At 66.2% G+C, this 110,889-nt stretch carries 109 protein-coding genes (2 of these 109 running past the window's edge); 45 read left to right on the top strand and 64 right to left on the bottom strand.

The annotated features are described in order from the left end of the window. A protein-coding gene (locus tag AC1DOP_RS12570) for a LysR family transcriptional regulator (protein WP_477251476.1) crosses the window boundary here: on the bottom strand, positions 1 to 107 show its 5' portion. 820 nt of this gene lie to the left of the window's left edge; 107 of the gene's 927 nt are visible here — the first part of the coding sequence; its start codon is at positions 105 to 107; its stop codon lies off the left edge, out of view. Positions 108 to 229: 122 nt separating this feature from the next. Here AC1DOP_RS12570 and AC1DOP_RS12565 point away from each other — a divergent pair, with 122 nt between their 5' ends. The 5 genes from AC1DOP_RS12565 (at position 230) to AC1DOP_RS12545 (ending at position 3,648) form a co-directional block, all read left to right on the top strand. Then, positions 230 to 1,606 (top strand): MFS transporter, encoded by a 1,377-nt coding sequence (locus AC1DOP_RS12565; protein ID WP_477251474.1) that lies wholly within the window; start codon positions 230 to 232, stop codon positions 1,604 to 1,606. A 35-nt stretch (positions 1,607 to 1,641) separates the two neighbouring features. Next, entirely contained in the window at positions 1,642 to 1,920 is a 279-nt protein-coding gene (locus AC1DOP_RS12560) for a hypothetical protein (RefSeq protein ID WP_442121319.1), read from the top strand. Between the two features lie 95 nt (positions 1,921 to 2,015). Next, the gene (locus AC1DOP_RS12555) at positions 2,016 to 2,636 is read left to right on the top strand and encodes a TetR/AcrR family transcriptional regulator (protein WP_477251472.1); all 621 of its coding nucleotides are present in this window, start codon (positions 2,016 to 2,018) and stop codon (positions 2,634 to 2,636) included. A gap of 75 nt (positions 2,637 to 2,711) precedes the next feature. After that, entirely contained in the window at positions 2,712 to 3,425 is a 714-nt protein-coding gene (locus AC1DOP_RS12550; RefSeq protein ID WP_477251470.1) for an SDR family oxidoreductase, read from the top strand. A 25-nt stretch (positions 3,426 to 3,450) separates the two neighbouring features. Continuing rightward, positions 3,451 to 3,648, top strand: a complete 198-nt coding sequence (locus tag AC1DOP_RS12545) for a hypothetical protein (protein WP_477251468.1) — start codon at positions 3,451 to 3,453, stop codon at positions 3,646 to 3,648. A gap of 121 nt (positions 3,649 to 3,769) precedes the next feature. Here the strand turns inward: AC1DOP_RS12545 and AC1DOP_RS12540 are convergent, their stop codons facing one another. The 3 genes from AC1DOP_RS12540 to ygfZ are packed head-to-tail and all read right to left on the bottom strand — an operon-like array spanning position 3,770 to position 5,895. Further along, positions 3,770 to 4,531, bottom strand: a complete 762-nt coding sequence (locus tag AC1DOP_RS12540) for an NRDE family protein (RefSeq protein WP_477251466.1) — start codon at positions 4,529 to 4,531, stop codon at positions 3,770 to 3,772. Beyond that, positions 4,522 to 4,824, bottom strand: coding sequence for a DUF4936 family protein (locus tag AC1DOP_RS12535; protein WP_477251464.1), 303 nt, complete (start codon positions 4,822 to 4,824; stop codon positions 4,522 to 4,524). Before AC1DOP_RS12535 ends, AC1DOP_RS12540 begins: the two co-directional genes overlap by 10 nt. 12 nt (positions 4,825 to 4,836) lie before the next feature. Beyond that, a complete protein-coding gene (ygfZ, locus tag AC1DOP_RS12530) occupies positions 4,837 to 5,895 on the bottom strand; it encodes a CAF17-like 4Fe-4S cluster assembly/insertion protein YgfZ (protein WP_477251462.1) in 1,059 nt (352 codons plus the stop codon). Positions 5,896 to 6,004: 109 nt separating this feature from the next. Between ygfZ and mltG the strand changes: the two genes are divergently transcribed. Genes mltG through AC1DOP_RS12505 form a run of 5 tightly spaced genes read left to right on the top strand, consistent with a single transcriptional unit; the run spans position 6,005 to position 9,607 of the window. Next, positions 6,005 to 7,012: an endolytic transglycosylase MltG gene (gene mltG / locus AC1DOP_RS12525; RefSeq protein WP_442121326.1), complete on the top strand. Its 1,008-nt coding sequence runs from the start codon at positions 6,005 to 6,007 to the stop codon at positions 7,010 to 7,012. Further along, positions 7,012 to 7,635, top strand: a complete 624-nt coding sequence (tmk, locus tag AC1DOP_RS12520) for a dTMP kinase (protein WP_442121327.1) — start codon at positions 7,012 to 7,014, stop codon at positions 7,633 to 7,635. Before mltG ends, tmk begins: the two co-directional genes overlap by 1 nt. A 5-nt stretch (positions 7,636 to 7,640) precedes the next feature. Then, on the top strand, positions 7,641 to 8,669 hold the full coding sequence (locus tag AC1DOP_RS12515) for a DNA polymerase III subunit delta' (protein WP_477251523.1): 1,029 nt from the start codon (positions 7,641 to 7,643) through the stop codon (positions 8,667 to 8,669). Continuing rightward, complete coding sequence (locus tag AC1DOP_RS12510; protein ID WP_442121328.1) at positions 8,666 to 9,064, top strand: PilZ domain-containing protein; 399 nt, start codon at positions 8,666 to 8,668, stop codon at positions 9,062 to 9,064. Before AC1DOP_RS12515 ends, AC1DOP_RS12510 begins: the two co-directional genes overlap by 4 nt. A 24-nt stretch (positions 9,065 to 9,088) precedes the next feature. Continuing rightward, a complete protein-coding gene (locus AC1DOP_RS12505) occupies positions 9,089 to 9,607 on the top strand; it encodes an N-acetyltransferase family protein (RefSeq protein ID WP_477251458.1) in 519 nt (172 codons plus the stop codon). A gap of 14 nt (positions 9,608 to 9,621) precedes the next feature. On the opposite strand, the gene AC1DOP_RS12500 is transcribed toward AC1DOP_RS12505, so the two are convergent. From AC1DOP_RS12500 to AC1DOP_RS12485, 4 genes are all read right to left on the bottom strand, one after another. Then, positions 9,622 to 9,942 carry a DMT family transporter gene (locus tag AC1DOP_RS12500; RefSeq protein ID WP_477251456.1) on the bottom strand — a complete coding sequence of 107 codons (321 nt, stop codon included), beginning with the start codon at positions 9,940 to 9,942 and terminating at the stop codon, positions 9,622 to 9,624. Between the two features lie 153 nt (positions 9,943 to 10,095). Next, positions 10,096 to 10,305, bottom strand: a complete 210-nt coding sequence (locus tag AC1DOP_RS12495) for a hypothetical protein (RefSeq protein WP_442121331.1) — start codon at positions 10,303 to 10,305, stop codon at positions 10,096 to 10,098. 172 nt (positions 10,306 to 10,477) lie between these two features. Then, positions 10,478 to 13,291 carry a S8 family serine peptidase gene (locus tag AC1DOP_RS12490; RefSeq protein ID WP_442121332.1) on the bottom strand — a complete coding sequence of 938 codons (2,814 nt, stop codon included), beginning with the start codon at positions 13,289 to 13,291 and terminating at the stop codon, positions 10,478 to 10,480. 44 nt (positions 13,292 to 13,335) lie between these two features. Beyond that, positions 13,336 to 13,902 carry a hypothetical protein gene (locus AC1DOP_RS12485; protein WP_442121333.1) on the bottom strand — a complete coding sequence of 189 codons (567 nt, stop codon included), beginning with the start codon at positions 13,900 to 13,902 and terminating at the stop codon, positions 13,336 to 13,338. A 276-nt stretch (positions 13,903 to 14,178) separates the two neighbouring features. On the opposite strand from AC1DOP_RS12485, the gene AC1DOP_RS12480 reads away from it, so the two are divergent. Together AC1DOP_RS12480 and AC1DOP_RS12475 are read left to right on the top strand one after the other, a co-directional pair. Then, on the top strand, positions 14,179 to 14,961 hold the full coding sequence (locus AC1DOP_RS12480; protein ID WP_477251453.1) for a TatD family hydrolase: 783 nt from the start codon (positions 14,179 to 14,181) through the stop codon (positions 14,959 to 14,961). 14 nt (positions 14,962 to 14,975) lie between these two features. Continuing rightward, positions 14,976 to 15,629, top strand: a complete 654-nt coding sequence (locus AC1DOP_RS12475) for an ankyrin repeat domain-containing protein (RefSeq protein ID WP_477251451.1) — start codon at positions 14,976 to 14,978, stop codon at positions 15,627 to 15,629. An 18-nt stretch (positions 15,630 to 15,647) separates the two neighbouring features. On the opposite strand, the gene AC1DOP_RS12470 is transcribed toward AC1DOP_RS12475, so the two are convergent. Then, complete coding sequence (locus tag AC1DOP_RS12470) at positions 15,648 to 16,910, bottom strand: diguanylate cyclase domain-containing protein (protein WP_477251449.1); 1,263 nt, start codon at positions 16,908 to 16,910, stop codon at positions 15,648 to 15,650. Between the two features lie 227 nt (positions 16,911 to 17,137). Between AC1DOP_RS12470 and AC1DOP_RS12465 the strand changes: the two genes are divergently transcribed. The 4 genes from AC1DOP_RS12465 (at position 17,138) to lpxO (ending at position 19,841) form a co-directional block, all read left to right on the top strand. After that, a complete protein-coding gene (locus tag AC1DOP_RS12465) occupies positions 17,138 to 18,070 on the top strand; it encodes a class I SAM-dependent methyltransferase (RefSeq protein WP_477251447.1) in 933 nt (310 codons plus the stop codon). Between the two features lie 185 nt (positions 18,071 to 18,255). After that, positions 18,256 to 18,456, top strand: a complete 201-nt coding sequence (locus AC1DOP_RS12460) for a hypothetical protein (protein ID WP_442121338.1) — start codon at positions 18,256 to 18,258, stop codon at positions 18,454 to 18,456. 124 nt (positions 18,457 to 18,580) lie between these two features. After that, positions 18,581 to 18,808 (top strand): DUF6139 family protein, encoded by a 228-nt coding sequence (locus AC1DOP_RS12455; protein ID WP_442121339.1) that lies wholly within the window; start codon positions 18,581 to 18,583, stop codon positions 18,806 to 18,808. Between the two features lie 133 nt (positions 18,809 to 18,941). Next, entirely contained in the window at positions 18,942 to 19,841 is a 900-nt protein-coding gene (gene lpxO, locus AC1DOP_RS12450; protein WP_442121340.1) for a lipid A hydroxylase LpxO, read from the top strand. Positions 19,842 to 19,911: 70 nt separating this feature from the next. Here the strand turns inward: lpxO and AC1DOP_RS12445 are convergent, their stop codons facing one another. The 6 genes from AC1DOP_RS12445 to AC1DOP_RS12420 all read right to left on the bottom strand — a co-directional run bounded on the left by AC1DOP_RS12445 (position 19,912) and on the right by AC1DOP_RS12420 (position 26,922). Continuing rightward, a complete protein-coding gene (locus AC1DOP_RS12445; protein WP_442121341.1) occupies positions 19,912 to 21,222 on the bottom strand; it encodes an acetate kinase in 1,311 nt (436 codons plus the stop codon). 129 nt (positions 21,223 to 21,351) lie between these two features. Further along, a complete protein-coding gene (locus AC1DOP_RS12440; RefSeq protein ID WP_442121342.1) occupies positions 21,352 to 21,855 on the bottom strand; it encodes a hypothetical protein in 504 nt (167 codons plus the stop codon). Between the two features lie 11 nt (positions 21,856 to 21,866). Beyond that, positions 21,867 to 22,556 carry a C39 family peptidase gene (locus tag AC1DOP_RS12435; RefSeq protein WP_442121343.1) on the bottom strand — a complete coding sequence of 230 codons (690 nt, stop codon included), beginning with the start codon at positions 22,554 to 22,556 and terminating at the stop codon, positions 21,867 to 21,869. Then, on the bottom strand, positions 22,553 to 22,942 hold the full coding sequence (locus AC1DOP_RS12430) for a hypothetical protein (RefSeq protein ID WP_477251443.1): 390 nt from the start codon (positions 22,940 to 22,942) through the stop codon (positions 22,553 to 22,555). Before AC1DOP_RS12430 ends, AC1DOP_RS12435 begins: the two co-directional genes overlap by 4 nt. A gap of 116 nt (positions 22,943 to 23,058) precedes the next feature. Then, on the bottom strand, positions 23,059 to 25,302 hold the full coding sequence (locus AC1DOP_RS12425) for a hypothetical protein (protein WP_442121345.1): 2,244 nt from the start codon (positions 25,300 to 25,302) through the stop codon (positions 23,059 to 23,061). Positions 25,303 to 25,587: 285 nt separating this feature from the next. Continuing rightward, positions 25,588 to 26,922, bottom strand: coding sequence for a sigma-54 dependent transcriptional regulator (locus AC1DOP_RS12420; protein ID WP_442121346.1), 1,335 nt, complete (start codon positions 26,920 to 26,922; stop codon positions 25,588 to 25,590). Between the two features lie 319 nt (positions 26,923 to 27,241). Between AC1DOP_RS12420 and AC1DOP_RS12415 the strand changes: the two genes are divergently transcribed. Further along, on the top strand, positions 27,242 to 27,691 hold the full coding sequence (locus AC1DOP_RS12415) for a pyridoxamine 5'-phosphate oxidase family protein (protein WP_442121347.1): 450 nt from the start codon (positions 27,242 to 27,244) through the stop codon (positions 27,689 to 27,691). Between the two features lie 12 nt (positions 27,692 to 27,703). Here the strand turns inward: AC1DOP_RS12415 and AC1DOP_RS12410 are convergent, their stop codons facing one another. The 14 genes from AC1DOP_RS12410 to AC1DOP_RS12345 all read right to left on the bottom strand — a co-directional run bounded on the left by AC1DOP_RS12410 (position 27,704) and on the right by AC1DOP_RS12345 (position 41,192). Continuing rightward, entirely contained in the window at positions 27,704 to 29,674 is a 1,971-nt protein-coding gene (locus AC1DOP_RS12410; protein WP_477251439.1) for a peptidase U32 family protein, read from the bottom strand. A gap of 93 nt (positions 29,675 to 29,767) precedes the next feature. Beyond that, positions 29,768 to 30,019: a DUF6582 domain-containing protein gene (locus AC1DOP_RS12405; protein WP_477251437.1), complete on the bottom strand. Its 252-nt coding sequence runs from the start codon at positions 30,017 to 30,019 to the stop codon at positions 29,768 to 29,770. Between the two features lie 17 nt (positions 30,020 to 30,036). Then, complete coding sequence (locus AC1DOP_RS12400) at positions 30,037 to 32,322, bottom strand: FdhF/YdeP family oxidoreductase (protein ID WP_477251434.1); 2,286 nt, start codon at positions 32,320 to 32,322, stop codon at positions 30,037 to 30,039. Between the two features lie 88 nt (positions 32,323 to 32,410). Beyond that, a complete protein-coding gene (locus tag AC1DOP_RS12395) occupies positions 32,411 to 32,761 on the bottom strand; it encodes a hypothetical protein (RefSeq protein WP_442121351.1) in 351 nt (116 codons plus the stop codon). A 48-nt stretch (positions 32,762 to 32,809) separates the two neighbouring features. Further along, positions 32,810 to 34,213 carry a serine hydrolase domain-containing protein gene (locus AC1DOP_RS12390; protein ID WP_477251432.1) on the bottom strand — a complete coding sequence of 468 codons (1,404 nt, stop codon included), beginning with the start codon at positions 34,211 to 34,213 and terminating at the stop codon, positions 32,810 to 32,812. A gap of 8 nt (positions 34,214 to 34,221) precedes the next feature. Continuing rightward, a complete protein-coding gene (locus tag AC1DOP_RS12385; RefSeq protein WP_477251430.1) occupies positions 34,222 to 35,130 on the bottom strand; it encodes a DUF2145 domain-containing protein in 909 nt (302 codons plus the stop codon). Next, complete coding sequence (locus tag AC1DOP_RS12380; RefSeq protein WP_477251428.1) at positions 35,130 to 35,594, bottom strand: hypothetical protein; 465 nt, start codon at positions 35,592 to 35,594, stop codon at positions 35,130 to 35,132. Before AC1DOP_RS12380 ends, AC1DOP_RS12385 begins: the two co-directional genes overlap by 1 nt. A gap of 123 nt (positions 35,595 to 35,717) precedes the next feature. Continuing rightward, on the bottom strand, positions 35,718 to 36,506 hold the full coding sequence (locus tag AC1DOP_RS12375; RefSeq protein ID WP_477251426.1) for a transporter substrate-binding domain-containing protein: 789 nt from the start codon (positions 36,504 to 36,506) through the stop codon (positions 35,718 to 35,720). 11 nt (positions 36,507 to 36,517) lie between these two features. Beyond that, positions 36,518 to 37,444, bottom strand: coding sequence for a glycosylasparaginase (locus tag AC1DOP_RS12370; RefSeq protein WP_477251424.1), 927 nt, complete (start codon positions 37,442 to 37,444; stop codon positions 36,518 to 36,520). Continuing rightward, a complete protein-coding gene (locus AC1DOP_RS12365; protein WP_477251422.1) occupies positions 37,441 to 38,175 on the bottom strand; it encodes an amino acid ABC transporter ATP-binding protein in 735 nt (244 codons plus the stop codon). The genes AC1DOP_RS12370 and AC1DOP_RS12365 overlap by 4 nt, the downstream gene beginning before the upstream one ends. Position 38,176: 1 nt before the next feature. After that, positions 38,177 to 38,848, bottom strand: a complete 672-nt coding sequence (locus AC1DOP_RS12360; protein ID WP_442121359.1) for an amino acid ABC transporter permease — start codon at positions 38,846 to 38,848, stop codon at positions 38,177 to 38,179. Positions 38,849 to 38,859: 11 nt separating this feature from the next. Next, on the bottom strand, positions 38,860 to 39,519 hold the full coding sequence (locus tag AC1DOP_RS12355; RefSeq protein WP_477251419.1) for an amino acid ABC transporter permease: 660 nt from the start codon (positions 39,517 to 39,519) through the stop codon (positions 38,860 to 38,862). Positions 39,520 to 39,568: 49 nt separating this feature from the next. Further along, positions 39,569 to 40,300 (bottom strand): copper homeostasis protein CutC, encoded by a 732-nt coding sequence (locus AC1DOP_RS12350; RefSeq protein WP_442121361.1) that lies wholly within the window; start codon positions 40,298 to 40,300, stop codon positions 39,569 to 39,571. Beyond that, positions 40,293 to 41,192, bottom strand: a complete 900-nt coding sequence (locus AC1DOP_RS12345; RefSeq protein ID WP_477251417.1) for an ROK family protein — start codon at positions 41,190 to 41,192, stop codon at positions 40,293 to 40,295. Before AC1DOP_RS12345 ends, AC1DOP_RS12350 begins: the two co-directional genes overlap by 8 nt. A 67-nt stretch (positions 41,193 to 41,259) precedes the next feature. On the opposite strand from AC1DOP_RS12345, the gene AC1DOP_RS12340 reads away from it, so the two are divergent. After that, complete coding sequence (locus AC1DOP_RS12340) at positions 41,260 to 41,640, top strand: STAS/SEC14 domain-containing protein (RefSeq protein WP_477251415.1); 381 nt, start codon at positions 41,260 to 41,262, stop codon at positions 41,638 to 41,640. A gap of 98 nt (positions 41,641 to 41,738) precedes the next feature. Here AC1DOP_RS12340 and AC1DOP_RS12335 read toward each other — a convergent pair whose 3' ends face one another. Further along, the gene (locus AC1DOP_RS12335; protein WP_477251413.1) at positions 41,739 to 42,902 is read right to left on the bottom strand and encodes a tyrosine-type recombinase/integrase; all 1,164 of its coding nucleotides are present in this window, start codon (positions 42,900 to 42,902) and stop codon (positions 41,739 to 41,741) included. A gap of 324 nt (positions 42,903 to 43,226) precedes the next feature. Here AC1DOP_RS12335 and AC1DOP_RS12330 point away from each other — a divergent pair, with 324 nt between their 5' ends. The 4 genes from AC1DOP_RS12330 to AC1DOP_RS12315 all read left to right on the top strand — a co-directional run bounded on the left by AC1DOP_RS12330 (position 43,227) and on the right by AC1DOP_RS12315 (position 44,713). Further along, positions 43,227 to 43,433, top strand: coding sequence for a hypothetical protein (locus AC1DOP_RS12330; protein WP_477251411.1), 207 nt, complete (start codon positions 43,227 to 43,229; stop codon positions 43,431 to 43,433). 3 nt (positions 43,434 to 43,436) lie between these two features. After that, the gene (locus AC1DOP_RS12325; RefSeq protein ID WP_442121371.1) at positions 43,437 to 43,922 is read left to right on the top strand and encodes an MgtC/SapB family protein; all 486 of its coding nucleotides are present in this window, start codon (positions 43,437 to 43,439) and stop codon (positions 43,920 to 43,922) included. Between the two features lie 112 nt (positions 43,923 to 44,034). Further along, positions 44,035 to 44,313, top strand: coding sequence for a hypothetical protein (locus tag AC1DOP_RS12320; RefSeq protein ID WP_442121372.1), 279 nt, complete (start codon positions 44,035 to 44,037; stop codon positions 44,311 to 44,313). A 13-nt stretch (positions 44,314 to 44,326) separates the two neighbouring features. Further along, positions 44,327 to 44,713, top strand: coding sequence for a hypothetical protein (locus AC1DOP_RS12315; protein ID WP_477251409.1), 387 nt, complete (start codon positions 44,327 to 44,329; stop codon positions 44,711 to 44,713). A gap of 20 nt (positions 44,714 to 44,733) precedes the next feature. Here AC1DOP_RS12315 and AC1DOP_RS12310 read toward each other — a convergent pair whose 3' ends face one another. The 4 genes from AC1DOP_RS12310 to AC1DOP_RS12295 form a co-directional block, all read right to left on the bottom strand. Next, complete coding sequence (locus tag AC1DOP_RS12310) at positions 44,734 to 45,078, bottom strand: four-helix bundle copper-binding protein (protein WP_477251407.1); 345 nt, start codon at positions 45,076 to 45,078, stop codon at positions 44,734 to 44,736. A 74-nt stretch (positions 45,079 to 45,152) separates the two neighbouring features. After that, positions 45,153 to 46,460 carry a Xaa-Pro dipeptidase gene (locus AC1DOP_RS12305; protein WP_477251405.1) on the bottom strand — a complete coding sequence of 436 codons (1,308 nt, stop codon included), beginning with the start codon at positions 46,458 to 46,460 and terminating at the stop codon, positions 45,153 to 45,155. Continuing rightward, positions 46,457 to 47,101, bottom strand: a complete 645-nt coding sequence (gene pnuC, locus AC1DOP_RS12300; protein ID WP_442121376.1) for a nicotinamide riboside transporter PnuC — start codon at positions 47,099 to 47,101, stop codon at positions 46,457 to 46,459. Before pnuC ends, AC1DOP_RS12305 begins: the two co-directional genes overlap by 4 nt. 104 nt (positions 47,102 to 47,205) lie before the next feature. Continuing rightward, complete coding sequence (locus AC1DOP_RS12295) at positions 47,206 to 47,706, bottom strand: pyridoxamine 5'-phosphate oxidase family protein (protein WP_477251403.1); 501 nt, start codon at positions 47,704 to 47,706, stop codon at positions 47,206 to 47,208. A 192-nt stretch (positions 47,707 to 47,898) separates the two neighbouring features. Between AC1DOP_RS12295 and AC1DOP_RS12290 the strand changes: the two genes are divergently transcribed. The 6 genes from AC1DOP_RS12290 to AC1DOP_RS12265 all read left to right on the top strand — a co-directional run bounded on the left by AC1DOP_RS12290 (position 47,899) and on the right by AC1DOP_RS12265 (position 55,218). Further along, positions 47,899 to 49,143: a glycosyltransferase gene (locus AC1DOP_RS12290; protein ID WP_477251401.1), complete on the top strand. Its 1,245-nt coding sequence runs from the start codon at positions 47,899 to 47,901 to the stop codon at positions 49,141 to 49,143. An 18-nt stretch (positions 49,144 to 49,161) separates the two neighbouring features. After that, positions 49,162 to 50,328 (top strand): glycosyltransferase family 4 protein, encoded by a 1,167-nt coding sequence (locus AC1DOP_RS12285; RefSeq protein WP_477251399.1) that lies wholly within the window; start codon positions 49,162 to 49,164, stop codon positions 50,326 to 50,328. A gap of 208 nt (positions 50,329 to 50,536) precedes the next feature. Then, positions 50,537 to 52,165 carry an L-aspartate oxidase gene (gene nadB / locus AC1DOP_RS12280; RefSeq protein WP_442121380.1) on the top strand — a complete coding sequence of 543 codons (1,629 nt, stop codon included), beginning with the start codon at positions 50,537 to 50,539 and terminating at the stop codon, positions 52,163 to 52,165. A 141-nt stretch (positions 52,166 to 52,306) separates the two neighbouring features. Further along, on the top strand, positions 52,307 to 53,206 hold the full coding sequence (locus tag AC1DOP_RS12275) for a DMT family transporter (protein WP_477251521.1): 900 nt from the start codon (positions 52,307 to 52,309) through the stop codon (positions 53,204 to 53,206). A 96-nt stretch (positions 53,207 to 53,302) separates the two neighbouring features. Continuing rightward, positions 53,303 to 54,205, top strand: a complete 903-nt coding sequence (locus AC1DOP_RS12270) for an NAD-dependent protein deacetylase (protein WP_477251396.1) — start codon at positions 53,303 to 53,305, stop codon at positions 54,203 to 54,205. Continuing rightward, on the top strand, positions 54,202 to 55,218 hold the full coding sequence (locus AC1DOP_RS12265; RefSeq protein ID WP_477251394.1) for an alpha/beta fold hydrolase: 1,017 nt from the start codon (positions 54,202 to 54,204) through the stop codon (positions 55,216 to 55,218). The genes AC1DOP_RS12270 and AC1DOP_RS12265 overlap by 4 nt, the downstream gene beginning before the upstream one ends. A gap of 3 nt (positions 55,219 to 55,221) precedes the next feature. On the opposite strand, the gene AC1DOP_RS12260 is transcribed toward AC1DOP_RS12265, so the two are convergent. The 9 genes from AC1DOP_RS12260 to queE all read right to left on the bottom strand — a co-directional run bounded on the left by AC1DOP_RS12260 (position 55,222) and on the right by queE (position 63,298). Beyond that, a complete protein-coding gene (locus AC1DOP_RS12260) occupies positions 55,222 to 55,674 on the bottom strand; it encodes an NUDIX hydrolase (RefSeq protein ID WP_477251392.1) in 453 nt (150 codons plus the stop codon). A gap of 170 nt (positions 55,675 to 55,844) precedes the next feature. Next, positions 55,845 to 56,723, bottom strand: a complete 879-nt coding sequence (nadC, locus tag AC1DOP_RS12255; protein WP_442121384.1) for a carboxylating nicotinate-nucleotide diphosphorylase — start codon at positions 56,721 to 56,723, stop codon at positions 55,845 to 55,847. Next, on the bottom strand, positions 56,720 to 57,862 hold the full coding sequence (nadA, locus tag AC1DOP_RS12250; RefSeq protein WP_442121385.1) for a quinolinate synthase NadA: 1,143 nt from the start codon (positions 57,860 to 57,862) through the stop codon (positions 56,720 to 56,722). The genes nadC and nadA overlap by 4 nt, the downstream gene beginning before the upstream one ends. 103 nt (positions 57,863 to 57,965) lie before the next feature. Then, a complete protein-coding gene (locus AC1DOP_RS12245; protein WP_442121386.1) occupies positions 57,966 to 59,567 on the bottom strand; it encodes an ABC-F family ATPase in 1,602 nt (533 codons plus the stop codon). Positions 59,568 to 59,685: 118 nt separating this feature from the next. Beyond that, positions 59,686 to 60,603, bottom strand: a complete 918-nt coding sequence (gene ldcA / locus AC1DOP_RS12240) for a muramoyltetrapeptide carboxypeptidase (protein WP_477251389.1) — start codon at positions 60,601 to 60,603, stop codon at positions 59,686 to 59,688. Next, positions 60,600 to 61,523, bottom strand: coding sequence for an alpha/beta fold hydrolase (locus AC1DOP_RS12235; protein ID WP_477251387.1), 924 nt, complete (start codon positions 61,521 to 61,523; stop codon positions 60,600 to 60,602). The genes ldcA and AC1DOP_RS12235 overlap by 4 nt, the downstream gene beginning before the upstream one ends. A 173-nt stretch (positions 61,524 to 61,696) precedes the next feature. Further along, a complete protein-coding gene (tadA, locus tag AC1DOP_RS12230; RefSeq protein ID WP_477251385.1) occupies positions 61,697 to 62,194 on the bottom strand; it encodes a tRNA adenosine(34) deaminase TadA in 498 nt (165 codons plus the stop codon). Further along, the gene (gene queD, locus AC1DOP_RS12225) at positions 62,187 to 62,633 is read right to left on the bottom strand and encodes a 6-carboxytetrahydropterin synthase QueD (RefSeq protein ID WP_442121390.1); all 447 of its coding nucleotides are present in this window, start codon (positions 62,631 to 62,633) and stop codon (positions 62,187 to 62,189) included. Before queD ends, tadA begins: the two co-directional genes overlap by 8 nt. Before the next feature lie 29 nt (positions 62,634 to 62,662). Continuing rightward, positions 62,663 to 63,298: a 7-carboxy-7-deazaguanine synthase gene (gene queE / locus AC1DOP_RS12220; protein WP_442121391.1), complete on the bottom strand. Its 636-nt coding sequence runs from the start codon at positions 63,296 to 63,298 to the stop codon at positions 62,663 to 62,665. A gap of 159 nt (positions 63,299 to 63,457) precedes the next feature. Between queE and AC1DOP_RS12215 the strand changes: the two genes are divergently transcribed. The 3 genes from AC1DOP_RS12215 to AC1DOP_RS12205 all read left to right on the top strand — a co-directional run bounded on the left by AC1DOP_RS12215 (position 63,458) and on the right by AC1DOP_RS12205 (position 68,032). Then, complete coding sequence (locus AC1DOP_RS12215; RefSeq protein ID WP_442121392.1) at positions 63,458 to 63,940, top strand: hypothetical protein; 483 nt, start codon at positions 63,458 to 63,460, stop codon at positions 63,938 to 63,940. Between the two features lie 171 nt (positions 63,941 to 64,111). Further along, positions 64,112 to 65,095 (top strand): sensor domain-containing diguanylate cyclase, encoded by a 984-nt coding sequence (locus AC1DOP_RS12210; RefSeq protein ID WP_477251382.1) that lies wholly within the window; start codon positions 64,112 to 64,114, stop codon positions 65,093 to 65,095. A gap of 84 nt (positions 65,096 to 65,179) precedes the next feature. Further along, the gene (locus AC1DOP_RS12205; protein WP_477251380.1) at positions 65,180 to 68,032 is read left to right on the top strand and encodes a M16 family metallopeptidase; all 2,853 of its coding nucleotides are present in this window, start codon (positions 65,180 to 65,182) and stop codon (positions 68,030 to 68,032) included. A 73-nt stretch (positions 68,033 to 68,105) separates the two neighbouring features. Here AC1DOP_RS12205 and AC1DOP_RS12200 read toward each other — a convergent pair whose 3' ends face one another. The 4 genes from AC1DOP_RS12200 to AC1DOP_RS12185 all read right to left on the bottom strand — a co-directional run bounded on the left by AC1DOP_RS12200 (position 68,106) and on the right by AC1DOP_RS12185 (position 71,461). Continuing rightward, positions 68,106 to 69,806, bottom strand: coding sequence for a DUF2382 domain-containing protein (locus tag AC1DOP_RS12200; protein WP_477251378.1), 1,701 nt, complete (start codon positions 69,804 to 69,806; stop codon positions 68,106 to 68,108). Positions 69,807 to 69,828: 22 nt separating this feature from the next. Continuing rightward, the gene (locus tag AC1DOP_RS12195) at positions 69,829 to 70,254 is read right to left on the bottom strand and encodes a YsnF/AvaK domain-containing protein (protein ID WP_477251376.1); all 426 of its coding nucleotides are present in this window, start codon (positions 70,252 to 70,254) and stop codon (positions 69,829 to 69,831) included. A gap of 92 nt (positions 70,255 to 70,346) precedes the next feature. Further along, positions 70,347 to 70,613, bottom strand: a complete 267-nt coding sequence (locus AC1DOP_RS12190) for a hypothetical protein (protein WP_442121397.1) — start codon at positions 70,611 to 70,613, stop codon at positions 70,347 to 70,349. After that, the gene (locus AC1DOP_RS12185; RefSeq protein ID WP_442121398.1) at positions 70,610 to 71,461 is read right to left on the bottom strand and encodes a DNA/RNA non-specific endonuclease; all 852 of its coding nucleotides are present in this window, start codon (positions 71,459 to 71,461) and stop codon (positions 70,610 to 70,612) included. Before AC1DOP_RS12185 ends, AC1DOP_RS12190 begins: the two co-directional genes overlap by 4 nt. Before the next feature lie 167 nt (positions 71,462 to 71,628). On the opposite strand from AC1DOP_RS12185, the gene AC1DOP_RS12180 reads away from it, so the two are divergent. From AC1DOP_RS12180 to AC1DOP_RS12165, 4 genes are all read left to right on the top strand, one after another. Beyond that, complete coding sequence (locus AC1DOP_RS12180; RefSeq protein WP_442121399.1) at positions 71,629 to 72,021, top strand: hypothetical protein; 393 nt, start codon at positions 71,629 to 71,631, stop codon at positions 72,019 to 72,021. Further along, the gene (locus tag AC1DOP_RS12175) at positions 72,022 to 72,285 is read left to right on the top strand and encodes a DUF5985 family protein (protein ID WP_442121400.1); all 264 of its coding nucleotides are present in this window, start codon (positions 72,022 to 72,024) and stop codon (positions 72,283 to 72,285) included. Between the two features lie 11 nt (positions 72,286 to 72,296). Further along, positions 72,297 to 72,563, top strand: coding sequence for a DUF5985 family protein (locus tag AC1DOP_RS12170; protein ID WP_477251519.1), 267 nt, complete (start codon positions 72,297 to 72,299; stop codon positions 72,561 to 72,563). Between the two features lie 70 nt (positions 72,564 to 72,633). Beyond that, on the top strand, positions 72,634 to 72,906 hold the full coding sequence (locus tag AC1DOP_RS12165; RefSeq protein WP_442121401.1) for a hypothetical protein: 273 nt from the start codon (positions 72,634 to 72,636) through the stop codon (positions 72,904 to 72,906). Here the strand turns inward: AC1DOP_RS12165 and AC1DOP_RS12160 are convergent. Further along, positions 72,903 to 73,733: a phytanoyl-CoA dioxygenase family protein gene (locus AC1DOP_RS12160; protein ID WP_442121402.1), complete on the bottom strand. Its 831-nt coding sequence runs from the start codon at positions 73,731 to 73,733 to the stop codon at positions 72,903 to 72,905. The genes AC1DOP_RS12165 and AC1DOP_RS12160 overlap by 4 nt on opposite strands. A gap of 182 nt (positions 73,734 to 73,915) precedes the next feature. Between AC1DOP_RS12160 and AC1DOP_RS12155 the strand changes: the two genes are divergently transcribed. Next, entirely contained in the window at positions 73,916 to 76,231 is a 2,316-nt protein-coding gene (locus tag AC1DOP_RS12155) for an ATP-binding protein (RefSeq protein ID WP_477251373.1), read from the top strand. Here AC1DOP_RS12155 and AC1DOP_RS12150 read toward each other — a convergent pair. Further along, positions 76,220 to 76,645, bottom strand: a complete 426-nt coding sequence (locus AC1DOP_RS12150; protein WP_442121404.1) for an NUDIX hydrolase — start codon at positions 76,643 to 76,645, stop codon at positions 76,220 to 76,222. The two genes, AC1DOP_RS12155 and AC1DOP_RS12150, sit on opposite strands and share 12 nt — an antisense overlap. Beyond that, entirely contained in the window at positions 76,642 to 79,947 is a 3,306-nt protein-coding gene (locus tag AC1DOP_RS12145; protein WP_477251370.1) for a response regulator, read from the bottom strand. Before AC1DOP_RS12145 ends, AC1DOP_RS12150 begins: the two co-directional genes overlap by 4 nt. A 139-nt stretch (positions 79,948 to 80,086) precedes the next feature. Between AC1DOP_RS12145 and AC1DOP_RS12140 the strand changes: the two genes are divergently transcribed. From AC1DOP_RS12140 to AC1DOP_RS12125, 4 genes are all read left to right on the top strand, one after another. Next, the gene (locus AC1DOP_RS12140; protein ID WP_442121406.1) at positions 80,087 to 81,202 is read left to right on the top strand and encodes a mechanosensitive ion channel family protein; all 1,116 of its coding nucleotides are present in this window, start codon (positions 80,087 to 80,089) and stop codon (positions 81,200 to 81,202) included. Positions 81,203 to 81,328: 126 nt separating this feature from the next. Continuing rightward, positions 81,329 to 81,655 carry a hypothetical protein gene (locus AC1DOP_RS12135; protein WP_477251368.1) on the top strand — a complete coding sequence of 109 codons (327 nt, stop codon included), beginning with the start codon at positions 81,329 to 81,331 and terminating at the stop codon, positions 81,653 to 81,655. A gap of 337 nt (positions 81,656 to 81,992) precedes the next feature. After that, the gene (glf, locus tag AC1DOP_RS12130) at positions 81,993 to 83,147 is read left to right on the top strand and encodes a UDP-galactopyranose mutase (protein WP_442121408.1); all 1,155 of its coding nucleotides are present in this window, start codon (positions 81,993 to 81,995) and stop codon (positions 83,145 to 83,147) included. Positions 83,148 to 83,225: 78 nt separating this feature from the next. Next, the gene (locus AC1DOP_RS12125; RefSeq protein WP_442121409.1) at positions 83,226 to 84,059 is read left to right on the top strand and encodes a metallophosphoesterase; all 834 of its coding nucleotides are present in this window, start codon (positions 83,226 to 83,228) and stop codon (positions 84,057 to 84,059) included. On the opposite strand, the gene AC1DOP_RS12120 is transcribed toward AC1DOP_RS12125, so the two are convergent. From AC1DOP_RS12120 to AC1DOP_RS12105, 4 genes are all read right to left on the bottom strand, one after another. Continuing rightward, positions 84,046 to 86,877, bottom strand: coding sequence for a M16 family metallopeptidase (locus AC1DOP_RS12120; RefSeq protein WP_477251366.1), 2,832 nt, complete (start codon positions 86,875 to 86,877; stop codon positions 84,046 to 84,048). The genes AC1DOP_RS12125 and AC1DOP_RS12120 overlap by 14 nt on opposite strands. A 79-nt stretch (positions 86,878 to 86,956) precedes the next feature. After that, entirely contained in the window at positions 86,957 to 88,228 is a 1,272-nt protein-coding gene (locus AC1DOP_RS12115; protein WP_477251364.1) for a lipoprotein-releasing ABC transporter permease subunit, read from the bottom strand. Positions 88,229 to 88,307: 79 nt separating this feature from the next. After that, positions 88,308 to 89,543, bottom strand: coding sequence for a glycosyltransferase (locus AC1DOP_RS12110; protein ID WP_477251362.1), 1,236 nt, complete (start codon positions 89,541 to 89,543; stop codon positions 88,308 to 88,310). A 516-nt stretch (positions 89,544 to 90,059) separates the two neighbouring features. Further along, entirely contained in the window at positions 90,060 to 91,277 is a 1,218-nt protein-coding gene (locus AC1DOP_RS12105) for a hypothetical protein (RefSeq protein ID WP_442121413.1), read from the bottom strand. A 322-nt stretch (positions 91,278 to 91,599) separates the two neighbouring features. Here AC1DOP_RS12105 and AC1DOP_RS12100 point away from each other — a divergent pair, with 322 nt between their 5' ends. Then, positions 91,600 to 92,892 (top strand): NCS2 family permease, encoded by a 1,293-nt coding sequence (locus AC1DOP_RS12100; protein ID WP_442121414.1) that lies wholly within the window; start codon positions 91,600 to 91,602, stop codon positions 92,890 to 92,892. Here the strand turns inward: AC1DOP_RS12100 and AC1DOP_RS12095 are convergent. Further along, on the bottom strand, positions 92,877 to 95,534 hold the full coding sequence (locus tag AC1DOP_RS12095) for a GGDEF/EAL domain-containing response regulator (RefSeq protein WP_477251359.1): 2,658 nt from the start codon (positions 95,532 to 95,534) through the stop codon (positions 92,877 to 92,879). The genes AC1DOP_RS12100 and AC1DOP_RS12095 overlap by 16 nt on opposite strands. 297 nt (positions 95,535 to 95,831) lie before the next feature. After that, a complete protein-coding gene (locus tag AC1DOP_RS12090; RefSeq protein WP_477251357.1) occupies positions 95,832 to 96,464 on the bottom strand; it encodes a response regulator in 633 nt (210 codons plus the stop codon). Between the two features lie 208 nt (positions 96,465 to 96,672). Between AC1DOP_RS12090 and AC1DOP_RS12085 the strand changes: the two genes are divergently transcribed. Beyond that, complete coding sequence (locus AC1DOP_RS12085; protein WP_442121417.1) at positions 96,673 to 97,479, top strand: DUF481 domain-containing protein; 807 nt, start codon at positions 96,673 to 96,675, stop codon at positions 97,477 to 97,479. Here AC1DOP_RS12085 and AC1DOP_RS12080 read toward each other — a convergent pair. The 3 genes from AC1DOP_RS12080 to AC1DOP_RS12070 are packed head-to-tail and all read right to left on the bottom strand — an operon-like array spanning position 97,467 to position 99,473. Further along, positions 97,467 to 97,832 (bottom strand): GFA family protein, encoded by a 366-nt coding sequence (locus AC1DOP_RS12080; protein WP_477251355.1) that lies wholly within the window; start codon positions 97,830 to 97,832, stop codon positions 97,467 to 97,469. The genes AC1DOP_RS12085 and AC1DOP_RS12080 overlap by 13 nt on opposite strands. A 25-nt stretch (positions 97,833 to 97,857) precedes the next feature. Then, positions 97,858 to 99,144, bottom strand: coding sequence for an MFS transporter (locus tag AC1DOP_RS12075; RefSeq protein WP_477251353.1), 1,287 nt, complete (start codon positions 99,142 to 99,144; stop codon positions 97,858 to 97,860). Beyond that, positions 99,141 to 99,473 carry a thioredoxin family protein gene (locus AC1DOP_RS12070; RefSeq protein WP_477251352.1) on the bottom strand — a complete coding sequence of 111 codons (333 nt, stop codon included), beginning with the start codon at positions 99,471 to 99,473 and terminating at the stop codon, positions 99,141 to 99,143. The genes AC1DOP_RS12075 and AC1DOP_RS12070 overlap by 4 nt, the downstream gene beginning before the upstream one ends. 406 nt (positions 99,474 to 99,879) lie before the next feature. Here AC1DOP_RS12070 and AC1DOP_RS12065 point away from each other — a divergent pair, with 406 nt between their 5' ends. Both AC1DOP_RS12065 and AC1DOP_RS12060 read left to right on the top strand, forming a co-directional pair. Continuing rightward, positions 99,880 to 100,062: a DUF3606 domain-containing protein gene (locus tag AC1DOP_RS12065; RefSeq protein ID WP_442121421.1), complete on the top strand. Its 183-nt coding sequence runs from the start codon at positions 99,880 to 99,882 to the stop codon at positions 100,060 to 100,062. A gap of 119 nt (positions 100,063 to 100,181) precedes the next feature. Further along, a complete protein-coding gene (locus AC1DOP_RS12060; protein WP_442121422.1) occupies positions 100,182 to 101,282 on the top strand; it encodes a mechanosensitive ion channel family protein in 1,101 nt (366 codons plus the stop codon). Between the two features lie 205 nt (positions 101,283 to 101,487). Here AC1DOP_RS12060 and AC1DOP_RS12055 read toward each other — a convergent pair whose 3' ends face one another. The 3 genes from AC1DOP_RS12055 to AC1DOP_RS12045 form a co-directional block, all read right to left on the bottom strand. Further along, positions 101,488 to 103,896: a penicillin-binding protein 1A gene (locus AC1DOP_RS12055; RefSeq protein WP_477251350.1), complete on the bottom strand. Its 2,409-nt coding sequence runs from the start codon at positions 103,894 to 103,896 to the stop codon at positions 101,488 to 101,490. An 87-nt stretch (positions 103,897 to 103,983) separates the two neighbouring features. After that, complete coding sequence (locus tag AC1DOP_RS12050; protein WP_477251348.1) at positions 103,984 to 106,794, bottom strand: bifunctional diguanylate cyclase/phosphodiesterase; 2,811 nt, start codon at positions 106,792 to 106,794, stop codon at positions 103,984 to 103,986. A gap of 58 nt (positions 106,795 to 106,852) precedes the next feature. Further along, positions 106,853 to 108,184, bottom strand: coding sequence for a chloride channel protein (locus AC1DOP_RS12045; RefSeq protein WP_477251346.1), 1,332 nt, complete (start codon positions 108,182 to 108,184; stop codon positions 106,853 to 106,855). A gap of 80 nt (positions 108,185 to 108,264) precedes the next feature. Between AC1DOP_RS12045 and AC1DOP_RS12040 the strand changes: the two genes are divergently transcribed. Further along, positions 108,265 to 108,771, top strand: coding sequence for a MarR family winged helix-turn-helix transcriptional regulator (locus AC1DOP_RS12040; RefSeq protein ID WP_477251344.1), 507 nt, complete (start codon positions 108,265 to 108,267; stop codon positions 108,769 to 108,771). Between the two features lie 7 nt (positions 108,772 to 108,778). Here the strand turns inward: AC1DOP_RS12040 and AC1DOP_RS12035 are convergent, their stop codons facing one another. Together AC1DOP_RS12035 and AC1DOP_RS12030 are read right to left on the bottom strand one after the other, a co-directional pair. Next, positions 108,779 to 109,912: a YbdK family carboxylate-amine ligase gene (locus tag AC1DOP_RS12035; RefSeq protein ID WP_477251342.1), complete on the bottom strand. Its 1,134-nt coding sequence runs from the start codon at positions 109,910 to 109,912 to the stop codon at positions 108,779 to 108,781. After that, positions 109,913 to 110,889: the 3' portion of a cation:proton antiporter gene (locus AC1DOP_RS12030; protein WP_477251340.1), read on the bottom strand. The gene runs 205 nt beyond the window's last position; the window shows 977 of its 1,182 coding nt (coding positions 206–1,182); the start codon falls outside the window, past its right edge; it ends in the stop codon at positions 109,913 to 109,915.

The following is a 110,889-nucleotide window of genomic DNA, read 5'->3' as shown; positions in this document are numbered from 1 at the left end:
CTCATGGCGGACGCGCTCAGGCCCAGCCGGCGGGCGGCGCGCGCGACATTGCCTTCGGCGAGCAGGACGTCGAGGGTGACGAGGAGATTCAGATCGGGCGTCGACATCGCGCCAAGATAGCACGCCGGCTCGGGATATGGCGTTCCATGCACTGATCGAGTGCAAATGCTGCGTCTTCCGCCATGCGTGCACTGCGACTAGGCTCCCGGTATCGACCTTGAAGGGAGCCATGGACATGAAAACGCATTCCGCCATCCTCGCCAGCCTCTCGCTGAGCGCGCTGCTGTCCTCGCTCGGGACCAGCATCGCCAACGTGGCCCTCCCAGCGCTGGCACAGGCTTTCCAGGCGCCGCTGCCCGCCGTGCAATGGGTCGTGCTGGCCTATCTGCTCGGTGTATCGGGACTGGTGGTGGTGGCCGGCCGGCTCGGCGACCTGGTCGGAAGAAAACGGCTGCTCTTGGCGGGCATCGCCATGTTCAGCCTTGGGGCCGGGCTGTGCGCCGCGGCGCCGTCGCTGGCGCTGCTGGTCGCTGCGCGCCTGCTGCAGGGCGCCGGCGCGGCGGCGATGATGGCGCTGACCATGGCGGCGGTCAAGGATACGCTGCCCGCGGCGGAGACCGGGCGCGCGATGGGGATGCTGGGCACGGTATCAGCGGCCGGCACCGCCCTCGGGCCTTCGCTCGGCGGCGTGCTGGTCGCCGGCTTTGGCTGGCCGGCCGTGTTCCTGCTGCAGGGTGCTTGCGGCCTGGCGGCGTTCGCCTGCGCGGCGCGCTTCCTGCCCGCCGATCTCTCCCCGCGCGCCAGGCCGCGCTTCGATCATGTGGGCACGCTGCTGCTCGCGCTCACACTGACCGCCTTTGCCCTGGCAACGACGGTCGCTGCCGCGCCGCGCGGCCCGCTTGTGGCGCTTGCCGCCGGCGCTGCGATCCTGTTCGTCCACGCCGAGCGGCGTAGCGCCGCGCCGCTGGTGGAGCCGGCCCTGTTCCGCGATCCCGTGCTCGCCGCCGGCGTCCTCACGAGCATGCTGGCGACGGCGGTCGTGATGGCAACGCTGGTAGTGGGTCCCTTCTATCTGACCGGCGTCCTGGGTCTCGAAGCCGGGCGGATGGGTCTCGTGATGGCGGCCGGGCCGGTCGCCGCGGCGCTTGCGGGCCTGCCGGCCGGGCGTGCCGTGGACCGGCTGGGTGCGCGCTGGAGCGCACTGGCCGGCCTGGCCGGGATGCTCACCGGCGCCTGCCTGTTGTGGCTCCTGCCGCCGTCGACCCCGGCCGCCTATGTGGCGTCGATTGCCGTGCTCACCGCCGGCTACGCGCTGTTCCAGGCCGCGAACAATACGGCGGTGATGTCGGCTGCCGTGGAGGAGCAGCGCGGACTGGTTTCCGGACTGCTGAACCTGTCGCGCAATCTCGGCCTGATCGGCGGCGCCGCCGGCATGAGCGCCGTCTTCATGAACACGGCGGCGGACGGCGGTCAGGCGGCGGTCGTGGCCGGTTTCCGGTCCTGCTTCGGCCTGGCTGCTGTCCTGCTCGGCCTGGGATGCGTGCTAGTGATCGTCCTACAATGGTCCGGGAAGTCATCCTATTCGCCCGGCGCCCGGGGGCGCTAGGATAGTTTCATCGGTAATCGCACCAGGAGGACATGATGGCGAACAACAAAGACAAGGCCCGGCAAGGCAAACAAGACCTGCCCGCCCAGGGCGGCGGACAGAACGCACAGGGCGGCGCCGACGGCAGCCAGCAAAGCGGTTTCCTGCATAGCTCGCCGGAAGCGAACGTCTTCCCGGCAGGGCATGCGCAGGCCGACAAGCCCGGCCGGCCCGGAGGCGGCGACTCGGCAGCCGGTACCCCGGACGAGGGCAGGCTGGGCGGCTCGGGCGGCACCTCGGCCCCCGGGACGACCGGCAACGACCCCGACCGCTGAGGCGGCTACCTGAACGGCCGTCAAGCATACCGCGGCGCCGTCCGCGGTATTTTTACTTCTTCCTTGACCAGGCGCCTCCCGCGACCTAATATGATATGCATCATATTGGAGTCGCCGCCATGTCCAGCACCCGATCCTCCCGCCATCAGCAGTCGCACGAGCGCATCCTCGACGCCGCTGCGCGCGCCGTACGCCGCGCCGGGGTCGCCGGGGTCGGCGTCGCGGAGGTGATGAAGGAGGCTGGCCTGACCCACGGCGGCTTTTATGCCCATTTCGCATCGCGCGATGCGCTGCTGGCCGAAGCGCTGGAGCACGCAGGCAGGCAGAGCAACGCCCGGGTCCGTGAACGCATGCGTGCACGCACGGAAGCCGGCGAAAGTCCGCTCTCGGCCCTGGTGAACGAATACCTGTCCGGCGCGCACATGGAGGCGCTGGAACTCGGCTGCCCGGTCGCGGCCGTGGGCTCGGACATGCAGCGCGCCCAGGAAGCACTGCGTGGGGTCGCACAAAGCCGGGTCCGGGGCCTGGCCGCCCTGGTGGCCGACACGCTGCCAGGCGATGCGCCACCCGGCAGTGCCTGGGCGCTTGCCGCGACCCTGGTGGGCGCGATCCAGCTGGCGCGGGTGCTGGGGCCGGATGGTGGAGGAAACGAGGTCCTGCAGGCCTGCCGCGAGACAGTGCTGTTGCAGTACGTCCGCCAGGACTCGATCGTCTGAGGTGGAGGATGCCGTGCCGATGGGTGCGGCTTTTTTTCAAACTTAAATATGACGGATGTCATATAAAGGAATGCCATGAAACTCGATAACGCCATCGTCTTCGTCACCGGCGCCAACCGCGGTCTGGGCGAGGAGTTCGCCCGCCAGGCCCTCGCCCTGGGCGCGCGCAAGGTCTACGCGGCCGCGCGCGATCCCGGCGCGGTACGCCTGCCGGGCGTGGTGCCGGTGCGGCTGGACGTCAACGATCCGGCCCAGGTGAAGGAAGCGGCCGCGGCCTGCGGCGACGTCACGGTGGTCGTCAACAATGCCGGCATCGCCAGCCCCGGCAGCCTGCTCGACGACGACAGCGTCGCGGCCCTGCAGCGCATGATGGAGACCAACGTCTACGGCATGCTGCGCGTCAGCCAGGCCTTTGCGCCCGTGCTGGCGAAGCACCATGGCGGCGCCTTCCTGAACGTGCTGTCGGTGGCGAGCTGGATCAGCACGCCGGGCCTGGCCGCCTACGCCGCCACCAAGTCGGCCGCCTGGAGCGTGAACAACGGCTTGCGGATCGCGCTGAAGGAGCAGGGGACCCAGGTGCTGGGCCTGCACGTCGGCTTCGTCGACACCGAGCTGACACGCGGGATCGATCTGCCGAAACTGGCGCCGGCGGACGTGGTCGCACGCGCCTACGAGGCGCTCGAGGCAGGCGCGCAGGAAGTGCTGATCGACGAGCTGTCGCAGAACGTCAAGCGCGGACTCTCGGCGGATCCCGGCGTCTACCTCGACGTCGTACGCCGTCCGGAGTGAATCGCGGTCGTGGTAGCATCGGCCGATGGAACGACGCACCGACTACAAGACCGCCCTGCTGATCGAAGCCGTGATTCATGCGGCGAGCGCCACCGGCATGCCGGCGGCGGCGCGCCGGCTCGCCGAGATCGGCGTGGCGATGGACGTGGCCTTGCGGGTGTTGACCCGGCCGGTGGAGCGGCGGCAGCAGTTCGAGTCGCCGTTCATGCGGCGGGAGTCGTAGAAGGCAAGGACTCGCTACGAATAAACGTCGGCCCCGTGCAGGCGGGAATCCAGGTTTGCACGCGTTCCGTCTGCTCAAGCAAAACCTGGGTTCCCGCCTCCGCGGGAACGACGTGAGGGTTTTATGAAGCTTCAGCTTCCGGACAAGGCTGCAGCACGCGCTCGTGCAGCTCCGGCTCGCCGGCTTGGTAGAGCCTGACCACGGTCGAGGTACGGGTGCCGTAGCCCGGGATCTCGATGCAGACCGCGGACAACTGGCGCTCCACTTCGATCGGCACGCCGGTGTCCGGCAGGCGCAGGTCGGGCGCGCGGGTGGTATCGGCCAGCATTTCGAAATAGGCTTCCTCGGGGGCGCCCTGCAGCAGCAGGCTGGCGAAGCTGGCCTTGGTGCGCAGGACCTTCGGCCAGGGCGCGTCCAGCAGGCCGTTCGAGACGCCGTAGATGCCCGGGTCGAGGGCCTTGCCGTTGCGCGGGTCGCCGCCGGCGCGATTCGAGAACCAGTACAGGCCTTCGCGGTCGCCGAGGATCAGGTTGAAGCCGTTGTACTCGCCGGCGCCGGCGGCGATGTGGTCCAGGTAGGCCGGGGCGTCGAGGTCGCCCTTGAGGAAGTCGGCCACCAGGGCGCCGCGCGTGGGGGCGTCGCTGCGCCGCTCGCCGGGAGCGCGGATGTTCGTCAGCGCGGCGAACTTCGGGCCGTTCGGTCCCGTGCGCGTCACGCCCATCCAGCTGCCGCCGCCCTGCAGGTCGCGGCCGGCGATGATGTCCGGGTTTTCCGGCCAGGGGCCGGCCGGGGTGGCGGGACGGTCGTAGAATTCGTCGCGGTTGGCACAGGCGATCACCGGCACGCCGGGAATCACACGCCAGGCAAATACGATCAGGCACATGGGTTCAGCTCCGGAGTCAGTTCGACGAATACCTCGGTGCGGCGCGGGCCGCTGATCAAGGCACCGAGGCCGGCGCCTGCGGCGGCGCCGTCGACGGTGTCGGCAAAGGTATCGGCGGCGCCGGGATAGACTTCCATCCAGGTCTGCAGGCCGTCCTTGCTGTCGGGCCGGCGCTTGAGCTGGACGGCGACGCCGTGGCTCGCCGCCAGCGCCGCCTGCATCGCGCGTACGCGCGGAGCCAGCGCGGCGGCGTCGGCCTCGCGCACCTTGTAATAGACGTACAGGTCGATCATGGGCGCGGGACGTCAGTCGGCCGGGGTGTCGATGGCATAGGGCAGCGGCAGGAAGGACAGCGGCGTGCCGCCGGCCGCGCCGTGGCGCACTTCCTGGTCCAGCGCGGCCAGCTTGATCTCGACCAGCGCATCGGCGCCGCCCTGGCCGTTCGGGGCCGCGTTGACGATCATGCCGCAAGGCTGGTCGGGGTCGTCGCTGGCGAACACTTCATCGCCGGCGCGCGCGGCCGCATTGGCCAGCGTGGCCAGCACCATGCGGCGTTTCAGCTTGCCGAGGTACTGGCTGCGGGCGACGATCTCCTGGCCCGGATAGCAGCCCTTCTTGAAGTTCACGCCGCCGATCAGTTCGAAGTTGATCATCTGCGGCACGAACTGTTCCTGGGTCGGCTGGGTCACCTGCGGCACGCCGGCGTGGATCTCGGCCAGGTGCCAGCCGACGTTGCCGCCCAGCGCCAGCGTCTCGCGCAGCTGCGGCAGGGCGGCGATGGCGGTGCCGGCGCTCGTGATCCACAGGTAGCGCGGCGCATCGAAGGCGTCGGCCAGGCGGATCACGGTGCCGGCCTCGCCCTCGGTTTTTGCATACGGTGCCTGCGGCAGGGCGCCTGTATGGCGGGCCAGCGCTTCCTGTGCCTTGGCGCCGGCCAGGCCGAGGACCGCGATGGTCGCGGCTTCTTCGGTGGCGTCGCGCAGCTTGGCCTTGGCGCGCAGCACGAACATGGTCAGGCGCTTCTGCAGCGGGGCCTGGATGGCGCGCGGCAGTTGCAGGTAGATGTCCTGGGCGCCACGCCACATCAGCAGGCTGGCCTGCATGCGGCCTTTCGGCGTGCAATAGGCAGCCAGGCGGGCTTCACCGGTGCCGAGGTGTTCGACGTCGTTGGTGAGCTGGTTGTGCAGGAAACTGGCGGCGTCGTCTCCGCTGACGGCGATGAGCCCGAGGTCGGTGACCGGCGCCACCACGCCGCCCGCCAGGTCTGCGGCCGAGAGGGTCTTTCCGAAGTCTTCGATCTGCGCGGCTTCGTCCTGATGGAAGCGGGCGCCCAGCGAGGCGAGGTGTTCGATCCAGTTATTCATACAATCCACGTATCAAATTCGATTTAAATCTCGTTTAGGCTTTATCATTACGGCCTCATTATAGGGTTGTCGACAAAATCGCGCCGGGCGCGGCGCAAAACCAGTACATATGGCATTTATAAGAAAACTCATCGTCACCGGCGTGATCGTGTCAGTCGCGGCCGTCGGCGGCTTCCAGTGGTGGGCGGGACGCCCGATTACCGCAGCGGACAGCCCCATCATTCCTTTCGCAATCGCTCAGGGCAGCGGCGTCGCCGGTGCTACCCAGCAGATGGCCACCGCCGGCGTGCCGGTCAACGGCTTCCTGTTCGGCGTGCTGGCCCGGGTGAGCGGCAAGGCCGGGCAGATCAAGGCCGGCAGCTACGAGCTCAAGCCGTCCACCACGCCGCGGCGCCTGCTCACCCAGCTGGTGCGCGGCGAGTTCGCCCAGGAATCGCTGACCATCATCGAAGGCTGGACCTTCCGCCAGATGCGCCAAGCGGTCGACGCCGCCCCGAACCTGAAGCACGAGACGGCCAGGCTGTCGGACAAGGAATTGCTGGCCAAGGTGGTCGCGGAAGATAAATACAAGGCCCCGGAAGGCCTGTTCTTCCCGGACACCTATCTGTTCGCGAAGAATTCGAGCGACCTGCAGATCTACAAGCAGGCGCACGAGATGATGATGAAGCGCCTCAAGGCGGCCTGGGAGAAACGCGATCCGAACCTGCCTTACACCGACCCCTACCAGGCCCTGATCATGGCCTCGCTGGTGGAAAAGGAAACCGGCCAGAAGAGCGAGCGCGCGATGATCGCCGGCGTGTTCGTGAACCGCCTCAAGACCGGCATGCTGCTGCAGACCGACCCCACCGTCATCTATGGCATGGGCGACAAGTACGACGGCAAGATCCGCAAGAAGGACCTCGAGACCGACACCCCGTACAACACCTACACGCGCGCCGGCCTGCCGCCGACGCCGATCGCGCTGCCGGGCGTGGAGTCGCTGGCCGCCGCCCTGGCGCCGGCCAGGACCGAGGCCCTGTACTTCGTCTCGCGCGGCGACGGCACCAGCCACTTCTCGGTCAACCTGAACGAGCATAATAAGGCGGTCAACCAGTACCAGCGCCAGGGGGCGAAATAATGGTCGAATCGTCGAACCGGGGCCGTTTCATCACCTTCGAAGGCATCGACGGTGCCGGCAAGTCCACCCACATCGGCTTCGTCACCGGACTCCTGGAGGACGCCGGCAAGTCCGTGGTCTCGACCCGCGAACCGGGCGGAACAAAGCTCGGCGAAAAACTGCGCGAGCTGCTGCTGCACGAAAAGATGGACCTCGAAACCGAGGCCCTGCTGATGTTCGCCAGCCGCCGCGAACACATCGCCCAGGTGATCGAGCCGGCGCTGGCGCGCGGCGACTGGGTGCTGTCCGATCGCTTCACGGATGCCAGCTTTGCCTACCAGGGCGGCGGGCGCGGTCTGCCGATCGAGAAACTGGGCCGGCTGGAGCACTGGGTCCATCCCGACCTGCAGCCGGACCTGACCCTGCTGTTCGACGTGCCGCTGGAAGTGGCGCGCGAGCGGCTCGATGCCACCCGGAATCTCGACAAGTTCGAGTCCGAGGAGGCGGCGTTCTTCGAGCGCTGCCGTAATGAATATCTGCGACGCGCCACGGAAAATCCCGGGCGCATCGTGGTGATCGATTCGACCCGTTCGATCGATGAAGTCCGCATCGCGCTGCGTGCGGCATTGGAGAAGTTGTTGTGACACGCATCACCCCGATCTACCCCTGGCAGGAGCAGGCCTGGACGCAGTTGCAGCAGATGCGCGTGCGCCTGCCGCATGCGATCCTGTTCTACGGCCCGGCCGGCATCGGCAAGGCCGACTTCATCGAAGCCTTTGCCCAGGCGCTGCTGTGCGAAAACGTGCGCCCCGATGGCCATGCCTGCGGCGAGTGCGCGTCCTGCGGCTGGTTCGCCCAGGGCAACCATCCGGACTACCGCCGCGTGCGTCCGGAAGCGCTGGAAGACGAAGCGCCGCCGGCCGAGGGCGAGGAAGCGGGCGACGCCGACAAGAAAGGCAAATCCAAGACCGCCTCGAAGGACATCAAGATCGAGCAGGTGCGCGCGCTGGCCGACTTCATGAACATCTCGACCCACCGCCAGGGCTTGCGGGTGGTGGTGCTGTACCCGGCCGAGGCCCTGAACATGCCGGCGTCGAACGCACTGCTGAAGACGCTCGAAGAACCGCCGCCGGGCACCGTGTTCCTGCTGGCATCGAACGGCCTGGACCGGCTGCTGCCGACCATCCTGTCGCGCTGCCGCAAGTTCGCGCTGCCGATGCCGGACCACGCCCAGGCCCTGGCCTGGCTCGAAGCCCAGGGCGTGCAGGACGCCGACGGCTGGCTGCGCGAGCAGGGCGGGGCGCCGCTGGCGGCCCTCAACCAGGCCGAAACCGGCAGCCGCGAGGAACTCGATGCCCTGCTGCAAATCCTGGCCCAGCCCAGCGTCGACGCCGCGTTGCGCGCGGCCGACAAATTGAGCAAGGCGCCGCTCGCATCCCTCGTCGCATGGCAGCAACGATGGCTGTATGACGTATTTTCGTACAAGCTCTCCGGCACGATCCGCTATTATCCGCGTTACCGCCAGCAGCTCGCCAACCTGGCCGGGCGCGTGCATACGGCCAGGCTGATGCAGGCGATCAAGGCGACCAATGAGCGGCGCGCGGTGGCGGACCATCCCTTGTCGCCGAAATTGTTTGTCGAGGACATGTTGCTCGATTACGAAAAAGGATTCCGATGAACGGCTTGCCCACCGATCCGAATGCTCCGCCGGGCTTGCCGACGGCTCCGCAGGCGCCGCGGCCGTCCGTGCTCTCGCTCGCCATCAAGGAAAAAGCCGCGCTGTACGCGGCCTACATGCCCTTCCTGAAGAATGGCGGCATGTTCGTGCCGACCAACAAGCCCTACAAGATCGGCGACGAGATCTACCTGATCCTGTCGCTGATGGACGACCCGAACAAATACCCGATCGCCGGCAAGGTGGCCTGGATCACCCCGGCCGGCGCCAACAACAACAAGGCGCAAGGCATCGGCGTCCACTTCCCGGCCGACGAAACCGGCCAGCGCGCCAAGCTGCGCATCGAAGAGCTCCTCGGCGCGGCGCTGCGATCGTCGCGCGCCACGCACACCCTGTAATCACCGTTTCCCTGTAACGCCACTATGCCGCCGTACGTACACCGCCTCGCCCGCATCGAAGACCTGCCCGTCATCGTCGATATCTACAATTCCACCATCGCCTCGCGCGAAGTGACCGCCGACACCGAACCGATCACGGTCCAGTCGCGCGAACAATGGTTCGCCGAGCACACGCCGGAACGCCGTCCGCTGTGGGTCGTCCACGACGCCGACGACAAGTCGGAGAACCCGGAAGTGATCGGCTGGTGTTCCTACTCGAACTTCTACGGCCGTCCGGCGTATTCCGGCACCGCCGAGGTGTCGATCTATATTGCCGAGGCATGGCGCGGCAAGGGCATCGGCCGCTATTGCCTGGAGCAGGCGATGGCCTTTGCGCCGAACATCGAGGTGCATACGTTGCTGGGCTTCATCTTCGGCCACAACGCGCCAAGCCTGGCCCTGTTCCGCAAATACGGTTTCGAGACCTGGGCCAATTTCCCGCGCGTGGCGAATCTGGGTGGGATCGAGCGCGATCTGATCATCCTCGGCAAGCGGGTGGCCTGAGCTGCCGTTCAGCGTCACGACGGCGCCGAGAGTTTCATCAGCACCAGCCCGCTGACGATGAGGGCGGCCGCGATCGCGCGCTGGACGGTAAATTGTTCGCCAAGCACGGCAATGCCGAGGACAAATGCGCCGACGGCGCCGATGCCGGTCCAGATGGTGTAGGCGGTGCCGAGCGGAATGGTGCGCATCGAGAAGGACAACAGGCCAAAGCTGGCCGTCATCAACACGAGCGTGAGAACTGCGGGAAGAGGTCGGGAAAAGCCATCCGACAACTTCATCGAATAGGCCCATGCAACTTCGAGGGCGCCGGCGATCACAAGCATAATCCAGGCCATGACTCACTCCTTGATAGAGCGGGTCGTCCCGAATCAGATGCCCGGGGTTGCCGGGGGAGGTCGTCCTCCTGAGGAGGCTAAATTATAGGCAGCAACAGGCTGCGGGGTCAACGCTTACGGCCGGCCCCACCTTGTTCAGCATTGCCCGCGGCTTCAATCGCCTGGTCCCTCGCCGGGCATGGTGTCCGCCATCAGGCGCAGCTCTTCCGGCGTCAGTTCTTCCGGCTTTTTGTTCGCCAGGGCGTCGTAGTCCGGGTGCTTGTCGGGTTGCGCTTGCTGCTGCGATTGGCCGGACTGCTGGGCGGTCTGCTGGTTGCCGGGCGAGGCCGGTTCCTCGTTTTGCTTCTGGTGTTCGTTGCTCATGATAGGGCTCCGTGCTGAAAGTTCTTGCGAGCGAGTTTGGCACAGAGGCGTTTTTGGTGGCGTACGTTCGCGAGTGAGCTTATAAGACAGGACGGCAAGCCGTCCTGTCTTTCACCTAACTATGCTTTTGCACCGATCCTTTCATTCTGAAGATCGACTTACCTCATACGATCTATTCAACAATGGAAAAAACGGTGCTGTGCGTACAGGTCACGCCAAATTGGAAGACGAAAGGTCCAAAAGCGTTTGGAACGTAACCGACGTTACAGGTGTAGCCGGCTTTATTGTTGCCGGGATCGCCAGAATAGTAGCGTACTTGATACTCCCTATCGATCGCTGCATCTCCGGACACACCTTGTACTCGAGCGCTTGCAGTTGCCCAGATCTTGTTCCCGCCTGTGGCACTCTTCGATGCGTAGAACGAAGAACATCCACGTGCGTTGGGGGGGCCGCCCGCATTTGAGCTGTAAGGAAGGTTATTTGCGGAATTTACCGTGAAATAGCGTGCGCTAGCCTCAACGCTGCTAGACCATACCGGTCCGCCGCGTTCGCCGAACTGACATGCGGTGAGATTCAGGTTGCTACCCAAGTAGAGATTTGCCCCCGCAGGATTCGCAGGTACAAGACGAATCGGCGCGTTTGGCAGTGTCCAGCCGTCTGGCGGTGTACCGGTTACACTGAGCTCGATGGCGGCGGGACTCGAGCAGGATACTGTCCTCTTGATTCGCTGGGAAACCGCCGCCAGCTGGGCTTCGAATGCGTTTCGTCGGGATGCATTAAACATTGAACTGTTGACGTAATAGCAAAGAATTTCAAAGTCCGTCAAGCCGGACTCGCTGATGGCGGTTATCGGCGTACCAGAGGGGTAGCGGTCTATCGTCTCAACGACGGAGTAGTTTCCTAGTCCGCTCGCGAACTTGAGATCGAAGGGCCGGCGGCGGCCGGCTCCGCCGGTGAAGCCGTCACCGTTGAGGTCAAATCTCGAGAAGTCGGGTTTGGGATTTGGCGTTTCGGGGAACAAAGCGTCCAGGAACAGCTTGGTATCAGTATCGTCGAAATCGAGTTTCAAGTCGCCGGAAGCTTGCAGCATTGCAAGCCGAATCGGCGCATCACTTAACGTGCGGTCGAGACTCAACAATGCGTCACCCGCGTGGATCATCGGCGCGGCGTTCTTGCAGCTGTCGGGGAGCATGGCGGTCAGGCTGAGCCAGGATGCTATCGTCGATACGTCAAAATCCTTGCGGACCGCCAGCATCATTGCGACCAATCCCGCCACTTGCGGACTCGCCATCGATGTTCCGCTCATCACATCTGTCGACGTCGGGCTAATGAACGAGCGCACATCCGTACCGATTGCACTGATGTTGCCGCCGATTGTGCTTTTCGGCCCAAGACAGCCGGGAACAGGTTGGTCGGGATTGGTAAAGTCGACTGTGCGGTTTTCAACGACAAGGCCATTCTTTAGAGCTGGATAGCTTTTGCCATTCTCAACGATCGTCGGTAACAGCACCGCTGCATTAAACATGCTTGTGTCCTTTGCGAGCGACTGTGGCCCACTGTTACCGGCCGCAGAGACTTGGACGGCCCGTGTCGAGTAGTCGAATCCGCGAAGCGAAGCGACGAATTTTCTCCATAACAGGGCATCTTTGGTAATCACTGCTGCAGGAATGCCCTTGCGTATGGCTTCGTAGGCATAACCGAAACTGAAGTTCAGGACAAAGCGCTTGCCTGCGGGGGCCGACTCCAGGATTCTCCGTATTTCATCTAAGTAGTATTTTCTCTTCACCTTAGCTACCGGCTTGGCAGTGTCCACGATGTAAATCGTTGTGTTTAACGGCATCGACCCAGTCACTTTCCCCATATCCCCTGTGCCGCCGAAGCTGCCTGTGGCAATTCCGAGCACGTGATAGCCATGAGAGCAAGGGGATGTCTTGCAACCGTTGCTGAAGCCGGTGGTCATGCCGTTTGCCGTGCCCGACAGCAGTGTGTTTGGTAGCGCCCCATTTCCGAAGGAGTCGACAATGATTAGGTCAACGTTTCCGGTAATACTTGTATTTACTGCATTCCATGCCTGGGGGAACCCGGCGGCCACATGGTGAACAATCGGGCTATACGATGTTTTGCTGGAAGGTTTGATCGCAGTCGCAAGGTCAATGTCAGGCGGAAGCGACATCGCTTCATCGACCATTTCCGGCCCGGCTGCCTCGAAAGCGCCGCTGGTGACGAGTTTCGCCCCTGCGCTAACAAGCGCATCCATCCCTCCAGGAGGCGGAGCCTGAAGGAAAACGACAGGGCTGCCGGCAGTTAGGCCTACAATTCTGGCTCCGACGGAGTTCAATGCCGCGTTTACCATCCCAACGGTAGCAGTAGGGGAAATGACACCTGATAGTTGATAACGATAGTTCGTGGCCTCCCCTGAGGATGTCTCGATTTCGAGATCGGATTCCGATAACACGGCTTCGTAATCGACGATCGCCGAGACTGCGTTTGCGGAATCTGCGCCGGGCAGCAGGATGCCCGGCAACGGAGGGGGACCCGTTTGGGTATCGATTCGCCATACCAGCGCGTTCTGGTCGAATGGAAGGCTTCGATCGAGTCGAAGCGTGACGGTGTCCCGAGCGGTTACGGTAGCGCCAGCGGCGAGCGTAGCAATTTGTACGGTCCCATCGATAATTATTGCTCCAGGTCCGGTATTTGTTAAGGTTGCGGTAATTCCCGTCTCAGCAGTTGCGCCGCTATTTCTAATGGTGACTTCAAATTCATAGTCGTACACCGTCCTGTTGACCCGTGTCTCCTTTATCTTTGTAATCCCGATAACCGTAATTTGGGGCGAAATAACGGCCGCTATTTGAGTCCTCGTGGCTTGCTGATGGCTTACTTCATTGGGCGACCCGGCACCGCACGCTGCCAGAGAAATCGAAATAACTAGGGCGGCGGCGCCGCGCGCCCATCTCTGCAGTAGCAGCCACATCTGGATACCTTGCATTTTTTCACCTCATGGATGTAGTGATGCATTTCCGAATTCAACTATTATTGAGGAGACGAAAAGTGACGCCGGAGCGTGGTGAAGAGGATCGCGAGCCCAACACAGATTAGTGCCAAATTGTCCGGTTCAGGCACGTCGTCAGGCGGTGGCCCATCCGTTTCCTTCGAAGTCAATCCCGTGCTTAAGACGGCGAAACTAAGGGGGGCGACAATATCGAAGCGTTGACGGCCCGGGGCGCCGACACCAAGAAAATCGAATGCGACCGAAAATCTGCCCAGTGCTTCGGATTGACCAATGCCGAGGTTCATTGCCAGCGAGTCGAAAAAGCCATCCGCGGGGATAGCGGAATCGGGTTGGATTACCAGTGAATCCCACCCGCTTGGCGAGTCGACGACAGCAAGATTCTTGTATAGGACATCCTCGAAATACAGAGTGAATTCCTCGATGAGAGTATCTGTCGCGCCCGCCTTTACGGTGTAATGGTTGATCCAATGGTTGCCGCTCGTATTCGATTGGGTGAACGTAATTATTGCCGCCATTCCCGATGCAGGGAGTAGAGCAAGAGCAGATACAGTTGCGATTTTGCCAATAAGATTGCGTAAGATTCTCATCGAATTTCCCCTAAGATTGACATTTGAATTCGGAAATTTTATTTCGATTTGAAGCACTCGAAACAGGAGGAAAATATCTCGGGCGTAAATACATAAGCAGAAAGTATGCCGACAGTTGCCATGCAAGAAAAACAAGGAGTTACACGCTCCGTGTTTCGAATGATGTAAAAATGGCCGACATAATTCGGTCCGAACGACACTGCCGGAGCAGCGTCTGGAGAGTGCCTTACTGGGTTCACATGTATCCTGACGGCGGCTCTCGCGTACAATGACGGGATGTACATCGATTCACACTGCCACATCAATTTCCCGGAACTGGCCGCCCGCATGCCCGAGATCCTCGCCAGGATGGCCGAGAACAAGGTCGACAAGGCGCTGTGCGTGTCCGTCAACCTGCCGGAATTCCCGAGCGTGCTCGCGCTGGCCGAGCAATATCCGCATATCTACGCTTCGGTCGGCGTCCATCCCGATTACGAGGACACGCCCGAGCCCAGCGTCGACGAGCTGGTGCGCCTGGCCGACCATCCGAAGATCGTCGCGATCGGCGAGACCGGCCTCGACTACTACCGCCTGGAGGGCGACCTGGAATGGCAGCGCGAGCGCTTCCGCACCCATATCCGCGCTTCGCGCGAGACGCGCAAGCCGCTGATCATCCATACCCGGTCGGCCAGTGCCGACACCATCCGCATCCTGCAGGAAGAGGGCGCGGCGGTAGACAAGGGCGGCGTGGCCGGCGTCATGCACTGCTTTACCGAGACCCTGGAAGTGGCGCAGGCGGCGATCGAGATGGGTTTCTACATCTCCTTTTCCGGCATCGTCACCTTCAAGAGCGCGAAAGACCTGCAGGCCGTGGCCAAGGCGCTGCCGCTGGACCGTATCCTGATCGAAACGGATTCGCCTTATCTGGCGCCCGTGCCCTACCGTGGGAAAGTGAACGAGCCGGGCTTCGTGCCGCATGTGGCCGAGTTCATCGCCACGCTCAAGGACGTGCCGCTGCGGGAGGTGGCGGAGCGCACGACCGACAATTTCTATAAACTCTTCAAGGTTCCAAACAATTAAGGAGGGAGTGCGCCATGATGCAGCGTCGCGGTTTTCTTCGCCTGGCCGGCAGGACGGTTCTTGCGGCCGTCTTCATCGCCGCCTTCCCCGGAACGGCGGCCTTCGCCGTCACCGCCGACCAGACGGCCGACTTCTACCGCGCCGTGCAAATGGATGACGTCAAGACCGTCAAATCCCTGCTGGCCGCGGGAGTCGATCCGAACCGGCAGAATCCGCTGGGCGGCGAGCCGGCGCTGGTGCTGGCGGTGCGCGAAGGCTCGATGCGGGTGTTCCAGGCGCTGCTCGACCAGCCCGGCATCCAGCTGGACGCGTCCGCCATGAACGGCAACACGGCCCTCATGATGGCGGCCTTCAAGCGCAACCGGCCGGCTGCCGAGGCCCTGGTCGCACGCGGCGCCACCATCAACCGTCCGGGCTGGACGCCGCTGCATTACGCGGCCGCCAGCGGCGACGAGGATATCGCCCGCCTGCTGATCAAGCGCGGCGCCAGGGTCGACGCCGTCTCTCCGCCGGCCAGCGGCAGCTATACCCCGCTGATGATGGCGGCGCGCGAAGGACATCCGGACATGGTGGACTTCCTGGCCAGACAGGGCGCGAATCCCGCTCTCCGCAACAGCGAAGGCTTGACCGCGGCCCAGCTCGCGGAACGGGCGGCCGGCGCCCGCTGAGGGCAGGGCACCGGCCTCTCAACAGGCGGCCTTGGCAGGATGTGCCTTCCTGGCCTTTTTTTGGCGATACATGCAGGTGTCGGCATGTTTCAGCAGCTCCTCGATCCCTTGACCGTTGTCCGGGAATACCGCGCAGCCAATACTGGCCCCGACACGCAGCTCGACGCTCTCGATCCGGATCGGGATTTCCATCGCTGCGCCGATCTGCTGGGCGATACGGCTGGCGGCATCCGCCGCGTTGAGGTCTTCCAGGATCAGCACGAATTCGTCGCCACCGATGCGCGCAACGGTATCCGAATCGCGCGCGCAATTCGCCAGGCGGGCAGCGACACCGCGCAACAGCTCGTCGCCGGCTGCGTGACCATGGACGTCGTTGACCTGCTTGAAGTCGTCGACGTCCACGTATAGCAAGCCCATCCTTGAGCCTGTGCGGCGTGCGCGCGCCAGTGCGGTGCCGATGCGGTCGAAGAACAGGTAGCGGTTCGGCAGGCCGGTCAGTTCGTCATGGCAGGCGTGGCGTAGCAAATCGTCTTGCAGGCGTTTGCGCTCGAGGGCCATGCCGATCTGACCCGCGGTGAAACCCAGCAGTTCGCGGTCTTGCGCCGGATAGGCGGCCTCGCCGCGGGGTCGCAACAGCAGGCCGCCGATGGCGCCGTCCCTGCCGCGCAGCTCCAGCGCCAGCCAGCCCGGCGGCGGCATGCCGCGCCATTGCTCGAAGTGATGTGAGCCGGGCGGATCGCCCTCCGGGTTCTTCAGGTAGATCGTCCTGCATCCGCCACAGGCGTCTTCGGTGACGACTGCCATCCCGATGACGCCAACCAGCTTGTCGAGCACCGCGTGGATCTCCCCGCACAGGCTCGCCAGGTCGGGCGCCTGATGGGCAGCCTCGGAAATCGCATACAGCGCGGCCTGCCGGCGCTCGGCCTGCTTGCGGGCGGTGATGTCGCGCGCAACGCCGATGCGCAGGTTCAGCGCATCGATTCGCCGTGCGGACCACATGATGTCGACCAGGCTGCCATCCTTGCGGCGGTAGCGGTTTTCGAAGCCGATCCGCTCGCCTCCGGACTGTATGCGCGCCGCTTCCTCGCGGGTACGGGCGAGATCCTGCGGCGCAAGGAAATCGAAGAGCTTCCGGCCGATCATTTCGTCCGGACGGTAGCCCAGCAGTCGCTCGCATCCGGCGCTCACATCGACCAGCCTTCCGGTCTCGTCGACAAGGAAGACGACATCGAGGAGAAGGTCGGCGACGTTCGCCGAAAGCATACCGATGGTGCAGGACATGATCGATAGGGCATTGTGCCCGGGGCCGCTGACGCCTTCATACTAGCACTGCCATTTGCGGCTGCAAAACAATTCTCCTTGAATGAAGAAGGCGGCGCCCAAACTGCCAAACTGGACCGGAAACCGCCGTCATCTCGAGGCATCGCACAAACTGTTTCTTGAAGATAATTCAGCCGTAGACTAACCATGGCACCGGCGGGACCGCGGAGCTGACAACAAGGAACAACATGCTGAACGAACGCGAAATCGAGAGCTGCTACCTGGGACAATTCATTCCGGTCCATTACCACCACAATATGCTGATGGACCAGAATCGCATGCACGGCTTCAAGTCGGCGATTTTCCACGCCGTCAAGCCGGGCGCCAAGGTCCTGGAACTGGGTGGCGGCACCGGCGTGTTGTCCTTTTTTGCCGCGCAGGCCGCCAGCAAGGTGTACTGCGTCGAGTTCAACCCGGACATGGTGCGTGAGGCGCGCAAATTCCTGGCGATGAACGAGAACGGCCACAAGGTCGAGGTGATCCACGCCGACGCCTCCGAGTACCTGCCGCCCGAGCCGGTCGATGTCGTGATCTGCGAGATGATCCATGTCGGCATGGTGCGCGAGAAGCTGGTCGAGGTGATCGAATCCTTCAAGCGCCGCTACCTGGCGCGCTTCGGCGGCCCGCTGCCGGTGTTCCTGCCGGAAGCCGTCATCATGGCGGTCCAGCCCCTGCAGCAGGAATACGACTTCGAAGGCTTCCAGGCGCCGATCGTGCAATTCCAGGCGACCAATGCGGTCTATCCGGGCACGGTGGAGCTGGCCCAGCCGGCCGTCTACAGCATCCTCGATTTCAAGCAGCCGGTCGACTCCCTGATCGCCTGGGAAGGCCGTTTCCAGGTCGAAAAGGCCGGTCGCCTGAACGCGCTGCGCTTCATCACCAAGAACGTGTTGTACATCATCGAAGAGCAGGGAACCACGGTCGACTGGCTGAACCATTACATGATGCTGCCGCTGGCGCGGCCGCTGGATGTGCGCGCGGGCGACGTGGTGCAAGTCAGCTTTGCCTACCGCTGTGGCGGCTCGATCCCGTCGCTGGAAGCGTCGATCCAGGCCGAGCTGGTGGCGCGGTTTGAAGAGGAAGCGGTTCGCGAGCAGGCCGGCGCGGCAGCGTACGCCTGAGCCGCCGCCGGGGCGTCCGGTCCGGCGCCATGGAAAACGGCCCCGCCTGGGGCCGTTTTCCATTTACTCCCGCTTTTCTTCCGTTTATCCCCGCTGGCTGCTTTTCATCGCATCGGGATTGCCCCCGCGCCGTCTTGTCATTACAGTCACAGCATCGACGTCACTTCTCACCGAAGGAGCGAACAATGCTCGGATTTCTCGCCTGGTTGCTGCTGCTGTTCCTGTGCTGGCCCGTGGCCCTGCTGGCACTGTTCCTGTATCCGCTGGTCTGGCTGATTCTGCTGCCCTTCCGCCTGGTGGGAATCGGCGTGGAAGCCGTGTTCGAGCTGCTGCGCGCCATCGTGATGCTGCCGGCGCGGGTGCTGGGGGCGTCGCCGGGCCGTTGAGCGCCAAAAAGTTTCTTGTCTTAAAGCCAGTGTGCGTCGATTAACAGACTGTGCTCCGCCCTTCGCCTATCGTGGGCATACTGATGGCTTGAGTCCATCAGCCATGCTTTGAAAGGAAACGACTATGCGCCTGGATATTTACCGCAGAGCCGAACAGGACGGCAAGTTCTCGTACCTGGCGGTGCCCGAAACCCGCAACATCCCCGAGGAAGCCACGAATACAGACTGGGAAGTCGAAGCCCGTGCGGTCGAGGTGGACGACGACGCCCAGCAGATCGACGACTACGATATCCAGAACCTCTCCGGCCAGCTGGCCGAGAAAGGTTACGCTGTCACCTCAGTCATGCACTGACCCTGTAGCCGGTCCACGACAAGTCGCAGCCTGACGCCGGCATCTCCGCCGCATACGGGGAGGGCCGGCGGGCGGCTGCGCGTCGCATATGGTATCCTTGCGCTCCGTTCAGACAGGTGCAAGTGGAGGCGTAATGAAGTGGGCAGTCGTGGGTTTTCTCATCCTTTCCGTGCTGCATATTCATTTCCGCGGTAAGGTCCGCCTCCCGTTCGGCCGCCAGCTGTTCGACCATTCGTCGTTCATGGCACCGATCAATATCTTCATGCACCTGTTTTCGCGCGTGCCCAGCACGCCCTACATTCCGGTGCGCGAATTCCCCGAACTCGAGGTCCTGCAGCGGAACTGGCAGGTGATCCGCGAAGAGGCGCTGAACCTGGTGGCGCTGCAGAAGATCAAGGCCTCCGAAGAGAACAACGACGCCGGCTTCAATTCCTTCTTCAAGACGGGCTGGAAGCGCTTCTACCTGAAGTGGTACGACGCCAGCCATCCGTCGGCCCAGCGCCTGTGCCCGAAGACTTATGCGCTGCTGCAGGGGATCCCGTCGGTGAAGGCGGCCATGTTCGCCGAACTGCCGCCCGGCGCGAAACTGAACCCGCACCGCGACCCCTTCGCTGGCTCGATGCGCTACCACCTGGGCCTGGCCACGCCGAACGACGACCGCTGCTTCATCGAAGTCGACGGCCAGCGCTACAGCTGGCGCGACGGCCAGGGCGTGATCTTCGACGAAACCTTCATCCACTGGGCCGAGAACACCAGCGGCCAGGACCGCGTGATCCTGTTCTGCGACGTCGAGCGCCCGCTGCGCTTCCGCTGGGCACAGGCGGTCAACCGCTGGCTGGGCCGCACCATGATGACGGCCGCCGCCTCGCCCAACGAAAGCGGCGACCAGACCGGCCTGGTGAGCAAGCTGTTCCGCATCTCCCACGTGATGGGCCAGTACCGCCGCCGCTACAAGGCCTGGAACAAGAACGCGTACAAGGCCACCAAGGTGCTGCTGATCGTCGGCCTGGCTGCGCTGATCTACTACATCTGATTCTTGCTCTTCATAAAAAACGGCGCGCCAGCCCGCGAGGGCGGCGCGCCGTTGCCGTTCATGGAGCGCTTCAGAACGAAAATGGAACCCTGACCATCAGGGTAACGTCCGGCGTGTCGCGGGTCAGGCCGGCGCCGACCGAGACGTTGAGGGTGCGTTTGTCGCTGAGGCGATACGAGTAGCCCAGCAGCAGCGTGCCGAGCTGGATGCGCACCGAACCCGGCACCACCTGGCCACCCTGGCGGGTGCGCGCCACGGAATTGTGGTCATAGCCGATGCTGAACGAGGCCTTTTCGTTGAGCGCCAGGCCCATGCCGAAGTTGAAGCCGAACACATCGCCCGGTTTCACGTCGCCCAGGAATTCCTTCGCGCCGTTCTGGACGGTGCGGTAGACGTTGCCGCGCCTGAAGTTATGGGTGTAGCTGAAGCTGCCGAAAAAGATGGCCGGGTCGGACGGCATCAGCCACGTCACGCTTGGCTGCAGCGAATAGAAGCCGGAGCCGGTCGGCAGGTCGAGCGGCAGGCCGGTGCCGGTGACGTTGTCACCCACGCAGCGGGTCTGGCAGTCGGTCACGACCTGGAAGGGATCGCGGCCGGTGCGGGTCTTGAAGCGCAGGCCGGCGATGTAATACGGCTTCTCGACGCCGCCTTCGTTCAGCTGGTAGCGCCAGCCCAGCTCGATGTCGCCGATCGCCTTGCCGCTGGTTTCGAAGGCGCGTTCGGCCGCGGTGCCGGTGAACAGTTCGCGGCTGACGGTGGCATCGCTGCGGTAGACGTAGGGAATCTTGGCTTCCAGCTCGAGGCGGTTGTCGAAGCCGTAGCGGAAGGTGGCGGCCGCGGTCGTGGTGTTGCGCTTGACTTCACGCACGTCCAGCAGGCCGATCAGGAGCGCGGGAATCACCGTGTAGCCGACCAGGGCCACGCGGTTGCTGGACGAATAGCCGTACTGCACCGAGGGCTCGAACACCATCTTGCCGCGCGGCGTCAGCACGCCCGGGCTTTCGAAGATCGGCGCCACCTGCGGTGCGCGCGCGGCCTCGCTCGGCGGACGGCCGACCGCGTTGCCGCCGTTGACCGGCTGCGGCGAAGGCGGCGGCGCGCCGCCGTTGTCTGTCTGCTGGCCGGTGTCGGCGACCGCGGCCGCGCCGGTGCCGCGCAGGCCGTCCAGCGAGGTGCGCGGCGCGGCGGCCGGATCCGGCGCCTGTCCGTTGACGGGCGCCGACAGCGGCGACGGCATCAGCACCGTGGCTTGCGGCGCCTGCTGCGGGTTGCCGGTGCCGCGCAGCTTGTCGAGCTGGGTCGGCTGAGCGACCCCGCTCGCGCGCAGTTGACGCTCCAGCTCGTCCACCCGGGCGCGTTGGTCTTCCAGCTGTTGCCGCATGATCTTCAGCTGTTCCAATAGATCAGGCGATTGAGCGCCTGCAGGGAAGGCCGCAAGGATGAGACTGACCCCAATCGCAGTGGACAGCGCTGGAAGCTTTTGCATATTTTTCTTCTCCGTGTTGTACCGTCACCTTCCTGTGACAGCGGTGTTTAAGGCGTTCGCGAGCGTGGACTGGAAATTCATGGTTTGCAGTAGTCCGCGCGCGTCGACGCTGGCGTTGATGATGGTCTGGCTGTTGATCAGCTGGTTGTTCAGGTTGTTCTGGATGAAGGTTGCGCCCAGCACGTCCTTCCCGAGCTGGAGGTTGGCGGTGCCGACGCCGTTCTGGATCAGGTTGACCTGGCCGGCGGTCTCGGCCGAGACCCTCGACATGCCGCTGGTCAGGGTGCCGAGGTCGCCCAGGTTGAGCTGGCTGCGTTGGGCGACGTTGCCGTTGATGGTGACGATGCGTTCGATGCCCAGCGAGACGATGAGGCCGCCAGGCATCTCGAAGCCGCCGCGCAGGTCGTCGAGAGCGGCCGGGTCGACCGCCTGCGCGGGGTCGAAGGCAGGCTCCGGTGCGCCCGCCAGGCCCTGGCCGGCGCTTGCGGCGCTGGCCAGCAGCAGGCAGATCTTGACGGTGAGGCGCATGGTATCTCCTCTTAAAAATCGGTCGGGCCGAACTTCGGCAGACTCAAGTTATCGATGCCGGTCCGGTTCACCGCGTCGCTCAGCGGCGCGCGCGGTGCGGCGCGCCAGTCGGCGGTGAGATTGAATTGGGGCCGGGACGGCGCGTCGTGGATCACGAACAGCAGCCGGCTCGGCCAGATGGATTCGAAATGCTCGCGCGTGATCGCGCGGGTGCCGCTGGACGGATCACCCAACAGGATGCGGCCATCCTCGGCGCCCTTGACGACGACGAAGTGGTTGTAGCCCCGCTCGGAGATCAGCACGATGGCCGGCACCTTGGCCTGGATCAGCTTGTCGATCGGCTGGCGGAAGCCGTCCGCCTTGAAGCCGATCGAGGCCAGGTAGCGCTGCATGTCGAGCAGCGAAAAGCCTTCGCGCCGGATCTTCTGCTGGTCGCCTTGCTCCCACATGGCCTGGAAGGCCGTGGTCTCGCTGATCGGGTAGCCGTAATGGTGGGTCAGCAGCGTGGCCAGCGCCGCCGAGCCGCAGCTGAAATCGTACTGCTGGCGGGTGGTGGAGATGAACTTCAGTTCCTTCAGGCTGTGCACGGGAATGTTAAAACGGACGCCACCCGCGATCGGCAGCTCGGCCGCGTTCACGCAGGTGACGCCCATCAGTGCGCACAGCAGCGCATTTAGCAGATGCGGGGCGCTACGCTTCATTTGAAGTGCACATTGATGACGGTGGAACTCTGGATCAGCACGTTGGCTCCGCTGTTCTGGATCACGACCGGGATGCCGGACATGTTCGAGAACGCCCCGGAATCGATCACGTTGCCTCCGGTCGAGACGTTGATGGCGCTGTTGCCCGTCACGACACCATCGAGCTTCACGTCGTTCTTGGTTTCCGCACCGCCGCGCGACTGCTCGAGCTTGCCGAGGTCGGCCGCCGGGCCGAAATCGAGGCTCAGGCCGGACCGGGCCGGGGCTGCCGCTTCGGGCCTGGCCTCCTGCCTGGCCGGCGGCTGGGCTACCCCGTCCTGGCCGGCCTGGGGCTCGCCGGCCCAGGCCGGAGACACCAGCAGCGTGAGCGCAACGATGCTGCACATGCGCCGGACGACTCCCTGCTTGAATGATTGCTGCATTCTGTACCCCCGTTTGCTCTGCTCCTGGCTAGGCAACCGCCGCGCCCGAAGGCGCGGCAGCCGCTTCGCCGAGGCCCCGATTACTGGCCGCCGACCTTCATGTTGCTCTGGACGTTGACGCTTTGCTGGACCAGAGAGGAGATGCCGGTGTTCTGGCTGATGACCATGATGCCCGCCGCATTCTGGCCGGCGCCGCTCATGTTGTTCGACATGTTGAAGGTGCCGGCATTGACGCTGTTCGAGCCGCCGTTGCCGCCTGCACCCGCGCCGCCCGCACCGTTGGCGCCATAGCCGGTGGTGATGGCAGCCAGGTCGCCGCCACGGCCGCCGGTGCTGGTGCCGCCAGCACCGCCTGCGCCGCCAGCGCCGCCGGTCGAGCCGCCGTTGGTGGCTGCGCCGCCGGTTGCCGCACCGGAGGCCGAGGAGCCGCCTGCGCCGCCTGCACCTGCGGTGTTCGAAGCCGAACCGCTGGCTGCACCGTTGCCGCCTGCCGCACCTGCGGCACCTGCCGCACCCGCGCCGCCCGCACCGGCAGTCGAGGTGCCGCTTGCGCCGGCTCCGCCTGCACCCGAAGCGCCCGCAGTGTTGCCGGCACCGGCGCCGCCGGTGCTGGTGTGGCCCGCACCGGCGCCGCCGGTGCCTGCGGTAGCGTTGCCGCCCGCTGCGCCGGCGCCTGCGGTGTTGGTGGCCGAGGAGCCTGCGCCGCCTGCTGCACCTGCGCCGCCTGCTGCGCCGGCACCGCCGGCTGCACCCGCGCCGCCAGCGCCGCCGGTGCCGGCCGCGCCGCCAGTGGTGGTGCCGGCAGTGGAGGTGTTGGCGCCCGAAGTCGCAGTACCGCCGTTGGCGGTGCTGGCGCCGCCGGTGGCGTTGCCGCTGGCACCACCGGTGCCCGGATTCATGTCGGTGCCGCCCGCAGCGCCGCCGGCGCCGGTCCTGGCCCAGCCGCCGGCCGACCGGGTTGCGCCGGTCGAGGCGCTATTGTCGCCAGTCGACGAGCCTGCATTGCCTGCGTTGCCGCCGGCACCTGCGTAGCCGCCGTTGCCACCTCCACCTCCGGTACCGCCATTGCCGCCTGCCGCGCCGCGACCGCCGTCGCCGCCCGAACCGCCGGTCGCCATGCCGGTACGGCCGCCGTTGCCGCCGTCGCCGGCCCATGCGCCACCGGCATAGCCGCCGTTACCGCCCGAGTTGCCGCCGGCATAGCCGCCGTTGCCGCCCGAAGCGCGGCCACCGTTGCCGCTGTCGCCGCCGTAGCCGCCGTTGGCCGTCGAACCACCGCCGTTGGCACCATTGCCGCCCGCGCCGCCGTAGCCACCCGAGCCGCCCGCGCCGCCGGCGCCGGTGGTCGAGGCAGCGCTGTTGCCGCCTGCGCCGCCCCTGCCGGAGGTCGACTCGCCCGAGGTGGCGCCGCCGGCATTCGCCGAACCGTTGGTGGCATAGCCGCCAGCCGCACCGCGGCCGCCGTTGGCATCGCCAGCCGAGGCGCCGGCGCCGCCGGTGGCGGTCACGCCGCCAGCCGAGCCCCGGGCGCCTGCACCGCCGTCGCCGCCGGCGCCGTTGGCGTCGCCGGTGTTGCTGGCGACGTTGCCGATGCCGTTCACGTGGTTGTTGGCCACGGTGCCGGTCAGGTTCGAGGTGGAGTTCGCGGTCGAGGTGTTGTAGGCGTTCGACATGTTCGAGGTCGCGTTGCCGGTATTCGAAGCAGCAGCGCCCGCGGCCGTAGCGCGCGCGGCGCCGTTCCTGCCGTTGCTCTGGTCACGGTTGTCGTGGGTGCTGTTGTCCGAATTGTCGGTGGTGCTCATGTCGCGATTGTCGTTATTCGAATTACGCATGCTCATATCGCGCGAATCGCTCGTGTTGTTCGAGTGATTCGTGCTCATGTTGCGGTTGTCGTTGTTCGAATCACGGGTGGTGTTGGTCGTGGTAGTACGGGTGTGGTTGGTACTGTTGTTGCTGCTGTCGCTGGTGTTGTGGCTGTTGTTGGTGCTGTTGTTGCTGCTGTCGCTGGTGTTGGTGCTGTTGTTGCTGTTGTCGGTGTTGGTGTTGGTGCTGCGGTTGCTGTTGTCGGTGTTCGTGGTATTGGTTGTGGTATTGGTGCTGCGGTTGCTGTTGTCGTTCTGCGACCCATTGAGGCTGCTGTTGCTGCGATTGCTGCTGTCGGTATTCGTTTGCGTCCACTGGCTGTTGTCGGTGTTGTTGGTCGTGTTGGTACGAGTCGTAGTCTGCGTAGCAGTGCTACCGCCGCGGGCCACATTGGAATCATCGGCTTGCGCGCTCAGCGAGAAAGCGAGCGAGATGGCGGTCACGAGCAAAGTCTTGTTCATTCGATTTCCCCTCTGGGTCTGATTGGTTGGTGACAGGTCGGCCGTATCGCCGACTCATTTGTCTAATGCACAACCAATGCCAGCTTCACTGTACTGTTCGCTAAGTCTATGTTTTTGTTGACTTTGTCCGTATCGTCCTACGACGTCGTCAGAATTTCTCTGGCACGATTTGCCGAATTTATCGACAAACTGTTTCAAGCTTGGTACAGAGGTGTCAACTTTGGTACGGCAACGAACCTACCGGTGCTGACACCTGTGTCACTTTTTGTTACAGATGAACCGCGGTCACGGCCGCATCCCGTGCTTGCTCAGCAAGCGGTACATCGTGGTGCGGGACACGCCAAGGTCGCGCGCCGCTCGGCTGACGTTCTGCCCGCTGCGGTCGAGGCAGTCGCGCAGGGCGACCCGCTCCGACCGCATGCGGGCATCGTCCAGCGCGGCCGGCGTCGGCGCCGGGATCCCGCGGCTCAGGCCAAGGTCTTCCGGGGTGATCAGGCGCCCGTCGGACATCACCATCGCGCGCCTGACGCGGTTGATCAGTTCGCGCACGTTGCCGGGCCAGTCATGGTCGAGGATGGCGGCGATCGCGCGCTCCGAGAAGCCCTTCAGGCGCGGCGCCTTCTCGCTCGAATAGATGTGGAAGAAGTGTTCCGCCAGCGCGACGATGTCCTCGCGCCGCTCGCGCAGCGGCGGCACCGTCACCGGCAGCACGGCCAGGCGGTAGTACAGGTCTTCGCGGAAGTCGCCCTTGGCCACCGCCTGCTGCAGCTGCACGTGGGAGGCGGCGATGACGCGCACGTCGACGCGGATCTGGCGGGTGCTGCCGACCCGGCAGATGGTCTTCTCCTGCAGGAAGCGCAGCAGGTTGGCCTGCAGGTCCTTGGGCAGGTCACCGATCTCGTCGAGGAAGAGAGTACCGCCGTCGGCCGATTCGATCAGTCCGGCCTTGCCGCGCGTCGCGCCGGTGAAGGCCCCGCGCTCATAGCCGAACAGCTCGGAGTGGATCAGGGTGGGTGAGATCGCCCCGCAGTTGATCGGCACGAACGGGCCGGCGGCGCGCTCGGACTGGGCGTGGATGGCCTGGGCGGTCAATTCCTTGCCGCTGCCGCTCTCGCCCCAGATCAGGACCGGCGCGGCCACCTTGGCGACGCGGTCGACCTGGGCCCGCAGCCGCACGACCGCGTCGCAATGGCCGATCAGCGGCGAGTCGGCGTGGGCATGGTCGATCAGCTGCTGGCGGCGGCGCTTCAGCATCGCCCAGCCATGGGCGTGGCCGAGGGTGTGCGACAGGCGGACCGGATCGACCGGGGCGGTGTGGTAGTCGCACAAGTGTTCGACCACCAGGTCGCGGCAGGGCGTCGATTCGAGGTCGCGCGGCCTGAACACGCCGACCCACTGCATATGGCTGTGGCGGCGCAGGAAGCCGTCGACTTCGCTCGGGCGCTGCTGTTCGCGATCGTGCACCAGCAGACCGACAAGGTAATGGCTGTTTCGTAGTTCCCGCCCGGCATCGGCGAGGCTCGTGACGCTGCAGATCTCCCAGTCCGGCATGGTGTCGCGCAGCAGCGCGCCGGCATCCATATGCTCGGGGGCGATGCACAGCAGGCGTTTATGTGCCATCTATCCTCCATGTAAAGCGGTCGGCCGGTCCCCTCACCACGGCTGACATGCATGAAGACCGGCGCAACTGTCCCGTAGAGTGTAACTATCTGTAAGAAATTGAGTAGTTCAATAGCCCACGGGAAATATTTATTCGTCAATTGACGTTTAATCAATATTATGCCGGGCGTTTCTGAACAGTGGCGGACGATACAATCTACGCGTTCAGAGAGAAAAGGCATGAACCCCCTGCGGGGTGAGATTTCCTGTTGGTATCTTGTGGTTACAAATCCGACCGTTGGCAGCGCCCCTCCGGCCGCGAAATTGTGAAGGAGGTGTGATGGATAAGATACAGAACGACTTCGTCCTGCGGGTGCTGGACACCGCACAGGACCTGACGCTCGCGACCATCCGCCCGGATGGCTATCCGCAGGCGACCACCGTCAGCTTCGCCCACCGGGACATGACGATCTTCGTGGGCATCGGCAAGGCCAGCCAGAAGGCGGAGAACATCCGCCGCAACGGCAAGGTGTCGCTGACGGTCAACCTGCCGTACCACGACTGGCGCGAGATCCGCGGCCTGTCGATGAGCGCCACCGCCGAGCTGCTGGACGACCCGCAGGAAGCGGCGATGGCGGCCGCCTGCCTGGAACAGCGTTTTCCGGCGGTGCAGGAATGGTGCGGGCCGGACATGTCGCACGAAGTCGCCTTCGTGCGGATCCGGCCGCAGATGATGTCGGTGATCGACTATTCGAAGGGCTTCGGGCACACCGAGCTGGTGAGCCCCTGACATGGCCTCGTTTCAGGCGCGCGGACGCGTGCGGTGGAACACCAGGGGGCTGTAGGGGATCGCCGAGGGCGGCGGCGAGTTCAGGATGTGCGGCTTCATCGCGCCGATGATGTGCATCTCGCAGGGCTTGCAGTCGAACTTCAGGGTGTAACGTTCCTCGCCGCTGACCAGGGTCATCGGTTCGGCCTTGACCTGGCCCTGCACGCCTTGCACGCCCTTGGCCTGCTTCGGGCAGAGGTTGAAGGAGAAGCGCAGGCAGTGCTTGGTGATCATCAGCGAGACGTCGCCCGGCTCCTCGTGCGCCTCGTAGGCCGCGGCGATCAGCTGCACGCCGTGCTTGCGGTAGAAGGCGCGCGCCTTCTCGTTGTAGACGTTGGCCAGGTAGCTGAGCTGGGCTTCCGGATAGACTGCGGGCGGCTCGACCGCCTGGGCCCGCTCGGGACGCTGCCAGCTCGCCAGGCGCGCCGCTTCATGGGCGGCAACCGCGTCGCGGCGCAGCGCGTTGATGGCGCTGGAGGGCACGAACCAGGGCTGGGACAGCTGCAGATCGATGCCGCGGGCCTCGAACATGGTGTTGCCGAGCTTGCCCAGGCTGGTGCGCAGGCCTGCTTCGGCCTGTTCAGCCTGCTGGGCCGGCTGCAGCGCCAGCGCCGCGTCGTGATGGCTCGCGATGCCGTCTTCGTCTGTAATACTCAGGCGCAGTCCGTTCGGTAATTCCGATAATTTCAAGTCGACCGCCACCCGGCGCTCCGACGATTTCCTGTTCAGCGCCGCTTCCCACTGGTGATCGCGGTTGCGGCTGATGGCGGTGCCGACTTTCAGGCCCGGCAGGCTCGACACCGGCTCGTTCGGGAACACGCGCCAGCGCTGGCCTTCGGCATCCTCGCCGAGTTTCTGCACGGTGTTCGCCTGGATGCCGACCGTCTCGCGCTTGTGCATGTAGTTCAGGCCGTCGCCATTCGCCATCGGCTCGTTGGTGACGAGGTCGAAATTGTCGCCGCCGATGCGCGCGACGGTTCCCAGCTCCACGCCCACGTACTTGGGCGAATCGAAGGCGCCGATGGTCTGCTGGCGGCCCTGGGCGAAGTAATCGGTGTGGCCGCGGTGGAAATTCTTGTCGACGTCCGGCGTGAACAGCACCTTGGTACGCCCACTCGAGGCGCGCGCCAGTTCGGGGCGGCGCTCCAGGATCTCGTCCAGCAACAGGCGGTAGTGGGCGGTGATGTTCTTCACATAGCCCATGTCCTTGTAGCGTCCCTCGATCTTGAAGGAGCGGATGCCGGCGTCGACCAGGGCCTCGAGGTTGCGGCTCTGGTCGTTGTCCTTCATCGACAGCAAATGCTTTTCGAAGGCGACCACGCGACCCTGGCCGTCGGACAGCGTGTAGGGCAGGCGGCAGGCTTGCGAGCAGTCGCCGCGGTTGGCGCTGCGGCCGTTGTCGGCGTGCGAGATATAGCACTGGCCCGAGAAGGCCACGCACAGGGCGCCGTGGATGAAGTATTCGAGCGGCGTGTCGACCTGCGCGCGCACCGCCTTGATCTGCTCGATGGTCAGCTCGCGCGCCAGTACCAGCTGGGAGAAGCCGACCCGGGACAGGAATTTCGCCTTCTCGACCGTGCGGATGTCGCACTGGGTCGAGGCGTGCATCTGGATCGGCGGCAGGTCCAGCTCCAGCAGGCCCATGTCCTGGATGATCAGGGCGTCGACGCCGGCGTTGTAGAGGTCCCAAATCTGCTGCCGGGCGGTCTCGAGCTCCGCATCGTGCATGATCGTGTTCATGGTCACGAAAATGCGCGAACGGTAGCGGTGCGCGAACTCGACCAGGGCCGCGATGTCCTCCAGCGGATTGCTGGCATTGTGGCGGGCGCCGAAGGCCGGGCCGCCGATGTACACCGCGTCGGCGCCGTGCAGGATGGCTTCGCGGCCGATCTCGGCGGTTTTGGCGGGGGACAGCAGTTCGAGCTGGTGGGCGAGCAGTGACATGGGCTTTCCTGGCTAATGACGCAGGTCCGGGGACCGAAAGGCGGAAATTATAGCCAGATCAAGGGTTTATGTCACCGCCGGTCGAACGTGGCGCTAGTGTTTCTTGCTCTTGCCGAGCTCGCGCCAGCTGTTCTCGTTGACCTCGACGCCGAATTTCCTGGCAGCCGAGCGGATGCGTTCCCATGCCTCATCCCGTTCGTGGTCGGTCACACCCTCCACCTGGTCGAAGCGGGCGATGGCGTTGCGTACGTGGCTCGCGTCTTCCAGCGGCTCCTTGCGCTGCTTGGGAAACGCGAACTCGCGGCCGGACATCTCGTTCCGGTCTTCCTGGTCGATCTTGCTCATGATTCCTCCTCAGATTTTCATCGCGCCGCTTCGATCCGCACCGCGATCGACTTCGCGGCCGGCACGTAGCTCTCCTTCGCATGGTGCCAGAGCGGGATCAACGGGTTGCATTCGGGATAGTAGCCGGCGATGCAGCCCGGCGGTATCGGGTATGCCATCACCTTCAGGCCATCCACGCGGCGCTCGACACCATCGTCGGTAACGGTATGGACGCTGACGCGGACGCCGTCTTCCAGGCCGCGCGCTTCCATGTCGGCCTTCGACATGAACACCACCATGCGGTCGCCTTCGACGCCGCGGAATCGGTCGTCCAGACTGTAGATCGTGGTGTTGAACTGGCCGTCGCTGCGCACCGTGAACAGGCGCAGGGTGCCGGGGCGGTCGGGCAGGTCCGGATCGACGGTCAGGCTGTCCGGCACCGTGAAATTCGCCTTGCCGGTCGGCGTGTTCCACTTGCGCTTGGCGGCCGCCACCGGCTTGCGGAAGCCGCCCGGCGTCCACATGCGCTCATTGAAGTCGTGGAAGATTTCCGGATAGGTGGCGGCGATGGCGTCGCGGATCTTGCCGTAGTCGGCTACCCAGGCATCCCAGTCGACCTTCGGATTGGGATCGAGCACCGCCTTGGCGAGGCCGGCCACGATGGCCGGCTCCGACAGCAGCGTCGCCGCCGCCGGCTCGGCCATGCCGCGCGAGCCGTGCATGCAGCCGGTCGAGTCTTCCATCGACACCGCCTGCTCGACGCCATCCTGGCGGTCGATCTCGATCCGGCCCAGGCAAGGCAGGATGTAGGCGGCCTGGCCGTGCACCAGGTGGCTGCGGTTGAGTTTGGTCGAGACCTGCACCGTCAGCGGCAGCGCGCGCCAGGCGGCGTCCATCCTGCCGTGGTCGGGTACGGCCCGCACCAGGTTGCCGCCCAGGCTCACCAGTGCCTTTACCTTGCCGTCCTGGATGGCCTTGCAGGCCTCGACCGTGTTCATGCCCTTGTCGCGCGGCGGTTCGAAGCCGTACAGCTCCTTCAGCTTGTCGAGCGGCGCCAGCTCCGGCTTTTCCGTGATGCCGACCGTGCGCTGGCCCTGCACATTGGAGTGGCCGCGCACCGGGCAGATGCCGGCGCCCGGCTTGCCGATATTCCCTCGCAGCAGGAGCAGGTTGACCAGCATCTGCACGTTCTGGACACCGTTGCGGTGCTGGGTCAGGCCCATGCCGTAGACGCCGATCACGGCATTCGAGGCCATGTAGACACGCGCGGCGTCGCGGATGTCCGCACGGTCGAGGCCGGACTCCTGCTCGATCTCCTGCCAGGTCGTGGCGCGCACCTTGTCCGCGAATTCGTCGAGACCGTGGGTGTGTTCGGCAATGAAAGCCTTGTCGAGGGCAGGCGCCTTGCCCTGCTTGGCCGCGGCATCGTCCGCTTCGAGCACCGCCTTGCACAGGCCCATCAGCGCGGCCGTGTCGCCGCCCGCCTTGAGCTGGTGGTACTGGGTGCTGATCGCCGTTTCATGGTGAGTCAGCATCTCGGTTGGCGATTGCGGGTTGATGAAGCTGACCAGTCCGCGTTCGCGCAGCGGATTGAAGGTGATGATCGGCACGCCCCGTTTGCGCGCGTCCTGCAGCTGGTGCAGCATGCGCGGGCTGTTCACGCCCACGTTCTGGCCGAAGAAGAAGATGCAGTCGGTGCGCGCGAAATCGTCCAGTACCACGGTGCCGATCGGTACGCCGATGCTTTTCGGCAGCGCGACCGAGGTGCTTTCGTGGCACATATTCGAGCTGTCCGGCAGATTGTTGTTGCCGTACATGCGCGCCAGCAACTGGTACATATACGAAGTTTCCAAGGAGGCGCGGCCGGAGCTGTAGAACACCACGCTCTTCGGGTCCAGCTTGCGCAGCTCGGCGCCGATCTCGCTGAAAGCCTGTTCCCAGGAAATCTCGACATACTTGTCCGAGGCGGCATCGTAGCGCAGCGGCACGGTCAGGCGGCCGGCGTCTTCGAGATCGTGGTCATGCCAGCGCTCGAGCTCGCGCACCGTGTGGCGGGCGAAGAAATCCGCGTGGACGTGCTTGCTGGTGATTTCCCAGGCCGTTGCCTTGGCGCCGCTCTCGCAGAATTCGGCCGGATGCGGATGCGCCGGCTTGGCCCACGAGCAGCTGACGCAGGCAAAACCGTCGGGCTTGTTCTGCTTGAGCAGGAGTGCGGCCCGCTGCGGCGGCACCCTTTCCTCGAGCAGGATGCTGCCAACTTCCTTCAGGGAGCCCCATCCGCCGGATGGAATGCCGGGTTCGTGGCTGCTGCCTTCCTTGTCCATTCTGGTCGCCCTCGATGACGCGCCGTCGAAACGCGAAGCCGCCAGCATAGGACCGTCGTGCGGAGCCGTCTGTTCGGAAGTTCACATGTCAGGGGTTGACCATCGCCAGTAATTCGCTGCGGTCGTCCGCGCGCTGGCACTGGGCGGTGGTGCGGTCCCACAGCAGGAACATGCCGTAGGCCCAGTTGGCCACCAGTTCGCCCTCGGAGGCCGGCCTGGCGGCCGCGCCATCCGTCAGGCGCAGGATCTCGGCGCGGGTGAGGGCGGTCAACTGCTCGTAGTTCCAGTCGTCCTTCGGCATCATCTTCTGGCGCGCCCGGTAGCGGCGGGCCCGTTCGGCGTCGCTGAGCTTGTCGGCCTTGGGCGGGCGTCCGCGCTTGCGGGCCGTGGCGGCCTCGAGAGACAGTTCGATGGTGCGTTGGTCTTCCGGTTGTTTCATGGATGTGAGCGCTTGACAGGAAGATCACATTATTCGTGATGCGTTACGTTAAGGCAAGCTGCACTGCGACATTCCGTGACGCGTCACGATCGCGCCGCAGTACAAGGCGTTGGTGATGCGCTCCTGGAAGCGCGCCTCGGACGAGAATTGGCCGGGCTGCCGGTCCGGATCGGCGCCGACGCCGGTGCTCACGTAGATCATGCCGTCATTCGTCGATGGGTCGAACACGAACAGCGCGTTCAGGCCCCAGGACCAGCCGAGGTGGCCTATGCCCTTGAAGCCGCCGTCCTCCACCAGGCGGTCGCCGCCGGCATGGCCGTCCTTGACGATGCTGGTATCCGTAAATTGCTGGTTGCCCAGGCCCCAGGCGTGGTAGAGGCCGCGATAGCTGCCGCCGTCGCCGTTGGCGCTGCCGTTCGCGCCGCCCGCATGCAGGGTCCACTGGCGGCTGAACATGGTGTCTATCGTCTGCGGCGCCAGGATCTGCTTGCCGTCGAGTTGGCCGCGCTTCATCAGCATCAGCATGATCTGCGCCAGATCGCCGGTCGAGATACGCAGACTGCCCTGCGGGCCGAAGATCGTGCCGTTGCCGCCTGCCTTGTAGGCAGCGAGGCCCGGCGGCGCGGCTGGCGCCTCGTTGCCGAAATCGTCCGCCTGGGCGATCCACGGGCCCTTCGGGTCCCAGGCCTCGTCGCCATCCTTTTCGCGCTTGCGGTACAGGGTCGCGACGTCGTCTATTCTCGCCGGCGCAAACTCGGCCAGGTAGAAGCCGGCCTTCAGGCCCATCGGATCGAAGATCAGCCTGCGCATCAGCCGGTCGAAGCGCTCGCCGGTAGCGGCCTCCATCACGGTAGCGATCAGGCCCCAGTTGAAATTCACGTACTCGAACCAGGCGCCTGGCGCATGCGCGCCGTCCCACATCGCGCCCTTGCCGTACTGGCGGCCGCCCGGCAGCAGCACGTCCTTCAGGTCGACTTCCGGAGCGAACTTGAAGCCGCCCTCGTCGCGCAGCGAGGACGTGTGCGTGAGCAGCATGCGCAGGGTGATGGGCTGGTCCGGGAAATGCGGATTGCGCAGCCGGTAGCCGAGCGTGTCGCCGATGTCCGCGTCGAGCTGGAGCTTGCCTTGCTCGACCAGCTTCATCGCGCCCAGTGCCGTCACGAATTTCGAGACCGAGGCGATGCGGAACATCGTGTCTCCGTCGATCGGCTGGGCCGGTTTACCGCCGCCGGCCAGACGCTTGCTGCCGAAGTGCTGGCGGTAGGCGATTTCCCCGTGGCGGATCGCGACCACGGACAGGCCCGGGAGCGGCATGGCGGGGTCGTCCGCGATGGCTTGCAACTGCCGCGTCAGGGCGGTCGCCCGGGGTTCGGGCAGCGGCGCTGCCGGGGCTGAACCGGCGACGATCGTGACGGAAGCGGCGAGCATGGCGATGATTTTCTTGTGACGCATCACGTTAATCAGGAGTCGAAAGGAATCACTTCATCGTCGGGCATCGGCGTGCATCCCGGCCCCAGGGCTTCCCAGCCGCGGTGCACGACGATGTGGCGGGTGTCGTGGCACAGCTCGATCCTCCGGGCCTGCGGCGCGCGGCGGCGGACGAAGTCCTCGATCGATGAGGGCACGCTGACATGCAGCGCCAGCGCGTAGATGTCGTCGATCGGGTGGTCGTCCACGTGCAGCAGCGGCACGAACTGGCCGGCGAACATCAGCCAGTGCGAAGGCACCTTCACCGGCCCGGCCGTATAACCCTGCTCGCGCAGCCAGGACTGCGCACGCTCGCGCGCGGCCTGCCGATCGTGGAGCCCGCCCCAGGCGCTGGCCAGGATCTCGGCCACCCACTGGTTGCAGTTCTGGTAGCGGGTGCCGAAGGCGTAGGCGTTGGCGCTGTAGCGGCCGGCCAGCAGGGCCAGCGCCAGCGGCTTGTCGCGCGCGGCCTGCTCCAGGCGGGCGCCATTGCCGTCGTCGAGGAACACCAGCGAGACGTGGCCCTGGCCCGGCGCATCGGCACCCAGCGCGAAGCCGGCCACGCCCTGGTCGAACAGGCGCGGCCGCGCCTCGTCGCAGGCGTAGTACAGCTGGCGCACGGTCCAGGTGCCGTCCCTGTCGTCCTTCAGCGCGACGCCGGCGTGCGAATACAGCAGCTTGAAGCGGCTCAGGTCCAGTCCCGCACGCGAGATCAGCGCGACGCCTTCGCCGGAGTGGTCCAATTCCCGCTTGACGGTGCCGGCAAAGCGCAGCACACGGTCCTGTTCGGCCGCGCCGACTTCCTTGCCGCGCTCGCAGAACACCGGCATGCCGGCCCAGGCGCTTGCGCTCGCGCCGAGGCTCAACGCGGCCAAGCCGATGGCCGCGAGGCGGGACAGCATCAGATGGTGACCTGGCGCGAATTCAGTTCGCGGTACCAGTCGTCCTGCAGGGCCAGGAAGAAGGGCTGTTTCGTGTCTGCGTGGGCGAATTCGTAGCCGTACACGCGCTCGTTCACGTGGACGATGGCGCCGGCATCGACGGCACGTGCGGCCAGGGCGCGGTTCGGCAGGTCGAGGGTGAATTCCTGGGCCGGCGTTCCGGCGACCGGACGCAGGGTCAGGCGCGTGGTCTCGGCCTTGCCCGGCGCCTGGGCGATGTCGATCACCTTGTAATCACCGGCGGTGACGCGGCGATCGCGGTTCGAACTGTTGCTGGAGCCGCCGATCGAGTCGGAGATGCTGGCGCTGGAGGCCGAGCCGGCGCTGGAGGCGGAGGAGGCGACGCTGTCGGCGTGGGCCGGGATGGCGCAGGTGGCGGCCAGTGCGGCGATGGCGAGAGCTTGGCGGAGTGAGGAGCTGGTCATGTCTGTTCTGGAATCAGTTTGAATAGCGCATATCGTACATGCATAAGGCCGAGCTGCCCAGCGTACCGCCGGTCATTTTCGTGACGCATCACGGCATGTTGCGCCGGCCTTACGCTTGCGCCGTCACTGCGCCGCCAGCACCGGCGGCACCACCTTGGCACCCCACCACTTCTTGTAGTTGGCGGCATACGCCCCGGACTTGACGTAGTTCGCCACAAACCCATTCACGAACTTCAGCATCTCCGGTTCGCCCTTGGCCATCGCGATCCCGATCGGCGTATTGCTGTACATCGCAGGCAGTGTCTCCAGTTGATCGTTCTTGCTGGCCAGGTAATCGAGCAGTGAGGAATCCTCGATACCGGCGTCGACACGCTTCTGCTGCAGCAGCAGGACGCCGTCCGGCGCGAAGTTGTCGGTGTAGACCGGCACGGCCTGCGGCGCCGATTTGCGCAGGAAGGCGTCGGCCGTGGTGCCGCGGCCGACCACGACCCGCTTGCCGTTCAGGTCCGCCAGCGTCTTGACGTGGGCGCTCTTCTGCGCGATCACGCGCAGGCCGGCCACATTGTAGGGAATCGAAAAGTCCACCACGCGCGCGCGTTGCGGCGTGATCGAGACATTCGCCACCACCAGGTCGAGCTGCTTCGACATCAGCATCGAAATGCGGGCGTCGCTGGAGACGTCCGAGAAGCGCACCGGCACGCCGAGCTTCGCGGCCAGGGCTTTGGCGACGTCGACGTCGTAGCCGACCGGCTCATTGGCGGCGTTGCGAAAACCCACCGGCTCGCCGCCCAGCGAGACGCCGATGCGCACGTAGCCGCGCGCCTTGATGTCCTCGATGCGGCCGGCCATGGCGGCGCTTGCGGCCAGCATCAATACCGCGGCGGCGGCACAGCGTGTCAGGATTGGCTGCATGTTCTGTCCTTTCAGGGTTTGAGGGCCGATGCGAGGCGCAGCTCCGGCGCGCCCATGCGTTCGTCCCAGTACCAATAGCGTATCTCTTCGTCGCAGCGGAAGTTGAGCACCCGGTGATTGCCGCTGGCGTCCATCGCGTGGATGACGACGCCGGCCAGGAAGCCGGTCTTCAGCTCCGCCAGCTCCTCCACGGCCAGCTTGACCGCGTCCTCCAGGCTGTGGCCGAGGCGCAGCGCCAGCACGATGCTGCGCGAGGTCCCGCAGCGCATCGTCATTTCGCCGGTGTGGGTGCAGGCGGCGGCGCCGTAGCGGCTGTCCGCATAGAAGCCCGCGCCGGGAATCGGCGAATCGCCCAGGCGCCCCGGATACTTCCACGCCCAGCCGGAGGTCGAGGTGACGACGCCGATATTGTCGCCGGCATCGCGGCCCAGGAAGACCGTGGTGTCGCGCACGCGTTCGGGGTCGGTGATGGTATTGCTGAGCGGGGCCAGCGGAATGTCGGGAAAGGCCGCCAGCTGTTCCGGCGACATCTCCTTCTGCAACCGCTCCCACCAGACGCGCTTGCTGTCCGGGTGCAGGACTTCGTCGACATCGAAACCGCGCTCGGTGGCGAAGCGGCGCGCCCCGGCGCCGGTCAGCATCACGTGCGGCAGGTGCTTCATGACTTCGTGGGCCAGCCTGGAGACGGGCAGGGTGCCTGGGACCGCGCCGACCGCGCCGACCTCGCGCGTGGTGCCGTCCATGACGCCGGCGTCGAACTCCATCTCGCCGACCATGTTCGGCCAGCCGCCGTAGCCGACGCTGCGGACCTTGGCCTCGCGCTCGACCTTGGCGATGCCACTGACCATCGCATCGATGCCCGCCCCGCCTTGTTTCAACAGCTCGACGGTGGTGTCGAAGCCGGGCCAGGCTTCGGCGTTCGCTAACAGCATTCTCATGATTTGCTCATTTTCGATAAAAATTGGGCGATGCGCGGCTGCGCCAGGCCGCCGTCCTCAGCGAAGAATTGCGTGGTCGGCAGGTCGGCCAGCAGCCGGCCCCGCTCGAGGAACACGATGCGATTGGAAATCTGGCGCGCGAACTCGATTTCGTGGGTCACGAACAGCATCGTGGTGCCGTTCGCCGCCAGCCTGGCGAGGATGGACAGCACTTCGGCCGTCATCTCGGGATCGAGCGCGCTGGTGACTTCGTCCAGCAGCAGGTAGCGCGGCTTCATCGCCAGCGCCCGGCAGATGCCCACGCGCTGGCGCTGTCCGCCGGAGAGCTGGGCCGGATAGGCGTCGGCGCGTTCGAGCAGGCCGACGGAGGCCAGCAGCTCGCGCGCCTCGTCCTCGGCCTGGCGGCGCGGCACTTTCAGGACTTCGATCGGCGCCAATGTGATGTTCCGCAGCGCCGTCATGTGCGGGTACAGGTTAAACAGCTGGAACACGGTGCCGCAGCAGCGGCGCGCGAGCCGCAGCTGTTTCGGATCGTCGACCCGGTGTCCGTCGACGGAAATCATACCGCCATCGAGCTTTTCGAGGCCGTTGATGCAGCGGATCAGCGTCGACTTGCCGGACCCGCTGGCGCCGAGGATGGACACCACTTCACCCGGCGCGATGCGCAGGTCGACACCGTCGAGTACCGTGTTGCTGCCGAAGCGCTTGGCCACGCCTTCGATATGAATCACCCTATAAACCCTTCCATTCACTGTGTGCGCGCAGCCGCGTCTCGACGCGGGCGCAGGCTCTGGCGATCAGCCGCGCCATCAGGTAGTACAGCAGGCCGATCACGGTCCAGACGATGAAGGGCTTCAGCGTGCGCAGGTTCAGGATCGCGCCCACCTTGGTCAGGTCGACCACGCCGATCACCGAGATCAGCGAAGTCACCTGCAACTGGTTGACCAGCAGCCCGGTCAGCGGTCCGAGCGCGAAAGCGGCCGCCTGCGGCGCGACGATGCGGCGCAGGATCTGCCAGCGGCTCAAGCCGGACACGCGCGCCGCTTCCAGTTGATCGCGTCCCACCGATTCGATGGCGGAGACCGCGATCACATAGATGAAAGCGGCGGTATTCCCGGACAGCGTGATGACGGCGGCCTGCACCGGCGTCAGCTCCGTCTCCAGCAGGACCGGCAAGCCGAAGAACACCAGGAAGAGCTGTACCAGCACCGGCGAATTTTTCAACAGCTCGGCAAGCACGGCGGCCAGCGGCGACAGCAGCGGCGTGCGGTAGTAGCGCAGCATCGCCCAGGCGAGCCCGATCGCCAGGCCGATGGCGGTGGTGGCGGCGAACAGGGCAAGCGAAACGCCCAGGCCCTGCAGCAGCAGGATCAGGTCGTGCGGCGTGAAATCTGTGTATCGCATCAGCCCCGCTTTCAGTTCATTCGTCGATTCAGGCGGCGATGCAGGGCCGCGCTGGAGAGCGATACCAGCCAGGTCATTACCGCATAGATCAGGAGAAGCACCGCGTACACCTCGAAAGGCTGGAAGGTGTCGGCGGCGACGATCTTGGCGCTGCCGGTCAGCTCATTGAGGGTGATCGCGGACAGGATCGACGAAGTCAATACCAGGTTGACGAACACCGACCCGAGCGGACGCACGGCGCTGCGCAGCGCGATGGGCAGCACGATGCGGCGGTAGATGGCGAGCCGCGACAGGCCGCTGACCTGGGCCGCCTCGAGCACGCCCGGTTCGATCGCCAGGATGCCGGAGCGGATCACGTCCGAGGTAAACGCGCCGCCGGCCAGCGAGAGCGCCAGTACGCCGGTGACGAAAGCGCTCAGCCGGACCCCGATCTCGGGCAGGCCGTAGAACAGGAAGAACAGCTGGACGATGAAGGGAAGGTTGCGGAAGACGTCGACGTAGACGTCGGCCGCGCGCCGGACCAGCGGCAAGGCCGCGGTGCGCATCAGGGCCGCGACGATGCCGAGGGCAAGGCCGCCGGCCAGGGCCAGCGCGCAGGCGAGGGCGGTCAGCCGTGCGCCGGCCGCGAGCTCGCCAATATACGGTGCCAGTGGTGCAAGATCGAACGTCATCCGGCCGAGTGTCACACAGGCCAACTTGCATTTCAAGCAAAAGACATGGTCAGGCCAGTAGTTTAGTACGCAGGGCGGCGACTTTAGTGCGGCTGGTCTGGCGGCGCCCGCCCGAATCGAAGCCGAGGGCCAGGACTTGCGGCGACGCCGCGGGCAGCGGCTCCGAACAGGATGCGTGGACGTCGGTCAGCGGCAGCCTGTCGCGCAGCAGGTGCACGTTCTCGGCGGAGATGCCGGCGCCGGGCATGATGGCGATGCGATTGGCGGCGGCCTCGAAGCAGTGCCGCAAGCCGTCCAGTCCTTCGGACGCGCTGCGGGCGCCGCCGGAGCTGAGGATGCGTTCGAAACCGAGATCGACGGCCTGGCGGGTGGCCTGCGCCAAGTCCGGACAGAGGTCGATGGCCCGGTGCAGTACGCAGCGCAGGCCGTGGCCCCGGGCCCTGCGCACCAGCTTTTCCAGCGTGGCTTCGTCCAGGCGGCCGTCAGGCATCGATGCACCCAGCACCACGCCTTGCAGGCCGGCCGCGGCGACGGCGTCGATCTCGTCCAGCATCAGCCGGGTTTCCGCCTCGTCGAAGCAGAAGTCGCCGCCGCGCGGACGGATCATGGCGACCACGGGTACCGGGCTGCTTGACGCGGCGCGCAGCAGTCCGGGCGTCGGCGTCAGGCCGCCGATGTCCAGGGCGCTGCACAATTCGATGCGGCCGGCGCCGCCGGCAAGGGCGGCGGCCAGGCCGTGGACGTTGTCGACGCAGACTTCCAGCGTGATCGCTTCAACCATGCTGGACTCCGAGCTTTTCCAGGCCCAGCCAGGCCGCGCCGATCAGTCCCGGTTCCGCGCCGGACTGGCCGGGCACGATGATGGGCGTGTCCGTCTTGCGCAGGATGGCGGCGCGCACGGCCCGGTCGAGCCTTGCGATCAGCGGCGCGCTGTTGGCGAGGCCACCGCCGACCGGGAGGATCGACGCGCCGACGGCATTCACCAGCATGGCCAGCGGCCCGCTCAGCAGCCCGGTCCAGCAGGCGATCGTGCGGTCGGCATCGGCGTCGCCCGACTGCCAGGCGGCGATGATGTCGCGGCTGTCCAGGGCCTGCCGGTGCAGCGCCAGGTGCAGCCTTTCCAGGCCGCGGGCACCGCCGACCGTGTCCAGGCAGCCGGTCTGGCCGCAGCCGCAAGGGAAGCGCGCCAAGTCGGACTGTGCAAGGACCGGACCATGGCCCCATTCGCCGGCAAAGCCGCCGGGACCGCCGATCAGGCGCCCGCCGATCACCAGGCCACCGCCGACGCCGGTGCCCAGGATCAGGCCGAACACATTGGCGTGGCCGCGGCCGGCGCCGGCCTGGGCTTCGGCCAGGGCGAAGCTGTCGGCGTCGTTGATGATCCAGACAGGCAGGCCGAGGGCGGCGGACAGGTCGGCGGCCAAGATGCGGCCGTCGATGCAGGGAATATTCGCGCATTTGATGCGGCCGTCAGCCGGATCGATGACGCCGGCAATGGAGATGGCGACGCCGCGCGAGGGGCCGCCGGCATCGATCAGCGCACGCATGGCGGCGCTGAAGGCCGCGAAGTCGCGGGCGGGCGTCGGAACGCGCTGGAGTTCGCCGATCCGGCCGTCGGCGCTGGCGACCGCGCATTTGATGGCGCTGCCGCCGATATCGAAACAGGTAATCATGGCGGGAATGATAAGGGGAAATCATCTGTTAGAGTGCCAATTCTTGCTACGAACCTTAGAGACTTGAATGACGAATCAGCAGCTTTGGGTGGAACCGGTAGGCGATCTCGTCCTGGCGCGCGTGCGTGGACGATGCGACGAGGACGTCTTGAGGGAGTGCCAGCGCCGTGTTTTCGAACTCGTGAAGGACACGCGCCAGGTCAAGGTCCTGTATGACGCGCTGGAACTGGAAGATCCGACGGTCGACATGGCACTGTTCCAGGACAGGATGGACGCCGAAGCACACGAACGGCTGGCGCCGATCGTGCTGCGCAGGGCGATTCTGGTGCCGAATTCGCGGATCGCGTTTCTGGCGCGGATCGCGTTTGGCCAATTCGGCGAGGGTGCATACCGGGTTTTCTATAACGACATGGCGCAGGCGATCCAGTGGCTGGAGGAAAAGATATAGGCAAAACAGCCCCGCTGCGCTCGGATCTGTATCGCGCATAATCTATATTATGTCAAATACGATACTCGTACAGCCACCCCGCAAGGGGCAGCACAAGCTCAAACGATGCTCTTCCCGTTCGCCGACCGGATGATCTCGTCATGCCGTTCGTTATCGGTCTTGTGCAGATAAGCCGCCGTGGTGGCGATATTCGCGTGCCCCGCCGTGTCCTGCAGGGTCTTCAACTGCACCCCGTTGTTCGCGTGGTTGGTAAGCATGCTGTGCCGCAGCCAGTGCGCCGAGGCCTGGCGCAAGGTGGCGGCCGTATCCTGGTCGCCTTTCGCATCGGCGGCGCGCGCGGCGTCCGCGAACACCGCCTTGATCGCTTCCGACGCCGCTTCGTCCGTGATCCGCGCCGGCTCGCGTGAACGGCTCGACAGCACGAGCGGCGTGCGGTCCGTGCGGCTGGTCTGCGGCAGGAGTTCGAAAGCCTGGCGATAGGCCTGGTAGGCTTCGAGCATGTCCGGCGGCACCGGCAGGCGGCGCGGCTTGTTGCCTTTGCCAAGGACGTCCAGCCACCAGCGGCCGTTGCCTTCGGTGTAGATCGATCCCATCGAGGCGCTGACGATCTCGTTCAGGCGGGCGCCCGTGTGCGCAAAGGCGACCAGCAGGAAACGGTCGCGCGCGCGGCGCCTGAATGCCGCCGGCGTGTCGGCCGGGCGGCTGGAAACCGTTTCGAGCGCGAGCGCGATCGCGCCCTGGGTCAAATAGCGCGTAATCCGGCTGCTTGATGGCGCCCGGACGTTGCGCACCAGCGCACCCGGGTTACGGCGCAGGTAGCCGGTCTGCTCGGCAAAGCCCATCAGGCCCTTCACGGCGATCATGGCCTGGCGCCGGCTGGGATCGGACAAGGGCCCCGTGAATGGCCGGTAGCGCGGATCGGTGCGTGGCCACTTGGTCTTCGAGATCCATTCCGGCGGCGGATTCTTGAGGAATTCCTTGTAGGCATTGAGGTCGGCAACGTTCAGCTGGGAAAGGGTCTTTTTCGCTTCCTCGCGGCACCAGGTCAGGAAGCGGTACAGCTCCTTTTGCGAGTTCTGGATCGACTTCGCGCTCAGTTCGCCGTGGGCGATGAATTCGCGTGCCAGGTCGATGTCGGTGGTGGCCTCGGTGATCGCATCGTCGGCGAGGCGGTACATCTTGACGTGCAGGCGGCTGCTCGGACCGCTTGTGATCTCTTCCGGTGCTGACGCGCCCAGGTCGATTGGGGTAAAGTTCGGCATGTTTCTGGCTGCGGCTGCTGAAAAGGGCTGTATCTATGTACAGTATAGCATTTTGCCTGTTCGCGAATTGAAGTCGACAATATATTTGGTAATGTCGAGTTAAAAATGTGCGTGAAAACCGCGTCAAAACCGTGTCCGGTTTAGGGGCTTGTCCCGATTGCATCCCCGGCACGGCCGCCCCGCGCAAGGCGGCACCGGAACGGTTGCTCTTCTGCCAGGTCGGGTCCGCTCCCGGTGGCGGGACCCTTTCCAGCTCCCAAGGCCGGCGGCGGTTTGGGGATGTATGATTGACAGCCCATCCGGCTCCCCTTTTCAAAGGTATCGATGAACATCGTCAAGCGCATCCTGAAGGCCGACCGGGGACGCGACCCGGAACGCCTGGCCATGAAATACCTTTCCCGTCGCAGCGGGCCCTTCCCTTTCCTGCTCGGCACTTGCCACCTGCTCTACGACCGCCTCGCCTCCTCCGGATGGGCCGCTTACGCCGCAGTTTGCGACGCCGGGCAGTTCCAGCGCCCTGCCGGAGAATAAACCATGGACTATCCGGACATTCTGCTGCGCCTGAGTGCTTCGGTCCTGATCGGCGGCCTGATCGGGCTGGACCGCAACCTGCGCGGCAAACCAAGCGGGATCAGGACCCTCGGTCTGGTCAGTCTCGGCGCCTGCCTGGCAACCATGGCCGGGATGAACATGCTGACAGCGCATGGGCAGGTCGATACCGCGGCGGTCAGCCGCGTGATACAGGGGCTCGTCACCGGCATCGGCTTCCTCGGCGCAGGCGTCATCGTCCACGAGGACGGCAACGACCGCATTCGCGGCCTCACCACCGCAGCCTCGATCTGGATTACCGCCATCCTCGGTATCCTGTGCGGCATGGGATCCTGGCAGATCGCCTGCATCGCCCTCGCCTTCGTCTTCCTCTTGTTCGTGCTCGGCAAACCACTGGAGCGCGCGCTGCACCGGCGCTGGCTGACGAAGCCGACCGACGAGCAGCACGAGATCAGCCTGCACGACGAGTGAGAGCGCCTACGGTGTCGCCCTGGTGGTTTGGCGGGCCGTTCGAACCGTGTTGGCGCTCCGGCCGAACGTACGGGACAATACACCGGAACGAATGGACGACACGAGGAGCGCCATGAACATCACGGTAAAGAACACGACCCCGGACACGACCCGCATCACCCTGGTCGGCGAACTGCAGGACGGCAGCTTCAAGGCCAAGGTGATGTCCGAAACCGATGTCCCCTACACGCCTTATTGGGAGCACCAGCTCGAACAGCGCATGATCTATATCCAGCCGGATCCCGAGCAGCTGAAGGCGATCGTCGCGGCACTCAACGACCGCCGGCTGACGCTGGACCAGCTGCAGAGCTTCGGCAGCGCCGGCGGCGGCGAATCCCAGATTCCGGTCTGAAACAGGAGGTTTTATGAGCACGCAACAGGGCAAGAACAGCGATGCGCCAACCATCGGCGTCGGCAATCTCACCAGCGGCGAAGCCGGCGCCACGCCGGACCACGAAACCATGGCCGAGACCGGCGGCAGCGGCGGCGAGGCGCTGACCAAGCCGCACAACGAGGAGACCGAGGGCCACTGGCCGTCCGGCGAGCCGAACAAGAACCAGGGCGACGCCATGCAGCACGCGGTGGACACTGCGTCGGAAACCGAGGGTGCCGGCACCGCGGCCACCGCCAGCGTCCGCGGCGCCCAGGACACGCACAGCCGGCAAGCCGGCATCAATCCGACCGGCCTCGGCACGCCGGAAACCGGCGGCAACCAGTCCGAGGGCGACCTGGCGCCGCCCTACCAACAATAACGCGGCAACAGACGAGCCGCTCAGGCCCTGCCGATCATGGCTTCGCAGGCCTCGGCGCAGCGCGTGCAGGCCTGGGCGCAAGCCTGGCAGTGGTCCATCTGGTGCTTGCCGCACTCGGCGGCGCAGGCCGTGCAGATTTCGGCGCAGAGCCGGCACATCTGTGCGGCGAAGTCGCTGCCGCGGGCCAAGTAGGCCGCCGCGATCCGGCAGATGGCGGCGCAATCCATGTCGAGCGCAATGCAGCGCGCCATCATCTTGACGTCGTCTTCCTGCAGGCAGGCGGTCGAACAATTGTCGCAAGCCGCCGCGCAGGCGTAACAGGCGTCGATACAGGCCTGGTATTCCGGGTGCTGAAAATTGGACATCGTATCCTCCATCGGTGGGTCGGCGTTCAGGCTAGCACGCGATGGAGAATGCTCTCGTACGAATGGATCCGGCCTCAGCGGGCTGCCTGGGCGCCCTTCACTACCGCCCCGCCCTTCATTACGAACTTCACGCGGGTGAGCTCGGCGGGGTCTTTCAGCGGGTCGCCGGCGACGGCGATCAGGTCGGCATACTTGCCCGCCGATACCGAACCGATGCGGTCCTTCCAGCCCAGCAGGTCGGCGGCATTGATGGTGGCCGCCTGGATCGCCTGCATCGGGCTCATGCCGTACTGGACCATGTAGTGGAACTGGCGCGCGTTGTCGCCGTGCGGGTAGACGCCGGCATCGGTGCCGAAGGCCATCTTGACGCCGGCCTTGAAGGCCTTGCGGAAGTTGTCGCGCTGCAGCTGTCCGAGGGCGCGTTCCTTGTCGAGCGACTCCTGCAGCATGCCGGCCTTGGCGCCTTCCTGCAGGATGTAGTCGTCGTTATAGATATCCATGACGAAGTAGGTGCCCTTCTCGCGCGCCAGGCGGATGCCTTCGTCGTCGACCAGGCTGGCGTGTTCGACCGAATCGACACCGGCCAGGATGGCGTCGCGAATGCTGCTGGCGCCATGGGCGTGGGCGGCCACGCGGCGGCCCAGCTTGTGCGCTTCCTCGACGATGGCCTTCATCTCTTCCAGCGTGAGCTGCTGGGCGCCCGGCTCGTCGCCCTTGGACAGCACGCCGCCCGAGGCGCAGATCTTGATCACGTCGGCGCCGTACTTCGCCATCTCGCGGACCTTGGCACGCGCCGCCCACGGACCGTCGGCCACGCCGTTCTCGGTGTAATGAAAATCGTGCGGCAGCAGGTTGTTGTCGCAGTGGCCGCCCTGGATGCCGATCGCGTAGCCGGCCGTGCGCATGCGCGGTCCCGGCAGCTCGCCCTCGTTGATGGCGTCGCGCAGGGCGACGTCGCCGAAGCCGCTGGCGCCGACATTGCGCACGGTGGTGAAGCCGGCGTTCAAGGTCACCTCGGCCGCATGGGCGCCGTACATGGCGGCGCGGATGTCGGACACGCCCAGCGACTGGTAGCCGTGCTGGTGCGGATCGCCGGTCAGGTGGGTATGGGCGTCGATCAGGCCCGGCAGCACGGTGGCGCCGGACAGGTCGACCACCTCGGCGCCGGCCGGCACCGTGATGCTGCCGCTGGGACCGACAGCCGTGATGCGATCGCCGCTGATCAGGATGGTCTGGTTGTCCAGCACCTTGCCGGCGACCACGTCGACCAGCTTGCCGGCGCGTACGGCCACCACATGCTGGGCGGCGCCGCTGGATTCGGCGTGAACGGAGGCGGCGATGCCCAGGATGGCCAGCGAGGCCGCGACTGCTTTCAGTTTCATGGACGGATGCTTTCGGTGGGGATGCTATCGGTGGATGGAAGCGCAGCCAGCTTGTGCCAGCTGCGCCAGGAAACCAGGGCATTGATCCAGAAGCCGGCATACAGCACGGCGGTCAGGTGCAGCCCGCGGCTGAAATACAGCGGGGTCGCGATCGTATTGACGAGCAGCCAGAAGCCCCAGTTTTCCACGCGGCGCTGCATCATCAGCATCTGGCCGATGATGCTGAACACGAGCACGGCGGAATCGGGAAAAGGCGCGTAGGCGTTCGTGAAATGGTGGAGCATGGCGCCGTAGGCCACGGTGGCGCCCACGCCCAGCGGCAGGATCCACAGCATGCTGGCCATGCCCGCGTGAGTGACGGGCAGCGCTTCGCCGTGCCGGCCGCGCAGCCATTTCCACCAGCCGATCAGGCCGGTGACCACGAAGAACAGCTGCAGGGCGACGTCGGCGTACAGACGGTTCTGTGCGAACAGCAGGCCGAACAGCAGAGTGCCGGCCACGCCGGTCCACCAGGTATGGATATTGTTGCGGCCGGCCAGCACGATGGCGATGGCCGTAAAGACGTTCGCCGCCAGTTCGAGCGGCGCGGTCGCGCTCAGCGCCGTATAGACGTCGGCCGCCAGTTCCTGCAGCGCGATCATTGCTCCCGGCCCTGCCCTTCCAGTTCCATTGCCGCCCCTTCGTGAAGAAGCGTGTACTGTACGTCAGCGGGCCGGTTTATTGCAAGGCTGGAATTTTCTAGGCGCTAGTCGAGGCGGATCGATTTGTGTTCGCTGTCCAGGTCGGGCTTGTCGCCGGTGATGGCGGCCTTGGCCATGGCAAAGATGCGGACCATCTTGCTGTCGTTCGAGTCCCAGTATTCGGCCGAGTGCGGGTCGACGCGGATCAGCACCACGTGCTGGTCCTCGGGGCCGGCCGGGAACCAGGCTTGCACGCCGGCATTCCACATCGCGCGGATGCGCTCGCGGTCGACCACGCGCTCGGCGGTGCCGCTCACCGATACATACAGGCTGCCGTCCTGGTCGGCAAAGCCCAGGTTGACCTGGGGACGGTGGGCGATGCAATCCCACAGCGCGGTCAGGGTCGAGGTGTAGAACCAGATGCCGCCATCGGCGTCGACCTGCTGCTGGGTCATCGGCTGGCTCAGCAGGTGGCCATGCTGGTCCTGCCAGGTAAACATCGGAAAGCGCACGTTCTTGATCTTGTCGTGCAGTTTGGCCACTTCGGCGGCGTGGTGGGTGCTCATGGGCAGTCCTCGTGAATGGCTGATGTCCGTGCATCCTAGCGCCAGCCGGATGCCGGGTCGGTGCGCAAGCGAACATCGGCGCAGCGCTTTTTTGAGCCTCGTCAACCATGCCGGAAAGCGAAGAGAACCCGGGTTTGGGCGGCAATATAATCGCGTGTCAGCCGCCGTTAACGAGCATGGAGTCCGTTGCGAATGCCTTCCACTCACCGCCGTGCACAGCCGTTTCCGGACGTCGCCGGCCTGGGCGCGAAGCATGCCGCCGCCTCACCCATGGCGAATTCCTTTTCCGCCGCCGCCGAACCGGCGCGGCTGGTGGTGCACGTGGTGGAAGCGCTGTCCAGCGCCCAAACGGAAACCGACCTGCTGAACCTGATCCGTCATTTGCCGGCCGAGCGCTACCGCCATGCCATCGTCTGCCTGCGCGGCCAGGGCGACTACGAAGCCGGCCTGCGCAAACAAGGCGTCCAGATCGTCAACCTGCACCAGCAGGAGCGCGGCCTGCTTCACTATTTGCGCCTCTACCGCGTGCTGCGCAGCCTGCAGCCCGACCTGATCCATACCCGTAACCGTTCCGGGCTGCCGGCCCAGCTGGTGGCGGCGCTGGCCGGCGTGCGGCTGCGGGTGCATGCCGAGTACGGGCGCGACCTGGGCCCGGACGGCGCTCCCAGCTTTCGCGGACGGGCGCTGCGCCGCCTGCTGCGCCCCCTGATCGACCACTTCATCACCGCCAATGGCGACCTCGAACAATGGTTGGTGGGGGCCATCGGTGCCGCGCCGGCGCGCGTCTCGCAAATCGCGAACGGCGTCGACAGCGTGCAATTCCACCCGCGCCTGGGCCCGGCGGCGGCGGTCGGGCCGGCCGGTTTCATGCACGACGGCGTGTTCGTCATCGGCAGTATCGGCCGCATGGACGACGGCGCCAACCATACGCTGCTGGTCGAGGCCTTCCTGCGGCTGATCGCCTCGCCGCATCCGGCCCACCAGCGCCTGCGCCTGATGATCGTCGGCGACGGGCCGGCGCGCGCCGAATGCCAGGCGATGCTGAACCGCGCCGGCGCCGCGGCCCGCGCCTGGCTGCCCGGCGCCCGCAGCGATATCGCCCAGCTTCTGCGCGCGATGGACCTGTTCGTGCTGCCCTCGCTGACCGAGGACCGCGCGAACGCGATCCTGGAAGCGATGGCCAGCGGCCTGCCGGTGGTCGCCAGCGCGGTCGGCTGCAATGCCGAGCTCGTGCACCCCGGTTTCACCGGCATCCTGGTGCCGCCGACCTCGACCGAATTGCTGGCGGCGGCGGTTTCGGATTACTGCCGCATCCCCGAGATGGCGGCCCGCCACGGCGCCCGCGCCCGCAGCCACGTGATCGCCCGCCATAGCATGCCGGCAATGGCGCGCGACTACCTGGCTGTCTACGATGCGCTGACGGGTTTCGAAACCTAGGCGGAACAGGCGATGCGCGTGCTGCACCTGCTAGACCATTCCGTGCCGCGGTGCAGCGATTACAGCCGCCGTGCCCAGGCCCTGCTGGAAGGGCTGCGCGACCAGGGCGTGCAGACCGTCCAGCTCACCGGCACCGGCCACCCGGCGACGCAGGTGCATGGCGAAGGCTGGCATTTCTACCGCACCGTGGCCCTGGGCCGGCGCCTCCCTTTCGTCCGCACGGCGGCGCCGGATTCCCGTCTCGGCGCGGCGGCATCGACGGCGGCCCTGGCGCTGCGCCTGCGCCAGGTGGCAAAGCTGACGCGGCCGGACCTGATCCACGTCCACCTGCCGAGTGCGAACGCGGTGGCCGCGTGGCCGGTGGCGCGCCTGCACAAGCTTGCACTGCTGGTCGAGGCCGAGCGTCGCGGACTGGCCGCGCCTGCCTATCCCTTCCCGCGCGCGGAACGCTGGGCCCTGGGCGCGGCCCATGCGATCGCGGCTGGGACAGCCCAGGTGCGGGCCGCCTTGCGTGCGGAGGGCCTGGCCGGCAGGTCGATCGCCGTGATCCCGCCGGCGCCGGACCTGGTGCCGGGCTTGCCGGCCAGCGCCAGGATGACGAACCTGGTGGGGGCGCCGCTACTTGCCTATGCGGGCGGCCTGGAGCCGGACGACGGTCTGGAGTTGCTGCTGACGGCCCTGGGCCAACTGCGGCGCAAGCATCCGGCGCTGCGGCTGCTGGTCGCCGCCGGCGGCGAACGCGAAGCCTGTTTCGAGCAGCTGCTGGCCCGGCCGGGACTGCGCGGCCACGTCGTGTTCGCCGGTCCGCTCTCTTACCGGCGTGCGGCCGATGTGCTGGCGCGCGCCGATATCGCGGTGTTTCCGGCGCTGGGGCTGAAACCCTCCCTGCAGCCGTCACGGCACCTGCTCAACGCACTGGCGCAGGGCTGTGCGGTGGTCGCATCGGACCTGCCCTGCCACCGTGAGCTGCTGGTGCACGGGCATAGCGGGATGCTGTTCGAGGCCGGCAGGCGTGCGTCGCTGGTGAAGGCCATCGAGCAGGTGCTGGCCGAACCCTGGCGCATCGATGGGCTGGGTGCGGCGGCGCGCGATTTCATGAGCACGCGGCGCAGCTGGGAGTTGACGGCGGCCCGCTACCGGCGTCTCTATGAAATGGTCCTCAATAAGCGTGATGCATCACGTTAATCTCTCCAGACGGGCGGCAGGCAGCTCGGCGGGCTGTGCCTGCTGAAGCGCATGCAGGACACTGTCGTTCATCGCCAAGCGCGGATGATTACGCCGATCGCCGCCAATGCCGTTCCAACAAGGCGGCCGCAAATCGTCTATAGTGATGCCTCTCTACAAAACTAAAAGGGCTTGAGACCCTCGGCAGGTTGATCAAGCCTCCACCATTATGAAATTCGATGTTGTAATCGTCGGCAGCGGCCTGGCCGGCCTGTCGGTTGCCCTCCACCTGGCGCAGACCCGCAAGGTGGCCATCATCTCCAAACGCGAACTCCTCGACGGCGCCAGCAACTGGGCGCAGGGCGGCATCGCCGCCGTCCTCGATTCCGGCGACAGCCACGACCAGCACATTGCCGACACCCTGGTGGCCGGCGCCGGCCTGTGCGACGAAGCCGCCACCCGCTTCATCGTCGAGCACGGCCGTGAAGCCATCGAATGGCTGATCGAGCAAGGCGTGCCCTTCACCCGCGACGAAAGCGCGGAACTCGGCTTCCACCTGACGCGCGAAGGCGGCCACAGCCAGCGCCGCATCATCCACGCCGCCGACGCCACCGGCCACGCGGTCCAGGTCACGCTGGAACAGAAGGTGCGCGCGCATCCGAACATCGCGCTGTTCGAGCATCACAGCGCGATCGACGTGATCACCTCCGACAAGCTGAGCGCCGGCGGTGTGCACGGCGGCGCCCCGAGCCTGGTCGGCCAGCCGCGCTGCTACGGCCTCTACGTGCAGGACGAGCAGAGCGGCAAGGTGCTGACTTTCGAGGCGGAACACACCGTGCTGGCCACCGGCGGTGCCGGCAAGGTCTACCTGTACACGACCAATCCCGACACCGCCACCGGCGACGGCATCGCCATGGCCTGGCGCGCCGGCTGCCGGGTGTCGAACATGGAATTCATCCAGTTCCACCCGACCTGCCTGTACCACCCCTACGCGAAGTCCTTCCTGATCAGCGAGGCGGTACGCGGCGAAGGCGGCCTGCTCAAGCTGCCGCCCGAAGCCGGCGCCGCGGCCGGGACCCGCTTCATGCCGGCCCACGACGAGCGCGGCGAACTGGCCCCGCGCGACGTGGTGGCGCGCGCCATCGACTTCGAAATGAAGAAGCGCGGCCTGGATTACGTCCACCTGGACATCTCCCACCAGAGCCCGGAATTCATCAAGGAGCACTTCCCGACCATTCATGCCCGCTGCTTAGAATTAGGCATCGACATCACCCAGCAGCCGATTCCGGTGGTGCCGGCCGTGCACTTCACCTGCGGCGGCGTGGTGACCGACCTGGCCGGCCGCACCGACATCCCGGGCCTGTACGCGGTCGGCGAGACCGCGTGCACCGGCCTGCACGGCGCGAATCGCCTCGCCAGCAACTCGCTGCTGGAATGCCTGGTGGTCGGCCGCGCCTGCGCCCACCAGATCGCCGCCGCGCCGCCGGCCGAGCTGCCGGACCTGCCGGCCTGGGACGAAAGCCGGGTCACCAATGCCGACGAAGAGGTCGTCATTGCCCACAACTGGGACGAACTGCGGCGCTTCATGTGGAATTACGTCGGCATCGTGCGCACCACCAAGCGCCTGGAACGCGCGCACCACCGCATCCGCCTGCTGAAGGAAGAGATCGACGAGTATTACCGCAACTTCCGCGTCACCAATGACTTGCTGGAGCTGCGTAACCTGGTCGAAGTGGCGGACCTGATCGTGCGCAGCGCATTGTCGCGCCGGGAGAGCCGCGGGCTGCATTATTCGCGGGATTATCCGGATACCTTGCCGAAGGCGCTGCCGAGTGTGTTGACGCCGCGGCGCCGTTAACGTCATTCCCGCGGAAGCGGGAATCCATGCCGGGTCACGGACCGTGGTGTCATCGCCTGGCTGCCAACTGAACGGTTTCATGAGCCCGGTATGGATCCCCGCTTTCGTGGGGATGACGGTTTTTCGTTCGCGGCCTTGATGATGAACCAAAAACTCACCCCCTCCACCATCCTGCTCCTGGCGGTCCCGCCCCTGCTCTGGGCCGGCAACGCCATCGTCGGCCGCCTGGTGCGCGAGGCCGTGCCGCCGATGACCCTGAACCTGCTGCGCTGGACGATCGCGCTCCTCATCCTGCTTCCGCTGGGCCGCGCCGCGCTGAAACCCGGCAGCGGCGTGCTGGCCAACTGGCGCCGCTATGCGCTGCTGGGCCTGGCCGGGGTCGGCCTGTACAACTCGCTGCAATACCTGGCCCTGCAGAGTTCCACGCCGATCAACGTGACCCTGGTCGCGTCCGGCATACCGGTGTGGATGATGCTGGTCGGGCGGCTGTTCTTCAAGGTGCCGGTGCGGCCCCGGCAGGTGGCGGGCGCCGTGCTGTCCATCCTCGGCGTGCTGGTGGTGCTGTGCCGCGGCGATATTCACCAGTTGCTGAGCCTTAGGCTCGTAGCCGGCGACCTCTACATGATCCTGGCGACCATCGCCTGGTCATTCTATAGCTGGATGCTGCTGCAGCCGAAGGACACGCCGGCGCTGCGCGCGGACTGGGCGGCCTTCCTGGCGACCCAGGTGGCTTATGGCCTGCTGTGGTCGGCACTGTTCACCGGCGTCGAATGGGCCGTGGATGCGCATGCGATCGCCTGGAGCGGCACACTGGCCGCAAGCCTGCTGTTCGTCGCCGTCGGTCCGGCCGTGCTGGCCTACGCGCTGTGGGGCGCCGGCATCCGCCGCGCCGGGCCCGGCATTGGCGCCTTCTTCGTCAACCTGACTCCGCTGTTCGCGGCCCTGCTGTCCTCGGCCTTCCTGGGCGAATTGCCGCACGCCTACCATGGGCTGGCCTTCGCCCTGATCGTCGGCGGCATCGTCGTTTCCAGCCGGCGCTGAGCAATGCTGCAGCGCGGCGCAAGAGCCGGTATCGTGTGTCCGTCCCGTCAGTAAGGGTGTTACGATCCCGAGGGAAGACAACGAGGAACCACCACAATGGCTGAAGGTTTTACCGTCCACGACCACGCGGCCCGGCTCGCCGAATTCCTGGACCGCCACCCGCGCGCCCTGGTGCTGACCGGCGCCGGCCTGTCCACCGCGTCGGGCATTCCCGACTACCGCGACCGCGACGGCACCCGCCGCGGCCGCCCGCCCATCCATGGGCCGGATTTTCGCAAATATGACCACGTCCAGAAACGCTACTGGGCGCGCAGCATGATCGGCTGGCCGGTGCTGTCCAGGGCGCGGCCGAATCCCGGCCATGTTGCGATCGCAGCATTGGAGAAGCTGGGCAAGATCGGCTCGGTGCTGACCCAGAACGTCGACGGCCTGCACGGCCAGGCCGGCAGCCACAGCGTGCTCGAACTGCACGGCAATATCCACGCGGTGGTCTGCCTGGACTGCTCGGCCTTGTTTCCGCGCGCCTTCGTCCAGGGGCAACTGGCCGACCTGAACCCGCACATGCTGCATGCGGACGCGACCCCGCTGCCGGACGGCGACGCTTCGGTCGAGCCGGCCGAGCTGGCGGATTTCCGCCTGCCGCAGTGCGTGTGCTGCGCCGGGACCCTGATGCCGAACGTCGTGTTCTTCGGCGATAACGTCCCGCCCGCGCGCACCGCCATCGCCCTCGACCAGATGGCGCGCGCCGACGCCCTGCTGGTGGTCGGTTCCTCGCTGATGGTGTATTCGGGCTTCCGCTTCGCCCGCATGGCGCGCGCCAGCGATAAGCCGATCGCCGCGATCAATCTCGGCCGCACGCGCGCCGACGACCTGCTCGACATAAAAATCGAAGAATCCAGCGAGCGGGTATTGCCCCTCGTGGTCGAGCTGCTCGCAAGGACTGGGGCTGGATCTGAAAGAGTCACGCCATCCATTCAACTCGACGGGGGAACATTGTGACGAATAACATCAAAGGCTGGCAGATCGGCGCCGCCGCGGCCGGGCTGGGACTGGCCGCATCCTTCTTTTACGTGCGCGCGAAAACGAAACAGGCCGAGGCCGAGAATCCGCCGCAGGGACGCTTCGTGAAGGTCGATGGCGTTCGCCTGCACTACATCGAGCGCGGCGAAGGCCCGGTGCTGGTCCTGCTGCACGGTAACGGCGTGATGGCCAACGATTTCGAGCACAGCGGCTTGCTGGACCGCGCCGCCGAGCACTACCGCGTGATCGCCTTCGACCGCCCGGGTTTCGGTTACAGCGAACGTCCGCGCAGCAAGGTGTGGACGCCGCAGGCCCAGGCCCGGCTGCTGCACCATGCCTTGCAGGAGCTGGACGTCGAGTCCGCCATCGTCCTCGGCCACTCCTGGGGCACGATGGTGGCGCTGTCGATGGCGCTGGAGGCGCCGGATTTCGTGCGCGGCCTGGTGCTGCTGTCGGGCTATTACTACCCGAGCCTGCGCCTCGATGCGCCGCTGATGTCGGGCCCGGCCATCCCCGTGGTCGGCGACCTGATGCGGTTTACGATTTCGCCCCTGATGACCCGCATGCTGTGGCGCCCGCTGATCAAGAAAACCTTCGCGCCGATGCCGGTGGCGGATTCGTTCCGCCGGTTGCCGCCCTGGATGGCCCTGCGCCCGAGCCAGCTGCGCGCCAGCGCCGCCGAAAGCGCGCTGATGGTGCCGGCGGCGATGTCGCTGGCCAAGCGCTATCCGGAGCTGAAGGTGCCGGCCCTGATCCTCGCCGGCACCCAGGACCAGATCGTCGACTTCGGCCACAATTCCGAGCGCCTGAGCGAGCGGGTTCCGGACAGCGAGCTGCAGTTGCAGCCAGGCGTCGGCCACATGACGCATTACGCGCATCCGGACCAGGTCATGGCGGCAGTCGATTCGATCGCGGCGCGGGTGGGCGAGCCGGTGCTCATGCGCACGCCGCAGGCGGAGGCGATGGCGCGGGCCAGCGAGAGCGGGGTCTGAGCCTCAGCCCCGGCGGACGCTCAGCCAGTCGCGGAGGGCGCGGATGATCGCGGCATCGTTCGGATGCGCGGCAATCCCGGCCAGGCGTGCGGCGGGCACCAGGTGCACCGCCTGGCTCTCCCAACCCATGGCCGAGGGACAGCCGCCGATGCGTTTCGCGAGGTAGTAGCGGGTATAGGTTTGCGTGCGCCGGACGTCCAGCAGGAAGGCTTCCAGGCGCACGGCGAGGCCGGATTCCTCGAACACTTCGCGCACTGCCGTTTGCTGCAAGGTAGCGCCCGGGTCCACCCGCCCTTTCGGAAAGGTTGCGCTGTAGCCGCCGAAGCCGTTGGTTGGCGACACAAGCCAGACGCGGCCGTCATCCTCGACGACCACCGCGCCGGCCGCGGCCTTCATGCCGGGCGGCAGGATGAATTCAGGCTCCTCGACCGTGTCGCCAGCGCCAACTGGAAGCACGCACGGTGCCAGCACGACCCCATTCAGTTCGGCCGGCATCGCGCAAGCGGGTACGGCTAGCGCCTGTGCGCCGGAGTCCGCCCAATGCGTCAGGACGGTGGGCGAACTGGGCCGGTGGATGACGACCAGTTCGCCGTCATCGTTGCGGCAGGGATGATGAATCACACTGCTCAGCCGACGATCCTGAGCGAATAGTCGGTCGCCCGCACATCCTTGGTCAGGCTGCCGACCGAAATGCGGTCGACGCCGGTTTCGGCAATCGCCCGCACGGTCTGCATATTGATGCCGCCGGAGGCTTCCAGCAGCGCACGGCCGTCGTTGATTCGCACGGCCTCGGCCATCATGTCCAGATCAAAGTTATCCAGCAGGATCGAGACGGCGCCGGCCGCCAGCGCTTCCTGCAGTTCGGCGATCGACTCGACCTCGACCTGGATCGTCACGCCGGCATTCAATGCCGCCGCGGCGTTCAGGGCCGCGGTGATGCCGCCGGCCGCCGCGATGTGGTTTTCCTTGATCAGGATGCCGTCGTAGAGTGCCATGCGCTGGTTGGCGCCGCCGCCCACGCGCACCGCGTACTTCTGCGCCTGGCGCAGGCCAGGCAGGGTCTTGCGGGTGTCGAGGATCTTGGCGCGGGTGCCGGCCACGACTTCGACGTACTTGCGGGTGGCGCTTGCCACGCCGGACAGAAGCTGCAGGAAGTTCAAGGCGGCGCGCTCGGCCGTCAGCAGCGAACGCGGCGAACCTTCGATCGTGCAGACCACGCTGTCCGCGGCCATCAGGTCGCCTTCGGCGTACTGCCAGTCGATCTCGATGTCCTGGTCGACCGCCAGCATGATGCCCTCGAACCAGGGGGCGCCGCACAGCACGGCTTCTTCGCGGACGATCACGCGCGCTTTCGCACGCGGCTCGTCCGGCACCAGCTTGCCGGTCAGGTCGCCGGTACCGACGTCTTCCAGCAGCGCGGCAAGGAGGTTCTGTTCGAACGCGGCTTGCAGCTTTTCGTTGAAGGCACCGCCTTCTTCCGCGAATGGGTTACGTAAGGTCGTCATGCGGGTCCGATTCCAGAGAACAGTTTGCTTTCCTGCTCCAGCGAACCGGTCGGCAGGGCCTTGGCTTTCTTGGCGGCGGCGAAATCGAGCATGCGGTCGATGGCGCGCTTGGCCTGGCGGCCGGTTTCCGGATCGACGTGGATCTCGTTGCGTCCGTCCGTCGCTTCCAGTACGGCGGCCAGGTTGACCAGGCCGTTCATCGCCATCCACGGACAGTGGGCGCAGCTCTTGCAGGTGGCGCTGTTGCCGGCCGTCGGCGCATCGATGAAGTGCTTGCCCGGGGCGGCGGCACGCATCTTGTGCAGGATGCCGTTGTCGGTGGCGACGATGAAGGTGGTCGCATCCATGGTGCGGGCGGCGTCGATCAGCTGGGTGGTCGAGCCGACCGCGTCTGCCTGTTCGACCACATTGGCCGGCGATTCCGGGTGCACCAGCACCTTCGCGTCCGGATACTGGGCGCGCAGCAGGTCGAGTTCGATGCCCTTGAACTCGTCGTGCACGAGGCAGGAACCCTGCCACAGCAGCATGTCGGCGCCGGTCTTCTTCTGGATGTAGGCACCCAGGTGGCGGTCGGGCGCCCACAGAATCTTCTTGCCCTGCTTGTGCAGGTAATCGACGATGTCCAGGCCGATCGACGAAGTCACCATCCAGTCGGCGCGCGCCTTCACGGCGGCGGAGGTGTTCGCGTAGACGACCACGGTGCGGTCCGGGTGCTGGTCGCAGAAGGCGGCGAACTCGTCGGCCGGGCAACCCAGGTCCAGCGAGCAGGTCGCGTCCAGGTCCGGCATCAGGATGGTCTTTTCGGGGCTGAGGATCTTCGCGGTCTCGCCCATGAAGCGCACGCCGGCGACGACCAGGGTCTTTGCCGGATGGTCGCGGCCGAAGCGCGCCATTTCCAGCGAGTCCGAGACGCAGCCGCCGGTTTCCTCGGCCAGGTCCTGCAGGTCGGCGTCCACGTAGTAGTGGGCGACCAGCACGGCTTCTTTTTCCTTCAGCAGGCGCCGGATGCGGTCCTTGAGGGCTTCCTTCTCGGCCGCCTCGACGGGCATTGGTGCGCGCGCCCAGGCTTCCGAGGTCGAGCACACGCCGCCTACGGGGCGGTCGTACTCGAAGGTTTTGATTGGAGCAATGGTATTCATATCAATGTCACCATGGTTTCGTGGGCACGGTGTGCCCACCCTACGAAGCAATGTAGGGTAGGCGCACCGTGCCCACGCTATTTCTTGTTCGCGTCACGAAAACTTATTCGAGGCCCTGGCTCTTCAGGTAATCCTCGTAATTGCCCTGGAAGTCGACCACGCGGTCTTCCTTCACCTCGAGGATGCGGGTCGCCAGCGAGGACACGAATTCACGGTCGTGCGAGACGAAGATCAGGGTGCCGGCATACTTGTCCAGCGCAATGTTCAGCGACTCGATCGATTCCATGTCCATGTGGTTGGTCGGTTCGTCGAGCATCAGCACGTTGTGACGGCCCAGCATCAGCTTACCGTACATCATGCGGCCCTTCTCGCCGCCGGACAGCACGCGCACCGACTTCTTGACCTCGTCTCCGCCGAACAGCAGGCGGCCCAGGATCGAGCGCACGGCCTGGTCGTCGTCGCCTTCCTTGGTCCACTGGCCCATCCAGTCGGTCAGGTTGAGGTCGGTGGCGAATTCCTCGGTCGGATCCTGCGGCATATAGCCCGGGTTCGCGTTCTCGGCCCATTTGATGCGGCCGGTGTCGGCGTCCATGCCGGTGACTTCGTGGCCACCGATGGAGCGCAGTAGGGTCGTCTTGCCGGCGCCGTTGGCGCCGATGATGGCGATGCGCTCGCCGGCCTCGACCATGATCGAGAAGTTCTTGAACAGCGTGCGGTCGTAGGACTTGGTCAAGCCCTCGGCCTCGACGGCAAGACGGTGCAGCTTCTTCTCGCCTTCGAAACGCACGAAGGGATAGGCGCGCGAGGACGGCTTGAATTCCTCGATCTTGATCTTGTCGATCATCTTGAGGCGGGAAGTCGCCTGGCGGGCCTTCGACTTGTTGGCCGAGAAGCGGCGCACGAAGTCCTGCAGCTCGGCCACTTTTTCCTTGGCCTTGGCATTGTTCGCCAGCTGCTGGTTGCGGGCCTGGGTCGAGGCTTCCATGTAATCGTCGTAGTTACCCGGATAGACCTTCAGGGTGCCGTAGTCCATGTCGGCGACGTGGGTACAGACCGAGTTCAGGAAGTGACGATCGTGCGAGATGATGATCATCGTCGAGTTACGCTGGTTCAGCATGTCCGCCAGCCAGCTGATCGTGTGGATGTCCAGGTTGTTGGTCGGCTCGTCCAGCAGCAGGATGTCCGGATCCGAGAACAGGGCCTGGGCCAGCAGTACGCGCAGCTTCCAGCCCGGCGCCACGGCGCTCATCGGGCCCTGGTGCAGGTCGGTGCCGATACCCAGGCCCAGCAGCAGCTCGCCGGCACGCGCTTCGGCCGAGTAGCCGTCGTATTCGGCGACCTTGCCTTCGAGCTCGGCGGCCTTCATGTAGTCGTCGTCGCTTGCTTCCGGGTTCGCGTAGATGGCGTCGCGCTCGGCGATCGCGTTCCACAGTTCGGTGTGGCCCATCATGACGACGTCCAGCACGCGCACGTCTTCGTAGGCAAACTGGTCCTGTCGCAGCTTACCGAGGCGCTCGCCCGGGTCGAGCGAGACATTGCCGCCCGACGGCTCGAGGTCGCCGCCAAGGATCTTCATGAAGGTCGACTTGCCGCAACCGTTGGCGCCGATCAGGCCGTAGCGGTTGCCGTCGCCGAATTTGACGGAGATGTTCTCGAACAGCGGCTTGGCGCCGAACTGCATCGTGATGTTGGCTGTAGATAGCACTTGGTAACCTTCCTGCGGAGTTAACGCGACATGCGCGGTTCTATTCAATAACCGTGCATTTTACCATTGCGTAGCTACAGAGTGAGCAGCCCGCCACTATGAAGGCGGGGAAATCCTCTCAACCGACGCGAACGGTCGGATAATCGGACATCGTCAGGCGCCAGCCGGACTTGTCCGACACCAGATGCCCCTGCGCCCCGAATGGAATCGTCACGCGGCGCTGGATATGCCCGAACTCCAATCCGGTCAGCACCGGACACGGCAGGGTCGCACGCAGATAGGCCAGCATCTCGTCGAAGTTGTAGCCGTTATCGGCCGGCGCCAGCCGGTAGCCCGAGAAATCGCCCAGCACGATCGCGCGCTGGCGCGCCAGCACGCCGGTCTGCATCAGCTGGAGCAGCATGCGTTCGACGCGGTAGGGGTGTTCGGCGATGTCTTCCAGGAACAGGATGCCGCCATCGATACGCGGGAAGTAGTCGGTGCCGGCCAGCGACATGATCATCGCCAGGTTGCCGCCCCACACCGTGCCGTTCACGTCCAGCGCCGGATTTTCCCTGCCCTCCCCTGTCACGCTGTGGGTCGGGCCCGCCAGGCAGCGCCAGAAATCGCCGAGGGTGAACTCGTCCGGCTCCGCCGCACTGAAATCGCCGGCGAACATCGGGCCGGCGTAGCTGATCGCGCCGCGCCGGGCGTAGAGCGCCATGTGGAAGGCGGTGATGTCCGAGAAGCCGACGAAAATCTTGCCGCTGTCGGCCATGCGGTCGAAGTCGATGTGTGGCAGCAGGCGGGTCATGCCGTACTGGCCGCGCAGCGCGATCACGAGCTGCACGTCCGGATCCGCGGCGGCCGCGTTCAGCTGCGCCAGGCGCGACTCGTCGGTGCCGCCGAAGCGCAGGTGGCGCTTGTCGTGCTCGTAGTAGTTATGGACCAGGATGCCCTGGGATTCGAGGCGGGCGATGCCGCGTGCTACTGCTTCGGCATCGGGCGCGTAGCCGCCCGGCGCGACCAGCGCGATGCCAATTTTCGGAGTGATCACTGTTTGACGAAAAGCCGCGGTGTTGAGTCGGGCGTCATCTTACCGTGGGCATGGGCGTCGATCAAGGCAAGCAGCCTCTCCAGTAATTGGGTCGGCAGGTCGTGACCCATGCCTTCGATCACTTCCAGGCGGGCGTTCGGAATCGCCTCGGCGGTGTCCGCACCGCAGGCCAGCGGCACCATCGGGTCGGCGGCGCCATGGATCACCAGGGTCGGGGCGACGATGGTGTGCAGTTGCGCCCTGCGGTCGCCGCTGGCGGTCACGGCCAGGATCTGGCGCAGCACGCCGCCTGGGCAGCAATTGCGCCTCAGTGCGCGCGCCACCCGGCGGCGCAACTCCTTTTCAGGGGTCGGATAAGTCGGGCTGCCGATCGCCTGCAGCAACTGAACGCCATGCTCGACCATGGCATCGGCATCGTTCGGCTTGGGTCGGCGCATCAGGGCGCGCTTCACGGCGGGCGCCGGTCCGGGCAGGCCGCGCCGTCCGCTGCTGGACATGATCGACGTCAGGCTCAGCACGCGCGAAGGATATTTGGCGGCCATCAACTGCGCGATCATGCCGCCCATCGACATCCCGACCACGTGGGCGCGCGCCACGCCCAGGGCCGACAGTACGCCGACCGCATCGTCGGCCATGTCTTCCAGAGTATAGGGAGGGCGGATCGGCCAGCGCAGCAGCGACTTCAGCCAGGCCAGGACCAGGTTAGGGGTGCCGGCATGCTCGAACTTGGTGGAGAGGCCGGTATCGCGATTATCGTAACGGATCACGTAAAAGCCGAGCTCGACCAGGCCTTCGACGAACTCGTCCGGCCAGGCCGTCAGCTGCAGGCCGAGGCCGGAGATCAGCAGCAAGGGCACGGCTTTCGGATCGCCCGCGGTGTCGAAGGCGATGCGGATGCCGTTGGCGTTCAGGCTAGGCATGGCGGCAACACTCGCGCCGGTATCGCCCGCGCAAGGAACGGAAGCGGAGGGGGTGCTGGGCGACGGTCGAATGGTCCACGTGAGTCTCCGCGCCACTATGCGGGTGGCGTAGATCCAGCATACCATTTTCGGCAGATAGTGGGCGCTACGCGATGTGGCGGAACGAGGCGGAACTAGCCCTTGCGCGCCGCGCGGCGCTCGGCAAAGAAGCCCTTCAGCATGGCGCCGGCCTCCTCGGCCAGCACGCCGCCGACGACTTCGGTGTGGTGATTCAGTTCCTCGTGCGCGAACAGGTCGAGCACGGAGCCGCACACCCCGGTCTTGGGATCGGTGGCGGCGTAGACCACGCGCGCGAGGCGTGCGTGCATCATCGCGCCCGAACACATGGCGCAGGGCTCGAGCGTCACGTAGAGCTCGCAGCCCGGCAGGCGGTAATTGCCGAGCTTTTCGGCCGCCGCGCGCAGCGCGACGATTTCCGCATGCGCGGTCGGGTCGTGGCGCCCGATCGGCTGGTTGAAGCCGGCGGCGATGACTTCACCATCCTTGACCACCACCGCGCCGACCGGCACTTCGCCGGCCTCCCAGGCCTTGCGCGCTTCCCGCAGCGCCAGCGCCATGTAGGCGCCGTCGCGGGCGCCTGCGGTCGGCTCCGGCGGCAAGGAATCAGGCATCGGTGATCTCGGCCCAGCAGTTCGGGGTTTCGTGCAGCACCAGCTTCTGCAGGCGTAGGCCGGTACCGTAGCGGTCGGTGTAGGCGGCTTTCAGGATGTTCCAGGCGACCTGCGCCAGGTTCTCGACGGTCGGGATGCGGTCGATGACGATGGTCTTGTGGCCCGGCAGGCTGGCCAGGAAATCGCGCACCTTCTCGTCCTTTTCGTAGACCAGGAAGGCGTGGTCCCAGACGTCGACCAGGTGTTCCTTGGCAAGCGCCTTGATGTCCGAGAAGTCCATGATCATGCCGTTGTCGGAATTGCCTTCCGAATCGATGACGGCGCCGGTGAGCGTGATCTCGAGGGTGTAGCGGTGGCCGTGCAGGTTGCGGCACTGGCTCTTGTGGTCGGGAATGCGATGGCCGGCATCGAATTCGAGCTTGCGGGTAATGGTCAGCATAAATGTGGGCAGTACTGGCGCGGGAGCGCTCAGGGGATTTGCAGGAGTTTGTGGGTCTGGATGCTCAGCTTCCACTTCGGATTGCGGCGGCAGGTCTCGATCGCCAGGCGGGTGTTCTGGGCGGCCAGCAGGCCGTCCATCGGCTGGACGTAGAAATTCTCGAAGTCGAGGTGTTCGTAGGCAGCCAGATCCTGGCCGGCCTGCGGGATCACCACCTTGATTTCATTGCCCTTTTCGACCACCAGCTTCGAGCCCATCTTCGGGCTGACGCAGATCCAGTCGACGCCCTCCGGCACCGGCAGGGTACCGTTGGTCTCGATCGCGATGGTGAAGCCGCGCGCGTGCATGGCGTCGATCAGGGCCTTGTCGAGCTGCAGCAGGGGCTCGCCGCCGGTGAAGACCACGTACTTGCTGGCCGGGTAGCTGGCCGGCCACAGGCCGTCGATTTCGTCGGCCAGCAGCGCCGCGTCCTTGAACTTGCCGCCGCGCTCGCCATCGGTGCCGACGAAATCGGTATCGCAGAACTGGCAGACGGCGCTGGCGCGGTCGCTTTCGCGCCCGGTCCACAGGTTGCAGCCGGAAAAGCGGCAGAACACCGCCGGACGGCCGGCGTGCGCGCCTTCGCCCTGCAGGGTATAGAAAATTTCTTTGATGCTGTAAGTCACGGTAAAAGTCCGGTTAAGCCCCTCGTCAACCTTCCATTATACCGCGCGCGGGTACAGCTGCAGTAGACCCCGAATTTATTGACTATCGGCAAAATATATCCGTTCGGAAAGTCGTACCTTTTCATGGCGGAAAGTTCCTACGACCTTAGGAGGCCGACCATGAAGACAATGCAACACGCCCGCTACGCCGTCTACGCCCTGAGCGCCATCCTGCTGCTGGCGGGACTGTGGCGTGCCGGCGCCGGTGCCGACGCCATGCTGCCTGAACGTCTGCGTGCGGGCGCCGTCCTCCTGCTGGGCATGGCCGTGTTGTACGCGGCCCTGTTCCGGCGGGTCCGCAGCGAAGACCGGATCGCCGGCCTCGAGGCCGCGCTATGCCGCGAAGAATCGGCCCGTACCCGGTCCGACCAGGCTTTCGCGGAAGCCGACCTGCTGCTGGCCCGCATGGCGGCACGCGCGAGCGGCGACTGCGCCGGCGATCCGCAGGGCCAGTTGGTCGTCATCCAGGCCGAGCTGACCCAGATCCAGCAGCGCTGCGCCGCCGACCAGGCGATCCGCAGCCGCCTGGAACTCCTGCGCACCCGCCTCGACCGCCTCGGCACCAGCCTGCGCAGCAATTCCCGGGCCGCCGAGCCCGGGTGACAGCAGCGGCAGACTCATGCCGCGCATTTCTAGGAAAATTCCTGCTTAGAAATCTTCTTGCCTTTAATCAATAGGGCGCGAAGTGCCGTCCCGCACAATCGGATCTTGTCAGCAATCAATTTATTGCTCAACAGACAGATCAGAGGACGGCTTATGACAGGCACGACGACAATGCCACGGCTCATGGACGGCGCCAGCGCGAACGGTGAACGCGCCTTCGCGCACCAGCTCATGGAAATGCTGGCGATTCCCGTATTCGTGCTCGACACCAGTTGCCGCGTGATGATCTGGAACCGTGCCTGCGAGCACCTGACCGGCGTGCCCGCCAGTGAAGTCGTCGGCACCCGCGAGCACTGGCGCAGCTTTTTCGACGAGCAGTGCCCCACCTTGGCCGACATGGTGGTGCAGGACCGCGCCGGCGAGATTCCCAGCATCCATCCGCGCCAGGACTACGGCATCCCTTCCGGCCAGCCCAGCCATCTGTCGGCCGAAAGCTGGTTCGACATGCCGCGCGTCGGCCGGCGCCGCTACCTGGCCGCCGATGCCAGCCCCATCTACGACGAGCGCGGCCGCCTCGCCGCCGTGGTCGAAACCCTGCGCGACCTGACCGACGAAAAGATGGCCCAGATCGCGCTCGAGCAGCTGGCCACCCGCGACGGCCTGACCGGCCTGGCCAACCGCCGCTGCTTCGACGACACCCTGCAGGCCGAATGGTCGCGCGCGCTGCGCCAGCGCCAGCCGCTGTCGCTGCTGATGGTCGACGTCGACAACTTCAAGGCCTTCAACGACGCCAACGGCCACCTTGGCGGCGACGAATGCCTGAAGCGCATCGCCACCGCCGTCGCCAGCGAGATGCGCGCAAACGACCTGGTGGCCCGCTACGGCGGCGAGGAGTTCGCCGTGATCCTGCCGAACCAGTCGCTGAAGGGCGCCGCCAGCGTCGCCGAGCGCATCCGCACCCGGGTCGAGCAGCTGCAGGTGCCGAACCGCCTGGCGGCCGGCCAGCGCGTGACGGTCTCGATCGGCGCCGCCACCGCGCTGGCGTCGCCGGATACCTCCGCGTCCGACCTGGTGGCCACCGCCGACGCCGCGCTCTACCGCGCCAAGCACATGGGCCGCAACCGGATCAGCCTGCCGCAGTCGGAACCTGCCTGAGCCGCATGCATACTTGATTGTCCTATATCTTTCTTTGGGAATACTCTATGCTGTCGCGCACAGTATTTTTCCCAAGGAGATCGCGTGACACAGTTGTCCAAGTTCGTCCCGCTGGCAGCCCTGCCCATGGCCCTGTCCATGGCGCTGCCGGCCCTGGCCGCGCCCGCTTCGGCGCCATCGAAATCCGACGTCCTCCCGTTCAAGGCCACTGAAACACAGCTGCCCAACGGCCTCAAGGTGATCGTGGTGCCGACCGGCTTCCCGAACCTGGTCTCGGTCACCATTCCGGTGCAGACCGGTTCGCGCAATGAAGTCGAGCCGGGCAAGTCCGGCTTCGCCCACTTCTTCGAACACATGATGTTCCGCGGTACCAAGGCCTACCCGCCCGAGAAGTACCAGGAGATCATCACCAAGGCCGGCGCCCGCCAGAACGCCTACACCAGCGACGACCTGACCAACTATTACACGACCTTCGCCAAGCAGGACCTCGAAACCGTGCTGAAGGTCGAGGCCGACCGCTTCCAGCACCTGGATTACTCCGAAGCCGCGTTCAAGACCGAATCGCGCGCCGTGCTGGGCGAGTACAACAAGAACAGCGCCAATCCGATGCAGAAGCTGTTCGAGGTCCAGCGCGATGCCGCCTTCAACACCCACACCTACAAGCACACCACGATGGGCTTCCTGAAGGACATCGAGGACATGCCCAACCAGTACCAGTACTCGAAGGTCTTCTTCGACCGCTGGTACCGCCCGGAGCGCACCACCATCATCATCGCCGGCGACGTCGATCCGAAGAACGCGGTGGCGCTGGTCGAGAAATACTGGAGCGCTTGGCGCCGCGGCTCCTACAATGTCGCGGTCCCGGCCGAGCCCGCCGCACAGGGAGCGCAATACCGCCACGTAAGCTGGCAGAGCCCAACCCTGCCGCTGGTGACGGTGGCCTTCCGCGCCCCGGCCTTCTCGGATACGAAGAAGGACCAGGCCGCGCTGTCGATGCTGCTGTCGCTGTCGTTCGGCCGCACCTCGCCGCTGTATAAACGCCTGGTGCAGGACGAGCAGAAGGTCGACCAGCTGTTCGACTACACCCCGGCACGTGTCGACCCGTCGCTGGTGACCATCGGCGCCCGCGTCAAGAAGCCGGAAGACGCACTGTACGTACGCAATGCCATCCTCGAGACGGTGGCCAAGCTGCGCGACGTCCCGGTCACGAAGCAGGCACTGGAAGATGCCCAGTCCTCGGAAAAATACGGCCTGATCCGCAGCCTGGACAATACCGACACCATCGCCCAGACCCTGGCTTCCTACGTCCACTACGACCGTTCCTACGGCACCATCAACCGCTACTACCGCCTGATCGACACCCTGACGCCGGCCGACCTGCAGGCGGCGGCGCGCAAATACCTGGTCGACGACGCGATGGTGGTGACGACCCTGTCGCACGACGCCCTCCCGGCCGGCATCGAGGCCCTGCCCAAGCTGGCCGACATGGCGCCCAAGGCCACCGACGCCAGGTTCGACGTGCTGGTGCAGAAGACTGCCCTGCCGCAGGTGCGCTTCAAGCTGCTGTTCGAAGCGGGAGCTAGCCAGGACCCTGCCGGCAAGGAAGGCCTGGCCGCCCTGACCGCGGCCATGGTCGCCCGCGCCGGCTCCTTTGATCGCAAGTACGACGAGGTGACCAAGGCCCTGTTCCCGATCGCCGGCGGCTTCGGCGAGCTGACCGACAAGGAAATGACCACCTTCACCGGCACCATCCACAAGGACAACTGGAACCAGTTCCTCGACATCGCCCTGCCCCAGCTGCTCACGCCGGGCTTCCGTGAGGACGACTTCCGCCGCCTGAAGGATGCCCAGAAGAACGCACTGGTGCTGGACTTGAAGGACAATAACGAGGAAGAGTTCGGCAAAGAACGCCTGCAGGCCAATATCTTCGCCGGCACGCCCTACGGGCATCCGGTCCTGGGCACGGTCAAGGGCATCGACTCGATCACCCTGGACGACGTCAAGAACTTCTACCGCCAGGCCTATGCGCAGGGCGCGCTGCGCGTCGGCATCTCGGGTGACGTCAGCCCGGAGATGACCGCCCAGCTGAAGACCCGCCTGGCCGGCCTGCCGGAAGGCGCCGGCCTGCCTCGCATCGCCAAGCCCCAGGGCCGCATGCCGCAAGGCCTGGAAGTCGAGATCATCGAGAAGAACACCCGCGCCACCGCGATTTCCTTCGGCCTGCCGATCGAGGTCAACCGTGCACACCCGGACTTCGCGGCCTTGTGGCTGGCCAAGACCTGGCTGGGCGAGCATCGCGCCTCGAACTCCTACCTGTACCAGCGGATCCGCGAGGTACGCGGCATGAACTACGGCGACTACGCCTACATCGAAGCCTTCCCACGCGGCATGTTCGGCTTTTTCCCGAGCCCGAACCTGGGCCGCAAGTCGCAGATCTTCGAAATCTGGATCCGTCCGGTCGCGCCGCAGAACGCCCACATGGCGCTGCGCATCGCGCTCACCGAACTCGGCAAGCTGATCGACCAGGGCCTGACCCAGGAACAATTCGAAGCCACCCGCGACTACCTGATGAAGAACGTGTTCGTGATGACGGCGACCCAGGACGCCCAGCTCGGCTACGCCCTGGATTCGCAGTGGTACCGCACGCCGGAATTCACGCAGATGATGCGTGACGGCCTGTCGAAGCTGAGCGCGGCCGACGTCAACGCCGCGATGCGCAAGCACCTGTCGGCGAAGAACCTGTCGGTGGTCTTCATCACCAAGGATGCGGCCGGCCTGAAGGACAAGCTGGTGAGCGATGCCTTCTCGCCGATCAGCTACGACGCGACCAAGCCGCAGGCCCTGCTGGACGAGGACAAGGCGATCGGCGCGATGAAGCTGGGCATTCGTCCGGAGGCGGTCAAGATTACGCCGGCGGTGCAGGTGTTTGCGCAGTAAACGCTCCGTTCGGACGTTTCGGACGAAAAAAACGCCGGCCTCGGCCGGCGTTTTTCATGGGACTAGCCCCCGATCACGAAGTGACCTTGTCCCAGCCGTGGCGCACCGCCGCCTTCATCTTCTCCCAGGTCGAGACGCCGTTCCTGCTGTAGCGGGTATCCCAGTCGCTGCGCAGGTCGGATTCGACGTCGTTCCAGTTGCGGTTGCGATACAGGTCGTTGCTGCGCATCTCCGTACCGTAGCGATAGGCCGGCGCGTAATCGTCGTAGCTGCTGCCCGAGCTGGCGTAGTTGCTGTCGTAGTGGCTGCGGTAGGCGCTGTCGCTGTCCGTATCCGGGGTGATCTTGTCCCAGCCGCGGCGGATGGCGGCCTTCATCTTGTCCCAGGTCGAGACACCGCTATTGCTGTAGCGGGTGTCCCAATCGCTGCGCAGGTCGTTCTCGACGTCGCTCCAGTCGCGGTTGCCGTACTTCGCGTTGCGGCGCATCTCGGAGCCGTAGCGGTAGGCCGGCGCGTAGTCGTCGTAGCTCCCGCCCAGGCTGGAGTAATTCTTGTTCCAGTCGTTGCGGTAGTAGCTGTCGTCGTCTTCCAGGTTGGACGCGCGCATCGACGAGCGGTCCTGGCCCAGCGATTCGACCTGCACCTCGGTATGGCGCACGCTGTCGCTGATGTTCTGCTGGCGCTGGGTGACTTCCTTGCCGACCAGGACTTCCTCGACCACGCGGGCGGTCTTCTGGATCAACGGCTCCTCGGCGGTTTCGCGCATCTCGATCGACTGCTCCTTGAAGGCGGTCGAGTCGGACGGCGAGATCGGCTGGTCGACCGGACGGCGTTCCACGTTCACGTGTTCTTCGCGCAGGTTGACGCTTTCATTGACCGGGGTCTCGACCACGCGCGAGAACACGCGCACGCCGCCGCGCTGGACTTCACGCTTGCCGACCTGCAGGTCTTCCTGCACGACCGGAATCGCCGTGCTGCGCTGTTCGTTGAGCATTTCGCCCATGTCGCGCTGCATCGAACCGGTCTGGCCGGCGTCGCGCTGGATCGAGCCGGTCTGGATGGTACCGCCCAGCGAAGCGTCTTCCTCGTCGCGGATAGAGGAACTGCCTTGCAGGGATTCGCCTTCCCGCAGCCGATTACCGGCCTGCATCGAATGCGAGCGCAAGGTCGTCCGGGGCATCGGCTCCTGATAGGTCTGGCCTCCCGGCACCGAATCGTTGAGGGTCTGGGTGCCGAAGGGGACGCGGTCGCCGGTTTCGCCGCTCAGCGAGCCGGCGCCGTAAGAGGGTTCGTGGTATTCGCCCGATTGCGAGGAGATCGGCGCGGACTTCTGGATGCCGCTGCCCGAGGTGGCGCCGGCCGCCAGCATCGCCGGGTCCAGCGAGCTGGCAGAGCCGGTCAGGTCGTGGCGCTCGTCCAGGTCGACCGGGCCGAAGCGCTCGAGGATGTCGGCCGCGCGCTCGACTTCCGGTTCCGATTGGGTAACGAAAGTCAGCACGTGGTGGCCGCGGGTGACGGCGTCCGAATAGCGCTCGACGTGGTCGCCGTTGTCGGAGCCGAACAGGCCGGTGAAGAAGTGCTTGATCTGGGACATGAAGCCCTCGTGCACTTCGCTGGTATGGGGAGTGGTGCCGGTCAGGCTGTCGGTCTGTCCGGTCGGATCGGCGCTGGAGACGTTGACGTCGGCGCGGGTAAAGCCCGAGGCCAGCAGTTCGTCCATTGCATTCTGCGCGTCGCTGCGGTTGTCGAAAACCGCTACAAGGGTATGTTGCATGATAGATCCTCCGATTGACATATCATTCAGGTGGGCGGTCGCCGGCCTCGTCGAAGCGCTCCACGCTGACCTGCTCGGACTTGAGCATGACGGTTTCCGCGTGGTGCTCCTCGCGCCGGGTTCGGGTGATGCGGACTTCCTCTTTGATGCGCACGCGGCGTTCGACCACGAGGACTTCTTCGAGGATCGGCACCACCAGGGTATCGCCTTCGTAACGCGTGGCGGGCGCAGCGTCGAGCGGGACGATGCGGTCCACCGGGACGTGGCTGATTTCAACCTCGTCGCGCGTCAGGCGTTCGTCGATGTGGCAGGGATGCTCGGCGACCGTCTTGTGGATGCGCACGCCGCGACCGGTATCGACAACCCGCTTGTCGACCTGCACTTCCTCGCGGACCACCGGCACCTTGAGTGGCTCCTGTCCGTTTGGTTGCGCTTGGTCAATTTGCACAGTTGATCTCCTCGAATCACGACGCTAGAGCAATCGAGGTTACCGCAAAAGGTGTCTGAACCCGCGCACCATTGACTATCTACAAACGTCAATCATGCGAATGGATTATCGACTGTCTCCACCGGCGGTGGCGGTAACTGGTCCGGCAGATCCCGGCTTTCGAGGCTGGCGACGACCTGTCCCAGCAGCGCATGCAGGCGACGCGCCGCCTCCAGGCCGTGCTTGTCGGCGGTCAGGTCGACGTCGCCGGAAATGGTGATGCGGTCGAGGCGGTTTTCCAGCATCAGGCGGCCGATTTCGATCACATCGGCTTCGTTTGCGTAGGGAACGAAGGCGGGTGCGTCCTCTTTCTTGCTCATGAATTCCTCCTGTCGCCCTTGTTCTGGCGGATGTTCGGCAGTTTCAGCATGCGTTCCTTCTCCTCGTCGCTGAGGGCGGGCAGCAGATTGATGCCGATGATGCGTTCGAGTTCCGGGATCGGGATCACGTTCGGCTTGGCGTCGGCGGTGTTCTCGACGAACCAGGCGGCGCCGGCCTTCTGGCGCGGACTGTATACGAGTTTATACAGGTGGGTCGGCACCAGCACGTTGCCGACCTTGCGCAGGTTGCTGCCCAGGAAGGCGGGGCCGGTCACCACGTACAGGTCGCCTTCCTTCTTCGCCATCCTGCGCACCACGCCCTCGATGCCGGCCCACAGGTGGCGGTTGTTCTCGCCGTCCTGCGGCACGATGTTGGCCAGGCTGAAGCTGTCGCGCTGGCTGTCGCGGTCGGGCATGTCGCCATTCGGCGCCATGTGGCCGCGGTCGTAGCCGCTGCGGGCGTAGTCGGCGAGTTCGGCGCGCTGGCCGGCAGGCAGGCGCTGCTCCGCGTGGAAGGAATTCTCGCGGGTCAGCTGCTGGGCCGATTCCACTTCATTGGCTTCGAGGTGCTCGGCCGACCACAGCGGCGTGCGCGTGATACCCGAATGCATCACGCTGAACACGTTGAAGCACAACTCCGTGGTCTGTGGGGCCAGCTTGGGATTCTGGATCTGCGGTGCGCGGCCGTCGAGGTAATGGTCGGCGCAGGACGCCGGCCCTCGCTGCGCTTCGGACTGGGACGCGACGGGCGCGCCGGTGCGGTGGGTGTCCGCGGCGTGCCGGTCGCAGGCTCCGAGGATCAAGAGGCTGGACGATAAAACGAGCGGAGCGAACAACTTCTGAAGCATGGCGATGTACAAAGATCAAACGTGCCGCCATTGTAGCCGAGTAGTTCTTGCGGGGCGTCAGAAGATCCGTGCAGGGCCGCGCACGATAGAAAACGCCTTTCCAACTGGAATGTTATAGAATTCCCGCTTTCCAAAAGCTAAAGTGCATTTGAGCAAACATATTGGTAATGGATAAACACTCCATTCCCGAGGATCTCCGGCGCTTCGTGCTGACCAGCATCCCTTCGGTACCCTTCCTGGAAGCCCTGCTGCTGATGCGGGCGGATCCGGAGCAGGTATGGACCCGGGATACCCTGGCGCGCCGCCTCTACGTGCGCGACAAAGTGGCGGAGGGCCTGCTCGACGAGCTGTGCCGTTCCGGCATGGCCGCGCCATGGCCGGACGCCAGTGCCGATGCCTTTTGCTACCGGCCGCGCGAAGACGCGCTGCGCGAACGCATCGACCGCCTGGCGGACGTCTACGCGAGCCACCTGGTCGAAGTCACACACCTCATCCATTCTTCCCTCGACCGCAAGGCGCAGCAGTTTGCCGACGCCTTCAAGTGGCGAAAGGATTCCTAAGTGGCGTTTACCATCTACACTCTCTGCGCCCTGACTTCACTGGCCTGTGCCGTGCTGCTGCTGGCCAGTTATCGGCGCACCCGGCACCGCCTGCTGTTCTGGAGCGGCTGGTCCTTCGTGGCGATGACGGTGAATAACCTGTTCCTGGTGCTCGACAAGATCGTGTTCCCCGATCCCGACGTCAACCTGCTGCCGGTGCGCCTGATTGCGGCGCTCGTCTCGATGCTTCTCCTGCTGTATGGCCTGATCTACGAAAAGGAATAACCGTGACCGACATGCTCACCGGCGCCATCGCCATGGCCTCGACCGTGATCGCGCTGTTCTTCCTGCGGTTCTGGCGCAGCACGCGCGACCGCTTCTTCATGTATTTTGCCCTGTCCTTCGGGATCGAAGGCGCCCACCGCGTGTATTCGGCCCTGACTTACCAGGATGCCGAGGACTCGCCGCTGCACTACCTGGTCCGTCTGCTTGCCTATGGCCTGATCATCTGGGCTATCCTGGAAAAGAACCTGCCCCAGCGGAACAAGGACGGCAGCCGGTAGCGTGCGCCCGCCCACCCTGCCCTGCGCCATAATCGCCCGACAGCGATCGACACGCATACAGGAGGAAGCGATGGCAGACCAGCAGAACCGGAACCAGGAACAGGGCCGGAAACAGCAGGGCCGGCAGAACCAGCAGCGCGCCACGCCTGACGAAAACGGCGAGCTCAGCCGCTCTGAAGACCTGCTTCCGGCCGGCGCCGCCGACAATACTGCCGACGGCCGCTTCGAGGTCGCCGAAGAAGTGAACATGGACCAGCAGTCGGACGCCACCCGCCGGGTCGGCAAGGTGCCCAAGGGCATCGCCTCGGATGCCCTGGCCGACTCGCTGAAGAAAGACGACTAGACCGTAACACCCATCCTCAGGCCTTCGATCGTATGGGCCTGGTAAATATCCTCGAGCGAGCTCACCACCCGGCACGTCAGGTGGGCACGCACCTCTTCCGGCAAGCGGTCCCAATAGGCCTGGGTGACTTGCAGATCGTGCTTGTCGGCGTTGCGGGCGTCCGGCGCATCCACGCCCAGCACGAACACGGGCCGCGACTGCTGCGAGCGGTTGGCTGTGCCGCGGTGGATGGTGAGCGCCGAGCGCGCGGAAATGTCGCCCACCCTCGGCAGCTTGCGCTGGGCGCGGGCTTCGTAGCGCGGGTAAAGCGACTTATCAGGGAACATCGGATCGCTGCCGGCAAGATCGTCCCACTGGGTGCCCGGTGCGATCTCGAAGGGACCGATCTCCTCGGTCACGTCGACGGTCGTGATGTTGAAGGCCAGCGAATTCAGGCGCCGTCCCACCAGGGTCGCTTCGGGTGCCGGAAAATCGCGGTGCCAGGGCTGGTGCATGGCGCCCGGGAAGGGAATGTCGAAACCCGTCTCCACCACCTTGTAGTCCGGGCCGAGCACGGCGCGGCACACGGCCACCACCCAGGGATGCGTGACCAGTTCGACGAAGCCGCGCACGCGCTCCGGATGCACCTCGACGTAATAGCGCTGCGGGCCGCGCTCCAGGACACCGCCGGGGCGCGCCTTCGCTTCCGCGAACAGCTTCTCGATGTCTTCCTTCAGATGCGCCACCCATTCCTGCGTGAACGCGCCCTTGCAGGCGATGATGCCGTCGCCATACAGGCCACCCATGATGGCGCCCATGTCGTATCGTTCGTCGATTCCATTGCTCATGATTCTTCCTCCTGGGTCGCCATCCTAACGCCAAGCCGGCAAGCGGCGCGCACGGCCGATGGTTGACATTGGGTGGGACTACTCCTACATTGCCTAGACAATCGACTAGACAGACACTGCATGAACCCTGCGCCTCCTGCCAGCCCCGCCCGCCGTACCGCCATTGTCCCGCGGAGGCCGGCGTGAACCAGTCCGCGCGCGGCCGCGTCCTGTTCGTCTGCGACCGCCCGCAGGCCGATCCGGCCGTGGCCAGCGTCGCCGCCGAGCTCGGCTATGACGTACTGCGCGTGCGCAGTGCAGACGAAGCCCTCGAATACATCGCGCCGCCCGGCTTCGCCCTGATCCTGGCCGGCTATACGGGCAAGGTGGACGACTTCGCCGCCTCCCTGAAGCGCCTGCGCGCGGCTTTCCCGCCGGTGCCGCTGGTTGCCGTCGGGCTGCCGCGGCAACGCGACTTCAAGGTCGACCCGCTATACGAAGCCGGCGCCCTGTCGGTGCTGGAAGAGCCGATCTCGGTGCCGATCCTGAGGGCCAAGGCGCGCTTCTACCTGGACGCCTATGCCACCGCGGCCGAGCGCACCCGCGCCGAGGCGGCGCTGGAGGAAACCCGGGCGCGGCTGGAGTCGACCATCGCCGCCGCCGAGGTGGGCGTCTGGAGCTGGCAAGTTGGTACCGACCGCGTGGTCGCCGACCGCCGCATGGCCGCCCTGTTCGGCCTCGGTCCGGAAGACGCAGAAGGCGCGCCGGTGGCGTCCTACTTTGCCGCCGTTCATCCGGACGACCGTGCTGGCGCCGAAGCCTGCCTGGCGGAAGCCATGGCCGCCGGCCGGCCGTACGAAGCCACCTACCGGGTGCGCGGACCGGAGGGCGACTGGCGCTGGCTGCTGTCCCGCGGCCGCATCGAAAGCAGCCGCGGCGACCGGATACTGCGTGGCGCGGTAATCGATATCACCATGCAGAAGCAGGCGGCCGAACGCCTGCAGGCCAGCGAGGAACGCTACCGCACCCTGTTCGATTCGATCGACGACGGCGTCTGCGTGATCGAGATGCTGTACGACGAAGCCGGCGAGCCTTGCGACTACCGCTTCCTGGAGGTGAATCCGGCCTTCCTCGCGCATACGGGGCTGGAGAATGCGGTCGGCAGGACTGTGCGCAGCATGGTGCCCGCGCATGAAAGCCACTGGTTCGAAACCTATGGCCGGGTCGCCACCACCGGCGAGCCGATCCGCTTCGTCGACGAAGCCGCGGGACTGGGACGCTGGTACAACGTCTACGCCGCCCGCGTCGGACCGGCCGGTAGCCGCAAGGTGGTGGTGCTGTTCACGGACATTACCGAGCGCCGCCTCACCGAACTCGAACTGCGCCGCCTTGCCGACGACCTGGCCGAACAGGACCGCCGCAAGACCGAATTCCTGGCGACCCTGGCCCACGAGCTGCGCAACCCGCTGGCGCCGATCCGCAGCGGCCTGCAGCTGATGCGGCGCGCCAAGGGCGACCCGGCCGCGCTGGCGCGGGTGCAGGACATCATGGACCGCCAGCTCGACCACCTGGTGCACCTGGTCGACGACCTGCTCGACGTGGCCCGCATCACGCGCGGCCAGATCGAGCTGAAACCGGAATGGCTCGAGCTCGACGCGATGGTGCGCGCCGCGGTCGATACCAGCACGCCGCTGATCGAGTCCTCGCGCCACAGCCTCGACCTGCGCCTGCCGGCCGAACCGCTGCACCTGTACGCCGATCCGATCCGCCTGACCCAGGTGATCAGCAACCTGCTCAACAACGCCGCCAAGTACACGCCGCGCGGCGGCGCCATCCTGGTCGCCGCGGAGCGTGACGGCGACCAGGCCGTGATCGTCGTGTCCGACAACGGCATCGGGATCCCGGCCGAGTCGCTGGAATCTGTATTCCGGATGTTCACCCAGGTGCCGCACCCGACCCAGCGCGGTCAGGGTGGCCTCGGCATCGGTCTGTCGCTGGTGCGCAGCCTGGTCGCCCTGCACGGCGGGACCATCACCGCGGCCAGTCCCGGCATCGACGCCGGCAGCGTGTTCACGCTGCGCCTGCCGCTGGCAGGCATGGACCGACCGGCGCTGCCGGAGGCACGGGTAGCGGCGGCGGACGAGCCGGGCGCCTTGCGCCTGCTGGTGGTGGACGACAACCGCGACGCCGCCGAAACCCTTTCCGCCCTGCTCGGGATCATGGGCCACACCGCGCCGATGGCGGCCGATGGCCACCAGGCCCTGCGCATGATCGCCAGCCTGCGCCCGCAGGTCGTGTTCCTCGACATCGGCATGCCCGGCATGTCGGGCTATGACGTGGCGGAGGCGGTGCGCGCCGATCCGGCGCTGGACGGCGTCAGGCTGGTGGCCCTGACCGGTTGGGGCGGCGAAGCCGACCGCGCCCGTTCCAGCGCGGCGGGCTTCGACGCCCACCTCACCAAGCCGGCGACGGTGGCCGCGATCGAGGCCGTACTGGCGCGCCTGGCCTCACCAGCCTAGGCCCAGCAGCCGCTGAGCCATGCGCGGCCAGCACAGCTTCGCGACCTGCTCGCGCGTGGCCCAACGGAAGCCGTCGGTTTCCGGGGTCGGCTTGCCCGTCACGTGGTGCGGAAAAAAGCTGCGGCACACCAGGTGCCCGAGGTCGGGCAGTTCGTCGCCCACCTCCACCTTGTACAGGTGCAGGCATTTGTCGCGCCGGTAGTCGAAGCGGCCCAGGTCGACGAAGCGCTCCGGATCGAAGGCCAGGCCGGCCTCCTCCCACAGCTCGCGCATCGCCGCCGCCAGCGTGCCTTCGCCCGGGTCCTGCAAGCCTTTCGGGATATCCCACTTCGGGGTGCCGGTGACGTGGCAGATCAGCAGGCGGCCGGCGCCGTCGACCACCAGGGTGCCGCAGGAGACCGCAAGTTCGCTCATGGCAGGCCCCGCGCGGCGGCGGCCAGCGCCTGCTCCAGCGCTTCCAGGCTGACCGGCTTGGTCAGGTGCTGGTCGAAGCCGGCTTCCTGCGACTGCCGCTGGTCGCTCTCGGAACCCCAGCCGGTGAGTGCGATCAGCACCACCTTGCGCAGCAAGGCGCTGCGGCGGATCTCGCGCGCCACCTCGTAGCCACTCATGCCGGGCAGGCCGATGTCGAGGATGACCAGGTCGGGCACGAAGTCGCGCGCCGCCCGCAGGCCCTGCACGCCGTCGTGCGCCACCGTGGTGGTGTGGCCCAGCACCTCCAGCAGCGCCACCAGGCTGTCGGCGGCATCCAGGTTGTCGTCCACCACCAGCACCCGCAGCGGGCTGTCGGCCGCCTCCTCGGCGGGCAAGCCGTCCGCGGCAAGCAGTGTCTGCGCATGCGGGGTTCCGGGACGCAGCGGCAGGCGCACCGTGAAGGTGCTGCCCTGACCGCGGCCGCCGCTGAAGGCGCTCACCCGGCCGCCGTGCAGCTCGACGAGGCGCCGCACCAGCGACAACCCGATCCCGAGGCCGCCCTGGGCGCGATCGAGGCTCCCGCGCACCTGGGTGAACATCTCGAACACCGAACCGATGCTCTCCGGCGGAATGCCGATGCCGCTGTCCGCCACCGCGATCACCGCGTGGCCGTCCTCGCGCCAGGCCGACAGCGCAATGCGCCCGCCCGCCGGCGTGTACTTGGCTGCGTTGTTCAGCAGGTTGGACAGCACCTGCACCATGCGCGTGACGTCCGCCTCCAGCTCCAGCGGCTCGGGCGGCAGTTCCACACTCAGGTTGTGGCCGTGGGCCTCGATCAGCGCGGTGCTGGTCTCGACGGCGGTGGCGACGATGGAGCGCAGCAGCACCGGCTCCTTCTTCAGCTCGATCTTGCCGCGCGTGATGCGGGCGATGTCGAGCAGGTCGTCCACCAGGTGGATCAGGTGGCCCAGCTGGCGGTCCATCATGCCGTGCACACGCTCGGCGGCTTTCGGATCGCCGGGCGCCAGGCGCAGCAGGTCGAGGCCGGTTCGGATCGGCGCCAGCGGGTTGCGCAGTTCGTGCGCCAGGGTCGCCAGGAACTCGCTCTTGCGGTGATCGGCTTCCGAGAGGTCGGTCGCGACCCGGCGCAGCTCGTCCTCGGCGCGCTTCTGCGCCGTGATGTCGCGCGTGATGGTGGCCAGGCCGATGTTCTGGCCATTCGCGTCGCGCACCGCGAAGCCCTTGAAATAGACCGGGATCGGTTCGCGCCCCTCGGGCTGGGCCAGGCGCAGCTCGCCCTCCCATTCGGCCTGCTCGCCGGTCAGGGCCGCCATCATCTGGTCGCGCACGAAGCCGCGGTCTTCGCGTGGGAAGAAGTCCAGCATGCGCCAGGCCGCGATATTCGTGTCCGCCGTCAGGCCCGCCATGCGGCGCCCGGCCGGATTCAGGTAGATGCCGCCGGCGTCCGGCGTGAAGATGCCGATGAAGTCGGAAGACTGTTCGGCCACCGCGGCCAGGCGCCGGATCCCTTCCTCGGCGCGGCGGCGGTCGGTCTCGTCGCGGAAGTAAAGCGCCAGACCCTCTTCGTCGCCGGTGCCGGGCGACTCCATCGGGAAGGAGTTGATCTCGAGCCAGCGCGCCTCGGCCTCGTCGTAGACTTCGATGCGGCTGCGGGTGCGCTCGTGGGCGCTGCGCCGCAAGGCCTGCTCGTCCGGGCCGCCGCGCAGCTCGGGGAACAGTTCCCAGAACTGGCCGCCCACCAGGTCTTCGCGGCGGCGCCGCGTCTGCGACTCGAAAGCGCCGTTGGCATAGGTGATGCGCCACTCGCGGTCGAGGGCGACGAAGCCCTCGCTCATGCTCTCCAGGATCGCCCGCGAACGGTGTTCGGCGGCCTGGCGCTCGGCCGCCTCGTGGCGCTGGCCGATCACCAGCGAGGCGGTGTTCGCCAGCAGGGCCAGCGCCGATTCCTCCTGCGGCGCGAGGTGGCCGGCATCGCGGTAATACAGCGTGAAGGCGCCCAGCACCTCCCCGGACGGCGCCAGGATCGGCAGCGCGCGGCTGCCGCCCAGGCCGTGCTCGAGGGCCAGCTCCTGGCGCCCGGTCCACAGCGGATCGCTGGCGATATCGTCGGTGGCGACGGCCTCGGCGCGCCAGGCCGCGCTGCCGGCGGCGGCAGCGACAGGGCCGATGCGCACGGCGTCGATCGCGAGCTGGAATTCGAGCGGCAGCGAGGGGGCGGCGGCGTGGCGCAGAAATTCCCCGTCACCCGACATCAGCTGCACCGAGGCCAGCGCGGCACCGCCGCTGTAATCCTCGGCGGTGCGGGCCAGTACATCGAGCACGTCGCCAAGCGGGGCGTCGGTGACGGCCAGTTCGAGGGCGCCGCGCTGGCCCACCGCCAGCGCATTCGCACGGGTTCGTTCGGTGACGTCGATCCCGTGCAGCAGCACCCCGGACACCGCGCCGTCCGGATCGCGCAGCGCCATGCAGACGAAGTCCAGGAAGTGCTCGTCCAGCCCGGCGCGCGGCGCCGAGGCGCGCAGCAGCAAGCGCGCATTGCTGGCGTCGACCGCTTCGCCGCTGCGGTAGACCTTGTCGATCAGCTCGACGAAGTCCTGGCCCTCCAGCTCCGGCATCGCGGCTTGCAGCGGCTGCCCGGCCAGGGAACGGCCGCCGGCCAGTTCGACGAAGCGCTGGTTGGCCATGTCGACCACGTGGTCCGGGCCGCTCATCACGCACATCAGGGCCGGGGCGCGCTGGAAGATGTCGCGCATGCGCTCACTGGCCGACTCGATCTCGCGGTAAAGGCGGTCGCGGTCGGCCTGGGCCCGGCGCTCCGTGCGTTCCAGCTGCTCGTCGCGGTGCCGGATGGCGGCCTGGTGGCGCTCTTCCTCGATGCGGGCGAGTTCGGCTCGCTTGCGGTACAACTCGATGAAGACGCCGGTCTTGGCCCGCAGTACCGTGGTGTTGAAGGGCTTGGTCATGTAGTCGACCGCACCCAGCGCATACGCGCGCTCGATCGGGAACTCCTCAGCGTCGCCAGCGGTCAGGAAGATGATCGGCAGCGCCTGGGTGCGGGGATGCTGGCGGATCAGCTCCGCCAGCTCGAAGCCGTTCATGGTCGGCATGCGCACGTCCAGCAGCACCACCGCGAAGTCGCGCGCCAGCACTTCGCGCAGCGCGGCCTCGCCCGAGGTCACGGAAACGAGTTCCTCGGCCAGCCCGGCAAGCGTTGCCTCCAGCACCGCCAGGTTGGCGGGCTGATCGTCGACGAGGAGGATGCTGGTATGGTCGTTCGCCATGCGGAAAGGACTGTTGCGGGCAGGATGATGCAAATAAGGCAATGTATGCTCCACGCTTCCGAAAGTCAATTGTGCGCACCTCAGCGCCGGGCGCCCCCAAACTAGGACGGGTTTTTTCGAATGTCCCCGGAGTGTATCGATGCGTGTTCCCGACCTGGCCCACCTGCGCCAGCTTGATTTCCTTGGCAATTCCCTCGAAGACTGGGCGCTGGCCCTGCTGGCCACGGTGCTGGCGACGGCCGCCATGGCCACCGTGCGCGCCCTGGTGCTGCGCCGCATGGCCGCGCGCTCGGCCGCGACCGAGACCAGGATCGACGACCTGGTCGTCAAGATGCTGTCGCGGACCTATCTCCTGTTCATCGTCGCCTTCGGCATCTATTTCGGCAGCACTTTCCTGGAGCTGAGCCGGCCGCGCGCGCTGTTCGTCTCCCGGGTCGGCGTGGCCGCCCTGCTGATGCAGGTGGCGGTCTGGGGCGACGTCGGCCTGCGCGCCTGGCGCAACCAGCTCTACCAGGCCCAGGACAGTACACGGCGCAATTCCAGCGCCATCCTCGGGTTCAGCCTGCGCCTGACCCTGTGGGTGATCGTGTTCCTGATGGTGCTCGATAACTTCGGCGTCAACATCACGGCCCTGGTGGCCAGCCTGGGCGTGGGCGGCATCGCGGTGGCGCTGGCGGTGCAGAATATCCTCGGCGATCTCTTCGCCTCGCTCTCGATCACCCTCGACAAACCCTTCGAGATCGGCGACTTCATCATCGTCGGCGAGGTGCTGGGTTCGGTCGAGCACATCGGCCTGAAGACGACCCGGGTGCGCGGCCTGGGCGGCGAACAGGTCGTGTTCTCGAACGGCGACCTGTTGAAAAGCCGGATCCACAACCACAAGCGGATGGAGACGCGGCGGGTCGCCTTCGTGCTGCGCATCGCCTACGGCACCAGCGAGGAGCTGCTGTGCCGGGTGCCGCGCATCATCCGCGAGATCATCTCCGCCAAGCAGAACGTCGACTTCGAGCGGGCGCATCTCTTCCAGTGGGGAGAGTGGTCGCTGAATTTCGAAGTCGTCTATCACTTCCGCAGCCCGGACTACATCCTGCACATGGACGCCCAGCAGGACATCTTCCTGGAGATCTACCGCCGTTTCCAGGAGGAAGGTATCCGCTTCGCCCATCCGCTGTCGATCGTACGCCTGGCCGATCCGCCGTCGGTGCTGATGCAGGCCGCCACAGGGACGCCGCCCGGAGCTTCCTGGCGCCATTAGTCAGCCAGACTCTTCCTACAAGCCTGCCATGGCATCTCCTATAGCGCACGATATGCTGGTTGCATAGAATGAACACATCTCCTCTGACGAGGATTTCATGGCAACCATTCATGAAGGAGAATGATCATGGCACAAAACAACCAGCAAAACGGAAATCAACAGAATCGTAACCAGCAGGGCAGCAAGCAGCAAGGCGGCAACCAGCAGAGCGGCGGCCACAGGATGGACCAGGATCGCGACCAATCCTCGCAGAACCTGGACCGGGACAGCCAGCAGGGTAGCCGGCAAAGCGGGCTGCAGCAGGGCAGCCAGCAAAGCAATCGCCAGGTCAACCAGCAGAGTGACGATTTGCTGAGCGATAATAGCGTGGACAATTCCTCGAATATGCGCGGCGGTTCGTCGCAACAGCAGACGCGGCCCGGATCGCAGGGCAGCAAAAGCGACAAGCGCTGATCTTGCCTGACGCGCTACACCTTCGACTGCCGGCCCTGCCGGCGGTTCTCGTTTACAGACCAAAATTGTTGTGATGCATCACAGCAAGCCGCCCCGTCCATCACTCCATCTATACCCCTTCCGGCGCATCCAATTGTGCGATGCCGAATGGGTGATCGATGATATATTTTTGGCACGATATTGAACGCCGCGCCCCACGCAGGGCCGGCCGCGCATGCTGCCTGTGCCTGTTTCCTGTGCACTCTGCTCCGCCCCATGTTCACATCCTGCACCCAAGCATCAGGTCTTGCGGCCGCCGCAAGCCTGCGGATTCAACTCAACAGTTAGGATAAAACAGATGAAAAAAAATATCGCCATCGTCGGCGCGGGATTCTCGGGAGCCGTGATCGCCAACCAGCTCGCAAAGGCGGGCTATAACGTCGAAGTCTTCGAGTCCCGTCCCCATGTGGCGGGCAATTGTCATTCGGAACGTGATCCGGAAACCGGTGTCATGGTCCACGTCTATGGACCGCACATCTTCCACACCGATATCGAACGCTCTTGGGAATTCGTGACGCGTCACATGGAGTTCATGCCCTACGTGAACCGCGTGAAGGCGATCACCAACAATGCCGTCTACACCCTGCCGATCAACCTGCTGACCATCAACCAGTTCTTCGGCAAGACCATGCGTCCGGCCGAAGCCCAGGAATTCCTGGCCAAGCTGGGCGACAAGTCAATCGAGAACCCCACCACCTTCGAGGAACAGGCGCTGCGCTTCGTCGGCCGCGAGCTGTACGAAGCCTTCTTCAAGACCTACACCATGAAGCAATGGGGCCTGCACCCGAGCGAACTGCCGGCCAGCATCCTGAAGCGCCTGCCGGTACGCTTCAACTACGACGACAACTACTTCAACCACAAGTACCAGGGCATGCCGAAGGACGGCTACACGGTGCTGGTGGAGCGCATCCTCGACGTCCCGGGCATCACGGTGCACCTGAACACCAGGTTCGACCCGGATTCGAAGGTCGACTACGACCACGTGTTCTACAGCGGCCCGATCGATTCCTGGTTCAAGCATGCCGAAGGCCGCCTGCCCTACCGCACCCTGGACTTCGAAGTCTTCCGCGCCCAGGGCGACTACCAGGGCAACGCCGTGATCAACTACTGCGACGATGCCCAGCCCTATACCCGCATCACCGAGCACAAGCATTTCTCGCCGTGGGAGCAGCACGAAGGCTCGATCATGTACAAGGAATTCAGCCGCCAGTGCGAAGAAAAGGACGTGCCCTACTACCCGATCCGCCAGGCGCGCGAGAAGGCCCAGCTGGAGCGCTACGTGAACCTGGCCAGGCAGGAAGAGAACGTGACCTTCGTCGGCCGCCTCGGCACCTACCGCTACCTCGACATGGATGTCACCATCAACGAGGCGCTGAGCACCGCCGATACCTTCCTCGACGCCGCGCAGAAGAACGCGCGCATGCCGGCGTTCGCGATCGACCCGCTGGCCTGAGCGCCGCGGCACCCGGTGCGGTGCGCCTGGCTCCCGTCCGGCGCACCGGCTCCGCGTAACGGCTATACTGGTCCGATCATGCGAATTCAGCTTTTTTCGGACCTGCACCTCGAGCGCGACCCCGGCTTCGAACCCCTCATCCACCCCGGCACCGACGTGATCGTACTGGCCGGCGACATCGGCTCCTACCAGGCCAGGTCGCGCCTGCCGGACGAAGATTTCGGCCTGGCGCGCTTTTCCCCTCGACGCAATGATTTCGGCGCCGCCAGGGTGCTCTACGTCCCCGGCAACCACGAATTCGACGGCCTCGAACACGACGACGCCTACGAACGCCTGCAGCGCGTCTGCAATTACCTCGGCATCGAATGGCTGGACCGCGAGACCATCGTCGCCGGCGGCGTGCGCTTCATCGGTAGCACCTTGTGGAGCGACTTCGACGCCCTCGCCGGCCAGGAACGGGAATTGACCAGGCAGCTGCAGGCGCGCGGCAAGGCCTTCCGCGCCGCCAACTACTACCTGAGCAAGAACACCACCTTCCGCAAGGGCGAGCCGGTGCTGGCCGAGCAACAACGCGAGATGTCGCTGGCCTGCCAGGAATGGCTGCGCGCCGCCCTGGCCGCGCCATTCGACGGCCCGACGGTGGCCGTGACCCACTACGCGCCCAGCCTGCGCAGCGCAGACCCGCGCTATGGCCTCACGCCGGGCACGGCCGGCTTCTGCAACAGCATGGATGCCCTGATTCCCTGGGCCGACATCTGGATGCACGGCCACCTGCACTGCGCCAACGACTACGTGGTCGAAGGCGAAGCCGGGGGCCGGCCGCGTGCCTGCCGCGTGGTCGCCAATCCGCTCGGCTATGCGAACAAGGGCGAGCAGGCGGCCTTCCAGCCGGAGCTGGTCATCGAGGTGTGAGCGTCTCCGGATTCAGCACCATCTGCACATAGTTGCCGGTATCGAAATAGCGCTGCGCCGCCCGCTTCACATCGTCCGGCGTGAGCCTGGCCGCGCGCTGCAGCTGGTCGAGGACGCGATGCGGATCGCTGCCGTAGAGTTCCGCGCCGGCCAGGTGCGCCGCCCAGAAGGCGTTACTGCGCAGCATACGCGGCCAGGACTGGCCCCAGTTCCGCTTGACCTTGTCGAGGTCGGCCGGATCCGGTCCCTCCTTCTTGATGCGCTCGATTTCCGCGAACAGGGCCGCCGTCACGCGCTCGACCTGGTCGGGGCCGGTCGGCAGCGTGGTGCCGATCCGGTAATGCTCGTAGGGCGTGCGCTTGATGCCGCCGCTCATGCGGCCGCTGTAGATGAGGCCCATCTTTTCGCGCAGGACCTCGACGATGCGCAGGTTCATGACCTCGACCAGCGCGTCCAGGCGCAGCTGCTCGTCGGGCGACCAGCTGGCCGGGCCGGTAAAGTTCAGGGACAGCGTGCTCTTCGGCTCGGAACCGGCCTTCACTTCGCGCTTGATCACGCCGCCCGCGTAGCGCAGGCCGACGTCGCGGTAAGCCAGCGGCAGGTCCGGCGTCGGCAAGCTGCCCAGGTAGGCGGCCAGCATCGGCTTGAGCTTCGCCAAGTCGACATTCCCGACCACCACGAAGGTGAAGCCCCTGGCGCTCGAAAAGCGCTGGCGATAGAGTGCCAGGCTGCGGTCGAGGTCGACCTTCGGCAGGTCGGCCAGTACCGTGGCGCGCGGCTCGTACGGGTGATTCGCGTACAGGGTGTCGACCAGCGCGTCGGCAAAGCGCGTCTGCGGCAAGGCGTCGCGCTGGCGCAGGACTTCCTCTTCCTTGGCCAGGTAGGACTTGTACAGGCCTTCGTCGCGGCGCACGCCGTCGAAGCGCAGCCACAACATCTGCAGCATGGCTTCGATCTCGCCTGGCGTGGCGCCGGCGACGCCGGTGGCGACTTCGACGTCGGGACCGAGCTGCAAGCCGGCGTGGGCGCGGCGTCCCGCCATCATCTTGCCGAGTTCGAGCGGCGAGAAATCCTTCAGGCCCATGGCGGCCGCCAGGGCGCTGGCGTGGCGGGCGTTGACCAGGTCCTTTTCGTCGAACAGGTTCTGGCCGCCGTGGCGCCAGGCCATCAACATGACTTCGTCCTGCTGGAAGGTGGTCGGCTTGACGATGGCCTTGACCCCATTCGAAAACGTCAGCCGGGTCACGCCCAGCGATTTGTCCTCGCTTTCGGCGACGATGGCGCCGGGCTTCGGCGGCGCTTCCATCAGGCGGCTGGCCACCGCCTTTTCCTCGCGCGCCGATACTGCGGCCCGTTCGCCGGCGGCGGCTTCGGCCAGCAGCTGGCTTGACGCCGGTGCGGGCGCCGCTTCGCCGCCGGTGTAGATCACCAGCTTGGCCGAGTCGCCGGGGATGGTCTTGCGGGCGAAGGCATTCGCTTCCTCCAGCGTGATGGCCGGCAGCATCTCCTGCACGATGCGGTGCTCGGCCTCGCTGCCCGGCAGCGCTTCGCCGGTCAGGAAGTTGCGCAGGTACTCGGCCACGTAGCTGCCGGACGAGGTGTTGTTACGTTCGTTGTAGCTGCGCTCGTGGCTGCGCTGCAGGCTCTTGCGCGCGCGCTCCAGTTCGGCCTCGCTGAAGCCGTGGCGGCGCGCCCGCTGCTGTTCCTGCAGCAGCGCCGCCAGCGCCGGCGCGCTGCCGCCCGCACCCAGCACCGCGCGCGCCGTATAGGCGCGGTAGCGCGGTGTCATCTGTCCCAGCCCGCTGCTGGCGCCGACGAAGGGCGGATTCGGCTGTTGCGACAGCTCGGCCAGGCGCTGGGCCAGCATGGCGCCGGTCAGGCGTTCGAGGAGGCGCTCGCGGTAGGCGCCGTAGGTGTTGCGCTCCGGCGCCGGCGACGCCGGATAGTGCACAGACACGGAATTGATCGGCAGTTCGCGGTCGGTCACCGCCAGCGCTTCGGTGGCCGCCAGCGGCACGATCTCGGCATAGGTGCGCGGACGTGGCGCGGCCGGATTGCGCAGCGCGCCGAAGTGCGCCCTGATCTGCTTTTCGAGTTCCTCGGGCTCGACGTCGCCCACCGCCACCACCGCCATCAGGTCGGGCCGGTACCAGTCGCGGTAGAAGCGGCGCAGCGCGTCCGGCTTGAAGCCGCGGATCGAATCGTCGGTGCCGCCGATATGGCGATCGGCATAGCGCGAACCGTTGAACAGCTTCGGCTGCACCAGCTTGCCGACGCGCTCGCCGACGCCCTTGCGGGTGCGCAGCTCCTCGAGGACGATGCTGCGCTCCTGGTCGATGCCGGCATCGTCGAAGGCGATGCCGTGGGCCCAGTCTTCGAGGATGGTGAAGCCCTTGTCGATGTGCTCCTGGCTGTCGCTCGGCACCGGCAAGATGTACACCGTTTCGTCGTAGGAGGTATAGGCGTTCAGGTCGGCACCGAACTTCACGCCGATCGACTGCAGCCAGGACACCAGCTCGTGTTTCCTGAAATGGGTCGAGCCGTTGAAGGCCATGTGCTCGGTGAAGTGGGCCAGGCCGCGCTGGTCCTCGTCTTCGAGGATGGAGCCGGCCTTGACCACCAGGCGCAGTTCGAGGCGGCGCGCCGGATGCCTGTTCTGGCGGATGTAATAGGTCAGGCCATTGGACAGCTTGCCGATCTTGACGTCGGGGCCGGTCGGGACCACCGCGTCCGGGTCGAAGGCGGCGGCGGAAATGCCGGGTGCCAGCAGCGCGGCAAGCGCGGCGGCGAGGACGGTACGGGAGAGAATGCGGCGCATCCAGTGCTTCCTTGCAGGTTGAAAAACAACCCGCAGAGCTTATCAGCCGCAAACCTCCGAATGTGCGCGGATTCTCACCTCATTCATAGCGCAGCGCCGCCGCCGGCTGCAGGCGCGCCGCCGACCAGCTCGGATACAGGGTTGCCACGAAGGCCAGCAGCACCGCGACCCCGCCGATGCGGCCGACATCGGCCCAGCGCAGGTCGCTCGGCACTTCGCTGATGAAATAAATGTCCTTGGCCAGGAACTGTACGCCGAACAGGTGCTCGATGGCGGGCACGATCACGTCCACGTTCAGCGCAACCAGCACGCCGAACAAGACCCCGAGCAGGGCCCCGAGGATGCCGACCAGGGTGCCCTGGATCACGAAGATCCGCATGATCGAGCTCGGCGAGGCGCCCAGGGTGCGCAGGATGGCGATGTCGGCCTGCTTGTCGCGCACCGTCATCACCAGGGTCGATACCAGGTTGAAGGCGGCCACCGCGATGATCATGGTCAGGATCACGAACATCATGCGCTTCTGCGACTGCACCGCGGCGAACCAGGTGGCGTTCACGCGGGTCCAGTCGCGCACCATGAAGCGCTCGTCGAGGCTGCGCGCCAGCTCCACCGCCACGCGCGGGGCCGCGTACATGTCGGCCAGGCGCATGCGCAGCCCGGTGGGCGCGGTCAGGCCCTGCAGGCTCTCGGCATCCTCGATGTGGACGAAGGCCAGGGCCGAATCGAACTGGTAGTTACCGGAATCGAAGACGTCGGACACCCTGAACACCCGCTGGCGGGTGGCGATCTGCCCCGGCTGGCCGGAGGTGCCCGGCGCGGCCACCAGCAGGCGCACCTTGTCGCCGGCCTTGACCGCGAGCGAGCGTGCCAGCTCGCTGCCCAGCACGACGTTGTTGGAACCGGCCGTCAGCGACGACAGGCTATGCGACTTGGTCTGCTGCGCGATCTCGGACACCGCCGCCTCGGCTTCCGGCAGCACGCCGCGGATCACCACCGGCTTCATACTGTCTTCGCGCAGCAGCATGCCCTGCAGCTCCGCGAAGGGCGCGGCGGCCTTGATTTCGGGGTTGCGCAGGGCCTGCTGTTCGAGCGAACGCCACTCCGGCATGGCGCCGTCGGCGGCAATCACTTCGACGTGGGCCAGCACCGACAGCATGCGCGCGGTAACCTCCTTTTCGAAGCCGTTCATCACGGACAGCACGACGATCAGCGCGGCCACGCCGAGGGCGATCCCGGCCACGGAGATCAGGGAAATGAAGGACAGGAATCGGTTGCGGCTGGCGCGCTTGCCGGCGCGGGTGTAGCGCAGGCCGATCAGCCACTCGTAAGGCAGACGGTGCAGGATACTCATCCAGCGATTTTGCCACAAAAGCAAAAATCCGCCCACGCGCATCGCTGCGCCGGGGCGGATTTATTTCAGGCCGGGCAGATTATTCGGCTGCCTGGGCCTTGAGCGGCTGCTGGTCGACGTCGACCGCCGGTGCTGTTTGCTTGATGGGCAGCGGGCTGACGTTGTCGGCGCCGGCTCCGGCGATGTCGGCCAGGTGGGCCTTCAAACGCTGGGCACGGTTGGCCGGCTCGGTGGTCTGGATCAGCCGGTGCATCGCATTCGCGGTGTTGTCCCACGAGGTGCGGGCCACGATGGCGCGCATGCGCCCGGCCAGCGAGGCCTTCTGTTCCGGAGTCGCGTTCAGCATGCGCTCGCAGGCCTCGATGAACTCTTGCGGAGTCTCGGCGATGGCGACCACGTCACCGTAGGGCACCTTGACGTCGGTGATCGGCGTGCTGACCGACGGCAGTTCGGCGGCCATGTACTCCAGCACCTTGGTCGGGCTGATGAACTTGGTCGACTCGTTCATCGCGAACGGCAGCAGGCAGACGTCCCAGCCGGCCAGGAACTTCGGCAGCTCCTCGTAGGTGCGCTGGCCCATGTAGTGGATGTTGGCAGCATGCGGCAGGTGGGCCGGATCGATCTTCACGACAGGGCCGACCAGCACGATCTGCCAGTCCGGACGGGCGGCGGCCATATCGCGGATCAGTTCGGTGTCGAAACGCTCGTCGATCACGCCGTAGAAGCCGAGGCGCGGATGCGGGATGTTCGCCTGGTCCGGGTGGCTGTACGAGCGGTCCCGGGCCTGCTGGAAGTGCCTGGCGTCGACGCTGCTCGAGAAGCAGTGGGCGTTGTTGTGGCGCTCCTTCTTCGAGTTGTACAGGCTCGGACCGCCGGTGAAGCACAGGTCGGCGATGTTCAGCAGGGCGCTCTCGCGCTGCAGCAGCTGCTTCGGCGCGTTGCGGAAGGCTGCCAGTTCGTCCATGCAATCGTACACGACCAACGAAGGCTCGAAGCTTTGCAGCAGCGGCAGGGCCATCGGGGTGTAGAACCAGACCACCGGCTTCTCGCCTTCCGGCACGAGGTCGGCCAGCAGGGTCTGCAGGGTCGGGATCTGGTCGTCATGGAAACCCGGTGCATGGATCGCGGTATGCGGCTGGCACACCGTGATGTTCGGCGCGACGGCCGTTTTCTTCAGGTGCGCCTGCCCTTCGTGGTAGACCGGTTCCTCCACGATGAGGATTCGGTAGTGTTCCGCCAGGCGCGTCATCAGGTGCTGGGGACGCTGAAAGACAAAGTCCCAACGCAGGTGGCAAAACACGATCAGGGTTGGCATTTTTCAAGTTCCTTTCGCCTCAGGGCGTTCTCGTTGATCTGGAATTCAACCGGCGGAACCCTTCGCATGTCGCTTGGCGGCGGCAGGATTCCGGTTGCCGGACCCGAGAATCGTAACATGCAAAATTCTCAAGATTTTCATTTACCAATTGCAATATTAATAACGAGTAACAGAAATGAGAAAACGGCACTCTGCCTCCCTAGGGAAGCTTGTGACTATCGGTAAAAAATGTAGGCGCACTCCTACGATTAATCAGGAAAAAACACTACGAAAATCGCCCATGCACTCAAGCGTGCGGAGGGTTAAATGGAGAACGGAACTGTGAAAAAAACGTGTTTACGGGGAAGGAATTGTTGGAAATGGAGGGATTGCGAGACCGTTAACGTCGTTCCCGCGGACGCGGGATAGTGCCCGTGGCACTATCCCCAAGTTTGCATGTGCTATCAAAACGCGTCGAACCTTGTTTCCCGCCTGCGCGGGAACGACGCTGAGGTGGCGGGAACGACGTCCTACACTTCAATCACTCAGATAAGCCTCCGCCCCCTCCGGCTGCCCACCTTCGTCGAAGCCGCGCGCCACCAGCACCCCATCCAGCCCGACCGTACTCAAGCCGTCGCACAGGTCTTCCATCTCGGTTTCCAGGTCGGCCGCCAGGTCCAGCGGCTTGTCGACGGTCGCCAGCGGGGCGCCGCCGTCCAGTGGATACAGGTTGATGCGCAGCGCGGCGTGGTCGCCCAGGTCGACCGGCGCGACCACGGCCTTGATGCGCTCCGGCTCCGCGTCCAGCTCGTCCAGGCGGGCGTTGACGTCGGCCAGGGTAGCCAGCATCGCCAGCTCGGCCACGCCCTGCTCCTTGGCGCCGTAGAACAGGTCCTGGTAAAGGAAATTCAGTTCGATCTCCGCCGGCCGCGGCGACAGGCAGCGCGACAACAGCGGCGCGATGCTGCCGGCCCACATGCGGTAGCGCGCCATGCGGCCCTCGAAAAAGGCGTCCGCCGCCGCTTCGTCCTTCGGTACCTTATAGAAGGGGTCGTCGGCGTGCTTGAGCGAGAAGCCGAGCAGGAAGCGCAGTTCCATCGCCTCGTCGTCCGGGTTGTAGCCGCTGGCGTGCCAGCCGCGCATGCTGGCTTCGATGGTGGGCGCCGCCACCAGCTTCTTGCTGCGCATGGTGGCAGCGGCTTCCCTCAGCATCTGCTGCATGACGCTGTAGCTGATGTGGTCGACCTCGTCGAGGTCGTAGAGGTAGCGCACCAGTACGACGCGGCTGTCGGCGCTGGCCAGGCCGGTGTGGCGGAAGCTGTCGCTCAGTTCCTCGAAGGCGGCGTCGTCCTGGAATACCTCGGCCGCTTTGAGACCGCCCGTGCTGCTGACGAACAGCGGGATCATGAAGGCGTCGATCTCGAGCTCGGCGCCGTCGTCGTCGCGCAAATGAAGGGTCGCCGCCTCTTCCTCGATGTGCTCCTGCAGGTAGCGGCAGCACTCGGGATCGGTGTAGCGGGCGGCTTCGATGGCGCCGTACAGGATCTCGTCGTGCTGGCGGCGCAGGGTGCGGCGGATCAGGGTCAGCAGATCCTGCTCGTACTGCGGCCTGCGCGCGGCGGCCTGCAGGTCCTCGGGGTCGGCCTCGGTGATCTCGAGCGCGAGATCGACCAGGTTCTGGGCCAGCGCCTCGTGGTCGGGCTCCGCCGCCTGTTTCACAGGTTTGCGGGGAGCTGGGCGCTTGTTTTTGGGCATGGCGGCATTCGTAAAGAGTGAACAAGCCACCATGTTATCAAATCGCCCGCCCGGCCCCCAGCATGTCGGATGGCTCGCGCGACAGTTCCTGCGGCGTCCGCGCGCCGGCGGCGGCTTCCTCGACCGGCGCCGCGTCCTGCCGGCGACGTCGTCCATGCCGATGATGCCCTGGTTTAGGATATGGCTGATCTGCCGTCTGGTGTTATGCTTCGGTCATCGATAAGCGGACGTGTGCACGCGACACCGGCACCGTCGTTTTCGCGTAAACACCCGTCGATTCATACCGTCGCGGGAGCGACGAATACTGGAGCCCTCCACCACCATGCTTGAACGCCTTTTCAACCTGCGGCAAAGCGGCACCGACGTCCGCACCGAAATGCTGGCCGGTCTGACCACTTTCCTGACGATGGCCTACATCATCTTCGTCAACCCCTCGATCCTCGGCGACGCCGGGATGCCGAAGGAAGCCGTGTTCGTCGCCACCTGCCTGGTGGCGGCGCTCGGCAGTGCGGTGATGGGCTTGTACGCCAACTATCCGATCGCGATGGCGCCGGGCATGGGCCTGAACGCCTATTTCGCCTACGCGGTGGTGCTGGGCATGAAAGTGTCGTGGCAGGCGGCCCTGGGCGCGGTGTTCGTGTCCGGCTGCCTGTTCATCCTGGTCTCGGTGTTCGGCCTGCGCGCGATGATCGTGAACGGGATTCCGCGCTCGCTGCGGGTGGCGATCACGGTCGGTCTCGGCATGTTCCTGGCCCTGATCGCGCTGAAGAACGCCGGCATCGTAGTGGCCAGCGAGCCGACCCTGGTCAAGGTCGGCGACCTGCACCAGGCCGGCGCCATCATGGCCATGGTCGGTTTCCTGCTGATCGTGACCCTTGACCGCCTGAGGGTGCGCGGCGCGATCCTGATCGGCATCATCGCGGTCACGATCCTGAGCTTCTTCTTCGGCGGGAACCAGTTCCACAACGTGGTCTCGGCCCCGCCCTCGCTGGCCCCGACCTTCCTGCAGCTGGACGTGAAGGGAGCCCTGAGCGTCGGCATCCTGAACGTGATCCTGGTGTTCTTCCTGGTCGAACTGTTCGACGCCACCGGCACCCTGATGGGCGTGGCGAGCCGCGCCGGCCTGCTGGTCGAAGGGAAGATGGAACGCCTGAACAAGGCCCTGCTGGCCGACAGCGCCGCCATCGTCGCCGGCAGCGTCCTCGGCACTTCGAGCACCACGGCGTATATCGAATCGGCATCCGGGGTCCAGGCCGGCGGCCGCACCGGCCTCACCGCGCTGACGGTCGCCGTGCTGTTCCTGGCCTGCCTGTTCATCGCGCCGCTGGCCGGCGTGGTGCCGCCCTACGCCACCGCCCCGGCCCTGCTGTTCGTCGCCTGCCTGATGCTGCGCGACCTCGGCGACATCGAATGGGGCGATACCACCGAAGCCATCCCGGCGGCCATCACCGCGCTGACCATCCCCTTCACCTACTCGATCGCCGAGGGTATCGCCTTCGGTTTCATCACCTATGCGGTGCTGAAGCTCACCACCGGCCGCGCCCGCGAAGTCGCGACGATCGTGTGGGTGATCGCGGCGCTGTTCGCCTTCAAGATCGTCTACATCGGGACGTGATGGCCGGCGCCTGATGCCTCCTCGGCCGGGTGCCGCCCCAGCGGCGCCAGGTCGAGCGTCTTCCCCTCGCGCAGCATCTGCGCGAACTGCGCGGCCGGCACCGGCTTGCTGAAGTAATAGCCCTGCATGAGGTCGCAGCCATGCTCGGCCAGCAGGGCCAGCTGGCCGGCACTCTCCACCCCTTCGGCCACCACCTTCAATCCCAATCCGTGCGCCATCGCGATCACCGCCTGCGAGATCGCCAGGTCGTCGCCGGCCGTGTCGAGGATGTCGGCGACGAAGGACTGGTCGAGCTTGAGCGTATCGACCGGGAAGCGCTTCAGGTAGTTCAGGTTCGAGAAGCCGGTGCCGAAATCGTCGATCGCCAGCCGGATCCCCATGCTCTTGAGCTGGGCCAGCAGCGCACAGCTCTTGTCGGCGTCCGCCATCGAGGCCGATTCGGTCAACTCCAACTCCAGCAGCTCCGGCTCGATGCCGCATTCCTCGAGCACCCGGCCGACCGTCTCCACGATGCGGTCGTCGAACTGGTTGGCGGACAGGTTCACCGCCACCGGCACCAGCGGCAGGCCGGCCTCGCGCCATTCGCGCTGCTGGCGGCAGGCGGCGTTCAGTACCCAGTCGCCCATCGGCAGGATCAGGCCGGTCTCCTCGGCCAGCGGAATGAACAGGCCAGGGGGCACCAGGCCGCGCTCCGGATGCTGCCATCGCACCAGCGCCTCGGCGCCGACGATGCGGCCGCTGGCCAGGTCGACCTGGGGCTGGTAGTGCAGGACCAGCTCCTCGCGCTCGATGGCGCGGCGCAGGGCGCTCTCCAGCTTGAAGCGCTCGTTGGCGCCCTGGTTCAGTTCGGGACGGTAGAAGGCATAGCGCTGGCCGACGCCTTCGGCCGCCTGGCGCAGCGCGGCTTCGGCGCCCTGCACCAGCAGTTCGTACTTCAGGCCGTCGTTCGGGAATACCGCGATGCCGATTGCCGGGTCCAGGTGCAGCTCCTGGTATTCCCAGGAATACGGCTTGGCGACCGCGGCCAGCAGGCGCCGCGCCGCGACGGCCAGGTCCTCGCCTACCGACCGCAGCGCCAGCACGGCGAAGCTGCCGTCGGAGAAGCGGCCGACGGGGTCGGCGCCCGCGGTCTCGCGCAGGCGCCCCGCCACTTCCTGCAGCAGCGCCTGTTCGGCCGCCGGGCCCAGCGCCTCGCGGATCAGCGGCATGCGGCCCAGGCTCAGCAGCATGAAGCCGAGCACCTGGCCCGCGCCCTGGGCCTGCCCCTTCATCTGACGCAGGCGGTCGCGCAGCAGCAGGCGGTTCGGCAGGCCCGTCACGGCATCGAAATTGCTGACGTAGCGCAGGCGTTCCTCGGCGCCGCGCAGCTCGGTGGCGTCGATGCCGGTGCCGAGTACGTACTCGACGCTGCCGTCCTCGCGCCGCAGCAGGGTCGAGGTCCAGAGGATGGAACGGCACTTGCCGTCCCGGGTATGCCATTCGCCCTGGATGCGGGCGGTTTCCGGCAGGCTGTCCAGATGCAGGAACGCGCGCCTTACCGCCAGTTCGTCGTCGACCCGCCGCACGACCTCCCAGGCCGGCCGTCCGATCGCCTCGTTCGCATTCCAGCCCAGCGCGTCCTCGCAGGCGCGGTTGAACATCACGATGTGGCCGCTGGGCGCCGCCAGCAGCACCAGCGCGCCGGCGGTATCGACCACCGCGGACAGGCGGTTGCGCTCCGAGCGCAGGGCCTCCGTGCGCTCGACTACCAGCGCTTCCATGCAGGCGTACAGGCGGGCGCGTTCGAGCGCCGAGCCGAGCTGGGTCGCCGCGCTGTCGAGCAGCGAGCGCTCGGCCTCGCCCAGCTCGGGACTATTGGGCAGCAGCTCGAGCACGCCGACCTCGCGGTGTTCGGCGTAAAGCGGCAGGCGCAGCAGGTGCATGCCGGGCGCTTCGCCGGCCGGCATGCCGCGCGCCGCCAGCATCCTGAGCCCACCGTTCGGCCGCAGCGCGCCGACCGCGGCGCCGGCCAGGCCCGGCATCGCCAGCAGGTGGGCCAGCGCCGCTTCGGCCACGGCGTGTTCGCCGACCGCCTCGTTCAGCGCCGCCGCCATGCCGTGCAGGGTCGCCAGCGAGCGGACGGAGCGTTCCAGCGAAGCACGCTGCTCGGCCAGTTCGGCATTCATGCGCAAGGCCTGGGCGTGGGTGGCGACCAGCAGTTCGTAGATCTGGCGCCGTTCGGCGGCCATGAACTCCAGCGGACGGTCGGGCGAACCGAGGGCGCAATCCTGGAGGATGCGGCGCAGGCGCTCGCGCAGCTGCATGCCGTCGTAGGGTTTGCGGACAAAACTGTCGGCACCGGATTCCAGGGCCTGGACGATGTCGTTCAGGCTGGACAGGCGGGTCAGCAGCACCACCGGCAGGTTGGCGTAGACCGGGTCTTCCTTCAGGGTGCGGCACAGGGTGAACCCGTCCATGCCCGGCATCGCGATATCGCTGATGACCAGGTGGGGGCGCCGGCGCGCCACTTCGGCCAGCGCGGCCGAGCCGTCGCCGGCGATCCGGACCTTCCATCCGGGTTCGCTGGCCAGCAGGCGCGCGAGGTGCTGCGCCTGGGTGGGGCTGTCTTCCACGACCAGGACCTCCACCGTGTCCCCGTGCATGGCTCTCTCTCGCTTAGTGATCATCGTTTGTACGCTGCCTCGCTGGGAAACTTGCAATATCGATAGGCAAGATGGAGAAGTTATAACATTGTGGCGGCAGTCAGTAGCAGAGGCTGCCAGCGCGACATCGTATTTACAGCGGCGCCGGGGCCGGCCGGCGACCGTCGCCCGCACCCCGGCCGACAGAGGAAAAACGGAGAATGAAGGAGGTGCAGTACGGTCGCGAATCGGGCGTCGGCTGTCGCATATTTAACGACACGGCGCGTTTCACATTGTTACCTCGCGGCAACGTCGAAATCAGCCGGCAAGACCGTGGCGCAATGCGTATCGGATCAGCGCCGCGTTCGAGGACAGGCCCATCTTGCGAAAGATGCGGTTGCGATAAGTGTTGACGGAACTGATGCTGATGCCGAGTTCGGCGGCAACCTGCTTGACCTGCAGGCCGGCGCCGATCAGGGCCACGATCTCCCCTTCGCGCGGGGTCAGCAGGTGATGCGGCGGGGCCGACGGCGGACAGCTCGCCTCCTGCACCAGGAGGCGGGCGACGCGTGAGCCGAGCCAGCGCACCCCCTGGGCCGCCTTGCGCACCGCCTCGACCAGGTCAGTCGAGACGCTGGCCTTGGACACATAGCCGAGTGCGCCCGCGCGCAGGGCAGCGAGTGCATAACGCTCCTCAGGGTGCATGCTCAGCATGACCACCCGCAAGTCCGGAAAGCAGCGGCGCAGTTCGGCCAGGCCGTCCAGCCCGTCCGTGTCCGGCAGGCTGATGTCCAGCACGACGACGTCGGGCCGGACCTGGGCGACCAGCGCCAGCGCCTGCCTGAGATCGCCCGCCTCCCCGGCGACCTTCAGGTCGGCGCAGGCGCGCACGATCTTCTTGATGCCTTCGCGGATCAATTCGTGGTCGTCGATGATGACCAGCCTGCTCAATGTGGCTCCCAAACATACATGCCGGTATGTCCGACAAAAACCCGACATTCTAGGCGTGCCGCGGCTTGGATTGCAAACACAATGAATGTCGACTTAACAATTGCATTATATCCGCATGTAATTCTGTGGGGAAAATGTTGCGACGGATGGGTTTGAAGCCCGGCTTTGGTTTACAATGTCGGGCCATCCAATGAACGACGGGATGCTCATGAGATCTCAGCTACTTTGGGCGCTGGCTCTGGCCGGCGCAACCGGCACGGCAGCCGCCGCGCCGGACGACAACGGCAATACTGCCCCGTCGTCCACCTACTTTACGCAAGCACCGACCATCGCTGTGCCGGAAGGCAGCAGCTGGTACACGTCCGCCGAACTGGGCGCGATCACCACCTCGGGCAACACCACCGGCACCTCGGTCACGGGCAAGATCGACGCCCGCCACGAGATGAGCAACTGGAGCAACGAGTACATCTTCAGCGGCTTCTTCAAGGAAGACGAAGTGGTCCACGACGACGGCAGCCGTACCAAGAACCGCTCGGCGGAACGCTGGCAGCTGTCGGCCAAGGCGGCCTTCAAGCTGCTTCAGGACGGCAACCGCGCCTTCGTGCTCGGCTCCCACGTGAACGACAAGTTCGGCGCCTACACCCGCTATTCGACCCTGGCGGTCGGTTACGGCACCCAACTGCTCAAGCGCGAAGACAAGTCGGTCGACGTCGAGATCGGTCCGGGCTACTTCCACGGCGAGAGCGCGTCCGGCGAGCAGGATTCGGGCATGACGGTGCACGGCGCCGCCCAGCTGCGCTGGCGCGTCAGCCCCTCGGCCAACTTCAGCCAGACGGTCAGCGTCGAACGCGGCACCTCGAATACGCACACCGTGGCGGAGACGGCCCTGAGCACCAAGATCAACGGCACCATGCAGATGAAGGCGGCGTTCAGCGCGCGCAGCGACAGCAAGGTCCCGGAAGACAAGAAGAACACCGACACCCAGACCTCGCTGACCCTGGTCTACTCCTTCTGATCCTCCTGAAGTCCTTCCCCGCGGCTGCGCGGATACACCGGCATGCCGTCGTCGACGCGCAGCCAGCCCAGCCGCTGGGAAGCGAAGGTATGGTCCTGCGGCGAGGCCGCCTCGGGATCGTCCAGGGTGCAGGTGAGGACGTCGATTTCGTGCGCGTAGCCGTCGTTGCGGTAGCTGAGCGGCGTGCCGCAGGCGGCGCAGAAGCTGCGCTCGACCTGCGGGCTCGATCGGTGCACGGCCGGCGCCCCCGCCGCACGCCGGCAATCGATGCAATGGCAGAGAGTGCGGTGGAAAGGCACCGCCTCCGTTTCATAGCGCACCGCGCCGCAGGAACAGCCTCCCTCGAGTCCCATCGCCGCCTCCTTCAGGGAAGCATGTTCAGCGCGCCGCCGACTTCACCGGCAGCAGCGCCGTCAGGCTGATCAGGGCTGCCGCGCTCAGGTACCAGCCCACGGTGGACAGGCCGTGGTTGGTCGCCAGCCAGGTGGCCACGTAGGGCGCCAGCGAGGCGCCCAGGATGCCGGCCAGGTTGAAGGTCAGCGAGGCGCCGGTGTAGCGCACCTCGGGCGGGAACATCTCGGACAGCAGGGTCCCGAGCGGACCGTAGGTCATGCCGATCAGGCACTGGCCCAGAACCATGAACAGCGTCACCATCGCCAGCGAGCCGGAGCCGAACATCGGCCCGAACAGCAGGCCGAAGACCGCGATCGCGGCCGACACCCCGATCATCACGCGGCGCCGGTCCAGGCGGTCGGCCAGCCTTGCTGCCACCGGGATCGTCAGGCCGAAGAACAGGATCGCGAACAGCTGCAGCAGCAGGAATTGCTGGCGCGAGTAACGCAGGGCCGTGGTGCCCCAGCTGAGGGCGAACACCGTCATCAGGTAGAAGATCACGAAGGTCGACAGCGCGGCCAGGGTGCCCAGCACCAGTGGGCCGGGATGCGACTTGAACACGGCGACCACCGGCAGGCGCACACGCTCGTTGCGCTCCAGGACCTTCTGGAAGTCGGGAGTCTCGGTGATCTTCAGGCGCACGTACAGGCCAATCACCACCAGCAGCGCGCTGGCCAGGAAGGGTATCCGCCAGCCCCAGGCGAAGAAATCGGCGTCCGACAGGGTCTGCGACAGCACCAGGAAGGTCGAACCGGACAGGAAGAAGCCGAGCGGCGCGCCCAACTGCGGGAACATGCCGTACCAGGCGCGTTTGCCCGGCGGTGCATTCTCGGTGGCGAGCAGCACCGCCCCGCCCCACTCGCCGCCCAGGCCAAGGCCCTGGCCGAAACGGCACAGCGCCAACAGCAGCGGCGCCAGGGTGCCGATCGACGCGTAGGTCGGCAGCAGGCCGATCACGACGGTCGACAGGCCCATGGTGAGCAGCGCCGCGACGAGGGTGGCCTTGCGGCCGATGCGGTCGCCGAAGTGGCCGAACACGGCCGAGCCCACGGGACGCGCGAAGAAGGCGATCGCGAAGGTCGCCAGCGACTGCAGGGTCGCGGCGGCCGGACTGGCCGCCGGGAAGAACAGCTTCGGGAACACCAGCACCGCGGCGGTGGCGTAGATATAGAAGTCGAAGAACTCGATGGTAGTGCCGATCAGGCTGGCGAACAGCACGGTCGCCGGACGGTTTGCGGGGGCCCGCACCGTTTGCGGTTCGGCTGCGATCATGCGGCGCCTGCCTTGCCGGCCGCTTCCAGGGCATCCTTCACTTCCTGCGCACCGGCCGGGCGCACCACGCGCGCCATTTCCTGGCCGTCCTTCATCACGACCACGGTCGGCCACAGCTTGACGCGGAAGGAGCGGCCCAGAGGACGGCCCGGGCCATCCTCTGCCTTGACGTGTTTGACCGCCGGGTAGGCCTTCAGCGCCTCGTCGATATCGTGTTCGGCCGCCTTGCAGTAGCCGCACCAGTTGGTGCCGAAATCGACGGCCACCACGCCGGGCATCGCATCGACCGCAGCGCGGTCGGGCTGGGCGGTTTCATAGGGCTTGGGCATGCTTTCTCCTTATTGTGCAATTGACAGTAGCGTACCTCAAATGCATGCCGGCGGCGAGTGTGGCGGCCACCCTCTTTCCTGGTGGCGGGTTTTTTCTGGGTCTTCGCATCTTGTGGGTTAGTTGCATATTTTAATGAGCAAAAAGGCCCGCGGCCGGCTGGCCGCGGGCGCAAAACCGGTCCCCGCGCCTCGGTCGGGATCCGGCTACCAACACCGTCATCGCCTCGATCCTACTGTCGGGCTTGCTGAGTCGGACCGGCATTCCTGGGATAGCTGATGGTGCTCAAACTGTATCGCTGACGCATGGGAACTTTTTCGTTCGCATAACGTGAATTAGCGAACGGAATATGGCGATGGGCGCTGGCATCCTGACAAGGTACGCGTCAATGATGAAAAGGAGGCCAAGATGTCCGACAATCTGCAGAACCGCGGCCAACAGGACCGCTCCCGCATCAACCTGCACGAGAAGCACGAGATCCAGTACTGGACCAAAGCCCTCGGCGTGACCCAGGAAGAACTGGAGCAGGCCGTGAAGCAGGCGGGCAACAGCGCCGAAGCCGTACGCCAGCACCTGCGTACCAAGCACTGAGCAGGCACTGATCCCAAAGCATCCCCGGGCGCCGGCAGCCGGCGCCCGCCTGCCCCGGCAGGCCGTCTTTCGCGCGCCCCTTCTGCGCGCCTTCCCCGCCCCATCATGAAAGGAGCCCAATGGACATCCGCGGCTATTTCACATCCCTCGACATCAGCTGGACCAACGCCGCCTTCGCCATCGCCGCGGCGGTGCTCAGTTTCATCCTCATCCACGCCGCGGTGGTGCTGTTCCGGCGCCGCCTGGACAAGCTCTCTGGCGAAGCCGCCCAACGACCCATCGTCGACGTCCTCCAGCACACGCTGGCGCGCACCAGCAACGTGGCGATCCTGGCGACCTCGATCCTGATCGGCGCCTCGGTGCTCGACCTGCCGCCACCCTGGGACCGGCGCATCGGCCACCTGTGGTTCCTCACCCTCGGCGCCCAGCTCGCCGTGTGGCTGCACCGCGCGATCGGCGTGACGGCGCGGCGCTACTTCCGCATCCACGGCAAGAACAAGGAAAACGAGCAGGTCACGGTGGCCCACACCCTGATGATCTGGGCCCTGCAGTGGAGCGTCTGGACCGTGTTCCTGCTGGCCATGCTGTCCAACCTCGGCATCAACGTCACCACCTTCGTGGCCAGCCTCGGGATCGGCGGCGTGGCGGTGGCCCTGGCGGTGCAGAACATCCTCGGCGACCTGTTCGCCTCGCTGTCGATCGCGGTCGACAAGCCCTTCGAAGTCGGCGACTTCGTCTCGGTGCCGGAATTCTCGGGCACGGTCGAACACGTCGGCCTGAAGACCACCCGCATCCGCGCCCTGTCCGGCGAGCAGATCGTGATCGCCAACGCCGAGCTGCTGCGCAAGGTAGTGCACAACTTCAAGCGCATGAATACCCGCCGCGTGCAGTTCGCGCTGCGCATCAATCCATCGACCCCGCCGGAGCTGGCGGCCAAGGTCCCGCCGAAGCTGTCGTCCATCATCGAAGGCAAGGACAAGGTCAGGCTCGACCACGTCAACCTGACGGTGCTGGACCAGAACTACATCGAGTTCGACATCGTCTACAACCTGTCGGACGCCGATTTCAGCCTCTTCCTCAAGACCCAGCAGCAGGTGCTGCTGGAGGCGATGCAGATGTGCCGCGAACTCGGCATTTCCACCGCGCCGCGCACCCAGGAGCTGCTGCTGAACGACGCGACGGGTCCGAAGCCGGCGACGCCACGATTCGGAACGGCGTAGGATCGCAGGCCACGGTGTCGATGGGGAACCGGCGCCGACCTGCTGATCGCCTGCCTGAACGAGCACGAGGATGCGGAGGAAACCGAGCGCCTCGTGAAGCAAGCCGGCCGCAGGCGGTGCTGATGCCGGGCGACATCGCCGATCCTGTAGGGTGGGCGGGCCTCCGCCCACCCTAGGTCAACCTGGGGGAACGACGGGCAAACCGTCAGGCGTCGTTCGGAAACCGGTTCCCCACGTCCTGCCGCGGTTCGGACGGCTGCTCCGGCGGTTCCGGCGGCTGCGGCAGGTCGGCCGGCGGGCCGTTTTCCTGCATGTCGCCGCCCTCTTCCATGTCTTCCTCAGGCTCCTCGTGGCGCACCACCGGCTCCGGCTTGCGGTAGCCCGGGAACTGGGCGTCGGCCGCCAGCTTGCCGCTGTCGAGGGCGGACTTGAAGAAGTCGCCCACCAGCAGGATCGCGCTGTGGCCGCCCTGGCCCCAGTAGTTCGAGCGCATCGTCACGCGGTTGTCGTTGAAGCCCACCCAGGCGCCGGCCACCAGGTTCGGGTGCATCATGATGAACCAGCCGTCGGCATTGTTCTGGGTGGTGCCGGTCTTGCCGGCGACGTCCCCCAGGATGCCGAAGCGGTAGCGCACCGCGGTGCCGGTGCCGCGGTTGATCACGCCGCGCATCATGTCGATCAGGGTCTCGCTCGATGCCTGGGACAGTACCCGCTGCGGGGTCTGGGTGGCGAAGTCGGCGATCAGCTTGCCGTCGCGGTCGGTGATCCTGCGCACGAACACCGGACGCCGGTATTCGCCCTGGGCCGCGATGGTGGAATAGGCGCTGACCATCTCCAGCAGGGTCACCGGGCTGGTGCCGAGGGCAATCGAGGGCACCGCCTGCAGCTTGCTGCCGCGCACGCCCATGTCCTGGGCCAGCTTGACGATCGGCGCCACGCCCACGTCCTGCATCACCTGGGCCGTGATGGTGTTCTTCGAGTACACCAGGCCGTCGCGCATGGTCAGGCGGCGGCCGGTGGTGCCGCTGTTGTCGGTCGGGCGCCAGGTGAAGCCGTTGGGGCCGCGGATGGTCGTCACCGCGTCCAGGTAGGGATGGTCGGGCGTGATGCCGCGTTCCAGCGCGGCCGCGTAGACGATGGGCTTGAAGGTGGAACCCGGCTGGCGGCTCGCCTGGTTGACGTGGTCGAACTGCTCGCGCTGGAAGTTGCGGCTGCCGACCCAGGCCTTGACCTCGCCGGTGGTCGGGTCCATGGCGACGAAGCCGGCCTCCAGGCGCGACTTGGCGGCCTTCAGCTGGCGCATGAAGTCGCGCTCGGCCTTCAGGCGCTTGAGGGCCGCGGCCGGGGCCTCGCCGCCTTCCACCGCATGCTTGTACTCGCCGGATTCGCGCACGAAGGCGTCCAGCAGCTCGCCATGCGACTGCCAGAAATAGTCGAAGGGCGTGACGTTGCCGCGCATGTCGGCATAGGTCTGGGCCGAGGTCGAGTTGACCGGCCAGGAATGGGCCCAGTCGACGTCGGCGATCGCCTGCAGGGCATCGGCCTGGCGCTCGACCGCGCGCCGGGCTTCCTGCTGCAGGTCGTAGTCGAGGGTGGTCTGCACCACCAGGCCGTCCTGCTGCAGGTTGACGTCGTTCTTGTCGGCCCACTCGACCAGCCAGCGGCGCACATAGGCGGTGAAGTGGTCGTCCTTGCCGTTGCGCTCCTGCTGGCGCGTGAAGCGCACCTTCAGCGGCCGTTTCGCCAGCTGCTCGTAGCGCTTCTCGTCGAAGGCGCCGGCCTTCATCATCTGCGCCAGCACCACGTTGCGGCGCGCCTTCGAGCGCTCCGGGTTGGTCACCGGATTGTAGTAGGCGGTGCCCTTCAGCATGCCGACCAGGGTCGCGGCCTCGGTTTCGCTCAGCTGCGCGGCCGGCTTGTCGAAATAGGTGCGCGACGCCATCTCGATGCCGTAGGTGTTGTACAGGAAAGGCACCGTGTTCAGGTAGGCTTCCAGGATCTCGGTCTTGCTGTAGGTGTTCTCGATCTTGAAGGCGGTGATCAGTTCCTTCAGCTTGCGGTTCAGGTTGCGCTTGCTGCCGATCTCCTCGGGGAACATATTGCGCGCCAGCTGCTGGGTGATGGTCGAGCCGCCCTGGGCGTCGCCCTTCAGGTTGGCCAGCACTGCGCCGGCGATGCGGGTGAAGTCGACGCCATGGTGTTCGTAGAAGCGGTGGTCCTCGGTGGCGATCAGGGCGGTGATGACGTTCGGCGAGATCTGCGACAGCTTCACCTTTTCCTGCAAGCCCTGCTCGAAGCTGGCCAGCTCGCGGCCGTCGCTCGACAGCACCACGGTGGGCTGGGCCACGCGCGCCTGCTTGACGTCCTCGATGCCGGGCGTCAGCGGGAACAGCAGCGCCACGTAGATGGCGAACACCACGATGATGGCCAGCACCGACCACAGGCCGATCAGCAGCCAGCGCTGCAGCGGCGGGCGCGCCATCAGGCCGGCCTTCACTTGCGCGTAACGGGCGCGGGCGCGCGCCGCGACGGCTCCCGGCCGGCGCCGCTCCAGGCCCGGATAGCCCATCGGTTCCTGGTTCTGCTGCTCTTCGTTATTGTTATGATCGTCCACGTGGTGTTCCTGAAACTTCTCTGATGACCGCCGCAAGTATAGCCGAGGGCGGGCTTGACGACGGTGCGGCATGCCGCATAGCGGACGCTAGGCCGTGGCGTCGTGCGGCTCGACGCGCCGTCCCGTCTTCAACATGGCCTCGACGTCCTCGCCCGACGCGGCGCGTGCATACACATGGCCCTGCACCTCGTCGCAGCCGCGCCGCTTCAGGTAATCGAGCTGGGCCTCGGTCTCGACCCCTTCGGCGATCACCCGCATGCGCAGCCCGCGCGCCAGCTCGATGATGATGGCCACCATGGCGGCGTCGTCCTCGCTGCTGGTGATGTCGCGCACGAAGGAACGGTCGATCTTCAGCACGTCCACCGGAAAGCGGCGCAGGTAGGACAGGCTGGAATAGCCGGTGCCGAAGTCGTCGATGGAGAGCTTGACGCCCATGGCCTTGATCTCGCCCATGGTGCGGATCGCGCCCTCGACGTCCTCCATCACCAGGCTCTCGGTGAGCTCGATTTCCAGGCAGTGCGGCGACAGGCCGGTCTCCTCCAGCACCCGGGCGATGTCGCACACCAGGCCGGGCTGGGCGAACTGCCGCGCCGACAGGTTGACGGCGATGCGCAGCGGGCCGTAGCCGGCGTGCTGCCATGCGCGGCTCTGGCGGCATGCGGTGCGCAGCACCCAGGCGCCGATCGGCACGATCAGGCCGGTCTCCTCGGCCAGGTGGATGAAACGGTCGGGCCTCACCATGCCCAGGCTCGGGTGGCGCCAGCGGATCAGGGCCTCCAGCCCGACCACCCAGCCGGTTTCGAGGTCGACCTGGGGCTGGTAGTAGAGCTCGAACTCGCCCTGCTGCAGGGCCCTGCGGAGGGCGCCTTCCAGGGCCATGCGCTCGCGGGCGCGCGCATTCATGGCCGGGGTATAGAACTGCACCGCGTTGCGGCCGAGGTCCTTGGCGCGGTACATCGCCACCTCGGCATGCTGGACCAGGGTGGGGGCGTCGTGGCCGTCGGCCGGCCAGGCCGCCAGCCCGGCACTGCCGGTCATCACCAGCTCCTGGCCGTGCAGGCGCAACGGTTCGGCCAGCGCCTCCAGCACCGCGTGCATGGTGGCCTCGGCCTCGCTCTCGTCGGCGCGGCCGGGCAGCACCAGCACGAACTCGTCGCCGCCGGTGCGCGCCACCGTGTCGGCGCGCCCGACCGCCTTCTGCAGGCGCGCCGCGGCCACTTTCAGCATCTCGTCGCCGGCGCCGTGGCCGAGGGTGTCGTTGACGTACTTGAAGTGGTCGAGGTCGAGCGCCGCAACCCACACGGCGGCGTCGCTCCCGGCGAGCGCGATCGCCGCTTCGATGCGGTCCTGCAGCAGCACCCGGTTGGCCAGGCCGGTCAGGGTGTCGTAGCGCGCCTTCACCTCCAGCTCGGCCTCGTAGCGCTTGGCCGTGCTGACGTCGTACTGGGTGATGACGAAGTGGCCAGGCTCGGCGCCGCCCTCCCAAACCGGCGCGATATACACGTCGGCATATAGTTCGCGCCCGTCCTTGCAGCGCAGGCGCATGGTGGCGTGGGCTTCGCGGCGCTCGCGCATCGCGTTCAGCAGCTCGGCCACCGCGCCCTGGTCCGGTTCGGCCTCGGCGGCGTCGAACAGGCGCTGCCCGACCGCTTCGGCAGCGCTGAAGCCGCGCATGCGGGTGAAGGCGGGGTTCACGTATTCGATGCGGTAATCCGGCGGCGCCGCGTTCACCAGGATGATGGCATTGGCGCTGGCTTCGATCGCGCGCAGGTAGAGGTGCATCTGGCCGAGAGCGTTTTGGAGATCGGCCGTGCGGCTCACAACCAGCGCTTCGACGCGGCCGGCGCGGCGGAATCGGCCGCGCACCCAGGACGCCAGCGCGGCGCTCAGCAAGGTGCCCAGCAAGAGCACCGTCAGCGGCGCAGCGCCGCCGAGCATCTCGGTCGAGCGCCCGGACAGGCGCAGTTCCCAGCGCTGGCCGGCCAGCTCGAACGGATGGCGCACCGTAAAGATTTCCTCACCCAGCCAGCCGTGCCAGGCCGGTACCGCGCGCCGTTCCAGCCGGTCCCAGCGAAAGGCGGTGCGCATGCCGCGCATCCCCATGCCGTCCAGCTCGACCGCCATGCCGGCGCGGCCCAGCAGGTTGGCGTTCGACAAGGCCCTGCCGACCAGGGCGGCGACGTCGACGATCACCGCGGTATCGCCGATGACGCTGGCGCGGCGCCCGCCTATGCTCGGCGGCATCACGCCGCCGCGGTAGACCGGCATCACCAGCGCCGCCCCCAGTCGGGCGCGGTCGCGCAGCAGCGGCACCAGGACACTGGCGGTCGGCTGGCCGCTGTCGACGGCGTCGTCGAAGGCGCGGGCGCGCGGCGCGGTCGACAGGCTGTCGTAGCCGAGCGCGTCTTCGTAGCGGTTGAGCGGTTCGACGTACTCGGCCACCAGGTAACGTGAACGCACACCGGCCGCGCTCAGGCCGGCCGGACCGCGCTCGAGGATGCGGAAGCCGGGCTGGCGCCGGCCCAGCTCGGCTTCGTACTGCGCCCGCTGGCCATCGTTGACAAGGCGGTGGAAGGCCACTGCGTCCAGGTAGGGGTGGCTGCGCAGCAACGGACGGATGAAGGCGCCGAACTGGTCGCTGCCGACCGCACCGATCGATTCGAACAGGGCATTGCTGGCCTGCAACACGACCAGCACGTCGCCGAAGCTGTCGGCGACGGCGGCGTAATGGGTTTCGGCGCGCTGCAGGAACTCGGCATGGGCGCGCTCGCGCTCGGCCTCATGCAGTCCGGCGGCGAGGGCAACAGCAATCGCCACGCCGCCCAGCAAGGTCAGGACGGCGGCGATATCGGGTGGCCGCAAGCGGACGCGGCCGATGCGCGCGATCCATGACGACATGGTTCATGGTAGCAGGGATGGTGTCGCGCACATGCCGGATTGCGCCGGCGGGGCGAGCCTAGTGGTGTTCCAGGCTGCGTGGCTGTTCGCCCGGCGCCAGGGGAATCCGCGCCAGCTGGAACCCGGCCAGGGTCGCGTACAGCGGCGGGCTGATCGTGCGCGCCACCACGAAGGACACCAGGGCGCAGGCCATCAGGCTGAGCACCATCGCATGACCGTCGACCATCTCCATCACGATGATGAAGGCGGTCAGCGGCGCCTGGGTGGCGGCGGACAGGAAGCCGACCATGCCGAGCGCGATCAGGGCCGGGGCCTGGGTACCGTACAGCAGCAGGGCGACATCGTTGCCGATCGCCGCGCCGATCGCCAGCGAGGGCGCGAAGATACCCGCCGGCACGCCCGACCAGCTCGTGATCCAGGTCGCCAGGAACTTGAACAGGGCGTAGGCCACCGGCATCGCCCCGCTTCCCTCGACCATGGTGCGGGTCGAGCCGTAGCCGGATCCGAAGGCGGCGCCGGCGGTGACGACACCGATGATCGCCACCGCCAGCCCGCAGCCGGCGGCGAACAGGACCGGACGGCGCGCCCGCTGGCGGCTGAACCAGTCCGGCGACTGCCCGGACAGCGAAGCGATCATCAGGCGCGAGAACAGGCCGCCGGCAATGCCGGCCAGCACCGCCAGCAGCAGGCCGGGCAACAGCAGCCCGAGGCCGGGGGCGGCGGCGTGGATCACGCCGAAATAGGCGCCGTTGCCGTGGGCCGACACCGCCACCAGGCCGGCCAGCACGATCGCCGCGATGATCAGGCCGCTGCTGCGGCGTTCCGGCGCCCGCGCCAGCTCCTCGATCGCGAACATCACGCCGCCCAGCGGCGTATTGAAGGCGGCCGCGATGCCGGCCGCGCCGCCGGCCACCAAGAGGCCGTGGATGCCGACCGGCGCTGCCGAGCCCATCAGGCGGCGCGCCTGCAGCATGATGCCGGCGGCGATCTGCACCGAGGGACCTTCGCGGCCCAGCGACAGCCCGCCCAGCAGGCCGGCCGAGGTCAGCAGGATCTTCGCCACGCTCAGGCGCAGCGACACGAACAGGCCGCGCTCGCCCTCGCCGACTTCCTTTTCCAGGGTTACCATGACTTGCGGGATGCCGGAACCGGCCGCACCCGGTGCGAAGCGGCGCGTGAGCCACACCACGGCGGCGGCGCAGGCCGGCGCGGCCAGCAGCGGCGACCACCAGGCCAGCGCCCGCATGGCGCCGAAATAATGGCTGGCGGTTTCGGCGAGCCAGGTGAAGCCGACCACGGTCAGGCCGGCGGCCACGGCGGCCGCGACCACCACGGTGCGCGCCCACCACAGGCGCCAGTCGGCAAGCTCCTGGCGCAACGCCTCGCGCATGCTGCGTGGCGGCCTCATCGGGTTGTGGCGCCGCGATACGGCGCTGGCTCTGCTTGTGAATTTTCCGTTATCATTCGTCCATGTCCTCTTCTTCAACTTCGGCCAATCCGGCCGACCCCAACGATCCCGCACCCGCGACCCGCGTGCTGCGGCAGTTCCGCGTCGTCTTCAACTCGGTCAAAACCCACTTCCGACAGGTCGAGCGCGAAGCCGGCGTCGGCGGCGCCCAGCTGTGGGCGCTGTCCGTCATCCAGCGCCGCCCCGGCATCGGCGTGACCGAGCTGTCCCGCGAGCTCGACATCCACCAGTCCACCGCCAGCAACCTGATCAAGAGCCTGACCGAGCGCGGCCTGGTCACGGCGGCGCGCGAAGGCATGGACCGCCGCAGCGTGGCCCTGCGCATCGCGCAGGACGGCGAGACGGTGCTGAACAGCGCGCCCCTGCCCTTCGCCGGCGTGCTGCCCGATGCCCTGTCCAGCCTCGACCCGGCCACCCTCGACCGCCTGGAAGCCGACCTCGGCAAGCTGATCGCCATGCTCGCGGCCGACGAAGCCAGCGCCAAGGTCCCGCTGTCCCAGCAGCTTTGACGCCGCATCAGACCAGCGCCGGCTCCGGCTGGCGGAAGCGCTCCAGCGCGGCGTCGACCACGGCTTCGCGGCTGCCGCCTTCGCGCCAGGCCCGGCGCAGGTAGTCGGCGTCGCTGCCCATCTCGATGTCGCGGCGCAGCTGGGCCAGCGCGGCGGTCGAGCCGAGGGCCTCGAAATCCGGCTCCAGGCGCTTCAGGGTCGCCAGGATGTCGTCGCGCAGCACCATCTGTTCGTGGCGCTGCGGGTGCACCAGGGTGCCGTCGAGGCCGAAACGGCAGGCCTGGAAGCGGTTGTAGTTGTAGACCAGGTAGTCGTCCTCGCGCGGCGCCGGTTCGTTGCCGGCCAGGAGGTAGCGGCACAGCGCCTGCAGGTAGCAGGCCAGCGCGGCGGCGCGCTCGACCGACAGCGGCGTATCGCAGACGCGCAGCTCGATGGTGCCGTACTCGGGCTTGGGCCGCAGGTCCCAATAGAAATCCTTCATGCTCTTCACGATGCCGGTGCCGGCCATGCGCTCGAAATAGTCCTCGGCGAAGGCGTTCCAGCTCAGCAGGAACGGCGCCCTGCCCGACAGCGGGAAGGCGAACACCGAGTTCAGGCGGGCCGACTGGAAGCTGGTATCGGAGCCCTGCAGGAAAGGCGATGAGCCGGACAGCGCAATGAAGTGCGGCACATAGCGGTTCAGCGCGTGCAGCAGGTACATGGCTTCGTCGCCGGAGCGGCAGCCGATGTGCACGTGCTGGCCGAACACCGTGAACTGCTTGGCCAGGTAGCCATAGAGCTGGGACACTTCCTGGAAGCGCGGCTTGGAGAAGATGCGCCGGTCGGACCATTGTTGGAAGGCATGGGTGCCGCCGCCGCAGACGCCGACGTTGAGGCGGTCGCCCGCCGCCAGCAGGGTGTCGCGGATCTCGCGCAGCTGGGCCACCAGGCCCTCGTGGCCGCTGTGTACGCTGCTGTTAATCTCGATCATGCTCTGCGTGATCTCGGGCGTGACATTGCCCGGAAAAGGCGCGCGCGCCAGCAGGTCCAGCATGTCCGGCGAGGCCGGCACCAGGTCGAAGTCGGACAGGCTGACCAGCTGGAGCTCGAGCTCCACGCCCATGGTCAGGGATTCCGAGGTGGCGAAGGGTCCCAAGGTCATTCAAACCTCCTTGTGTTGATGGGCTTCGTCGGCCCAGACCAGCGCGCGCTGGGTGATGATGGGACCGACCACCTGGAGCACCAGGGCCATCGCGGTCAGCGGCGCCAGGCTGTAGTTGAACTCGACGCCGAGGCGCCGGGTCTGCTCGATCATCAGCACGGTGAACACCGCCACCGGCGCCAGCGCCAGGCCGGACAGCGCACCCTTGCGAACCGAAATCCCGGACGGACGGGCCAGCGCGGCGCACACCCCCACCTTGACCACCATCCGCACCAGCACCACCAGCAGGCCGAGCACCATGCCCTCCCTGGCATTCTGCCAGGTCAGGGTCGACGCCGCGAACACGAACAGCAGCACGGACAGGATGTCGCCGAGGGCGCCGAAGTTGCGCTGGGTGACGCCGAGGGCGCTGCGGCGGTGGCGGGCGGCGAGGCCGAAGCACAGCGCCGCCAGCACCGGCGACAGTTTCAGCACGTGGGTGGCGGCCACCACCAGCAGCACCGCCAGCGCGAAGGTGAGCGTGGCATCCTTGCCGCCGACGCTCCTCAGCCACAGCGGCACCAGGGTGCCGGCGATGGCGCCCAGCAGGCCGGACACCGCCAGCACCAGCAGGCTGGAGCCGGCCGCATGCAGCAGGTCGCCCGAAGTCTGGAACACCTTGACGCCGACGATCAGGTTGAACACGAACACGGCGGCCACGCAGTTCAGGGCCGCCAGGTGCATCGCGCGTTCGCTCACCTGGCCGCCGGCGCCCTGCTCGTTCAGCACCCGCAGCAGGCCAGCCGGCGAGGTCGCCATCGCCAGCGCGCCCAGCAGGCCGCAGCTGATCGGCGGCGCGCCGAACCAGGTCGAGGCCAGGTAGACGGCGATGAAGGTCAGGCCGGATTCGAGCAGCGAGGTCGCCAGGATCCAGGGATTGGCGCGCAGCCAGCGCAGGTTGATGCGGTAGCCGAGCTCGAACAGCACCAGGCCGAAGG

This window comes from Massilia sp. 01N410, from assembly GCF_056399665.1.
The sequence above is the reverse complement of the archived record's forward strand: the minus strand, read 5'-3'. Positions and strand labels throughout refer to the sequence as shown.

Excerpts from the sequence above, each read along its gene's own strand:
- AC1DOP_RS12565 (WP_477251474.1), top strand. The coding sequence starts at position 230 with ATGGACATGAAAACGCATTCCGCCATCCTCGCCAGCCTCTCGCTGAGC.
- AC1DOP_RS12560 (WP_442121319.1), top strand. The coding sequence starts at position 1,642 with ATGGCGAACAACAAAGACAAGGCCCGGCAAGGCAAACAAGACCTGCCC.
- AC1DOP_RS12555 (WP_477251472.1), top strand. The coding sequence starts at position 2,016 with ATGCATCATATTGGAGTCGCCGCCATGTCCAGCACCCGATCCTCCCGC.
- AC1DOP_RS12550 (WP_477251470.1), top strand. The coding sequence starts at position 2,712 with ATGAAACTCGATAACGCCATCGTCTTCGTCACCGGCGCCAACCGCGGT.
- AC1DOP_RS12545 (WP_477251468.1), top strand. The coding sequence starts at position 3,451 with ATGGAACGACGCACCGACTACAAGACCGCCCTGCTGATCGAAGCCGTG.
- AC1DOP_RS12540 (WP_477251466.1), bottom strand. The coding sequence starts at position 4,531 with ATGTGCCTGATCGTATTTGCCTGGCGTGTGATTCCCGGCGTGCCGGTG.
- AC1DOP_RS12535 (WP_477251464.1), bottom strand. The coding sequence starts at position 4,824 with ATGATCGACCTGTACGTCTATTACAAGGTGCGCGAGGCCGACGCCGCC.
- ygfZ (WP_477251462.1), bottom strand. The coding sequence starts at position 5,895 with ATGAATAACTGGATCGAACACCTCGCCTCGCTGGGCGCCCGCTTCCAT.
- mltG (WP_442121326.1), top strand. The coding sequence starts at position 6,005 with ATGGCATTTATAAGAAAACTCATCGTCACCGGCGTGATCGTGTCAGTC.
- tmk (WP_442121327.1), top strand. The coding sequence starts at position 7,012 with ATGGTCGAATCGTCGAACCGGGGCCGTTTCATCACCTTCGAAGGCATC.
- AC1DOP_RS12510 (WP_442121328.1), top strand. The coding sequence starts at position 8,666 with ATGAACGGCTTGCCCACCGATCCGAATGCTCCGCCGGGCTTGCCGACG.
- AC1DOP_RS12505 (WP_477251458.1), top strand. The coding sequence starts at position 9,089 with ATGCCGCCGTACGTACACCGCCTCGCCCGCATCGAAGACCTGCCCGTC.
- AC1DOP_RS12500 (WP_477251456.1), bottom strand. The coding sequence starts at position 9,942 with ATGGCCTGGATTATGCTTGTGATCGCCGGCGCCCTCGAAGTTGCATGG.
- AC1DOP_RS12495 (WP_442121331.1), bottom strand. The coding sequence starts at position 10,305 with ATGAGCAACGAACACCAGAAGCAAAACGAGGAACCGGCCTCGCCCGGC.
- AC1DOP_RS12490 (WP_442121332.1), bottom strand. The coding sequence starts at position 13,291 with ATGCAAGGTATCCAGATGTGGCTGCTACTGCAGAGATGGGCGCGCGGC.
- AC1DOP_RS12485 (WP_442121333.1), bottom strand. The coding sequence starts at position 13,902 with ATGAGAATCTTACGCAATCTTATTGGCAAAATCGCAACTGTATCTGCT.
- AC1DOP_RS12480 (WP_477251453.1), top strand. The coding sequence starts at position 14,179 with ATGTACATCGATTCACACTGCCACATCAATTTCCCGGAACTGGCCGCC.
- AC1DOP_RS12475 (WP_477251451.1), top strand. The coding sequence starts at position 14,976 with ATGATGCAGCGTCGCGGTTTTCTTCGCCTGGCCGGCAGGACGGTTCTT.
- AC1DOP_RS12470 (WP_477251449.1), bottom strand. The coding sequence starts at position 16,910 with ATGTCCTGCACCATCGGTATGCTTTCGGCGAACGTCGCCGACCTTCTC.
- AC1DOP_RS12465 (WP_477251447.1), top strand. The coding sequence starts at position 17,138 with ATGCTGAACGAACGCGAAATCGAGAGCTGCTACCTGGGACAATTCATT.
- AC1DOP_RS12460 (WP_442121338.1), top strand. The coding sequence starts at position 18,256 with ATGCTCGGATTTCTCGCCTGGTTGCTGCTGCTGTTCCTGTGCTGGCCC.
- AC1DOP_RS12455 (WP_442121339.1), top strand. The coding sequence starts at position 18,581 with ATGCGCCTGGATATTTACCGCAGAGCCGAACAGGACGGCAAGTTCTCG.
- lpxO (WP_442121340.1), top strand. The coding sequence starts at position 18,942 with ATGAAGTGGGCAGTCGTGGGTTTTCTCATCCTTTCCGTGCTGCATATT.
- AC1DOP_RS12445 (WP_442121341.1), bottom strand. The coding sequence starts at position 21,222 with ATGCGGCAACAGCTGGAAGACCAACGCGCCCGGGTGGACGAGCTGGAG.
- AC1DOP_RS12440 (WP_442121342.1), bottom strand. The coding sequence starts at position 21,855 with ATGCGCCTCACCGTCAAGATCTGCCTGCTGCTGGCCAGCGCCGCAAGC.
- AC1DOP_RS12435 (WP_442121343.1), bottom strand. The coding sequence starts at position 22,556 with ATGAAGCGTAGCGCCCCGCATCTGCTAAATGCGCTGCTGTGCGCACTG.
- AC1DOP_RS12430 (WP_477251443.1), bottom strand. The coding sequence starts at position 22,942 with ATGTGCAGCATCGTTGCGCTCACGCTGCTGGTGTCTCCGGCCTGGGCC.
- AC1DOP_RS12425 (WP_442121345.1), bottom strand. The coding sequence starts at position 25,302 with ATGAACAAGACTTTGCTCGTGACCGCCATCTCGCTCGCTTTCTCGCTG.
- AC1DOP_RS12420 (WP_442121346.1), bottom strand. The coding sequence starts at position 26,922 with ATGGCACATAAACGCCTGCTGTGCATCGCCCCCGAGCATATGGATGCC.
- AC1DOP_RS12415 (WP_442121347.1), top strand. The coding sequence starts at position 27,242 with ATGGATAAGATACAGAACGACTTCGTCCTGCGGGTGCTGGACACCGCA.
- AC1DOP_RS12410 (WP_477251439.1), bottom strand. The coding sequence starts at position 29,674 with ATGTCACTGCTCGCCCACCAGCTCGAACTGCTGTCCCCCGCCAAAACC.
- AC1DOP_RS12405 (WP_477251437.1), bottom strand. The coding sequence starts at position 30,019 with ATGAGCAAGATCGACCAGGAAGACCGGAACGAGATGTCCGGCCGCGAG.
- AC1DOP_RS12400 (WP_477251434.1), bottom strand. The coding sequence starts at position 32,322 with ATGGACAAGGAAGGCAGCAGCCACGAACCCGGCATTCCATCCGGCGGA.
- AC1DOP_RS12395 (WP_442121351.1), bottom strand. The coding sequence starts at position 32,761 with ATGAAACAACCGGAAGACCAACGCACCATCGAACTGTCTCTCGAGGCC.
- AC1DOP_RS12390 (WP_477251432.1), bottom strand. The coding sequence starts at position 34,213 with ATGCGTCACAAGAAAATCATCGCCATGCTCGCCGCTTCCGTCACGATC.
- AC1DOP_RS12385 (WP_477251430.1), bottom strand. The coding sequence starts at position 35,130 with ATGCTGTCCCGCCTCGCGGCCATCGGCTTGGCCGCGTTGAGCCTCGGC.
- AC1DOP_RS12380 (WP_477251428.1), bottom strand. The coding sequence starts at position 35,594 with ATGACCAGCTCCTCACTCCGCCAAGCTCTCGCCATCGCCGCACTGGCC.
- AC1DOP_RS12375 (WP_477251426.1), bottom strand. The coding sequence starts at position 36,506 with ATGCAGCCAATCCTGACACGCTGTGCCGCCGCCGCGGTATTGATGCTG.
- AC1DOP_RS12370 (WP_477251424.1), bottom strand. The coding sequence starts at position 37,444 with ATGAGAATGCTGTTAGCGAACGCCGAAGCCTGGCCCGGCTTCGACACC.
- AC1DOP_RS12360 (WP_442121359.1), bottom strand. The coding sequence starts at position 38,848 with ATGCGATACACAGATTTCACGCCGCACGACCTGATCCTGCTGCTGCAG.
- AC1DOP_RS12355 (WP_477251419.1), bottom strand. The coding sequence starts at position 39,519 with ATGACGTTCGATCTTGCACCACTGGCACCGTATATTGGCGAGCTCGCG.
- AC1DOP_RS12350 (WP_442121361.1), bottom strand. The coding sequence starts at position 40,300 with ATGGTTGAAGCGATCACGCTGGAAGTCTGCGTCGACAACGTCCACGGC.
- AC1DOP_RS12345 (WP_477251417.1), bottom strand. The coding sequence starts at position 41,192 with ATGATTACCTGTTTCGATATCGGCGGCAGCGCCATCAAATGCGCGGTC.
- AC1DOP_RS12340 (WP_477251415.1), top strand. The coding sequence starts at position 41,260 with ATGACGAATCAGCAGCTTTGGGTGGAACCGGTAGGCGATCTCGTCCTG.
- AC1DOP_RS12335 (WP_477251413.1), bottom strand. The coding sequence starts at position 42,902 with ATGCCGAACTTTACCCCAATCGACCTGGGCGCGTCAGCACCGGAAGAG.
- AC1DOP_RS12330 (WP_477251411.1), top strand. The coding sequence starts at position 43,227 with ATGAACATCGTCAAGCGCATCCTGAAGGCCGACCGGGGACGCGACCCG.
- AC1DOP_RS12325 (WP_442121371.1), top strand. The coding sequence starts at position 43,437 with ATGGACTATCCGGACATTCTGCTGCGCCTGAGTGCTTCGGTCCTGATC.
- AC1DOP_RS12320 (WP_442121372.1), top strand. The coding sequence starts at position 44,035 with ATGAACATCACGGTAAAGAACACGACCCCGGACACGACCCGCATCACC.
- AC1DOP_RS12315 (WP_477251409.1), top strand. The coding sequence starts at position 44,327 with ATGAGCACGCAACAGGGCAAGAACAGCGATGCGCCAACCATCGGCGTC.
- AC1DOP_RS12310 (WP_477251407.1), bottom strand. The coding sequence starts at position 45,078 with ATGTCCAATTTTCAGCACCCGGAATACCAGGCCTGTATCGACGCCTGT.
- AC1DOP_RS12305 (WP_477251405.1), bottom strand. The coding sequence starts at position 46,460 with ATGAAACTGAAAGCAGTCGCGGCCTCGCTGGCCATCCTGGGCATCGCC.
- pnuC (WP_442121376.1), bottom strand. The coding sequence starts at position 47,101 with ATGATCGCGCTGCAGGAACTGGCGGCCGACGTCTATACGGCGCTGAGC.
- AC1DOP_RS12295 (WP_477251403.1), bottom strand. The coding sequence starts at position 47,706 with ATGAGCACCCACCACGCCGCCGAAGTGGCCAAACTGCACGACAAGATC.
- AC1DOP_RS12290 (WP_477251401.1), top strand. The coding sequence starts at position 47,899 with ATGCCTTCCACTCACCGCCGTGCACAGCCGTTTCCGGACGTCGCCGGC.
- nadB (WP_442121380.1), top strand. The coding sequence starts at position 50,537 with ATGAAATTCGATGTTGTAATCGTCGGCAGCGGCCTGGCCGGCCTGTCG.
- AC1DOP_RS12275 (WP_477251521.1), top strand. The coding sequence starts at position 52,307 with ATGAACCAAAAACTCACCCCCTCCACCATCCTGCTCCTGGCGGTCCCG.
- AC1DOP_RS12270 (WP_477251396.1), top strand. The coding sequence starts at position 53,303 with ATGGCTGAAGGTTTTACCGTCCACGACCACGCGGCCCGGCTCGCCGAA.
- nadC (WP_442121384.1), bottom strand. The coding sequence starts at position 56,723 with ATGACGACCTTACGTAACCCATTCGCGGAAGAAGGCGGTGCCTTCAAC.
- nadA (WP_442121385.1), bottom strand. The coding sequence starts at position 57,862 with ATGAATACCATTGCTCCAATCAAAACCTTCGAGTACGACCGCCCCGTA.
- AC1DOP_RS12235 (WP_477251387.1), bottom strand. The coding sequence starts at position 61,523 with ATGCCTAGCCTGAACGCCAACGGCATCCGCATCGCCTTCGACACCGCG.
- tadA (WP_477251385.1), bottom strand. The coding sequence starts at position 62,194 with ATGCCTGATTCCTTGCCGCCGGAGCCGACCGCAGGCGCCCGCGACGGC.
- queD (WP_442121390.1), bottom strand. The coding sequence starts at position 62,633 with ATGCTGACCATTACCCGCAAGCTCGAATTCGATGCCGGCCATCGCATT.
- AC1DOP_RS12215 (WP_442121392.1), top strand. The coding sequence starts at position 63,458 with ATGAAGACAATGCAACACGCCCGCTACGCCGTCTACGCCCTGAGCGCC.
- AC1DOP_RS12210 (WP_477251382.1), top strand. The coding sequence starts at position 64,112 with ATGCCACGGCTCATGGACGGCGCCAGCGCGAACGGTGAACGCGCCTTC.
- AC1DOP_RS12200 (WP_477251378.1), bottom strand. The coding sequence starts at position 69,806 with ATGCAACATACCCTTGTAGCGGTTTTCGACAACCGCAGCGACGCGCAG.
- AC1DOP_RS12190 (WP_442121397.1), bottom strand. The coding sequence starts at position 70,613 with ATGAGCAAGAAAGAGGACGCACCCGCCTTCGTTCCCTACGCAAACGAA.
- AC1DOP_RS12185 (WP_442121398.1), bottom strand. The coding sequence starts at position 71,461 with ATGCTTCAGAAGTTGTTCGCTCCGCTCGTTTTATCGTCCAGCCTCTTG.
- AC1DOP_RS12180 (WP_442121399.1), top strand. The coding sequence starts at position 71,629 with ATGGATAAACACTCCATTCCCGAGGATCTCCGGCGCTTCGTGCTGACC.
- AC1DOP_RS12170 (WP_477251519.1), top strand. The coding sequence starts at position 72,297 with ATGCTCACCGGCGCCATCGCCATGGCCTCGACCGTGATCGCGCTGTTC.
- AC1DOP_RS12165 (WP_442121401.1), top strand. The coding sequence starts at position 72,634 with ATGGCAGACCAGCAGAACCGGAACCAGGAACAGGGCCGGAAACAGCAG.
- AC1DOP_RS12160 (WP_442121402.1), bottom strand. The coding sequence starts at position 73,733 with ATGAGCAATGGAATCGACGAACGATACGACATGGGCGCCATCATGGGT.
- AC1DOP_RS12150 (WP_442121404.1), bottom strand. The coding sequence starts at position 76,645 with ATGAGCGAACTTGCGGTCTCCTGCGGCACCCTGGTGGTCGACGGCGCC.
- AC1DOP_RS12145 (WP_477251370.1), bottom strand. The coding sequence starts at position 79,947 with ATGGCGAACGACCATACCAGCATCCTCCTCGTCGACGATCAGCCCGCC.
- AC1DOP_RS12140 (WP_442121406.1), top strand. The coding sequence starts at position 80,087 with ATGCGTGTTCCCGACCTGGCCCACCTGCGCCAGCTTGATTTCCTTGGC.
- AC1DOP_RS12135 (WP_477251368.1), top strand. The coding sequence starts at position 81,329 with ATGGCACAAAACAACCAGCAAAACGGAAATCAACAGAATCGTAACCAG.
- glf (WP_442121408.1), top strand. The coding sequence starts at position 81,993 with ATGAAAAAAAATATCGCCATCGTCGGCGCGGGATTCTCGGGAGCCGTG.
- AC1DOP_RS12125 (WP_442121409.1), top strand. The coding sequence starts at position 83,226 with ATGCGAATTCAGCTTTTTTCGGACCTGCACCTCGAGCGCGACCCCGGC.
- AC1DOP_RS12120 (WP_477251366.1), bottom strand. The coding sequence starts at position 86,877 with ATGCGCCGCATTCTCTCCCGTACCGTCCTCGCCGCCGCGCTTGCCGCG.
- AC1DOP_RS12115 (WP_477251364.1), bottom strand. The coding sequence starts at position 88,228 with ATGAGTATCCTGCACCGTCTGCCTTACGAGTGGCTGATCGGCCTGCGC.
- AC1DOP_RS12110 (WP_477251362.1), bottom strand. The coding sequence starts at position 89,543 with ATGCCAACCCTGATCGTGTTTTGCCACCTGCGTTGGGACTTTGTCTTT.
- AC1DOP_RS12105 (WP_442121413.1), bottom strand. The coding sequence starts at position 91,277 with ATGCCCAAAAACAAGCGCCCAGCTCCCCGCAAACCTGTGAAACAGGCG.
- AC1DOP_RS12100 (WP_442121414.1), top strand. The coding sequence starts at position 91,600 with ATGCTTGAACGCCTTTTCAACCTGCGGCAAAGCGGCACCGACGTCCGC.
- AC1DOP_RS12095 (WP_477251359.1), bottom strand. The coding sequence starts at position 95,534 with ATGCACGGGGACACGGTGGAGGTCCTGGTCGTGGAAGACAGCCCCACC.
- AC1DOP_RS12085 (WP_442121417.1), top strand. The coding sequence starts at position 96,673 with ATGAGATCTCAGCTACTTTGGGCGCTGGCTCTGGCCGGCGCAACCGGC.
- AC1DOP_RS12080 (WP_477251355.1), bottom strand. The coding sequence starts at position 97,832 with ATGGGACTCGAGGGAGGCTGTTCCTGCGGCGCGGTGCGCTATGAAACG.
- AC1DOP_RS12075 (WP_477251353.1), bottom strand. The coding sequence starts at position 99,144 with ATGATCGCAGCCGAACCGCAAACGGTGCGGGCCCCCGCAAACCGTCCG.
- AC1DOP_RS12070 (WP_477251352.1), bottom strand. The coding sequence starts at position 99,473 with ATGCCCAAGCCCTATGAAACCGCCCAGCCCGACCGCGCTGCGGTCGAT.
- AC1DOP_RS12065 (WP_442121421.1), top strand. The coding sequence starts at position 99,880 with ATGTCCGACAATCTGCAGAACCGCGGCCAACAGGACCGCTCCCGCATC.
- AC1DOP_RS12060 (WP_442121422.1), top strand. The coding sequence starts at position 100,182 with ATGGACATCCGCGGCTATTTCACATCCCTCGACATCAGCTGGACCAAC.
- AC1DOP_RS12050 (WP_477251348.1), bottom strand. The coding sequence starts at position 106,794 with ATGTCGTCATGGATCGCGCGCATCGGCCGCGTCCGCTTGCGGCCACCC.
- AC1DOP_RS12045 (WP_477251346.1), bottom strand. The coding sequence starts at position 108,184 with ATGCGCGAGGCGTTGCGCCAGGAGCTTGCCGACTGGCGCCTGTGGTGG.
- AC1DOP_RS12040 (WP_477251344.1), top strand. The coding sequence starts at position 108,265 with ATGTCCTCTTCTTCAACTTCGGCCAATCCGGCCGACCCCAACGATCCC.
- AC1DOP_RS12035 (WP_477251342.1), bottom strand. The coding sequence starts at position 109,912 with ATGACCTTGGGACCCTTCGCCACCTCGGAATCCCTGACCATGGGCGTG.